We start from the raw sequence: 115,343 nt of genomic DNA, 5'->3' as shown, positions 1-115,343 counted from the left end.
ACGCATGACGATGGCCGCCGCCAGGTTTTCTTTAATCGGCGCCTGGCCTGTGCGATCGCGGTAGCCGCGCTGATGCAGCCCTTCGCCGCTAAGGTCGATGGCGATGCTGGCGGTTTCTTTATTCAACCAGACGTTAATGCGCAGGTCCGGCGCTTCGCGATCGACCGTCGGGCGCGGCAGATTTTTACGGGTAAAGGCATCGACGATGGCGTCTTTTACCTTCATCGCCCCGTACTGGCTGTTGCGGATGGTGTCATTCAGACCGCTGAAGTGAACGGCGAAGGTCGCATCCGGCGCCAGAAGCGAGGTCCAGTCGATAGCCTGAACGCCGAGATAAAGGTCCAGGTCGCTGTAAACTTTGCATTCGCCGAGCGGCAGCAAAATACGTGAAGCGAGACGGCTCCACATCAGGCTCTGGTAAAGCAGCGTAGTGTCGCCTTCAAAATGCACGCCACCCTGAACCACCTGACAGCGCTCGGCGCCGAGGCTCTCCAGTTCAGTTTTTAGCAGCTCTTCCAGACCACGCGCCGTACTGGCAAACAAAGAATTCATATCGTCACTTCGGTAAAAAGAAAATTGTTGCGCATTATAGCTAATCCACCACGCATGTCATAAAGTTGCCCTTTTATTTGTTCAGGCATGGAGGGCGCAATGATCGCACTGTCACGGCTTTATATTCACCCGGTAAAATCGATGCGCGGTATTCAGCTGTCGCACGCGCTGGCGGATGTCAGCGGCCTCGCTTTCGACCGCATTTTTATGGTGACCGAGACGGATGGCACCTTTATTACCGCACGCCAGCATCCGCAAATGGTATTGTTCACGCCCGCCATGCTGCATGACGGCCTCTACCTCGCCGCGCCGGACGGCAGTTCCGCGACGATTCGCTTTGCCGACTTTGCGCCTGAACCGTCGCCTACCGAAGTGTGGGGCAACCACTTCACTGCGCTGATCGCGCCTGCCGCCATTAATCGCTGGCTGAGCGGATTTTTCGGGCGTGACGTGCAGCTGCGCTGGGTCGGCCCGGCGCTTACCCGTCGGGTGAAGCGTCACCAGGAAGTGCCGCTCTCCTTCGCCGACGGTTATCCCTACCTGCTCACCAACGAAGCTTCGCTGCGCGACCTGCAAAACCGCTGTAAGGCAAGCGTCGCCATGAACCAGTTTCGCCCAAACCTGGTGGTCAGCGGTGCCAGCGCCTGGGAAGAAGATAGCTGGAAAGTCGTGCGCATCGGCGAGGTGGTCTTTGATGTCGCCAAGCCCTGCAGCCGCTGCATTTTTACGACCGTCAGCCCTGAAAAAGGACGTAAACATCCCGCTGGCGAACCGCTGGCGACGCTGCAAACCTTCCGTACCGCCCAGGATAATGGCGATGTCGATTTTGGCCAAAACCTGATTGCCCGCAACAGCGGCATCGTGCGCGTAGGCGATGAAGTAGAGATCCTTGAGCGTAAACCGGCAAAAGGGTATGGCGCCGGTGAAGTAGCGGAAAGCATCGCGACGCAAAGCGTACCCGAAGGCGTGGTAGAGATTGAATGGCAGGGACAAACCTTTCGCGGCAATAACCAGCAGATACTGCTGGAACAGCTTGAGCAGCAGGGCATCCGCGTCCCCTACTCCTGTCGGGCGGGCATTTGCGGCAGTTGCCGCATTACGCTTGTCGAAGGTGAAGTGCAGCCGCTTAAGCAGAACGCCGTTCGCGACGACGGCACCATTTTATGCTGTAGCTGCGTGCCGCGGGGCCCGGTAAAGCTTGCGGGTTAAACGGCTTGATCGAGGCTGAGGCTTTCCGGCGCCGCCTGAAGCTTCAGCCTGTCGTTCATGATTTTGATCGCATCGCCAAGCTGCATAGCGCGCCCGGCGAGATTCAGCGCAGGCTGCGCCAGCAGGCAAAGCGTCGCGTTCTCGCCCGGCTCCACCACCAGCAGGTTTACCGGCTCTGAGGTATCGCTCAGCCAGACACAAGCGGCGTCGCCACAGCGCGGCGTATCGCTATCGCCATGAGAAATAAAGTGCCAGCTTTTCGGCATTTGCGGCTTAAGAAAGCGGATAGCGACCAGCGCGTTAAGCACCAGCTCCGCACGCTGCTCGGCGCTAAGCAGCAGGTCGCGGCATTTTTCTTCAAAGGAGAAATAGAGGGCGGCGTCATCAACGCAAAAGCCAGCGGGTGAAAAGGCATCCGGCGTGAGCATTTTACGGGCGAAGCGTGAGCGAAAGATCATGCCATTGGCCAGATCGAGCATCATCCGATCGTGCTCTTCATCAAAATACCAACGCCAGTTATCGTCCGGCTTAATCCGCATAATTTGCCCCCAACCGCTTAAATGCCAACGAATATCTCTCTTTTTGCCGCTGCGTTTATTCTCTGAAAAAACAAAATAGTACAAAAGTATAAATAAGCAACATCTGGCGGACTATAAAACAACCAGGGCTGAAAATAAAGCCCTGGTCGGTCTGAAAAAGAGATGTTCAGAGGTGGGTGACAATCTCTTTAATCAGCGGCGGGCCTTTAAAAATAAAACCGGAATAAATTTGCACAAGCGTAGCGCCTGCGGCCATTTTCTCGCGTGCGGCAACAACCGAATCAATCCCGCCGACGCCGATAATCGGCAGCGCGCCTTTTAATTCCAGACTCAGGCGACGAATAATTTCCGTACTTTTTAACTGCAGCGGACGACCGCTCAACCCGCCGGTTTCATCACAATGTTTCATTCCCTGAACGAGGCTTCGGTCGAGCGTCGTATTTGTGGCAATAACCCCATCGATATTATGGCGAACCAGACTGTCAGCCACCTGAATTAATTCTTCTTCGGTCAAATCCGGGGCAATTTTCACCGCCAGCGGCACATATTTATGATGACGGTTTTGCAGGTCGCGCTGCTTTTCTTTAATCGCCGAGAGTAAATCATCCAGCGCTTCGCCATATTGCAGCGTGCGTAACCCGGGCGTATTAGGTGAAGAGATATTGATCGCGATATAACCGGCATAGGGATAAACTTTCTCCATGCAAATCAGGTAGTCATCTTTGCCCTGCTCAACCGGCGTGTCTTTATTCTTGCCGATATTAATCCCCAGCACGCCGTCGAAATGCGCCTTTTTGACATTCTCGACCAGATTATCCACGCCGAGATTATTAAAACCCATGCGGTTAATCAGCCCTTCCGCTTCCACCAGACGGAAGATACGCGGCTTGTCGTTGCCCGGCTGCGGGCGCGGCGTGACGGTGCCAATTTCGATGGAACCAAACCCCATCGCGCCGAATGCATCAATGCACTCGCCATTTTTATCAAGCCCGGCGGCAAGACCCAGCGGATTTTTAAACGTTAATCCCATGCAGGTAACCGGCTTTGCTGGCACAGACTGATGCACCAGCTTTTCCAGCGGCGTACCCGTTACGCGACGTAACTGTTGAAAGGTAAATTCATGAGCGCGCTCGGGGTCGAGCTGAAAAAGGGCTTTTCGAACGAAGGGGTAGTACATGAACTCTCCTGGATTCCCGGTGTGCAAACCGGGGCGCTATTATCCGCGATCGCTTTTATAAAGTGAATTGACCTGCGGCAAAAAAGCGCCCCGCCAGGCAAACGTTTTCCTTTTTTCCGCCGCTTTATGCGTTTTTTGGCATAGCGTCGCCGGAAATTTTAGTTAGTGACGCCTGCGGCTTCTGACACTATCTCATCAATTGTTATTAATGTTACCTAAAAGCAAACAATTGGTTATAAGGAGCCGTTATGCGAGTCATTACTCTGGCCGGAAGCCCACGCTTCCCCTCTCGCTCCAGCGCTTTACTGGAGTATGCCCGGGATAAGCTGAACACATCGGGCGTGGAAGTGTGCCACTGGCATCTGCAAAACTTCGCTCCGGAGGATTTGCTCTACGCTCGCTTCGACAGCCCTGCGCTGCGCACGTTGATTGAACAGCTGGAAGGCGCAGATGGGTTGATCATCGCCACGCCCGTCTACAAAGCCTCTTTCTCCGGCGCATTGAAAACGCTGCTGGATCTGCTGCCCGAACGGGCGCTGGAGAAAAAGGTGGTATTGCCGCTCGCCACCGGCGGCACCGTCGCTCATCTGCTCGCGGTGGACTATGCGTTAAAGCCTGTTTTGAGCGCGTTAAAAGCGCAGGAGATCCTGCATGGCGTGTTCGCCGACGACAGTCAGATAAAGGATTACCAGCATAAGCCCGCTTTTTCGCCCAACCTGCACCAGCGTCTGGATGCCGCGCTGGAAACGTTCTGGCAAGCGCTGCACCGCCGCGAAGTCAACGTTGCTTTCCCTTTTGCTGAACAAGGAGCGATTCATGCTTAATTTTCTTCGCCGCGCGCCGCTGCTGACGCTGGTTGGGCTGCTGGCGCTGCCTTTAATGCTTAACGCCGCTGAAACGGCGCCGCAGGCGCTGAGGATTGGTTATCAGAAAGGCTCGGTCAGCATGGTGCTGGCGAAAAGCCACCAGTTTTTAGAAACGCGCTATCCACATACCCGAATCAGTTGGGTCGAATTCCCGGCCGGGCCGCAGCTGCTTGAAGCGCTGAACGTCGGCAGCATCGATTTAGGCAGCACGGGGGATATTCCGCCTATCTTTGCCCAGGCGGCGGGTGCAGATCTGGTCTACATCGGTTCCGAACCGCCGAAACCGAAAGCCGAGGTGATCCTGGTGCCGGAAAACAGCCCGTTGAAAAGCGTGGCGGATCTGAAAGGCCATAAGGTGGCGTTTCAGAAAGGCTCCAGCTCACACAATCTGCTGTTGAGGGCGCTGCAAAAAGCGGGACTCTCATTTAACGATATCCAGCCAGCCTTCCTTACTCCTGCCGATGCCCGCGCCGCTTTTCAGCAGGGCAACGTAGACGCCTGGGCTATCTGGGACCCGTACTATTCCGCCGCGCTGCTGCAGGGCGGCGTGCGCGTGCTGACTGATGGCAGCGACCTGAATCTGACCGGTTCGTTTTACCTCGCTGCTCGCCCGTATGCTGAGAAAAACGGCGCTTTCCTGCAAAGCGTATTGCAAACCTTCAGCGAGGCGGACGCGCTGACGCGCAGCCAGCGCGATGAAAGCGTAAAGCTGCTGGCGCAAAGCATGGGGCTGCCGGAGCCGGTTATCGCCAGTTATCTTGATCATCGCCCGCCTACGGCCATTACGCCGGTAAATGAAGAGACTGCCGTGCGTCAGCAACACACCGCCGACCTGTTTTATGACAACCACCTGGTGCCAAAAAAAGTGGATATCCGCACCCGCATCTGGCAACCCGCAGAGACAAAAGGAGCTAAATCATGAGCCTGAACCTGTTCTGGTTTCTACCCACCCATGGCGACGGTCACTACCTCGGCAGCGATGAAGGCGCGCGCCCGGTGGACTACGGCTACCTGCAACAAATAGCGCAGGCGGCGGACCGACTGGGCTTTACCGGCGTGTTGATCCCGACTGGCCGCTCCTGCGAGGATGCGTGGTTGGTGGCGGCATCGATGATCCCGGTGACTCAGCGGCTGAAGTTTCTGGTGGCGCTGCGCCCAGGCGTGATATCACCGACTGTCGCAGCGCGTCAGGCGGCCACGCTCGACCGGCTTTCCAACGGACGAGCGCTCTTTAACCTGGTGACAGGCAGCGACCCGCAGGAGCTCGCCGCCGATGGCGTTTTCCTCGATCATACTGCGCGCTATGAAGCGTCGGCCGAGTTTACTCGCGTCTGGCGCATGCTGCTGGAGGGGGAAACGGTGGATTATGAAGGCAAGCATATTCGCGTACGCGGCGCAAAGCTGCTTTTCCCGCCCGTCCAGCAGCCGCGACCGCCGCTCTACTTCGGTGGCTCGTCCGACGTGGCGCAGGACCTGGCCGCTGAACAGGTCGACCTCTATTTGACCTGGGGCGAGCCGCCGGAGCAGGTAAAAGAGAAAATCGCGCAGGTGCGCGCAAAGGCGGCGTTGCACGGGCGCAGCGTGCGTTTTGGCATTCGTTTACACGTGATTGTGCGTGAAACCAACGAAGAGGCCTGGCGGGCGGCCGATCGGCTGATTGAAAAAGTGGATGACGAAACCATCAGCAAGGCGCAGGCGGCGTTAGCCCGCACTGATTCCGTCGGCCAGCACCGTATGGCGGCGCTGCACAACGGCAAACGCGACAACCTTGAAATCAGCCCTAACCTCTGGGCGGGCGTCGGGCTGGTGCGCGGCGGCGCAGGCACGGCGCTGGTGGGCGACGGCCCCACGGTGGCGGCGCGCATCAATGAGTATGCCGCGCTGGGTATCGACAGCTTTATTCTTTCCGGTTATCCGCATCTGGAAGAGGCTTACCGCGTAGGCGAACTGCTCTTCCCGCATCTGGATATCGCTATCCCGCAAGTGCCGCAGCCGCAGAGGTTGCAGCAACAAGGCGAAGCCGTTGCCAACGAATTTCTGCCGCGACGGGTAGCGCAAAGCTAAGGAGGACGGCATGACGACGACTTCACGCAGGTGGCTCTATCGGGCCGCGCCCTGGCTGCTGCCGGTGGGCATCATTGTTATCTGGCAATTCGCTTCGCAAACGGGCTGGCTCTCCACACGCATTTTACCCTCCCCGGAAGGGGTGGTGGAGGCGTTCTGGAACCTGTCGGCGAGCGGCGAGCTCTGGCATCACCTCGCCATTAGCGCCTGGCGGGCGCTGATTGGTTTCTCGATTGGCGGCGCGCTCGGCCTGATGCTCGGTCTTATCAGCGGCCTTTCACGCTGGGGAGAACGGCTGCTTGATACCTCTATCCAGATGCTGCGCAACGTGCCGCATCTGGCGCTTATCCCGCTGGTTATCCTCTGGTTCGGCATTGATGAGAGCGCCAAAATTTTCCTGGTAGCGCTCGGAACGCTTTTTCCGATTTATATCAATACCTGGCACGGGATCCGTAACATCGACCAGGGGTTGCTGGAAATGGCCCGCAGCTATGGTCTTTCGGGCTTCAGCCTGTTTGCGCAGGTGATCCTGCCGGGAGCCCTTCCCTCCATTATGGTCGGCGTACGCTTCGCGCTGGGGTTGATGTGGCTGACGCTTATCGTGGCGGAAACCATTTCGGCGAATGCCGGCATCGGCTATCTGGCGATGAATGCGCGCGAATTTCTGCAAACCGACGTGGTGGTAGTCGCCATCGTTCTTTACGCCCTGCTCGGCAAGCTAGCCGACGTAAGCGCCCAGCAGCTTGAGCGCCTCTGGCTGCGCTGGCATCCGGCCTACAGGCAACAGGAGAAAACCGCATGAATACGGCAAGGCTGAATCAGGGTACGCCGCTGCTGCTGGATGGCGTAACCAAACGCTACGGCGACAAAACTATTCTTGATGGACTGAACCTGCATATTCCCGCCGGGCAATTTGTGGCGGTGGTCGGGCGCAGCGGCGGCGGGAAGAGCACGCTGCTGCGCCTGCTCGCAGGGCTTGAAGAGCCGGACGGCGGCGTTTTGCGGGCAGGCAATGCGTTGCTCAGCGAAGCGCAGGAGGAGACGCGCCTGATGTTCCAGGATGCGCGCCTGCTGCCCTGGAAAAAGGTAATTGATAACGTTGGGCTGGGGCTAAAGGGCGACTGGCGGCCCAGGGCGCGTGAGGCGCTGGCGGCCGTCGGGCTTGAAAGCCGCGCCAGTGAATGGCCGGCTGCGCTCTCAGGCGGACAAAAACAGCGCGTGGCGCTTGCCCGGGCGTTGATTCATCGCCCTGGCCTTCTGTTGCTGGATGAACCCCTTGGCGCGCTTGATGCGCTTACCCGACTCGAAATGCAGGCGCTCATTACCGAACTCTGGCAGCAGCATGGTTTCACCGTTCTGCTGGTAACGCATGATGTGAGTGAAGCGGTGGCGATGGCGGACCGGGTGCTGCTGATTGAAGACGGGAAAATTGGTCTCGATCTCCCGGTCGAACTCGCGCGTCCCCGGCGCACCGGCTCGCCGCGGCTGGCGGAGCTGGAAGCAGAGGTGCTGGAGCGGGTAATGCGCAAAAGCGAACAGAAATTTGTGGCGCGGCGCGTCAGCCACGGGTAAGAAAAGCCCTGCGATATGCAGGGCTTTTTGTATTACGCCAGCGCCTTACTGATTTTCTCGTAGAGATCGCCAGAAAGGTTCGGCAACGCCCTGAGCGTTTCCAGTGCGGCGCGCATCAGCGCCTGACGGTTGGCATCATAGCGCTTCAGGCGGATAAGCGGCTCTATCAGGCGGGAGGCCACTTGCGGGTTGCGGCTGTTGAGCTCGGTGAGCATCTCCACCATAAACTGATAGCCGCTGCCGTCCTCGGCATGGAACGCCGCCGGGTTGCTGCCTGCGAATGCGCCAATCAGCGAGCGCACGCGGTTCGGGTTGCCGAGGCTGAACGAACGGTGATTAAGCAACTCGCGCACTTTTTGCAGTGCATTTTGCGCCGGGCTGGTCGCCTGCAGGATGAACCATTTATCCATCACCAGGCCATCCTGATGCCATTTCTCGTCGTACTCCGCCAGCAGCGTGTCACGGCAAGGCAACTGCGCCCCGACCGCAGCGGCCAGCGCGGCCAGCGCATCGGTCATATTGTCGGCGGAGTGATACTGCTGGCTGACCAGCTTGTCAGCCAGCTGGACATCGCCAAACGCCAGATAGTGCAGGCAGATGTTACGCAGCGCGCGCTTGCCGATGTCAGCATGATCGACGCGGTAGCCTTCAAGCTTCGTGGCGTTGTACACCGCAAGGAATTCATCCGCCAGTTCGGTCGCCAGCGTGCGGGTCAGCGCCTGATGCACCGCCGCGATAGCCAGCGGGTCGATAGTCTGGAACAGCTCGGCCATCTCATTTTGCGACGGCAGCGTGAGGATTTCCGCCGCCAGCGCCGGGTCGATGGTGTCATCCAGCAAAATAGCGCGGAAAGCGTCCGCCACATGCAACGGCAGCGAAAGCGGCTGCTGTTGCTGGAAGCGAGCCACGTTCAGCTTGATATATGTCGCAAGCAGGCTTTGCGCCGCATCCCAGCGGGAGAAATCGTTACGCGCGTGGCGCATCAGGAACGTGAGCTGCTGATCGCTCCACTTGTATTCAAGCTTCACGGGCGCGGAGAATTCGCGCAGCAGCGAAGGCACCGGCTGGCACGGCACATTGTCAAAGACAAAAGTCTGCTCCGCCTGGGTCAGGTTCAGCACGTTCGATACCGGGTGGCCTTCACGCTGCAGAGCGATAACCTTGCCTTCGTGATCGTAGAGTTCGATGTCGAACGGGATATGCAGCGGCAGTTTCTCCTGCTGATCCGGCGTCGGCGGCGTGTGTTGCGTCAGCTTCAGGGTATATTGCTCGGCTTGCGGATCGTAATCGTCCTGCGCCGTGACAACCGGCGTGCCGGACTGGCTGTACCAGCGGCGGAAGTGTGAAAGGTCAACATTTGACGCGTCCTCCATCGCCTGCACAAAATCGTCGCAGGTGGCGGCGCTGCCGTCATGGCGCTCAAAATAGAGCTGCATCCCTCTCTGGAAATTCTCTTCGCCGAGCAGAGTATGCATCATGCGAATCACTTCCGACCCTTTTTCATAAACGGTCAGGGTGTAGAAGTTATTCATTTCGATGACCATATCCGGGCGGATCGGGTGCGCCATCGGGCTTGCGTCTTCAGCAAATTGTAAACCGCGCATGGTGCGCACGTTGCTGATGCGGTTAACGGCGCGGGAGCCGAGATCTGAACTGAATTCCTGGTCGCGGAAAACGGTCAGCCCCTCTTTCAGGCTGAGCTGGAACCAGTCGCGGCAGGTGACGCGGTTGCCGGTCCAGTTATGGAAATATTCGTGGCCGATAACGCGCTCAATGTTCAGGTAATCTTTATCAGTTGCCGTTTCGGCGCGAGCCAGCACGAATTTGGAGTTAAAGACGTTAAGGCCTTTGTTCTCCATCGCGCCCATATTAAAGAAGTCCACCGCGACTATCATATAAATGTCGAGATCGTACTCCAGGCCAAAGCGCTGCTCGTCCCACTTCATGGAGTTTTTCAGCGAAGTCATCGCCCAACTGGCGCGATCGAGATTGCCGCGATCGACGAAGAGTTCCAGCGCGACGTCCCGACCGGAACGGGTAGTAAAGGTGTCGCGCAGCACGTCGAAATCTCCCGCCACCAGCGCAAACAAATAGCACGGTTTAGGGAACGGGTCCTGCCACTGCGTCCAGTGGCGACCGCCTTCCAGCTCGCCCTGGCCTACACGGTTGCCGTTAGAAAGCAGGAAGGGGTATTTGGTTTTATCGGCGATGATTTTCGTTGTGAAACGGGCCAGCACGTCCGGACGGTCCAGATACCAGGTAATATGACGAAAGCCTTCCGCTTCGCACTGAGTGCAGATCGCTTCGCCCGACTGATAAAGCCCTTCCAGCGCGGTATTGGTCGCCGGGCTGATGGTATTGACGATTTTAAGGGTAAAGCGCTCCGGCAGATTCTCAAGGACTAACGCGCCCTCTTCCAGTCGATAATCCTGCCAGGGAGCATCATTAATATGTAAAGAAACCAGAGTAAGGTCTTCGCCGTCGAGACGCAGCGGCGCCGCGGCGGCGGCGTTACGGCTAATCTGGCTTACCGCAGTGACCACGGTTTGGGCGGCATCCAGTTCAAAGGTCAAGTCAATATCGCTGATGAAATAGTCCGGCGCACGGTAGTCGTGGCGGTATTTGGCTTGTGGCTGTTGAGTCATATAAAACCTTATGCATGGTCCGTATGGTTACGCCTCAGTCTATTCCTGTTGCGATAATGTTGCCACGCAGAATCTTTATCTTTTCCGTGCACTCATGCAGCTTTGCTACATTTAGATAACATAGGCACAAAATGCCCTCGACCTGCGACAGGGGTTGTGTTGTGATCCTGCTTCAATAAACCGATAATCAGGGTATACTCCTGCGTCTTTATCTGCTTAGCCCTTGATGGAAACGCTCCTGTGAGAGGATGCCATTTCGCACCATGACACAATTCGCTTCCCCCATACTGCAAACGCTGCTGGACACCGATGCCTATAAACTGCATATGCAGCAGGCGGTTTTCCACCACTATTATGATGTGCATGTCGCAGCGGAATTTCGCTGTCGTGGTGACGACCTGCTGGGCATTTATGCTGAGGCTATTCGCGAACAGGTGAACGCTATGCAGCATCTCGCGCTTAGCGAAGAGGAGTTCCAGTGGCTCTCCGGCCTGCCTTTCTTTAAAGCTGACTACCTCGCCTGGCTTAAAACATTCCGCTTTGACCCTTCGCAGGTCGATATCAGCAACGACAATGGTAAGCTGAATATCCGCTTAAGCGGGCCATGGCGTGAAGTCATTCTGTGGGAAGTGCCGCTGCTGGCGGTTATCAGCGAACTGGTGCACCGCTTCCGCTCTCCTGAAGCGAACGTTCAACTGGCGCTTGCGCACCTTGAAAGCAAACTCGCTGATTTTCGTACTCTAACCGCAGACCTCGACCTCAGCGCATTCCGTCTGATGGACTTCGGCACCCGTCGCCGCTTCTCCCGCGACGTTCAGCAGGCCATTGTCGAACGTTTGCAGCAGGAACCCTGGTTTATCGGCACCAGCAACTACGATCTCGCCCGCCGTCTTTCGCTCACGCCAATGGGCACCCAGGCGCACGAATGGTTCCAGGCGCACCAGCAGATTAGCCCGGTTCTCGCTAACAGCCAGATTGCGGCGCTGCGGGCATGGCTTGATGAGTATCCGAACCAGCTTGGCATCGCGCTGACGGACTGCATTACTATGGATGCATTCCTGCGCGATTTCGGTCCTGATTTCGCTACCCGTTATCAGGGCTTGCGTCATGACTCGGGAGACCCGGTGCAATGGGGCGAAAAGGCTATCGCGCACTACGAGCGCCTTGGTATCGACCCGCTCAGCAAAACGCTGGTGTTCTCCGATAACCTCGATTTGCCGAAAGCGCTCTTGCTCTATCGCCACTTCGCTTCACGCGTTCAGCTCGGTTTTGGCATCGGCACCCGGCTGACCTGCGATATTCCCGGCGTTAAACCGCTCAACATCGTGATTAAGCTTGTGGAATGCAACGGCAAACCGGTGGCGAAGCTCTCCGACAGTCCTGGCAAAACCATTTGCCACGATAAAGCGTTTGTACGCGCGCTGCGCAAGGCTTTCGACCTGCCGCAGGTGAAAATCGCCAGCTAACCCCTTCCGGGAGCGGCTTCGCTCCCGAATCCCCCCTCTCCTTTCCGATTTCTTTGTTTCACGCCGCGAATTCTGCTTGTCTGATGGCGCGCGCCAGGTAACATAGATAACCCCCCTCGTTGGGGCTAAAGGATTTTATGTTTGACCATTAACCAGAGAGAAAATTATGAGCGTTGTGCCTGTAGCCGACGTACTCCAGGGCCGCGTAGCCGTTGACCAAGAAGTCACCGTGCGCGGGTGGGTGCGTACCCGTAGAGATTCAAAAGCTGGCCTCTCCTTCCTCGCCGTCTATGACGGTTCCTGCTTTGATCCCGTACAGGCTGTCATTAATCATTCTCTGCCCAATTACAATGATGAAGTGCTGCGCCTGACCACCGGCTGCTCCGTGATTGTGACCGGCGTGGTGGTGGAATCGCCAGGCCAGGGCCAGAGCTTTGAGCTGCAGGCGACGCGCGTTGAAGTCACCGGCTGGGTCGATGACCCGGATACCTATCCGATGGCGGCAAAACGCCACAGCATCGAATATCTGCGTGAAGTGGCGCATCTGCGCCCGCGCACCAATATGATTGGCGCGGTTGCCCGCGTGCGTCACACGCTGGCGCAGGCGCTGCACCGTTTCTTCCACGAGCAGGGTTTCTTCTGGGTTTCAACGCCGCTGATTACCGCCTCCGATACAGAAGGCGCCGGTGAGATGTTCCGCGTTTCAACGCTGGATCTGGAGAACCTGCCGCGTACTGGCGAAGGCAAAGTCGATTTCGATAAAGATTTCTTCGGTAAAGAAGCGTTCCTCACCGTTTCCGGCCAGCTCAATGGCGAAACTTACGCCTGCGCGCTGTCCAAAATCTATACCTTCGGGCCGACTTTCCGTGCGGAAAACTCGAACACCAGCCGTCACCTTGCGGAGTTCTGGATGCTGGAGCCGGAAGTGGCGTTTGCCGATCTGAACGATGTGGCAAGCCTCGCCGAAGCGATGCTGAAGTATGTGTTCAAAGCTGTGCTGGACGAGCGCATGGACGACATGAAATTCTTCGCCGAGCGCGTGGATAAAGATGCCGTTGAACGCCTGCAGCGCTTCATTTCCGCCGATTTCGCCCAGGTAGATTACACCGACGCGGTGGCCATTCTTGAGAAATGCGGCGAGAAGTTCGAAAACCCGGTTTACTGGGGCGTGGATCTGGCTTCCGAGCATGAACGTTATCTGGCCGAGAAACACTTCAAAGCGCCAGTGGTAGTGAAAAACTACCCGAAAGATATTAAGGCTTTCTACATGCGACTTAATGAAGATGGCAAAACCGTGGCGGCGATGGACGTGCTTGCGCCAGGCATCGGTGAAATCATCGGCGGCTCCCAGCGTGAAGAGCGTCTGGATGTGCTGGACGCCCGCATGGAAGAGATGGGCCTTAATAAAGAAGATTACTGGTGGTATCGCGATCTGCGCCGTTACGGCACCGTACCCCACTCCGGTTTCGGCCTTGGCTTTGAGCGCTTAATCGCTTACGTCACCGGCGTACAGAACGTGCGTGACGTTATCCCCTTCCCGCGCACCCCGCGTAACGCTAACTTCTGATTTTTTCTAAGGGCCAGCTCGCTGGCCCTTTTCATTCCTGCATCCACTCGCTTCACACAGAAATATTTTTCAACAAAATTTTATCCACACAGATATTGCGACTTTAAAAAACCGCACGCTATAGCATATTTGCTCATCTTTTACACAGCCATCCAGCCATCTAAAGGTCAGAGATAAGAAAAGGTGAGATGAGTATCATTCTTGCATAAGCAAAGGCTTTTGCTTTATTAACTATAAGCAATTCATATATATAGATAATGAATGCACAAAAACCATTCACCTAAAGAATGAAATTTGAGGTGGTTCACAAAGTTCCCAAAAATACACAAATTCTTACACAATATTTCTTTTTGTTACTGATTTTAGATATTTGTAGCACTTTCAGGCTAGCGAAACGTGAATATGAATGGAAAGATGCCTTCAGACACAGAAAGACACCAAACTCTCATCAATAGTTCCGTACAGAATTATTGACGGCAGTGGCAGGTGTTCATAAAAACCAATGAGGGTAATAAATAATGATGAAGCGCAATATTCTGGCAGTGGTAATCCCTGCCCTGCTGGTAGCCGGTGCAGCTAACGCTGCAGAAATCTACAACAAAAACGGCAACAAACTGGATCTGTACGGCAAAGTAGTTGGTGAGCACGATTTCACAACGACAGGTGAAACAAACAATGCTGACGCCACGTATGCACAGATCGGTTTTAAAGGCGAAACTCAAATCAATGACCAACTGACCGGTTACGGCCAGTGGGAATACCGCGTAACGGCGAACAACCCGGAAACCACCAACACCACCAAACAGCGTCTGGCGTTTGCTGGTCTGAAAATGGGCGATGCTGGTTCCATCGATTACGGTCGTAACTACGGTATCGTTTACGATGTTGAAGCTATCACCGACATGGCACCGATTTGGTCCGGTATGACCACTCTGGGTGGTTCTGATAACTTCATGACTGGTCGCTCCACTGGCCTGCTGACTTACCGCAACAGCAACTTCTTCGGTCTGGCTGATGGCCTGAACTTCGGCGTACAGTACCAGGGTAAAAACGATCGCACTGATTATGCTCAGGCGAACGGCGACGGCGTAGGTTACTCTTTGGGCTACGATTTTGGCGAAGGTTTCTCTGTAATCGGTGCTTACAGCAACTCTAACCGTACCACAACTCCGGCTGGCGGTCAGAAAGCTGATGGCCGTGGCGATAATGCTGAAGCCTGGGCAGTGGGCACCAAATATGATGCCAACAACATTTACCTGGCTGCTACCTATGCAGAAACCCGCAACATGACCGATCAGGGTGATGTTCTGGGTATCGCTAATAAAACTCAGAACATCGAACTGGTTGCCCAATACCAGTTTGACTTCGGACTGCGCCCGGCAGTGTCTTACGTTCAGACCAAAGGTAAAGACCTGACAGCAGCTGGCACCTTTGGCGGTGGAGATGCTGACATGGCTAAATTTGTTCAGGTTGGCGCAACTTATTACTTCAACAAGAACTTCAACATCTACGTTGACTACCTGATCAACCTGCTCGATAAAGATGATGCTTACGTGCAGAATGGCGGTGGCCTGGGCGGCGTTGGCGCTGATGACCAGGTTGGCGTAGCGGTAACTTATCAGTTCTAATTGCCGAACAACTTATTGTTCAGTGCATAAAAACAGGGCTTCGGCCCTGTTTTTTTATGGGCGAAAGCAAAAACGTTCATCTTTTGCGATCCCGCTAACTTTTCAGGGCAAACGGTTGGCATTTTGTAAATCTCCCGTTAACCTGATAGCGAATTTCCCTTCTGACATCACAATGGAATCCGTCATGTTTGAGAATATTACCGCCGCCCCTGCCGACCCTATTCTGGGCCTGGCCGACCTGTTTCGTGCCGACGATCGTCCCAGCAAAATCAACTTAGGGATCGGCGTTTATAAAGATGAAACCGGCAAGACGCCGGTGCTGACCAGCGTTAAGAAAGCAGAGCAGTATCTGCTGGAAAACGAAACCACGAAAAACTATCTCGGCATCGACGGTATTCCTGAATTCGGCCGCTGCACCCAGGAGTTGCTGTTCGGCAAAGGCAGCGCCATTATCAATGATAAACGCGCTCGTACGGCGCAAACGCCAGGCGGCACCGGCGCGCTTCGCGTAGCAGCGGATTTTCTTGCTAAAAACACCAGCGTAAAACGCGTATGGGTAAGCAACCCGAGCTGGCCGAACCATAAAGGCGTATTTAATTCCGCCGGCCTGGAAGTGCGTGAATACGCTTACTACGATGCGCAGAACCACGCGCTGGACTTCGAAGGGCTGATCAATAGCCTGCAGGAAGCACAGGCGGGCGATGTTGTGCTGTTCCACGGCTGCTGTCATAACCCGACCGGTATCGACCCGACGCTGGATCAGTGGGAACAGCTGGCGAAGCTTTCTGTTGAGAAAGGCTGGCTGCCGCTGTTCGACTTCGCTTATCAGGGCTTTGCCCGCGGTCTGGAAGAAGATGCGGAAGGCCTGCGCGCGTTTGCAGCGCTGCACAAAGAGCTTATCGTGGCGAGCTCCTTCTCGAAAAACTTTGGCCTGTACAACGAGCGCGTAGGCGCCTGCACGCTGGTTACTGCAGATGCGGAAACCGCCGACCGCGCATTCAGCCAGATGAAATCTTGTATTCGCGCTAACTATTCCAACCCGCCAGCACACGGCGCGGCGGTAGTCGCAACTATCCTCAGCAACGACGCGCTGCGCGCTATCTGGGAGCAGGAACTGACCGACATGCGTCAGCGCATTCACCGTATGCGTCAGCTGTTCGTTAACACGCTGGCCGAGAAAGGCGCCGACCGCGATTTCAGCTTCATCACCAAACAGAACGGCATGTTCTCATTCAGCGGCCTGACCAAAGAGCAGGTGCTGCGTCTGCGCGAAGAGTTTGGCGTTTACGCTGTGGCGTCGGGTCGTGTGAACGTGGCAGGGATGACGCCGGATAACATGGCGCCGCTATGCGAAGCGATTGTCGCTGTACTGTAAGAGAGCACGCATAAAAAAGGCCGCATTACGCGGCCTTTTTTGTATTACCAGACGGGCTGTTCATCCTGCAAAAACGGATTGTGCAGACGCTCGTAGCCGAGTGTGGACACTGGGCCATGTCCAGGAATAAAGGTGACATCATCGCCCAGCGGCAACAGTTTACGCTTGATAGCGTCAATCAACTGACCGTGGTCGCCGCGCGGAAAATCGCTGCGGCCTACTCCGCCTTTGAAAATCACATCACCGGAAACCAGCAGACGCGATTTCTCGTCGAAAAAGACAATATGGCCAGGCGTGTGGCCCGGGCAATGCAGCACCTGTAACGTGATGTTGCCAACATTAACCGTATCCTTTTCGCTAAGCCAACGGTCCGGCGTCAACGGCTGGCACTCATCCAGACCGAACATTCGGCTTTGCTGCGGCAAGCCTTGCAGCCAGAACTCATCTTCTTTTTCCGGGCCGACAATCGGTACGCCGTAATGCGAAGCGAGCTCCGCCGCCGCGCCGACATGGTCGAGATGGCCGTGAGTTAACAGGATTTGCTTGACGGTGACGTTACAGGAAGCCACCTCCACCTTAATGCGCGCCGCGTCGCCGCCTGGGTCTACCAGCGCCGCCTCGCCTGTTTCCTCACACCAGATTAACGAGCAGTTCTGCGCGAACGCCGTTACCGGAATAATATGATGGTTCATACCGCTCCTTTACCCGGCTCGCGCCGGAACCGTTTTATTTACCAGTGCCTTACCGGCCCGGTATCAATATGCACAAAGTTACTGCTGGGGTAATATCCTACACCACCTGAGCGCAGAGATAACGCGGCTTTGCGAATATTGCTGAGCGAAATGCCTTCAATATGGAAGTCCATCGCCTGGCCTTTCGTGTGGTAACTGTTTTTTGCCACACCGCGGCTGTGGGCGCGCAATTCATTGTTGGTATCACGTGAGCGATAACCGGAAATTAGCTGTACCGGTCGACGAGTGCCAAGCAATCCCTGCAGGCGATAAAGCTGGTCAAACAGAGCGGGGTCAATGGCTTTTACTTTATTCGCGCGGAAATCACGGAAGAAATGATTAAGCTTTGCTAATTCATCCTGAATATAGCCCCGGCCATCGAAAAACTCGGCCTTGATCGACTCCCCGGTGTGGAGATTATTCAGCGTTAAAATACGCGGACGTGGCGTCGAGAGGGTTGCAAAAGCGGGCGTCGGCAGGATAGCGGCCGCGCCCAGCGCAGCGCCACCTAACGCCAGCAATTTGCGGCGATTAGCGTCAATATTATCCATGATAAAGGTCTACAAGTCTGGGTGATCGTTTAATGCACTTCTGGCGCAAGAGAGCGCACCATAACTGTCGTAGAAGAACTCGTCAAGACAGGCGAAACCCAGTAAAAACGGGCCTTGCAGCGATGCAGGCCCGTTTTTTTCTCGTTATTCTGACGCTTAACTTTTTGACGTCACTGAAGTTAGCGGATCAATTTTTCAGCTTTTGACAAGATTTGTGCGCCCGATCGCGCGGTCTGATCATAATTGTAAATATCTGTACGATACTGGGTACGGCCATCTTCACCAACAAAGGCGGTCAGATAATAGAGGTTGACCGGGATAGATTGCCGGATATTGACGTAGCGCGTATTGCCCTCCTTAAGCGCCGTGGAAATCCGCGTGTCGTTCCAGCCCGCATCCTGCAAGAGCATGTTAGCTAACTCAGATGCCTTATTAACGCGCACGCAGCCGGAGCTCAGCGCCCGCACATCCTTCTGGAAGAGATTATGGTTCGGCGTATCGTGCAGGTAAATCGCATCGGAACTGGGCATATTGAACTTATAGCGCCCCAGCGAGTTGTGATCGCCCGGCGCCTGCTGGAAGCGGAAAGGCAGGTTGCCCGGCGTAATGGTGCCCCAGTCGACCATATAGGGGTCTATAACTTCAGCATTACTGCTCCAGCCTCGCAGCACCGTGTAGTTATGACGCGCCAGATAGCCCGGGTCATTCCACACCTTCGGCAGGATATCCTTGCGGGCAAGCGTTGGCGGCACGTTCCATGGCGGGTTGACCACCACGTTGTTAAGCGCGCTGCTCATTAATGGCGTTTTCCGGTCCGGCCTGCCGACAATCACTTTTGAAGCCAGCACCTCTGTGCCGTTCTGGTAATAAACCAGCGAGAATTCTGGAATATTGACCATGATGCCGGTGTTGAGTTTGCCAGGCAGCAAACGCAGACGTTGGATATTAAGCGCCAGCAACCCGGCGCGCTGCGCGGGGCTGACGTTGAGCCAGTCGCGGGTAGACTGACCAATCACGCCGTCAGCGCCCAGTCCCTGCCACTTCTGGAACCGTTTTACCGCCGCCACAAGTTCACTATCGTAAATGCCGCGGGTTTGCGCCGCTTTCGACTTCGCACCGCGCGGTGTTTCGCTAACAGCGGAAGGGCTAACTACCGCGTTATCGGCGCTGGCGTCCCCTGGCAGCACGATTTCCGGCCCGCCATCAAGCATGCCGTTACGCTGGAGAATTTCACGCAGCGCGCCGATATCATTGCTCCACTGGCCCGGGCTTAGTTTAGCTTTGCTTACCAGTTGCGGCCATGGGCGGTTGTCCGCTACCAGACGCAGCAGGGATTCATGCATAGCGGCATATTGCGGATGCTGCGGAGCAAGCGAGGCGACAAAAGCTTGCAACGAGCCATTATCCAGCGCCGTTTGCCACTGGTTAATAACGGAAAGCGGCGGCGTTTCCGCCTTATAAGGTTTGCTGCTGTACAGCCAGCGGTTACCCTGGGTAGGAATGCCTGCGACGAACTGTAAATACCCCATCATGGCGTCTGACAGCACAATATCGCGCGCCATACCCGTGACGGCGGGATCGGTAAGTTGCTCAATCCAGGCAGTGAATTGCGGCTGGAATCCCGCGATGGCCACTTCCGCCAGCTGTTGCTGAAAAGCCTGTACCGCATCGCGATTTTCCCACATGGGTTTCATTTCACGCGCGGCATAGAGCGCGGAGAGCGCGTTCAAATAAACCGGCTTATACCCCGCCGGCAATTGCGATTCGATTTGTGAACGGCTTTGCGCAGCGGACATGCCCTCATTGAGAGGTTGAATGCCAGCCATCATTGCCGTTGAGGCAGCCTGGGCGAGCGGTTGCGCAAGCGCTGCCGGCTGTACGCCCGTGGTCGCCGTACTGTCACTCGGCACGACTTCAGGCTCGTCGGCCTGAACACTAAACAGCGGAGCGAAACCGAGGGCCACGCACAAGCTAAGCGTCGACCATCGTAACCGTTGCATATTGTTAAGCACCATCCCTTGCCCCCTGTTTAATCACATCATTGGGTTTGCGAGCCAGCCCGCAAACTTATTTTCAGTATATAAAGAGAAAAAACCATTTGCCTGACCAAATGTAAAGATAATTAAAGATTTTACGCTACAAAAAAAGCGGGCCGTAGCCCGCTTTTCCGATTATGACTTATCAGGAAACATCGGCCGTTCCAGCCAGCGCTTCGCCAGGTTCGTTTTGCTGTAAGGCAAAACCACGCAGACCCACCACATGAACATGTTCGTGATTCTGGAACACTTTACGCACCAGTTTATAGGTGGTCCCTTTTTCCGGGCTGATGTTCTCTGGCGCCGCGATAATAAGCTGCATTTCCAGACGCTCGCACAGTTCAAACAGCGTGGCGATAGAACGGGCATCGAGACGCGCCGCTTCATCCAGGAAAAGCAACCGGCAAGGCGAGATATCTTTGCCGCGCAGGCGGCGCGCTTCATCTTCCCAGCTCTGCACCACCATCACCAGAATCGACATACCGGTACCGATAGCCTCGCCGGTGGAAAGCGCCCCGCTCTCCGCACGCAGCCAACCGTCGGAACCACGGTTAACTTCGACTTCCATCTCAAGATAGTTACGGTAATCGAGCAGTTCCTCGCCGATGGTTTGCGCCGTGCGCTGCCCCATATCGATTTGCGGATTCAGGCGTTGATAAAGCTTCGCCAGCGCTTCGGAGAAGGTCAGGCGGCTGCTGTTGAACAGGTCCTGATGCTGCTCGTGCTGCTCGGAAAGCACATCCAGCAGCGTGGCATGCGTCTCACGCACGTTCACGTTCAGCCTTACGCTGTTTACCTGTCCGAAGGAGACGCTCTGCAGCCCCTGGTTCAGCATGCGGATACGGTTCTGTTCACGCTGAATGGTTTTACGAATAATGTTCGCCGCGCTGCGGGAGCTGATCGCCAGTTTCTGCTCGCGCGAAGTCAGCTCTTCGGTCAGGCGGCTCAGCTCAATCTCCATCTGCTCAATAGCTTCCACCGGGTCGTCGGTGCGAATAATATCCTGGCGGATACGCTCGCGCAGATGCTGGTAAACGGCCACGAAGAACTGGATTTTACGCTCCGGACGTTTCGGGTCTTCGGACATGCGCAGCACGTCGCGCAAATGCTCGTTATCCGCCACCGCCAGACGCAGCGCGCCAAGCGCTTTATCCGACATGGAACGCAGCTCATCGCCGGAAAGATAAGCCAGCTCCCGGCGATGCAGACGGCGTTCAACGCCGTTATCTTTCACCAGACGCATCACTGCGCACCAGCCCGCTTTAGCGCTTACCACCTGTTCGCGCATTTCAAGGTAGTCGCGCTCCAGACGTTTGAGTTTGCGGGTCAGGTTATCCATTTCCGCTTCACACAGCGTCAGTTGTTTTTCCAGCTGATTGCGGCGCGAACGGTTATTGCTGAGCTGCATATGCAGTTCGTCGCGACGCAGGCGCGCTCGCTCTTCCGCGCCGGGATCGGCGCGTACGCCGATATCCTGCAGCTCTTTGTGCAAGTCGCCCAGCAGCTCTTTTTTGGTGTCGAAGGAGCTTTTGAGCGATGCCAATACCTGATGATACTGGCTGAGCTGGGCGGCGTGGGTACGCAGCGCGTCGCGCGCACGGGCGCGCTCCGCCTCCGCCTGTTCCAGCCGCTGGCGCAGCTTCTCGTTAAGATCGCTGTTGCCGCTTAGCATCTCCGCCGAATCGCTGTAGCTAAAATGCGCGCGTCGCTGCACCACTTCGCTCAGGGCAAACGCCTGCTGGCGGGCGTCACGCTGCACCTGGCGCGCGTATTCATAATCCTCTTTAAGCTGCTCAAACTGCTCCGGGTCGCTTTGCAGCACGGAAAGCAGCGGCTCAAGCTTCGCCAGCTGATTGCCATGCTGCTGAATAAAGCGGGCCGCTTCCTGCGCTTCGTCCAGACGCTCATGAATTTCGTCCACGCGGTCCGCCAGCGTCTCGTCGCCCAGCAGGTTCAGACGCGGCAGCAGGCGGTTAAGCTGGGCCACGCCCTCTTTCGCTTGCTCGAACTGCGCGCGCTGTTGCTGATTGTCATTTTCATGCTGGCTGATGGCGCGTTCGATTTCATTACGTCGCGTGTTAAGCGCGCGGACTTCCGCTTCCGGGTCCGCCTCGAAGGCGACCGCCAGATGCTGCCCGACAAAGCGGCTGAAGGCCTGATGCAGGCGCTGGGTTTTCTGCACGTCAAAAGAGAGCGTGGCGTAGCGTTCCGCCAGCGACTCGCGTTCGGCATGCAGGCTTTCAATACGGCTCTCACGCGCGGCGCGGCCAAAGAGCGGCAGCTGCGGGAAACGAGAGTAACGCCACTGGCGATCCGCCACTTTCACGACGACGGCTTTTTCCAGCTCTTCAACGCTGAATACGCTGTCGTCAAAAGACTGCGGATCCCCTTCGATCAGGTAGAGATCTTCCGGGCAGTCCGCCAGTCCGTCGAGCTGCTCTCGCACCAGAGAAAGGTCCGGCACCACGATAGCGTGGCGTGAAGGACCATAGAGCGCAGAGAAGTACGGCGCATCGTCGAGCGACACATCGTCATAAATTTCTGAAAGCAGCACGCCGCCGAAGCGTTCCGCCAGCGTATTCAGACGCGCGTCATCGGCGCCGCCGGGCTGGCTCAGGCGTTCAATTTCCTCATCGACCGCACGCTTGCGGGCGCCGACTTCATCACGCTCAACGATGGCTTCACGCTCACGCTCCAGCAGTTGCTGAAGATATTCGGTGACCTGCTGGCCCGATTCGAAAATTTCGCCGCTCTGCTCGCTAATCTGATTAAGGCTGTTTTGCGCCGCCAGCCAGACTGGCGCGCGGCTGTTCAGGCTCTTGATGCGCGCCTGCAGTTGCTCCAGCTCCTGACGTAACGTCAAACGCTGTTCACTGGCCTGCGAAACGCTGTCTGACAGCGCGGCGATCTGCGCTTCCAGCTCCTGATGCAGCGCTTCAAGCTCGTCCGGCTCATAATGTCTGCCCTGACGCTTGCAAAACTCCGCCAGCAAACGCTCAGCCTCCTGCTGTTCGCGCAGGCGCTGTTCCAGTTCCGAAAGGCGCATGCGCAGCGGCTGCACCTGTTCGGTAAGGTGGCGCTGCTGGCTGGCGTCGCGCAGCAGCTCGCGGGCCACGCTCCAGGCATCGGCGCGGCTGACCGGCCCGTTAATAGCCGTCACCAGCTGATACGCCTGCTCAAACTGGTTATGCGCCGCCTGCACGACGCTCATTTTCTGCTCAAGCGTCAGCAGTTTTTCCGTTGCCTCCTGCTCTTTCGCCTGGAAAGTCTCCAGCCATTCGGCGGCGCTGTCGGCGTTAAGGTCAGGCAGATGGCACAGTTCGCGCGCGCGGTTAAGCGCCGTCAGCGCCTGTTGATACTGTATAGCGCGAGTCTGCTGAACATCGAGCGCCTGCTGATAGTCGGCAAGCTGGCTCTTGAGTTCATCCACCTCAAGCTCGGCGGCTTCGGCGCGGGCTTCGTTCTCTTCCTGCTGCTCGGCGGCTTCCGCCACCACTTCGTTCTGCTCTTCCAGACGCATCTGCAGTTCGTCGAGATCCGCTTCGTAACGCTCGATTTTCTCCTGCTGGCGCAGCGCGGTCTGCACCAGATTCAGATGGTCGCTCGCCGCCTGGTAATCGGTCTCAAGGTCCCCTTCCGCACCGGCGTGTTCCGCCAGCTCGCGCGCCATATCGACATGCTTATACTGCTCGGCCACCAGTTGCTTACGACTGGTGAAAAGTTCGCGGCGGTACTCAATCGCCTTGTCGAGATGAATGCGGCGCTCGTTGGCGTGACGCATATAGTCCGCCGCCACGTAGTTGGTGGCTTCAGAAATCAGGTGCTTGAAGAGGTCGCGGTCAGACTGGGTGACGCGAATGGCTTCCAGCGTCAGGCGGTTCTCACGCAGCGCCGCCTCCATATCCTGGAAGGCTTTACGCACGCCGCTGTTTTCCGGCAGCAGGTAGTCGCGCAGCGAGCGGGTAATGGCGCTGGAGATGCCGCCATAGAGCGAGGCTTCAATCAGGCGGTAATATTTGCTGCGGTCTGAAGCAGAACGCAGGCGACGCGCCACGATGCCTAAGTCGAACATCAAAGAGTGATAATCGGTAATGGAGTTGAACTGCTTAAACTGCACTCCCTCCATCGCGTCGATTTTCTCTTTCAGCTCGTTTAGCGAGAGCACGCGCGCCTGACGTTCATTCAGCGTTTCGGTCAGCAACTGCGTCGGCAGCAGGCTGCTCGGCAACCCCTGAATAGCAAAAGGTTTAATATCCACTTTCCGGTCGCGCCCGGCCACCTGTTGCAGGCGAACGCCCACCAGCACGCGCTGGTGACGCGAATTGATAACGTCCAGCACCGAATAGCAGACGCCCGCTTTAAGCTTGCCGTGCAGGCCCTTATCACGAGAGCCGGATGTCGCGCCTGCTTCGGTGGTATTACGGAAGTGAAGCAGCGTCAGGTCCGGGATCAGCGCGGTGACAAATGCCGCCATCGTGGTGGATTTCCCGGCGCCGTTGCCGCCAGAAAGCGTGGTCACCAGTTCATCGAGATCAAACGTACGGGCGAAAAAGCCGTTCCAGTTGATAAGCGTCAGTGAGCGAAATTTACCGCGTTCAATCATTCTCTTCCTCTCCGCGTTCCGTCTGGTTGTCGTCATTCTCGTCGTTGAGTTGCAGACTGCTCTCGACCGGCATCGCTTCGCCGTCGCGGATCATGCGCAGCTGCGCTTCGCGCGGATCGTCGCCGCTGCGCACATCGGCGCCAAAGCGGAAGACCGATTCGGTAATGCGGAATTTACTGCTGTCATGGCCCATAAACCAGACCATCCCCAGACGGCGCAGGCGGTTGAGCGAAGAGCGCACCTTTTCCTGCAGCTTCTGCCTGTCGAGATCGGAGCCAGTAGAGCGGTTATTTACTAACTTCAGCAGCTTACTTTCATCCGCCAGTGCCAGCAGCTCGTCATAGAGTTCCTGCTGGGTGAAGATGCCTTCGTTGGCGAGGCGCTCCGGGCTCAGATAGAGGTAGCAAAGAATTTTGCCGACCATCATGTCGAGTTCGGAAAGCACCGAACGGGGAATCAGTGTCGTGGAGCGAGGGCGCAAATAGAAAAAACCTTCCGGCGCGCGCACCAGCTCTACATTGTAGCGGCCATAAAACTCTTCCAGCTCGTGCTGGAAGTCCATCAAGAAAGCGTGATTATCCAGCTCTTCCAGGCCAACGTGACGCCCGGCGCGAAGCTGGCTGTCGAGCGCCGGAAACAGCGGGTTCGCCAGCGCCTGCGCCAGCTTAACCGGCATCACTTGTTCAATATTTGTCAATGACATGCGCCTGTACCTTGGCTCCGTAATCATTAATGAGCTGCCATTTCGCCGGCAGCCCGGTAAAGTCAGCTTCCGCCACCCCAAGCCGCACGGCCTGGTCGACGACGATACGCGCCACATCAAAATGGCGCGCGCGTGGGAATTGCGCCAGATAGTCGCGCATCACTACGCCGAGATCCAGCGGTTGCTGTCTGGATTTAAAGACCTCAAGCTGCGCTTCTATCATCGCCGCCAGCTGTTCGCGGATCTCGTTAAACTCTTCAAACTCCAGATCCGGCGGCAGCTCGCCGGTGACTTCGTCATCGCGCAGCGCCATCTCTTCATCGCGCATATCAAGCAGACGCTCGGCGTTGGCGTAGGTCAGCGCCCACGGCGCGTCGAAATAGCTCTGCACCGACTGACGCAAACGCTGGGCGAAGACGCGGTTTTTGTCCATATCGATGGCGGTGCGGATAAACTTATGCACGTGACGGTCATAGCCAATCCAGAGGTCGATGGCCTGCTGACCCCAGCTAATAATGCGGTCGAGTTTGCTTTGCAGATCGAAAACCAGCCGGTCGATAAAATGCAAATCGTCGCGGCCTAATGTCGCTTCCTGAATCATCAGCAGGTTTGCCTGCAGCTTATCGCCAGCCGCTTCCAGCGTATCCTGCAGTTCACGCAAGGTGCCGGAGGTTTCGGACAGCAGCAGTTCACAGCTGGAGATAGCCGCGCGCCAGTCTTTATTAAGCAACTGCGCGATATCGTCCTTCACCAGCTGTTGCTGCTCATCCATGATGCGCTGGGTTAAATCGATGCTATCGAAAATTTCCGCGACGGAATATTTGAGCGGCGCATAAACGTTGCGATGCCAGTGAAACTCATCGCCGTTTTCCTGCGCGGCATCCGCGGCGCGTTTCAGCTCGCCGGCTACGATGGAAAGCTGCATGGAAAGACGCAGCGTGGAAAACTCGCGCTGGCGGATGTAGTAGTCGGTAATACCGATACCGAGTGGCGTCAGGCGGTAAATCGCGTTTCCTTCCGCCTGTTCGCTGGTGAAACGGTTGAGCAAGCGCTGGCGCACCATATCGTTGATGGCGTTGTTCGCGCGCTGGGCCACCGTTTCCGTGGTCTGTTCAAACGCGTCGCTGACGTGACGAAACGCGTCCACCAGCTCCCCTTCGCTCATTTCGCCATCCAGACGTTCGCCGTTAAGCGTGGCCACCGCCAGCAGAAAAGCCAGTCGGTCAACCGGAAGCTGGATGGAAAAATCATTTTTCCTGGCCCAGGCAACCAGTTCGGGGACTGTCTGGGAAAAAGTACTCATAGTTTATCCTTGGATCTCCGGCTTAAACGCAGTGACGTGGATATAGCGGCCCAGGCTAACCCAGGGCTCCTGTCGGCAGTAACGCGTTTCAAGCTCAAGCAGCGTGTCGTACTCGTCGCGCTGCTGATGTTTTTCACGCAGGTAGTCATGGAAAACCCGTACGCCGGTTTTGCCGGTAATCTGCCAGCCAATCTCTTCAAGCCAGCGATAGACCTGCTGCGGCTCACGCGGATAATCCGGTGAAAGGGAGCGTTTTTTCTTTTTGGGCATCCCTTGTTGCACATAGGCGAAATTGCCCGCCACCATGTTATGCATCAGCAAGCCATGCGCGTTATAGAACATCAAAGAGAGCGCGCCGCCGGGGGCGAGACAATGCCACAGGCGCTCCAGCGCCACTTTCGGCTCCGCCACCCATTCGAGCACAGCGTGAAACAATATCAGATCAACCGGGCATTCTAAATGTTCAGCCACATCCTGAGCGGCGCATTGTACAAAATGCATGTTCTCGCTCACACCTTGCTGCTGCGCATGCAGGCGCGCGCGGGCAAGCATTTCAGCGGAGAGATCGCAAAGCACAACCTGGTGGCCCCGCGCCGCCACGCGGCAGGCAGTCTGCCCTTCTCCGCCGCCGGCATCAAGGACGCGCAGCGGGCGTTGCGGCAGGCGGTCAAACAGCGCGTCAAGATCCTGCCAGAGGATCGCCTGGCGCAGTTGCCCTTTTGTTGTACCGTATATGTTGCGCGAAAATTTTTCGGCAATGTCATCAAAATTGCGATCCCGCATAGGTACAACTCCACCCAAAAAAGGTTTTCGACAAAGGCGCTATTTTGTCATAGCCGTGAGGAGAATGAACCCATTCGGTGTAAGATCGCGGGCGTTTGCCTGCCGTATGGTTAAAAAAGGAACCGCACCCATGCTGTTTATGCTGAAAAAATATCTTGGCGGCCTGATGCTGCCCCTTCCCTTCTTATTGCTGGTCATGGCGCTGGCGTTAGCGCTGCTGTGGTGGAGCCGCTGGCAGAGAACCGCTAAGGGTTTGCTGACCGTAAGCTGGCTTGCGCTGTTTCTGCTTAGCCTGCAACCGGTCGCGGACGGCCTGCTTAAGCCGATTGAAAGCGCCTACCCTACCTGGCGTGGCAAAGAAAAAGTGGATTATGTGGTCGTACTGGGCGGCGGTTATACCTGGAACCCGCATTGGGCGCCCAGCTCAAATCTGATTAATAACAGCCTGCCGCGCGTAACCGAAGGGGTGCGGCTGTGGCATGCCAACCCTGGCGCGAAGCTGGTGTTTACCGGCGCGCCGGCGGTGACTAACCCGGTCAGCACTGCCGAAGCAGGCGCTCGCGTTGCCGAAAGCCTCGGTGTTCCCCGCAGCGATATCATTACGCTTGATACGCCAAGGGATACGGAAGACGAAGCGGCCGCCGTGGCGAAAGCTATCGGCCAGCAGCCTTTCTTGCTGGTGACCTCCGCCTCGCATCTGCCGAGAGCGATGCGCTTTTTCCAGCATCAGGGGCTGAAGCCGATCCCTGCGCCAGCAAACCAGATGGCGGTGGAATCGCCGCTCAATCCCTGGGAGAAGGCGCTTCCCTCGCCGCTATGGCTGATGCATAGCGACCGGGTAGGTTACGAGACGCTTGGCAGGATCTGGCAATGGCTTAAAGGGGCGTCAGGCGACCCAGGGGAGCAGTGATTTCGAGGCGGTATCGAAGGCGGCGCGGTTCATGCGGCCCGTTTGCAGCAGCTGCGCCACTTCGTCCCACAGCACATAAAGCCAGCGCCGCCAGAGAAAAGATTCCGCCACCGGCGCCCGTTGCAGATAATGCCAGAAAAGACTTTCCGCCAGCGGCGTGTCGAACAGGCGAAATAGCTCATATTCGCGCGGCGCCCACAAGACAACGCCCGGGCTGACCATCGCCAGCAGTTGATCGCTTCTCGCATCTTTGAGCATGCTGCGCAGGCTGAAATGACCATGTATTAGCACGCAGTTATCGCTAAAACCGGCGAACATCTCGTCCAGACATTCGCGGGTGCGAAAAAGCATACGGCGATCCTGCATCGTCAGTCCCGTGTTTTTATATTGATTCAGGGTGCTCCAGAGCACTTCGACGCGCTGACGATACCATGAAGGCCAGATGTTCTCCTGCGTGCTGTCGACGTTGCCCACGCAGCCGTGGCTGTCGACCCGGTGCCAGGCAAGCAGCGCCTCGACAATCTGATCTTTGAGTTGCTCCCAGCGTTCCGGCGTGCGCGAAGGCGCTTCTACCGGCACGCCGCGCAGCCTTTCCATTAGCAGCACATCCGGCCCGGGGTGTTCTTCATGCGTCATGACGCCATAAACTACCGGCATGCGCACCGTGCCGGAGCGCGCCAGCATAGAGATTTTCCAGGCCAGTTGCCTTGCAAGCCCGGGCGTAGTGAAGCTTCTTGCCAACAGCGGCATTGGATGGCCGTGACTGTCATACAGCGACCAGAGCGCCGTATCCGGTTTCTCGGTTATGCACTCCAGGCGGCTTAGCTTCTCGCCCAGCAGATGGCTCAGTTCCGCGCGCAGTTGCTCCATTTTCCGTTACCCTTATAAAGACTGGTACTTTTTATAATGGGCGTCCTTTAGGCGGATGTCATCTGATGAGATCAAGAACCTGGCAGATTAGCGCTTAAACGATACAGCGGCAGGTGGCCAGTGAGCTTATTGATCTTCTTTTTGGGGCCAAGCAAGCCCACCGCCGCAAGGTCAATGGATTCGCTCCGCGCCTGGGCAATTCGCTCACCATACTCTTCGTATGTTTTGCAAGACTGCGCTAACGTGCTGAAAGGCATAACCAGAATATCGGGGTCAGCTAAAGCGCGGGAAAGCGTAGTGGTGAGCGACTCCTCCTGCGTCAGCAAAATGGGCAATGGGGCATAAATCACGCCCGGATAAACCACGCCATCTTTGCTCTGCATTTCCGGCCCGACAAGATTTTCCACCCGTCTGCCAAGGCTCACGCCTATAACGCTTGCCGCATTGATAGCAAGTCCAGGGCTTAACGTTTTTTCTACGATGATGGCGCATTTGTGCAGGCTTGCATCGAATTTCATCTCGTTATCCTTAAGGTCGTTTTATCGCGTTCAGTAAAGAGACAGTGTGCCGCAGAAAGCTGGGTAAAACTGACCTTAAATTGTTATCTTTTGCTTTATTAAGGTAAAAACATCCCGTAAAAGCCGATAAAGAGAAATATATGTCCGAACCCGATTTAACGCCGACTGACATCGCGCTGCTGACGCTACTACAAAAAGACGCCCGTATGACCAACCAGACGCTGGCCGAGGCGGTAAATCTTTCCGCTTCGCCTTGCTGGCGTAAGGTACGCAAGCTTGAAGAAGAGAAAGTGATTCAGGGTTATCACGCCGCGCTGGACAGACGCAAAATCGGCCTTGGGGTAATGGTCTTTGTTCGCGTCAGCATCGACAGCCACAGCGAAGCGCAGGCGCGCAAATTCGAACAGGAGGTCCTGGAGCTGGAAAATGTGGTGGCATGCTACAGCATCGGCGGCGACGCCGATTTTCTGCTGCAGGTGGTAGCGCAAAACCTGGACGCCTATTCCGATTTCGCCATGTCGGTGCTGCGCCGTCTGCCGGGTATTAAAGCGATGCAAAGCATGTTCGTATTAAAAGAGATTAAGCCTTTTACGACATTGCCGGTCGCCTCGCCCCGACGATAAAAAACCGGCCCTGTGGCCGGTTTATTTATCGCATCTCTTTACGAACGCGTTCGAGGTCTTCTGGTGTATCGACGCCCGTGCCCGGCACTTCCTGCGCGACGTCCACATGAATTTTTTCGCCGTACCAGAGCACGCGCAGTTGCTCAAGCATCTCAATGCGCTCAAGCTGGCTTGGCTGCCAGGTAACATAGCGGCGAATGAACCCGGCGCGGTAACCATAGATACCAATGTGGCGCAGCAGCGTATCGCCAATACTCTCCCGCGATTGCGCGAAGCGGTCGCGATCCCAGGGAATAGTGGCGCGTGAGAAGTAGAGCGCATAGCCTTCAGCATCGCGCACAACTTTCACCGCGTTCGGGTTGAATGCTTCTTCTGCGGAGTCGATGGGAACGGCAAGCGTCGCCATGCCGGCCGCGCTTTTGGTCAGGTTATCAGCCAACTGGCGGATGATAGCTGGCGGAATCGCCGGCTCGTCGCCTTGTACGTTAACAATGACGGTATCATCCGCAAAGCCGCATTTCTCCACCACTTCAGCCAGCCGTTCGGTGCCAGACTGGTGATCGACGCGCGTCATGCACACCTCGCCGCCAGCGGCTTGCACTGCGCGAGCCACCTCTTCATGATCGGTGGCCACGATAATGCGTTCAGCGCCAGATTCGCGAGCGCGTTCCAGCACATGCACAATCATCGGCTTGCCGTTAATATCCACCAGCGGCTTGCCCGGCAAACGCGTGGAGGCGTAGCGGGCAGGTATGATAACGACGAAACTCATGGGTTTGTCTCTTCAGCAGTCAGCGAGCGGGCTTCATTTTCCAGCAAAACAGGAATGCCGTCGCGCAGCGGAAAAGCCAGGCTGTCCACTTTACAGATGAGCTCCTGTTTTTCCTGGTTAAAATAGAGTTTGCCGTTACAAACCGGGCAAGCGATGATTTCCAGTAAACGATGATCCATAGTTCCTCCTGATAACGCGGAATATTAATGCCCAGAGGATATCACAAGCGTTTTATCCGCCGCGTCAATTTCCCATTCCTTATTCCAGCGTGACGCCAGCGCCGCAGGCAGCGAACCGCAGATAACCTGCTTCGCCCCCTGCCAGCGGGCAAAATCGCCGATCGCATTTTCTAACCCAGCCAGTAGCCCGGCGGAAGGTTTAACGCCCTCTTCCAGATAAAGGCTAATGATCTCAAGCTGCTGGCGCTGGCGATGCATTTTGGCATCCATTCGCCCTACCAGCGCTCCCTGATGCAGCAACGGCAGGACAAAATAACCATACTGGCGTTTCTCCGCCGGGGTATAACACTCCAGGCGGTAAGAGAAATCAAAAAACTGCTCGGCGCGTTTGCGGTCCCAGACGACCGGATCAAAAGGGGACAACACTGCGCTGTGTGTAGCGTTGAGTTTATTCTCCTGCGCCTGCGGCAATAGCGGCATGAGCGACTGATGCAGCCACATTGCGCCAAGCCGCTCGACTTCTACCTCAACAATGCGCCCTTCCCGCTGCCACGCTTGCAGAAGCGGTCGGATATTAACGTTGCGCAGGCGATAATAGTCCGCTAACCAGTCGGCGCGAAAAATACCGAGGCTACGGGCGCTGTTTTCCAACATTTTTACCTCGGCCTGCGCTTGTTCAATCAGATGCAGTGCATCATCCCAGTGCGGCAGGACCCGGGAAGTCAGATCGTAAACCCGCTGAAAGTTGCGCCGCTCCACGACCATGACTTTACCGGCAGTGAATAAGCCTTCCAGATGTTTTTTATGGGGTTTCCAGGCCCACCAGCCGCTTTCGCCTTTCCGCGGATGCTCAAAATCCGCTGAGCGAACGGGACCGTTCTGCTCGATATGCTCCATCAACTGCGCAATCTCCTGCGCATGCGCCTCCATCCATTCCGGACGATATTTCCAGCCCATCTTTTCCGGGTTCAGCATGCGGTGACGCACCAGCGCAAAATCGCTGCGCGGCAAGAAGCAGGCTTCATGCGCCCAGTACTCCATCAGTTCACCGCGCGCCAGCGCCTCGTCAAGCCACACATTCGGGAAGCTGCCAAGGCGACTGAAAAGCACCAGATAAGGACTGCGCGCGACGATATTAATCGTGTCTATTTGCAACAGCGACATGCGGGAAACGGTGGCGAGAATGTCATCAGGCCGGGCGCGACGACGGGGCTTTTTTAATAGCCCTTGCGCTGCCAGGTGTAGATGCCGCGCCGCGCGCAGCGAAAGATTTATTCGGGTCATAGCATCGGCTTCCTGTCAGAAAAGGTGCGAAGCCGATATTCAGGCTAGCGCACCAGAGAGAGCAGAGAATCCACGAGTTTATCAGCCTGCGGACGGGCGAGCGCGGCGTCAACCGGTAAATACCACCAGTCTGGATGCGCGAACGCACGGCACTTTACCGCATCTTTTTCCGTCATCACCAGCGTCTGCCCTTCGTTAATAAACGAAGCGACCTGCGCTTCGTTCAGTGGCTGATGATCGGCAAGGCTGATGGTTTTTACGGGTTGCACGCCCGCCTGCTCAAGCGTTGCGAAAAAACGCGGCGGATGACCGATACCCGCCATCGCAACGACTTGCGGCAGACTATCGACTGGACGCTTTTCACCCGTCAGCAGATTAATGGCAAGGCCTGGCTTAAGCGTCATCGCAATTTCGCTTTGATGCGCCTCACCGCCATTTGTAATAACCGCATCCACGCTGCGAAGCCTTCCTGCTCGCTCGCGCATCGGGCCTGCCGGCAACCACCAGCCATTGCCAAAGCGACGCACGCCATCAATTACGACAATCTCTTTGTCGCGGGCTAAAGCGTAGTGCTGGAGCCCATCATCCGTAATAATGAGTTGCAGCGGATGCTCGGCCAGGAGCGCTTTTACTGCATCGGCCCGTACCGGAGAAACTGCGACAGGCGCCCCCGTGCGCTGAAAGATAAGCACCGGTTCGTCGCCCGCTTCGGCGGTAGAGGTATGCGTGGTTAACAGCAGGGGATACTGTGCCGCTTTACCGCCATAGCCGCGCGACACCACGCCAACGCGCACGCCGCGCTGCTGTAACTGTTCCACCAGCCAGACGACGACCGGGGTTTTGCCATTGCCGCCCGCCGTCAGATTCCCCACTACCACTACCGGTACCGGCGCACGCCAGACGGTGCGTAGACCCAGCCGGTAACTTAACCGGATGAGGCCGCTCACCAGGCCATAGAGCAAGGAGAGCGGCAATAACAGCAGCCAGAGCGGCGACTGACCGGACCAGATACGTTCAATCATTCGCCGAACTGCATTTTGTGAAGTTGAGCGTAAACGCCGCCGTGAGACAGCAACGCCGCATGGTTGCCGCGTTCAACAATACGTCCATCTTCCACCACCACAATTTCATCAGCTTGTTCAATGGTAGAGAGGCGGTGCGCGATAACCAGCGAAGTACGGTTCTTTTGCAGTTCATCCAGCGCCGCCTGGATGGCGCGCTCAGACTCAGTATCCAGCGCGGAAGTCGCCTCATCCAGGATAAGGATTGGGCTATCGCGCAAAAGCGCCCGGGCAATCGCGATACGCTGGCGCTGCCCGCCAGACAGCAGTACGCCATTCTCACCGATAATTGTATCCAGGCCATTATCCATCTTATTGATGAAATCCATCGCATAGGCCATACGCGCCGCTTTTTCGATATCTTCACGGCTGTACGCTTCCGTACGGGCGTAAGCGATATTATTTGCAATGGTATCGTTGAACAGATGCACGTTTTGCGAGACCAGCGCCACCTGATTACGTAATGAGGAGAGCGTATATTCACGCAGGTCATGCCCGTCCATCAGTATTTCGCCGTCATCAATATCGTAAAAACGGGTGATGAGACTGGCAATGGTGGATTTGCCAGAGCCGGAACGGCCAACGAGCGCCACGGTTTTCCCAGCCGGGATAGTCAGGTTGATATCGCGAAGCGCGGGGGTATCACGTCCAGGATAAGTGAAAGTGACATGGCGAAACTCCAGATCGCCTTTTGCACGCTCAATGACGCGCGTACCTTCATCTTTTTCTTGCTCGCTATCCAGAATGGCAAACAGCGTCTGGCAGGCAGCCATGCCGCGCTGGAACTGCGCGTTAACGTTCGTTAGCGATTTCAGCGGACGCATGAGCGCGATCATGGATGAGAAGACAACGGTGATGGTCCCTGCAGTCAACGTCTCCATCACGCTTGGGAAACTGGCGGCGTAAAGCACAAAGGCTAGCGCCAGCGAAGCGATAAGCTGGATCAGGGGGTCGGAAATGGAAGAGGCGGAAACCATTTTCATCCCCTGCAGGCGCATTTTGTTGCTGACTTTGGCGAAACGATCGGCCTCTACCTCCTGACCGCCAAAAATCAGCACCTCTTTATGCCCTTTCAGCATCTGTTCAGCGCTGGTGGTGACTTGTCCCATCGTGTTCTGCATGTTTTTACTGATGCTGCGAAAACGCTTTGAAACAACGCGAATAGCAAAAGAAACGATAGGCGCCAGCACAATAAGGATGAGAGAAAGCTGCCAGCTGTAATAAAACATCATGATAAACAGGCCGATAATCGATGCGCCTTCACGCACTACGGTAATCAGCGCGCTGGATGATGAAGAGGCAACCTGTTCGGAATCGTAAGTAATGCGGGAGAGAAGCGTACCGGTAGACTGTTTATCGAAGAAAGCGACAGGCATACCCATCATGTGATTGAACAGGCGGCGGCGCATGGTCATTACCACTTTTCCCGACACCCATGAAATGCAATAGCTTGAAATATAACTGGTTATACCCCGCAGGAGCATTAATCCTATCACAACCAGCGGCATCCATAGCAGCACAGAGCGGTCTGTTTTGCCAAAACCTTCATCCAGCAACGGCTTGAGAAGCGACAGCATATAAGTATCGCTGGCGGCGTTGAGGATCAACGCCACCGCCGCCACTATCAACCCCGCTTTAAAAGGCGCGATAATGGGCCAGAGACGGCGGAAGGTCTGCCACGTGGAAAGATCTTTATCGTTATGCATTCATAAAACCAGCATTTGTTGAAATAGCCGCATATTCTACCTGTTATCCGCAGGTGCGCCAAACCACTGATGATACCAGCGGGGCAAAATTTGCTCACGTAACCCTTTTATTTGCCAGCCTTCTGGTGAAAAAATCACCGTTACCTGACCCGATTGCGCCGTATCGTGCCATCGGTAGCCATGCCGGGCATAACGACGTGTTACTTTCACTGACGGCAGACGCCAGGCGTTATAACGCGATACAGAGGCCAGCGCCGCTTTCCCGTCAACCATAGACAACAGCGTGTCGCTGGAAGAGGTCCTGCTGCCATGATGAGGCACTACCAGCACTTCCGAACGCAGCGCCTGACGGTAGTTTTTTAGCATAGCCCACTCCGCCGGAGCTTCGATGTCCCCTGTCAGCAATACGCTGTTGCGCCCGTCGTCTATCTTCACGACGCAAGAGCCGTTATTACCCGCCTGAACAGCCCCAGCCTGTGGCCAGTGCGCCGTAAAATGCAATCCTTCCCAGCGCCACGTTTCGCCGCGCCAGCAGGGCTGATGGCGGGCCCAACCCAGCGCGCTGCGAACCATGAGCTTAGGCCAGACGCGTAATACGCTTTCCAGCCCGCCGCGGTGATCAAGGTGTTCATGACTAAGAATAACGCCGTCGGGTTGGAGATTATGCCAGCGCAGCCAGGGAATGATGATCTGCTGGCCGCTGTCCCCGCCTGGCCAGCCGTTTCCCGTGTCATAGAGCATTGCTCTACCGTTGCGCTCAATGACAACTGCCAGGCCATGGCCTACGTCAAGCATGTGCAACGACCAGTCCGGCTTTTTTTGCACGCACCAGAGCGGCGCTGCGAGTAGCGCGATCGCGGCGACTGCGAGCAGCGGCGAGAAAAAATGAAAGCGCAAGCGCCAGAGTACAATGCAAAGCCACGGCGTCAACGCCAGCCAACGGTAGCGCTCATCCACATCAAGCCATCCTTCGGGCAGCCAGCGCAAAAAGTTGAACAGTGCTTGTAATAGCGTATCGGTAAGCCGCCATATCCCCTGCTCAGCCCATTGCCAGCCGGTAAGATTTATCGCCATTCCCGTCAGGATAAGCGGTACGGCGATAAAGGTAATAACAGGGACAGCGACCAGGTTTGCAGCCAGCGACGTCAGGCTGATACCGTGAAAAAGTACAAGCTGAATGGGCATTAGCAGTAACGTAATGCCCACTTGCAAATGCGCCAGTTCCAGCAGGAAACGCAACCAGGATCTGACTGGTTTTAGCGTGAAAGGCATCCACTGATACCAAAAGATAAGCGCAGCGACCGCAAAAGCCGATAACCACAGGCTTTCTGAAAGTATGGCGGTTGGTTCAATAAATAAAATGCCCGCCACACAACATAACCAAACTTGCCATGCGTTCCAGTTACGGCCGCTGAGGCGCAGCAGGCTCCAGATGAAAATGGCGACCAGCGTCCGTACGGCTGGTGGATTACTGCCTGCCAGCCATGTATAAACCGAAGCGCTGACCAGCAGCATGAGTAGCGGAAACCGATAGCCTATCCGATGCGCCGGTAAAAAAAGTTGCAGCAAACGCGCCAGTAACCAACCGAGCGACCCGGCAAGACCGATATGCAACCCCGATATCGCCATCAAATGTGCGGTTCCGGTATTACGCAGCAGTATTTTAACTTCCGGGCCGAGCGTGAGGCGCTCGCCAAACCCCAGCGCGAGGATAACGTCCCGCCATACATACGAAGTAAGCGAAGCGCTTACGGAAGCGATATATCTCGCTCGTAAACTACAGTCCCCACTGATAATTTGCGCATCAATGATGCGGCCAGTAAGTGGTAAACGTTGCGCCAGCGCGTAGCGTTGATTATCAAAGCCGCCTTCGTTTAACTGACCGTGCACCGGGCGCAACCGCAACGTCATCCGCATCCGCTGCCCGGCGCAGGCTTGTTCAGGCAGATAACTTCCGCGCAGCATTACGCCTACAGATGGAAAAATCCATCGGTTATTCAGTTTGTTAATAGCTACCTGATGCTCTGTTGCGCCATCGGTACGGATAACAACAGCCTCTACACGCTGGTTGCCAGCCAAAAGCGAACTGAAAGGCCAGACGAGTTCTCTGGCAGACAGAACCGCCCAACAGAAAAACAGCGTGATAAAGGCGGTGAATTTCATTCTGCCGGGCAACCAGCGACAGCCGATGCATGCCAGTAACGCCCCGGTAATAGCTATCCCTTCGGCAGGTAGCGCAGGAAGAAACAGTAACGGTAGCGTTCCAAGTATCACGCACACGCACAGTGCAGGAAGAGCAATCATGACGACCTCCTTATCTGCAGGCAGTCTGATTGAGTGGTGAGAAAATGTCAGCGAGCAAAAAGCAAGTCTGCGTGATATCGCGAGAGGTTATGGCGCTGTTGCAATGGTTGCGTTAAAAGCTGCGGCTTCGCTCCTGTATAAGCGCAGCGCAAAAAAAAATCGGCACCCTGAGGTGCCGATTCTTATTGTTTAAGCCTTAGGCTTAACCATAAATATTGGCGCGGTCACGCAACTCTTTGCCTGGTTTAAAGTGCGGAACGTACTTACCTTCCAGTTCCACTTTATCGCCAGTTTTTGGGTTACGCCCGGTGCGAGGAGCGCGATAGTGTAAGGAGAAGCTGCCGAAACCCCGGATTTCAATACGCTCGCCCTGTGCGAGAGTAGAGGCCATATGTTCCAGCATCTCTTTTACTGCATCTTCCACCGCTTTCGCCGGGATATGGGAGTGCTGGCTTGCAAGTCTTTCTATGAGTTCTGACTTGGTCATGTTTCCTCCGGTTTTCTTCCATTACGGAAAATTATTACAGCTATCATCGAACAAGGGCGGCCGAAGCCGCCCTGATTTAGCGCCCGGACGATTACTCGCCTTTAGCTGCTTTGAACGCTTCAGCCATAGCGTTGGAGAAGTTGCCGTCTTCCTGCTTGTTAACAGAAGCGATTGCATCTTTCTCTTCAGCTTCGTCTTTCGCACGAACAGACAGGCTTACTACGCGGTTCTTACGGTCAACGCCAGTGAATTTAGCTTCCACTTCGTCGCCTACGTTCAGAACCAGAGTAGCGTCTTCTACGCGATCGCGGGAAGCTTCAGAAGCGCGCAGGTAACCTTCAACGCCGTCTGCTAATTCAACTGTAGCACCTTTCGCGTCAACTGCCGTTACTTTACCAGTAACGATAGCGCCTTTCTTGTTCAGCGCAACGTAGTTGTTGAACGGATCTTCAGCGAGCTGTTTAACGCCCAGGGAGATACGCTCACGCTCTGCGTCAACCTGCAGAACAACGGCTGCGATTTCGTCGCCTTTTTTGTATTCACGAACTGCTTCTTCGCCTGCAACGTTCCAGGAGATGTCAGACAGGTGAACCAGGCCGTCGATACCGCCGTCCAGGCCGATGAAGATACCGAAGTCAGTGATAGACTTGATTTTACCTTCAACGCGGTCGCCTTTGTTGTGGGTCTCAGCGAACTGCTGCCACGGGTTAGCTTTGCACTGCTTCAGGCCCAGGGAGATACGACGACGTTCTTCGTCGATATCCAGAACCATAACTTCCACTACATCGCCCACGTTAACAACTTTGGACGGATGGATGTTTTTGTTGGTCCAGTCCATTTCGGAAACGTGTACCAGGCCTTCAACGCCTTCTTCGATCTCAACGAAGCAGCCGTAGTCGGTCAGGTTGGTTACGCGACCAGTCAGGCGGGTGCCTTCCGGGTAACGCTTAGCGATAGCAACCCACGGATCTTCGCCCAGCTGCTTCAGGCCCAGGGAAACACGGGTACGCTCGCGGTCGAACTTCAGCACTTTAACAGTGATTTCGTCGCCCACGTTGACGATTTCGCTCGGATGCTTAACGCGTTTCCAGGCCATATCAGTGATGTGCAGCAGGCCGTCAACGCCGCCCAGATCAACGAATGCACCGTAGTCAGTGAGGTTCTTAACGATACCTTTAACTTCCATGCCTTCCTGCAGGTTTTCCAGCAGCTGATCGCGCTCTGCGCTGTTTTCAGATTCGATAACGGCACGACGGGAAACCACAACGTTGTTGCGCTTCTGGTCCAGCTTGATAACTTTGAACTCAAGCTCTTTGCCTTCGAGGTGCAGGGTGTCACGAACCGGACGCACGTCTACCAGGGAACCCGGCAGGAACGCACGAATACCGTTCAGCTCAACAGTGAAGCCGCCCTTGACTTTGCCATTGATAACACCAGTAACGGTTGCAGCTTCTTCGTAAGCTTTTTCCAGCATCAGCCATGCTTCGTGACGTTTTGCTTTTTCACGAGACAGCAGGGTTTCGCCGAAACCGTCTTCTACTGCATCCAGAGCAACGTCAACTTCGTCACCAACCTGGATTTCAATTTCGCCCTGAGCGTTTTTGAACTGCTCTGCCGGAATGGCGGACTCAGATTTCAGACCAGCGTCAACCAGTACTACATCTTTGTCGATAGCAACAACAACGCCGCGAACGATAGAACCCGGGCGGGTTTCGATTTCTTTCAGGGATTCTTCAAAAAGTTGAGCAAAAGATTCAGTCATGTTTAATCTTCAGAGTTTAAATTAACGTCCACCTGGCTTCATGCTGGATGGGGTTGTTTCACATACCCGCTGTCAGTCCATTGCAACGGGGGTACTGCAAATTCTGTCGCTTTACTTCGCGAGCGCCAGCTTTTCGCGGGCGTAATCAAGCGCCTTTTCAATGACTTGCTCAATGCTCAGGCGGGTAGAATCCAGCACTAACGCATCTTCAGCAGGCACCAACGGCGCCACCGGCCGGTTACGATCGCGTTCATCGCGCTCTTTTATCTCGGCCAAAAGGCGTTCAAAGTTAACACTAAACCCCTTTTCCTGCAACTGCAGCATACGGCGGTGCGCGCGCTCTTCCGAAGAGGCGTCGAGGAAAATTTTTACTGGCGCATCAGGGAATACCACCGTTCCCATGTCGCGTCCGTCGGCGATAAGGCCAGGGTTTTCACGAAAAGCGCGCTGGCGCCGCAACAGCGCTTCGCGTACGCGTGGGAAAGCGGCGACTTGCGAAGCGGCGTTCGCCACTTCCTGAGTGCGAATTTCGCCACTAACGTCTTCTCCCTCGAGGATAACTTCCAGCTCGCCGTCTTGCGCGATAAAACGCACATCCAGATGGGCAGCCAGCGGAACCAGAGCCTCTTCGGAAGTGACATCGACATGATGGTGCAATGCCGCCAGCGCCAGAACGCGATAAATCGCGCCTGAATCCAGCAGATGCCACTGCAAGGCTTCAGCCATAGCTTTACACAGCGTGCCCTTACCAGCGCCACTTGGGCCATCAATGGTGATTACCGGGGCGGATGCCGTCATCTTTTTCTCCTTCAATAAATGGCAGGCCTGCAACGTGAACGGCGCGCATTATACGCCGCTGCGCAACAGACTGTTATCTTTGCGACAAAATATCGTCGTTAGTGAGGCTGAGTGTAGAAGAATTGGACAATGGCGATGTAAGGATATGTTATGAAAAAACCGCATCGCAGGATGCGGTTTTTATACTGTTAGCCTGTTCAGGCTGGCGTGCTGATGCGAGCAAGCTGATCGAAATAATCGGGGAACGTTTTCGCCGTGCATTTCGGGTCGAGAATAGTCACAGGCGTGTCTGAGAGCGCCACCAGCGAAAAACACATCGCCATACGATGATCGTTATAAGTGCCGATTTCCGCAGCCTGAAGCGTTGCCGGCGGAGTGACGCTGATGTAATCATGCCCCTCCTCCACCACTGCGCCCACTTTACGCAACTCAGTCGCCATGGCCGCCAGGCGGTCCGTCTCTTTGACGCGCCAGTTATAAATGTTGCGCAGCGTTGTGGTACCTTTAGCGAACAGCGCGGCCGTGGCAATGGTCATCGCCGCATCCGGAATGTGGTTCATATCCATATCGATAGCATTCAGTTCGCCGCGACTGCAGGCGATGTAATCGTCGCCCCAGGTAATTTTAGCGCCCATCTTTTCCAGCACGTCGGCAAAACGAATATCACCCTGCACGCTGTTGCGCCCAATGCCGGTCACCTTCACCGTGCCGCCTTTAATCGCCGCTGCCGCAAGGAAATAAGAGGCCGAAGACGCATCGCCCTCTACCAGATAATCGCCCGGCGACTGATAGTGCTGGCTGCCGCGCACAACAAAGCGCTGATAGCCCTGGTTTTCAACCTCGACGCCGAAAGTTTTCATCAGGTGCAGCGTAATGTCGATGTAAGGTTTCGAAACCAGATCGCCTTTAATAGTGATAGTGGTGTCATTCGTCGCCAGCGGAGCCGTCATTAAAAGCGCAGTCAGGAACTGGCTGGAAACAGAGCCGTCCACCTCCACCTGCCCGCCATCGAATCCGCCGCGCAGTCGCAGCGGAGGATAATTTTCTTGCTCCAGATACTCAATTTGCGCGCCGCCCTGACGCAGCGCGTCGACTAAATGGCCAATCGGACGCTCTTTCATGCGAGGCTCGCCAGTCAACACGACGTTATTGGCGCCCAGGCAAAGCGCAGCGGCAAGAGGACGCATGGCGGTCCCGGCGTTCCCAAGAAACAGCTCAAGCTCCCCTTCAGCCTTCAGTACGCCGCCCTGCCCCGTCACTTCACAGCGAGTACGATCCTCAGAGAGGGTATAAGCCACACCCAGCGCGTTGAGCGCATTGAGCATATGACGGACGTCATCGCTGTCCAGCAGATTGGTTAACACTGTAGTGCCCTGCGCCAGCGCCGCCAGCAACAAAGCGCGGTTGGAGACGCTCTTCGAGCCGGGAAGATTGATAGCGCCATCCACCAGCGCGATGGGTTGTAAGGTCAGGGATTCCTGCATGCGTTGCAAACTCTCACTAAAATCAGAATAAAAACCCCGCGATTAGCCGCGGGGAAGAGGTAAAAGGCAAGGATTAACCGTGACGGCGTTCGAAATCAACCATGAAATCCGTCAGAGCCTGAACGCCTGCCAGCGGCATGGCGTTATAGATAGAGGCGCGCATCCCCCCCACCACGCGATGACCTTTAAGCGCGTGCAGACCGGCTGCGAAAGACTCTTCGAGGAAGACTTTATCCAGCGCACTGTCGGCAAGCTGGAACGGCACGTTCATGCGAGAGCGGTTAGCAGGCGACACATCGTTGCGATAGAAATCGCTCTTATCAATCACGCCATAGAGCAGATCTGCTTTCTGCTGATTAATCTGGTCGATAGCCGCTACGCCGCCCTGTTTCTTCAGCCATTTAAATACCAGGCCCGCCAGATACCAGGCGAAAGTCGGCGGCGTATTGAACATGGAGTCATTGTCGTTCAGCACGGTGTAATCAAGGATTGACGGGCAGGCATTATGCGCTTTACCCAGCAAGTCCTCACGCACCACCACCAGCGTAAGGCCCGCCGGGCCAATATTTTTCTGCGCGCCCGCGTAAATAACGCCATAACGGCTGACATCCAGCGGACGAGAAAGGATAGTAGAGGAGAAATCCGCCGCCACGATCGCATCGCCAAAATCGGGCGTTTCTTCAATGGCGATGCCGTCAATGGTTTCGTTCGGACAGTAATGCAGGTAGGCCGCATTGTCAGAAAGCTGCCATTCACGCATCGGCTTAATAGCGCGCAAACCGTCAACGGTGACTTTGGCGTCAATCACGTTCGGCGTGCAATATTTTTTCGCTTCTTTGACCGCGCTCGCCGCCCAATAACCGCCGTCAACGTAATCCGCCGAGGTTTTGTCGCCAAGCAAGTTTAACGGCACGCCGGCAAACTGACCGCGACCGCCGCCATGGCAGAATAAAACTTTATAGTTAGAGGGAATTTGCAGCAGATCGCGAAAATCTTGCTCCGCCTCTTCCGCCACTCCGATAAACTCTTTACCACGGTGGCTGATTTCCATCACCGACGTACCTAAACCCTGCCAGTCGACCAGCTCCTGTTGAGCCTGTTTAAGCACTTCAGCCGGTAACATTGCCGGACCAGAACTAAAATTGTAGACCTGACTCATTTTCCCTCACCACATATAAAGCAATACGTTTTTCCTGTGGATATCGGTTTTATCATTCAGGCGCTGGCGCTGCAATGGGTAATCCTGGGCGGTCGATGAATGTGCGCTAAATCACACAACAGATTCCTCCGGCGCAGTGAAGGATAACGGATAAATCCGCTGTCAGGTCACGCGTGTAGCGGTGCTCGCTTTAACCCACGCGTGATGATTACAACGCGGGCAAGGCTTGCGGTCACCAGCACTGAATTCCATGACCTCACTGCAATTCATGCAAGCGTAATAGCCCGCCTCCGGGATAACGACAAACCGCTCGCGACAATAACTCGGAAGAATAGAGAGTCCAGGGCGCACCTCTTCATCGGGGTAGAAATAAACGCTTATCTGGCCGTTGGTTTCAAGAATAGCGAGCCGGACCTGACCTAAATGTTCAACGCCCCGCAGGCGCAACTCCATAAAAAACTCAAATTCCGTCATGTTTTCATGTTTGAGCTTTTCCCAGGCCAGCTCCCCCTCTTCGATGATGTTGCGCGGTTTTCCCTCAAGCAAATCTTCCATTTTTTCGCTGTGCGCCATCAGCCACATCGCCAGGCGATAAAGCAGGGCCAACGTGACGAAGACCACAAAAACCGGCACCATCGGCACATCATCATAAAACGCCACGTCGCCTGCCGCCGAGCCAAGCGTCAGGATGATTAACACTTCGAACAGCGACATCTGGCGCACGCCGCGCCGTCCGGTAAGCTTGAGAAAGATAAAAACCAATATAAAGGTATAGAGGCTGCGCAGCGCTACCTCGCCTAAAAATTCCAGCGGGGCTTTGTCCAGCGCCATTCGATGCAAGTCAAAAGCTTTCATATTTTATTGCCATAACAGTAAGTTACTTTAACCAAGCATAGCGCGAAGATTTATTTTTGCCTGCCTGCGGCCTGCGATAGCGCAAGTAAGGTAAAACCCGTATCATTGCGCGCTTTGCGTACGATAAAAGTGGATCCCATGACTCAAACCTTCATTCCCGGCAAAGACGCCGCTCTGGAAGACTCCATCGCTCGCTTCCAGCAAAAACTCACCGATCTCGGTTTTAATATCGAAGAAGCTTCGTGGCTCAATCCGGTGCCGAACGTCTGGTCTGTGCATATTCGCGATAAAGATTGCGCGCTGTGCTTCACCAACGGTAAAGGTGCGACAAAAAAAGCGGCGCTCGCTTCCGCGCTTGGCGAGTACTTCGAACGCCTCTCCACTAACTACTTTTTTGCGGACTTTTGGCTGGGCGACACTATCGCCAACGGCCCGTTCGTGCATTACCCGAACGAAAAATGGTTCGCCATTCCGCAGGACGACAGTCTGCCAGATGGAATACTGGACGCGCGCCTGCGTGATTTTTACGATCCGGAGAACGAACTGACCGCCAGCATGTTGGTGGATTTGCAGTCGGGTAATGAAGAGCGCGGGATTTGCGCCCTGCCTTTTACGCGCCAGTCCGATGAAGAGACCGTCTATATTCCGATGAATATCGTGGGCAATCTTTATGTGTCTAACGGTATGTCGGCAGGCAACACGCGTAACGAAGCGCGCGTACAGGGACTTTCAGAAGTCTTCGAACGCCATATCAAAAACCGCATTATCGCCGAGAGCATCAGCCTGCCGGAAATTCCCGCCGAGGTGCTGGCGCGCTATCCAGGCGTGGTTGCAGCGATAGAAAAATTAGAAGCTGAAGGCTTCCCGATTTTCGCCTACGACGGCTCGCTGGGCGGCCAGTATCCGGTTATCTGCGTCGTGCTGTTTAACCCGGCTAACGGTACTTGTTTCGCCTCTTTCGGCGCGCATCCTGATTTCGGCGTGGCGCTTGAGCGTACCGTAACCGAGCTGCTGCAAGGCCGCAGCCTCAAGGATCTGGATGTCTTTACACCGCCGACATTTGATGATGAAGAAGTCGCTGAACACGCTAACCTCGAGACGCACTTCATCGACTCCAGCGGCCTGATTTCCTGGGATATGTTCAAGCAGGATGCCGATTATCGGTTCGTTGACTGGAGCTTCGCCGGCACCACTGAAGAAGAATTCGCCACCCTGATGGCCATTTTCCAGGCGGAAGACAAAGAAGTTTATATTGCCGATTACGAGCACCTTGACGTTTACGCTTGTCGTATCCTCGTACCGGGCATGTCTGACATCTACCCTGCGGAAGATTTGCTGCTCGCTAATAACAGCATGGGCGCTCACTTGCGCGAAACATTGCTCGCCCTGCCAGGCAGCGAGTGGGATAAAGAAGACTATCTGAACCTGATTGCGCAGCTTGATGAAGAAGGCCATGACGATTTTACTCGCGTGCGTGAGCTGCTGGGTCTGGCGACCGGCAAAGACAACGGGTGGTACACGTTGCGTATCGGGGAACTGAAAGCGATGCTGGCGCTGGCGGGCGGCGATATGGATCAGGCGCTGATCTGGACTGAGTGGACTATGGAGTTCAACGCCTCTGTCTTTACCGCCGAGCGCGCTAACTACTATCGTTGCCTGCAAACTCTGTTGCTGTTGACGCAGGAAGAAGAGCGTGAGCCGCTTCAGTATCTGCATGCCTTTGAACGTATGTACGGCAAAGAGGCTGTCGAAGCGGCCAGCGCGGCGATAAGCGGCGAAGCGCCTTTTTATGGCCTGCAGCCTGTTGACGCCGATTTGCAGGCTTTCCCTGCGCATCAGGCGCTGCTCGCCGCTTATGAAAAATTACAGCGCGCTAAAGCCTCTTACTGGAACGTTAATTGATATAACGCATATCTATAATGCTTTCATAAGCGTATGTTTAATTAATAAGACGGGGCAATTTTATTGCCCCGTTTTTTATTCTTATTGAAATTAATCCCAATGTAATTGTTAAGTTAAATTAAGGTAAAAAATTAATTTAACTCAAGTGCTCCTTGTTACCTTTTTTCGTCAATACTACATATTGATTAACGATTCCAAAGGAGGCTGCAGGATATAATTCAACACTTATAATAATTTTTAAAATATATTTTTATCAGGATAATCAATTAGTTAAGCTGAAAATAGCCTATTCCCATGCTGTTTTCAGGCCTATAAACCTGGCGAGTTATGATCCACATCAAATTTTACTCTATAATGCTTTGTTAGTATCTCCTCGCCGACTGAATAAAGAGAGAGTTAGTGTGAAAGCTGACAACCCTTTTGATCTATTACTTCCAGCTGCGATGGCGAAAGTTGCCGAGGAGGCTGGTGTCTATAAAGCAACGAAACATCCGCTGAAAACCTTTTATCTGGCGATAACGGCAGGTGTCTTCATCTCTATCGCTTTTGTTTTCTATATCACCGCTACGACAGGCGCCGCCACGATGCCCTTTGGCATGGCGAAACTTATCGGCGGCATTTGTTTCTCACTTGGCTTAATTCTTTGTGTTATTTGCGGCGCCGATCTCTTTACCTCGACCGTTTTAATCGTGGTAGCGAAAGCCAGCGGCCGCATTACCTGGGGTCAACTGGCGCGCAACTGGTTAAACGTCTATATCGGCAACCTGATCGGAGCGCTTCTCTTTGTTCTTCTTATGTGGCTGTCGGGCGAATACATGACCGCTAACGGCGCGTGGGGACTTAATGTCCTGCAGACGGCAGACCATAAATTGCATCACACTTTTATTGAGGCTGTGAGCCTCGGTATCCTGGCGAACCTGATGGTCTGCCTGGCGGTCTGGATGAGCTATTCCGGTCGCAGCCTCGTGGATAAAGCTTTCATTATGATTTTGCCGGTTGCCATGTTTGTTGCCAGCGGCTTCGAACACAGTATCGCGAATATGTTTATGATCCCGATGGGCATCATTATTCGTGATTTCGCCAGCCCGGAATTCTGGACCGCCGTCGGTTCGTCTCCGGACCAATTTTCTCATCTGACTATTGTAAATTTCATCGTTGATAACCTGATTCCGGTGACAATCGGTAATATTATCGGTGGTGGTTTATTAGTCGGATTGACGTACTGGGTCATTTATCTGCGTGGCGACGACCATCATTAATAGTCATTCCAGGCAGTAAATAAAAAATCCACTTAAGAAGGTAGGTGTAACATGTCCGAGCTTAATGAAAAGTTAGCCACAGCCTGGGAAGGTTTTGCTAAAGGCGACTGGCAGAATGAAGTTAACGTACGTGACTTCATCCAGAAAAACTACACTCCGTACGAGGGTGATGAATCCTTCCTGGCAGGTGCAACTGATGCAACTACCAAGCTGTGGGACAGCGTAATGGAAGGCGTCAAACTGGAAAACCGCACTCACGCGCCAGTTGACTTCGATACCTCTGTCGCCTCCACCATCACTTCTCATGACGCGGGCTATATCAACAAAGCCCTCGAGAAAATTGTCGGTTTGCAGACCGAAGCGCCGCTTAAACGCGCCATCATTCCGTTCGGCGGTATCAAAATGGTGGAAGGTTCCTGCAAAGCGTACAACCGCGAGTTGGATCCGGCACTGAAGAAAATTTTCACCGAATACCGTAAAACCCATAACCAGGGCGTATTCGACGTTTACACACCGGATATCCTGCGCTGCCGTAAATCTGGCGTGCTGACCGGTCTGCCGGATGCTTATGGCCGCGGCCGCATCATCGGCGACTACCGTCGCGTTGCGCTGTACGGTATCGACTACCTGATGAAAGACAAATTCGCACAATTTGCTTCTCTGCAGCAGGATCTGGAAAACGGTGTAAACCTTGAAGCCACCATTCGTCTGCGTGAAGAAATTGCTGAACAGCATCGCGCTCTGGGCCAGATCAAAGAGATGGCGGCGAAATATGGTTGCGATATCTCCGGTCCGGCAACTAACGCGCAAGAAGCAGTACAGTGGACTTACTTCGGCTATCTGGCGGCGGTAAAATCTCAGAACGGTGCGGCAATGTCCTTTGGTCGTGTCTCCACCTTCCTGGACGTTTACATTGAGCGCGACCTGAAAGCAGGCAAAATCACCGAGCAAGACGCTCAGGAAATGATTGACCACCTGGTCATGAAACTGCGTATGGTTCGCTTCCTGCGTACTCCGGAATATGACGAGCTGTTCTCAGGCGACCCGATCTGGGCTACGGAATCTATCGGCGGTATGGGCGTTGATGGCCGTACTCTGGTAACAAAAAACAGCTTCCGCTTCCTGAACACCCTTTACACCATGGGGCCGTCTCCGGAACCGAACATCACTATCCTGTGGTCTGAAAAACTGCCGCTGAATTTCAAAAAATTCGCTGCGAAAGTCTCCATCGACACCTCTTCTCTGCAGTATGAGAACGATGATCTGATGCGTCCGGACTTCAACAACGATGACTACGCTATCGCTTGCTGCGTAAGCCCGATGGTGGTTGGTAAGCAAATGCAGTTCTTCGGCGCACGTGCAAACCTCGCTAAAACTATGCTCTATGCCATTAACGGCGGCGTGGATGAAAAACTGAAAATGCAGGTTGGCCCGAAATCAGAACCGATCAAAGGCGATGTGCTGAACTTCGACGAAGTGATGGAGCGTATGGATCACTTCATGGACTGGCTGGCTAAACAGTACGTTACTGCGCTGAACATCATTCACTACATGCATGATAAGTACAGCTACGAAGCATCGCTGATGGCTCTGCATGACCGTGATGTTATCCGCACCATGGCTTGTGGCATCGCAGGTCTGTCGGTTGCGGCTGACTCCCTGTCCGCTATCAAATATGCGAAAGTGAAACCGGTTCGCGACGCCGATGGCCTGGCTGTGGACTTTGAGATCGAAGGCGAATACCCGCAGTTCGGTAACAACGACGCTCGCGTGGATGACCTGGCGGTTGACCTGGTAGAACGTTTCATGAAGAAAATTCAGAAACTTAATACTTACCGCAACGCTATCCCGACTCAGTCTGTTCTGACCATCACCTCTAACGTGGTATATGGTAAGAAAACCGGTAACACCCCGGATGGCCGCCGCGCCGGGGCGCCGTTTGGACCGGGTGCGAACCCGATGCACGGCCGTGACCAGAAAGGTGCTGTCGCCTCTCTGACATCCGTTGCGAAACTGCCGTTCGCTTACGCGAAAGATGGTATTTCTTACACCTTCTCAATCGTGCCGAATGCGCTGGGTAAAGATGATGAAGTGCGTAAGACTAACCTGGCGGGCCTGATGGATGGTTACTTCCACCATGAGTCCTCTATCGAAGGTGGTCAGCACCTCAACGTTAACGTCATGAACCGCGATATGCTGCTGGATGCGATGGAGCACCCGGAAAAATATCCGCAGCTCACTATCCGCGTATCCGGTTATGCTGTGCGCTTTAACTCTCTGACTAAAGAGCAGCAGCAGGACGTTATTACCCGCACTTTCACTCAGACTATGTAATTTAAGGTTTGACTGAAAAAGCGTACAATGAAGGCTCCACCTTTGTGGGGCCTTTCTTATACCTCCCCCGCTCCCTGCGAGCCGTTTTTGCAGATCGCTATTCTATAATTTAGTTATCTGGCAAAAGAGACTCGACGCGGCAACGAGACCGCGATCACAAGGCCCGTAATCGGGGCCAGAACTGGAGAAACACCGCAATGTCAGTAAATGGTCGCATTCACTCCTTTGAATCCTGTGGCACCGTCGACGGCCCGGGCATCCGCTTTATTACCTTCTTTCAGGGCTGTCTGATGCGTTGCCTTTACTGTCACAACCGGGATACCTGGGACACCCATGGCGGTAAAGAAGTGACAGTTGAAGAACTGATGAAAGAGGTTGTGACTTATCGTCATTTTATGAACGCATCTGGCGGCGGCGTTACTGCATCCGGCGGTGAAGCGATTTTACAGGCGGAGTTTGTACGCGACTGGTTCCGTGCCTGCAAGCAGGAAGGCATTCATACTTGCCTTGATACTAACGGGTTTGTTCGTCGTTACGATCCGGTAATAGACGAGCTGCTTGAAGTTACCGATCTGGTGATGCTCGATCTCAAACAAATGAACGATGAGATCCACCAGAACCTCGTAGGCGTTTCCAATCACCGTACCCTGGAATTTGCCCGCTATATTGCCAACAAAGGGATTAAAACCTGGATTCGCTACGTCGTGGTGCCGGGCTGGTCAGATGATGATGATTCAGCGCATCGCCTTGGCGAGTTTACCCGTGATATGGGCAATATTGAAAAAATTGAGCTGTTGCCCTATCACGAATTAGGTAAACACAAGTGGGTCGCTATGGGGGAAGAATACAAGCTGGATGGCGTTAAGCCGCCCAAAAAAGAGACCATGGAGCGTGTCAAAGGCATCCTTGAGCAGTACGGGCATAAGGTCATGTACTAAGCTTGTTAACAGTAAAACGCCCGCGATTGCGGGCGTTTTTGTTATCAGGCATGCGCCACCGGCGTCGGATGTTCGCCCGCTTTGCGCAGGAGCATCATCAAATAGATGAACGACACGCTGGCAATCATCACAAACAGCAGACTGTCAGAGTAGCTCTGCATCAGCGAGGCCGTTAGCGTCGGCCCCAGCAAGCTACCGATGGTATAACTCAGCAACAGCGCCTGGTTCATAGCCACCAGCTGATGTGGCGCCACCTTTTCACAAGCCCAGGCCATTGCAACCGGGTAAAGCGTAAAACCGGCGGCGCCAAGCACAAACAGGGTCGGCCCCATGGCGGCATTGCTCAGCATTGCCATGCAGCCCATGATGACCACAAACACTTGTACGCGCAGAACCAGCAGACGGCCGAAACGGTCCGCCAGCTTACCTATCGGCCATTGACCAACAATGCCGGCGCTGACCATTACCGCCATCCAGAAACCGATACCGGAATCGCTTACGCCTTGATGGTTAAGGTAGAGAGGCATCAGGCCATAGAGCGAACCCAACACAATTCCGGAAATAATACAGCCATTAACGCCCAGACGCGCATGACGCAGGCGCAGCATAGGCCAGACATGGGTCGTTTCCTGCTGCTCGCCATGATGATTTACGATGCGGGTAAAGATAAGCGGCAGAATACCCGTAATAACTATTCCGGTAACCCATGGCAGCACATTCATCAGCTCAGTTGAAACCTTGCTGACCAATAACTGTCCAGCAACAGTGCCGACGTAATAAACCATCATATACGCTGCGAGCAGTCGCCCCCGGTTGCGCGACGTTCCGCTGCACATCAGCGCGCTTTCCACCACGACCCAAATCATGGCGCATCCTACCCCGGCGATGAAGCGCCAGGCGAACCAGCTCCAGAAACCCACCATTAATCCAAGACCAGCACACCCGGCAGCAAAAATAATCGAGGCGATATAATAGCTGCGGTTAAAACCCAGCTTTTTAATCAGCGCGCCCGTAATAAGCGTGCCGAGTAAATTGCCGGTGAAATAAGAGGAGCTGACCATACCCACCTGCCAGGTAGGCAGATTTTCATGGGCGAGCCAAAGCGGCACCAGCGTATTTAAAACCGCTATCGCCAGGGTCAACAAAAGCAGGCCACAGAGCAGAAGCAGCACTGGCCGGGTATAGATAGACATTGGAGCTAAACCGTGAGGATTAAAGAAAATTCGTGCGCATCATGCCACTGGCGCAACTAAAGTCAATGTGCCGCTGCGCCCCATTAACACGATTTGTTTACTAACGATGAAGAGTATTGATTCTGCGCCGGGCTTTAGCGAAGCACTGACTATTTAACTCGTTGTTATAGAAATCTTTATCAGAAAATAACAGTGAAAAATCAGAAGAAAAAAATTCATCGAACGCAGCGCTGTTTTTCACAAGCAAAAATCATAAAAAAAGCGCCCGCAGGCGCTTTTTATTAACCGGTAAGATTAACCGATAAATTCGAGACCCTTCATATACGGACGCAGCACTTCCGGGATTTCGATGCGGCCATCCGCCTGCTGGTAATTTTCCAGCAGCGCAACCAGCGTACGGCCTACCGCCAGGCCAGAGCCGTTAAGGGTATGCACCAGACGCGTTTTCTTGTCAGACTTGCTGCGACAGCGCGCCTGCATACGACGAGCCTGGAAATCCCAGACGTTGGAGCAAGAAGAAATTTCACGGTAGGTGTTCTGCGCCGGCACCCAGACTTCGAGGTCATAGGTTTTGCAAGCGCCAAAACCCATATCGCCCGTACAGAGCAGCACCTTCCGGTACGGCAGACCAAGCAGTTGCAGCACCTTTTCCGCATGCCCGGTCATCTCTTCCAGCGCGTCCATGGAATCTTCCGGACGAACAATCTGCACCATTTCGACTTTATCGAACTGATGCATGCGAATAAGGCCACGGGTATCACGACCATAAGAGCCCGCTTCTGAGCGGAAGCACGGCGTGTGCGCGGTCATTTTTACAGGCAGCGACTCTTCTTCCAGGATCTCATCGCGCACCAGATTAGTCAGCGGCACTTCCGCAGTCGGGATCAACGCATAATTGCTGCTGTCTGCCTCTTCTTCCAGCGGACGAGTATGGAAGAGATCGCCCGCAAATTTCGGCAGTTGCCCCGTACCATATAGCGTGTCGTGGTTAACCAGATAAGGTACGTAGTTTTCGCTGTAACCATGCTGTTCGGTGTGCAGATCCAGCATGAATTGCGCCAGCGCGCGGTGAAGACGTGCAATCTGCCCTTTCATCACCACAAAACGGGAGCCTGTCAGCTTAACCGCGCTGGCGAAGTCCAGCCCGCCGTGCATTTCGCCCAGCGTAACGTGATCGCGTACGTCGAAATCGAACTCGCGAGGCGTGCCCCAGCGGCTGACTTCTACGTTGTCGTTTTCATCTTTGCCAACCGGCACGCTATCGTCTGGCAAGTTCGGGATAGTCAGCGCGATGTCGCGGATTTCCGCCTGCAGCGCGTCAAGCTCGGTTTTGGCTGTATCCAGCTCTTCGCCCAGCTTGTTGACTTCAAGACGCAATGGCTCAATATCTTCTCCGCGCGCTTTCGCCTGGCCGATGGATTTCGATCGCGAGTTACGCTCAGCCTGCAGGTTTTCAGTTTTAACCTGTAAAACCTTACGACGCTCTTCAAGAGCGCGCAGCTTATCTACGTCCAGCTTAAAGCCCCGGCGTGCCAGTTTTTCAGCGACTGCGTCTGGCTCGGTACGCAGCAGATTGGGATCGAGCATGCTTATCCTGTGCTTATCGAATTGAAATGGAAGGCGACCGCAGCCTGCGGACGCGAAAAAATACAGAGATAACCTTACCGCAACGCCCGCGCTAGCGGTAGCGTTTTGTGGGGCTTTTCTGATCCTGTTCAGCAAGCCAGGCGAGCTTTTCGCCAATCTTGCCCTCAAGGCCTCTGTTTGTCGGGTGATAATAGCGAGTTTGTGCCATTTCGCTTGGGAAATACTCTTCACCAGCGGCATAAGCGTTGGGTTCGTCATGGGCGTAACGGTATTCCTGCCCATATCCCATTTCTTTCATCAATTTGGTAGGCGCATTGCGTAAATGCACAGGCACATCGTAATCGGGGCGCTCGCGGGCATCGCGTAACGCCGCCTTAAAGGCGGTATAGACGGCATTACTCTTCGGCGCGCAGGCGAGATAAACAATCGCCTGCGCGATTGCACGCTCCCCTTCCGCAGGGCCAACGCGAGTAAAACAATCCCAGGCGGAAATCGCCACCTGCATGGCGCGCGGGTCGGCATTGCCGACATCTTCCGACGCGATAGCCAGACAGCGGCGCGCCACATAAAGCGGATCGCCGCCTGCGCTAATTATTCTTGCGTACCAGTAAAGCGCGGCATCAGGGGCGGAGCCGCGCACCGACTTGTGCAGGGCTGAAATCAGATCGTAAAAGCGATCGCCTTTATTATCAAAGCGCGCGCTGCGTTCGCCAGCGATTTCAGTCAATAGCTCAGGCTTCAGCACACGCTTGCCCGCATCGTCCGCTTCCGCCATGTCAGCCATCATTTCCAGCGTATTAAGGGCGCGTCGGGCGTCGCCGTTAACCAGTTCGGCTATTGCCCGGCGGGTCTCTTCAGGCAGAACGATATCTTGCCCGCCATAACCGCGATGGCTATCGTTCATGGCTTGCTCGAGCACCTGCTCGATATCGTCAGCTGTCAGCGATTTCAGCAAATAGACACGGGCCCGGGAGAGCAGCGCCGAGTTAAGCTCAAAGGAAGGGTTTTCTGTGGTAGCGCCAATAAACGTAATGGTGCCGTCTTCAATATGCGGCAGAAAAGCATCCTGCTGACTTTTATTAAAGCGATGGACCTCATCCACAAACAGAATTGTACGCCGACCCGCGTTACGGTTCTGACGCGCGCGCTCAATAGCTTCGCGGATCTCTTTTACCCCGGAAGTGACTGCAGAGATGCGCTCCACATCCGCATTAGCATAGCGGGCGATCACTTCCGCAAGCGTTGTTTTGCCGGTGCCTGGCGGCCCCCAAAGTATCATGGAATGCAGGTGCCCGGCCTCGATAGCTCTGGGCAACGGTTTGCCCGCCGCCAGCAAATGCTGCTGACCGATATATTGCGCTAAGTTTTCTGGCCGCATGCGAGCGGCCAGAGGCTGAAAAGCGTTATCGGAAAAATCGAGCGACAGATTGCTCACCCGCACCTCTGTTTACTTACGCTGATCGTCAACGGTTACGCCCTGCGGCGGCGTGAAGGTAAACTTACTCATTTCCACCGCGCCGTTCTGCTGAGCTTTCAGCTGATAACTGCTGCGCTGGTCATCCTGTTCGACCGCGCTGAATTGATGGATGGTGCCATCACGCCCAACATTGATGGTGAATTGCTTCAGATTGCCGCTGGCGTTCTTTGGCGTGAGCACAAAGTCATCACCGTTCTGTTTAATATTATACTGCTGCCAGTCGGCGGTCTGGTTACGGGCAATCAACATAAACGGCGTATTGCTGGTTGCGTCCTTAAGCCAGGTCGCGCTGGCCTGCTCTACAAACGGATTATAGAACCAAAGCGTTTTTCCGTCTGAAACCAGCACGCTTTCGTCGGGCTGGGTCATATGCCAGTTAAACAAATTAGGACGTTTTACCCATAAATCGCCCTGGCCTTCCTGTACTGCCGCGCCGCTGCCGTCGGTCACTTTCTGAGTGAAGGTGGCGTGGAAGCTGCTCACCTTATCGAGACGGGATTTCAAATCGCTGGCGGCATCCGCCCAGACGCTACTTACGGTAAAGGCAGAAAGTAAAGCACAGGTAATGGCGATTTTTTTCATTGTTATTCCTCAGATTCACGAGTTCCCGATACGGGAAAACTTTCTGTCGGTAACTGTAGCCAGATAAGCGCGACGGCCGACAGAAGAAAATGCTGATTTTTTGCTTGCTTACCTAACTTTGCAAAAAACCTTATCAAGAGTTAAACAGGAAGCGCCTCGCATTGGTAAAGGATGACGAGGCGCACCGGCGTTATTCAAAAGGTGGAGGCGCGAGCACTTCACGGTTGCCATTATGGCCCTGTTCGCTGACGATGCCCTGCATTTCCATCTGCTCAATAATCCTCGCCGCACGGTTGTAACCGATACGGAATTGACGCTGAACGCCGGAGATGGAGGCCTTGCGTTTTTCCACTACAAAGGCGACAGCCTGGTCGAACAGCGGGTCGAGTTCTTCGCCGCCATCAAAACCGCCGCCACCGCCTTCGCTGTCGCCGTCGGAGGTAATGCCTTCGACATACTGCGGACGACCGCGCGCCTTCCAGTCCTGTACGACTGCGTGAACTTCCTGGTCTCGTACAAATGCGCCATGCACACGTACCGGGATAGAAGAGTTCGGGCCGGAATAAAGCATGTCGCCCATGCCAAGCAGCGATTCTGCACCGCCCTGGTCGAGAATAGTACGTGAGTCAATTTTGCTGGATACGGTAAAGGCGATACGCGTCGGAATGTTAGCCTTGATAAGGCCGGTAATCACATCCACAGAAGGACGCTGGGTCGCCAGCACCAGGTGGATCCCCGCCGCACGCGCTTTCTGCGCGAGACGTGCGATCAGCTCTTCCACTTTCTTGCCTACCGTCATCATCAGATCGGCGAACTCATCCACCATCACCACGATATAAGGCAGTTTTTCGAGTACCGGATGCGTGGCGTCCATACTGTCGCCCGGCTTCCAGTAAGGATCCGGGATTGGACGGCCCATGCGTTCCGCTTCCATGATCTTCTCGTTGTAACCGGCAAGGTTACGCACGCCAAGCGCCGACATCAGCTTGTAGCGGCGTTCCATCTCATTAACGCTCCAGCGCAGAGCATTGGCGGCGTCTTTCATGTCGGTGACTACTTCCGTCAGAAGGTGCGGAATACCTTCATAAACGGAAAGCTCCAGCATCTTCGGATCGATCATGATAAAGCGCACCTCTTCCGGGGTCGCTTTATAGAGCATGCTGAGGATCATAGCGTTAACACCGACCGATTTACCTGAGCCGGTGGTGCCCGCCACCAGCAGGTGCGGCATTTTCGCCAGGTCAGCCACGACTGGCTCACCCGCAATATCTTTACCCAGTACAACCGAGAGCGGTGAAGGGTTATCGCGGAACTTATCGCAATCCAGGACTTCACGCAGATAAACCGTCTGGCGTTTTTTGTTAGGTAACTCAAGCCCGACATACGGTTTGCCGGGAATGACCTCGACTACACGGACAGCAACCGTCGAGAGGGAACGAGCCAAATCGCGCGAAAGGTTAGAAATACGAGCGGCTTTAACGCCTGGCGCCAGATTCAACTCAAAGCGCGTGATAACCGGGCCTGGCGAGTAGTTCACCACGTCGGCTTTAATACGGAAATCCGCCAGACGCGCTTCCACTAAACGTGCCATCTGTTCCAGCGCGAACGTATCCACAGGCTCCACCTCAGCAGGCGGAGAGGAGAGCAGATCCAGCGAAGGAAGCGGGGTGGTAGGTTTATGCGTTGGTCGCGCTTCGCCGTTACGCATCAGCAACGGATGGATAAGCCCGCCAGATGAGGAAGGCGCAGACTGTTGCGAATGAGATACCGGCTGCTGCGGCTGAGTCTGGTAAGCAGGCTGCTGAACCGGCTGCTGCGGCTGAGCCTGATAAGCAGGCTGCTGAACCGGCTGCGGCTGAGCCTGGTAAGCAGGTTGCTGTACCGGCTGCTGCGGCTGAGCCTGATAAGCAGGCTGCTGAACCGGCTGCGGCTGAGCCTGGTAAGCAGGTTGCTGTACCGGCTGCTGCGGCTGAGCCTGATAAGCAGGCTGTTGTACCGGCTGTGATGGGTTTTGCTGAACAGGCTGTGCAGGCGGTTCAACAAAACCCGGCGTAAATAAGGGTTCGCTCGGGCCATCGTCTACCAGTGCTTTCGTCGGTGAGAAATCAAAATCATCCAACGAAAAAGACGCTGCGCCCGGCGGCTGTTGCGCAGCATAGCGTTGCTGCTGCGATGAGGCGAACTGGCGCGCCAGCTCCGCCTGTTCAGCAGCATCGTCATCATCCTGCATCTGCTCAGCAGCAAAAGTCTCACCGTAACGCTGCTCTTGTGAAGAAGCGAACTGGCGCGCCAGTTCATCCTGCTGCAGCGCTTCCGCTTCTTCATCAGTCATGTGCGCCTGTTCGGTCTGACGTCGCTCAGCTTCACGCGCCTGCTCTTCCGCCATGCGCTGTGAAGGCAGCTTAATGCCATAAGAAGCAAGCTCGCGGCGAGTAGGAACGCGTACGCGATTCGGGCGAGGCAACTGCGGGCCAATGCCCTCTTTTACTTGTGGGCGAGGCGCATCGCTGGCGATGCTAAAGAGAGGCGCGGCGGCCGTAGCAACGGCTGCGGCTTTCGCCACTTCTTTTACAACCGGTGCGGCAGAGGAAACAGGCAAATCGATCGATTGGGCCTCATCCATACCGAATGGCACGGACGAAGAAACGGACGGCGCAGTAAAAGCAGGTTTGGCGGCAGGCGCTGGCGCGGCTTCCGGCTGAACCGGATCCGGCACAGGCTGATACCAGGCTGCCAGTTGCTCACGCTCGCGAGCGCGTTGCGCTTCTACCTCTTCAAAATGGTAGAGCGGCGGCCGGACAGGTTTGGCTTCCTGCGGCTCGGCGACAGGCTCGTGTACTGGCGCAACAGGTTCTTCCCAGGCGTGGTGAACTTGCTCCTGCGCAGGTGCTTCCCAGGCATGTTGAGTCACCTGAGCGTGAACAGGCTCATCCCAGGAGTGAGAAGAAGGCGCTGATTCAGGTTGTGCAGGCGCGACAGACGGCTGCCACTGTTGCGTGGAAGCGTAATCCCGCACGGGTTCGTTCCAGGGCTGATGCTGTTGCGGCGTTTGCGGCTGCATGGCGCCCGGCTGGGTGAGATAGTTTTCCGGCGCGGGCGCGATAACCGGCTCCGGACCCTGTACCGTCGGCGCATGCTGCCACGCCACAGGAGACGCCTCCATAGTGCTTTGCGGCGCAGCGGTAGCAACAGGCGCAGCGGGCGTTACCGCCTCTTCGGGCACGGCCCAGGCCTGCGCAGCGGTAGTTGCAGCCGCGGCGGCGGCGACAGGCTCGGTTACCGGGTAGCCATTAAGCAGCGGATCGCTTTCATCGACATAATCCTGCGTCACGCGATGACCGGAAAAGAGCACGTCGTCCGGATCGGCGGCAATGCCGCGCGCGCTGTAATGCACTTCGTCTTCATCATCCATGCGTTTGCCGGAAAAAAGCGCCGCATCGGTTTTACGCCCGACAGGGTTCGCGAATTTCTCAGCGAGGCGTTGACGACGGGCTAATGCGCCACGAAGAATACGGGCGCGGCGGGATTCGCCTTTCGCTTTAACAGGCGCACGCTCGTCCTCTTCATCATGCTCTTCGTCTTCATCTTCGTATTCGTAATCATCATCCTGCCAGGTGTCATCGCGACGGGTACGGTTACTGGCAAAAGTCAGTACGCTTAACACGACGCTGCCGATTTTTTCCGCGATGCTGACCCACGACCAGCCGGTAAAAAGTGTCAGACCTGCGCCCCAGACGCATAAAAGCGCGATAGTGCCGCCGCTGCTGTTAAGCAGCGGCATCATGGCGGTGCTGAGGAGACTGCCGATTACGCCGCCAGAAGCGAAATACCAGATATCGTCGACGTTAATCGCCGCCAGGCCGCAGGAGGTGAGGATAAGCGCAATCACGCCGATTAAACGCAGCGAAACGGCGAAATAGTCAATGTAATCATCATTGCTGCGATGACGCCAGGCGAACCAGCAGCCGCCGACGATAATCACCGGGATGGTGTATGCCATTACGCCAAAGACGAAAAACAGCGTATCGGCAAGCCAGGCCCCAGGCGCGCCGCCCAGATTATGGATGGGTTCATGCCAGGCGGTTTGCGACCAGCTTGGGTCGGAAGGATTGAAGCTCAGGAGCGCGGCCATCAGCCAGACGGCAAACAGCACGACGAGAATTAGCATCGCCTCGAGCAAACGGCGACCGCTGCTTAACTTTGTCAGTGTGACTTCTTTGTCTTCGGTGTATTCCTGGCTCAAGAAAGGCTCTCCAGGTCCTTATTACTAAAACGGACAACAGTGCCGGGTTACCCCGACACTGTCGCTGTATGGATTAACAGGAGTGTACTCAAACTGCGCCCGGTTTGCACCACTTGCGCATTAACGAGTCTTGATAACCAGACGATTGCTCTGTTTAACCTCTTCCATTACTACGTATGTGCGCGTGTCGTTCACGCCAGGCAGACGCAGCAAGGTTTCACCGAGTAATTTACGGTACGCGGACATATCCGGCACACGCGTTTTCAACAGGTAGTCGAAATCGCCAGATACCAGATGACACTCCTGAATTTCTTCAAGTTTTTGCACTGCGGCGTTAAATTGCTCAAACACATCCGGCGCGCCGCGATTCAGAGTAATCTCAACAAAAACCAGCAGTGATGCATCCAGATAATGCGGGTTCAACAGCGCCGTGTAGCCCTGAATAAAACCCTGTCTTTCCAGACGACGAACGCGCTCAAGGCACGGCGTCGGTGAAAGTCCCACTCTTTTTGAAAGCTCGACGTTAGAAATACGCCCATCCTTTTGCAGCTCATTAAGAATGTTACGATCGATACGGTCGAGATCTTTGCCAGGGCGCTTCTTGCTATCTACCATTATTATTGTCTCTCTGTATTCCTTCCCTACACCTGCCACTACCCTGTTCACTTCACTGTTCAGGGTCTAATGTAAGAAGACCGTTGCCCACAGGCAGCCGCTGACATCACGCATGGCGTCTGTCCACACCATGCGTAGATTTCAATGACCCGGATAAATTGCACGCCTCTCGATGCGCTAATGCGCTTAAACCAGAGCAAATGCTATTTTCTTCCTCGAATGTTTTCGCAAAAGCGCAGGGGATTGTCAAAGCAAAACATCTTTTTTTAGTAGAACGTGCCAGATACTGATAACGACCAGCGATTATTCCTCATTTTATCACCTGATAGCGTGGCGATTATTAGAAGTAAATTTAATAATCAAAACGGGTGATATTTACGCATTCATCGGTCCGTTCTATTACACATATCGTTAACAAAATTGTTGCGCCCTTTTTTTACCCCGCCAAATTCCCTACAATCCAGCCCATTGTCTGCCAACAACAATGAGGATCTCATGGGCACGGCTAAACACAGTAAGCTGCTTATTCTTGGCTCTGGCCCTGCGGGTTATACCGCTGCGGTCTATGCTGCGCGCGCCAACCTGAACCCGGTTCTGATTACCGGTATGGAAAAAGGCGGCCAGCTCACTACTACCACAGAAGTGGAAAACTGGCCGGGCGACCCGCACGATCTCACCGGGCCGTTGCTGATGGAGCGTATGCATGAGCATGCGGCAAAGTTCGAGACGGAAATTCTCTTCGACCATATCAATAAAGTGGATCTGCAAAACCGTCCGTTCCGCCTGACGGGCGACAGCGGCGAATACACCTGCGACGCGCTGATTATTGCCACTGGCGCCTCGGCCCGTTATCTGGGTCTGCCTTCAGAAGAAGCATTCAAAGGCCGCGGCGTTTCCGCCTGCGCTACCTGTGACGGCTTCTTCTACCGCAACCAGAAAGTCGCGGTTATCGGCGGCGGCAACACAGCAGTGGAAGAAGCGCTTTACCTGGCGAATATTGCTTCGGAGGTGCATCTGATCCACCGCCGCGACACCTTCCGCGCGGAAAAAATCCTTATCAAGCGTCTGATGGATAAAGTGGAAAGCGGCAACATCGTGCTGCACACCAACCGTACGCTCGAGGAAGTTACCGGCGATCAGATGGGCGTGAGCGGTCTGCGCATTCGCGATACCCAAAATACCGATACCGTCGAGTCGCTGGAAGTGGCGGGCCTTTTTGTGGCTATCGGCCATAGCCCGAACACCGCTATCTTTGAAGGCCAACTGGAACTGGAAAACGGCTATATCAAAGTGCAGTCCGGTATTCATGGCAATGCGACTCAGACCAGCGTGCCTGGCGTTTTCGCGGCAGGCGACGTGATGGATCATATCTATCGTCAGGCGATTACCTCCGCCGGCACAGGCTGTATGGCCGCGCTGGATGCAGAACGCTATCTTGACGGCCTGGCCGAAAACAACAGCTAATTCTGCATGTTGAACAAGGCGACTAATCAGTCGCCTTTCTTTTGCCCCCGTTGTAACATTGCGTGCACCTCCGCCGCCCGGCGGACTTAATAGACTTTCACCTGCTTATTGCACGCCATGAATAAAACCCGTCAACAAGAACTGACACGCTGGTTAAAACAGCAAAGTGTGATTTCCCGCCGCTGGCTTAATCTGTCTCGCCTGACAGGCGTTATTAGCGGCGTGCTGATTGTCGCTCAAGCCTGGCTGCTGGCTTATCTGCTCAACAGCATGATCATGCAGGCCATCCCACGTGAGGCGCTGCTATTGCCATTTGCGCTGCTGATTATCGTTTTTATTCTGCGTGCCTGGGTAGTCTGGGTGCGAGAGAAAATCGGCTTTCGCGCGGGTCAGCACATTCGCGCGCATATCCGACGCCTTGTGCTGGACCGTCTGCAGCAGGCGGGACCTGCCTGGATTCAGGGGAAACCCGCAGGCAGTTGGGCCACGCTTATCCTTGAACAAGTAGAGGATATGCATGACTTTTATGCGCGCTATTTGCCGCAAATGGCGCTGGCGGCCAGCGTACCGTTGTTGATTGTGCTGGCGATTTTTCCGTCTAACTGGGCGGCGGCGTTAATTCTGCTTGCCACCGCGCCGCTTATTCCGCTCTTTATGGCGATGGTGGGAATGGGCGCGGCGGACGCCAACCGTCGTAATTTTCAGGCGCTGGCCCGTCTTAGCGGCAACTTCCTGGACCGGCTTCGGGGTATGGAAACGCTGCGCCTTTTCAACCGGGGGGCGGCGGAAACCGAGCAAATCCGTCGCGCTTCTCAGGACTTTCGTCAGCGGACAATGGAAGTGTTGCGTCTCGCCTTTCTTTCATCCGGCGTACTGGAATTTTTTACCTCGCTTTCTATCGCGCTGGTCGCGGTTTACTTTGGTTTCTCTTATCTCGGCGAGCTGAATTTCGGCCACTATGGCGCAGGCGTTACGCTGGCCTCCGGCTTTCTGGCTTTGATTTTAGCGCCGGAGTTTTTCCAGCCGTTACGCGATCTTGGCACGTTTTACCACGCCAAAGCCCAGGCCACAGGCGCGGCCGACAGCCTGAAGACGTTTCTGGACACGCCGCTACAGCATCCGGAACGCGGTACGGTTGAGTTGCCTGCCACAGGCGCCGTCGCGCTTGAGGCAAAAAACGTCGTGATTTTGTCAGCGGAAGGGAAGCGTCTGGCAGGTCCGCTGACTTTTTCTTTGTCTGCGGGGCAGCGAGCCGTCCTGGTAGGCCAGAGCGGCGCGGGAAAAAGTTCGTTGTTCAATCTGCTGTCCGGTTTTTTGCCTTATGAAGGTTCTGTTCTCGTTAACGGCACGGAACTGCGCGAACTGACGCCTGAAAGCTGGCGTCGCCAGCTGAGCTGGGTGGGCCAGAACCCGCAATTGCCCGCCGCCACGATCAGGGAAAACGTGCTGCTCTCTAATCCGCAGGCCAGCAATGCCGCGCTGGATGCGGCGCTGGAAAAAGCCTGGGTGAAAGAATTCCTGCCGCTGCTGCCTGAAGGAGTGGATACGCCGCTCGGCGATCAGGCCTCGCGTCTCTCGGTAGGTCAGGCGCAGCGGGTTGCCGTTGCGCGCGCCCTGCTCTCGCCCTGCGGCCTGCTGCTGCTTGACGAGCCGGCCGCAAGTCTGGATGCCCATAGCGAGCGGCGTGTAATGCAGGCGCTGGACGCCGCATCAACGCAACAAACCACGCTCATGGTAACGCATCAGCTTGATTACCTCACGGCCTGGGACACCATCTGGGTAATGCGCGACGGCCAGATTATCGAGCAAGGCGATTTTGCAACGCTTGCCGCGGCGCAGGGTCCTTTCGCCGCGCTGCTGGCTCATCGTCAGGAGGAGATTTAAATGCGCGCTTTGTTACCGTACCTTGCGCTCTATAAACGCCATAAATGGCTGCTGATGCTGGGCATTATATTGGCTATCGTCACGCTGCTGGCGAGTATTGGTTTGCTGACGCTCTCCGGCTGGTTTCTTTCCGCCTCAGCGGTGGCCGGCGTGGCGGGCGTATACAGCTTCAACTATATGTTGCCTGCCGCAGGTGTGCGCGGCGCCGCGATAATCCGTACCGCCGGCCGCTACTTCGAGCGGCTGGTAAGCCACGATGCCACCTTCCGTGTGCTGGAACATTTGCGAGTATTTACTTTCAGCAAGCTGCTGCCCCTTTCCCCCGCCGGGCTGGCGCGCTTTCGTCAGGGCGAATTGCTGAACCGGCTGGTGGCGGACGTCGATACGCTCGATCATCTCTACTTGCGGGTTATCTCGCCCTTAGTGGGCGCCATGGTGGTAACGGGGGTAGTCACGCTGGGTTTGAGCCTGCTGGATACCACTCTCGCGCTGACGCTGGGCGGCATTATGCTGGCTACGCTGCTGCTCTTGCCTCCCCTTTTCTATCGCGCGGGTAAACCGACAGGCGAAGCGCTGACCCATTACCGCGCCAGCTATCGCCAGATGCTTACCGCCTGGCTCCAGGGCCAGGCGGAGTTAACTATTTTCGGCGCCAGCAACCGCTATCGTGATGAGATGGAACATAACGAACTTGTCTGGCATGAGGCGCAACGTCGCCAGGCGGGCCTGACGGCGTTATCTCAAGCAGTGATGCTGCTTATCAGCGGCGTAGCGGTCGTGCTGATGCTCTGGATGGCTGCAGGCGGCGTAGGGGGTAACGATTCGCCAGGCGCCCTGATCGCCCTTTTTGTTTTCTGCGCGCTGGCGGCATTCGAAGCCCTTGCGCCCGTTACCGGCGCTTTCCAGCATTTAGGCCAGGTTATCGCCTCAGCGCGACGCGTTACGCAGGTTATTGAGCAGGAGCCGGATGTTATTTTTCCAGACGGCGCTCAGTCTGTTCCTGAGCAGGTAGCGCTGACGTTGGATGGCGTCTCTTTCAGCTACCCAAACCAAACGCAGCCTGCGCTTCGCGGCGTTACGCTCGATATTGAAGCGGGCGAACATCTCGCCCTGCTGGGCCGTACAGGCTGTGGAAAGTCAACGTTGCTGCAACTGCTCACCCGCGCATGGGATGTCTCGTCCGGGGCCATTAAGCTTAATGGCGAGCGGATTGAAACGCTCAGCGAAGCCACCCTTCGCGCCGCCATCAGCGTAGTGCCGCAACGCGTCCATCTCTTCAGCGCAACGCTTCGCGAAAACTTGCTGCTCGCCTCTCCCGCTGCGAGCGACGAAGCGCTGCGCGCCGTACTTAAACGGGTGGGTCTGGAAAAGCTGCTGGAAGAGAACGGTTTAAATGCCTGGCTTGGCGATGGCGGCCGCCAGCTTTCCGGCGGCGAGCTGCGCCGTCTGGCTATTGCGCGCGCGCTATTGCATGATGCGCCCCTGCTGTTGCTGGATGAGCCGACTGAAGGGCTGGATGCCGAAACGGAAAGCCAGATCCTTGATTTGCTTGCTGACGTATTAAAAGCAAAAACAGTGCTGATGGTGACGCATCGTTTGCGAGGTTTAGCTCGTTTTAACCGAATAATTGTGATGGACAACGGCGAAATTATTGAGCAAGGTAATCACGCTGAATTAATGGCGTCAAAGGGGCGTTATTACCAGTTTCGCCAACGCCTGTAGACTATGATTGAACGATTACTTGCCGCGTAGTATGGAGACACGAAGTCATGCGTCTGGTGCAGCTTTCTCGTCATTCTATCGCCTTCCCTTCGCCTGAAGGCGCGCTGCGCGAGCCCAACGGGCTGCTGGCGCTGGGCGGCGATTTAAGTCCGGCGCGTCTGCTTATGGCTTACCAGCACGGCATCTTTCCCTGGTTTTCGCCGGGCGATCCTATTCTCTGGTGGTCGCCCGACCCGAGAGCGGTGCTTTTCCCTGACCGGTTCCACTTAAGCCGAAGCATGAGGCGTTTTCACCGTCAGTCCCCTTACCGCGTAACGCTGAATTATGCGTTTGAACGGGTGATTGAGGGCTGTGCGGAAGATCGCAGCGACGGCACCTGGATTACCCCGGAAGTGGTTATCGCCTGGCAAAGGCTACATGAACTGGGGCATGCGCACTCTATTGAGGTCTGGCAGGGAAACGAACTGGTGGGCGGTATGTATGGCGTCGCTCAGGGCGCGCTGTTTTGCGGCGAATCGATGTTCAGCCGTCGGGAAAACGGTTCTAAAACGGCGTTGCTGGTCTTTTGCGAGTACTTTATGCAACAAGGCGGCCAGCTTATTGATTGTCAGGTGCTCAACGCTCACACCGCCTCGCTTGGCGCGACGGAGATTTCCCGGCGCAGTTACCTGAACTGGCTTGATGAATTGCGTTTGCTGTCCTTGCCAGGCGCGTGCTGGGTGCCTAAAACCCTCTTTACCGGCATGCGCTGAAGGCTAAGCAATGTTTTCGGCACATTTTTTGTCAGGGTGTTATACTACAGCACGCAGAATTAATCAGCGCATTTTCCCTCCGCCGCTTGGGACTGGCAGGCATCAGGTAACGCCCTCACCGTTTATCTCATCGCTCCCGTTTATGCCAGCGCCGCCCGTGCGAGGGAGCTTCGCGCAACACATACAGAATTAACCTTGCGGTGAATTTGCCCGCAAAATCTTTACTTAACAGGTGAACTTCGGCATTATCTTGCCGGTTCAAAACTACGGTAGTGATACCCCAGAGGATTAGATGGCCAAAGAAGACAATATTGAAATGCAGGGTACCGTTCTGGAAACGTTACCGAACACCATGTTCCGCGTTGAGCTGGAAAACGGTCATGTGGTAACGGCCCATATCTCCGGTAAAATGCGCAAAAACTACATCCGCATTCTGACGGGCGACAAAGTGACTGTTGAACTGACCCCGTACGACCTGAGCAAAGGCCGCATTGTCTTCCGTAGTCGCTAAGCATTTCCGCGCGCCGCTGCGGCGGTGACGCCAGAAAACAAAAAGGCCGGGATAATCCCGGCCTTTTTTATCAGCTTGCGCTATCAGTGCGCCGTTTCCGGCTTGTGTTTCTGCGCGCCATGGAAATTGTAGGTTAACTGGTCTTTCTCTTTATCCAGCGCCACAATCACCTGGCCGCCATCCACCAACGTACCGAACAACAACTCGTTCGCCAGCGGTTTCTTCAGGTTGTCCTGGATGACGCGAGACATTGGGCGCGCGCCCATCGCACGGTCATAGCCTTTATCCGCCAGCCAGTCGCGCGCTTCCTGACTCACCTCAAGCGACACGCCTTTCTGGTCCAGCTGCGCCTGGAGTTCGACAATAAACTTGTCGACCACCTGATGAATCACCTCGGTTGAGAGATGGTTGAACCAGATGATGTTGTCCAGACGGTTGCGGAACTCCGGCGTAAACACTTTCTTGATCTCTTCCATCGCATCGGTGCTGTTATCCTGATGGATAAGACCAATCGATTTACGCTCGGTTTCACGCACGCCGGCGTTAGTTGTCATCACCAGAATAACGTTGCGGAAGTCCGCTTTGCGGCCGTTATTGTCGGTCAGCGTGCCATTGTCCATGACCTGCAGCAGCAGGTTAAAGACATCCGGATGCGCTTTTTCAATCTCATCAAGCAGCAGTACCGCGTGCGGATGTTTGATTACCGCATCGGTCAACAGCCCGCCCTGATCAAAACCAACGTAACCCGGAGGCGCGCCGATCAGACGGCTCACCGTATGACGCTCCATATACTCGGACATATCAAAGCGCAGCAGTTCAATGCCCAGGGCTTTAGAAAGCTGCACCGTCACCTCGGTTTTCCCAACCCCGGTCGGACCGGCGAAGAGGAATGAACCAACGGGTTTACGATCGTGTCCCAGCCCTGCGCGGCTCATCTTAATGGCTTCGGTTAACGCCTCGATGGCTTTATCCTGACCAAACACCAGCATTTTCAGGCGATCGCCCAGGCTCTTGAGCGTATCGCGGTCGCTTGCCGAAACGCTTTTTTCAGGGATTCGGGCAATACGTGCGACGACTGATTCGATGTCCGCCACGTTGATGGTTTTCTTACGTTTGCTGACTGGCATCAGACGCGCGCGCGCGCCCGCTTCATCAATAACGTCAATCGCCTTGTCAGGCAGATGGCGATCGTTGATATATTTCACCGCCAGCTCCACCGCTGCACGTACCGCTTTAGCGGTGTAACGTACGTCATGGTGCGCTTCATACTTCGGCTTCAGGCCATTAATTATCTGTACCGTTTCATCCACGCTTGGTTCAGTAATGTCAATTTTCTGGAAGCGACGCGCCAGGGCGCGGTCTTTTTCGAAAATGTTGCTGAACTCCTGATAGGTAGTGGAACCCATCACGCGAATTTTACCGCTTGAGAGCAACGGCTTAATCAGGTTGGCGGCATCCACTTGCCCGCCGGACGCGGCGCCCGCGCCGATGATGGTGTGGATCTCGTCAATAAACAGAATGCTGTTGCTATCCTGTTCCAGCTGTTTAAGCAGCGCCTTAAAGCGTTTTTCAAAATCGCCGCGATATTTCGTTCCCGCCAGCAGCGAGCCGATATCCAGCGCGTAGATGGTGCAGTCAGCCATCACTTCCGGCACGTCACCTTGTACGATGCGCCAGGCAAGCCCTTCAGCAATAGCGGTTTTACCTACGCCCGACTCGCCCACAAGCAGCGGGTTATTTTTACGGCGACGGCAGAGCACCTGAATGGTCCGCTCCAGCTCTTTATCACGCCCAATCAGCGGGTCAATGCCGCCGACGCGAGCAAGCTGGTTAAGATTGGTGGTGAAGTTTTCCATACGCTCCTCCCCGCCTGCTTGCTCTTCGCTAACTGGATTAGTGTGATCGGACGACGGGTTAGGTTCGTCCTTACGGGTGCCGTGGGAGATAAAATTCACCACGTCCAGCCGGCTCACTTCGTGCTTACGCAACAGGTAAGCCGCCTGGGACTCCTGCTCGCTGAAAATCGCCACTAAGACGTTTGCTCCCGTCACTTCGCTGCGACCGGAAGACTGGACATGGAACACCGCGCGCTGCAGCACGCGCTGGAAGCTAAGCGTCGGTTGCGTATCGCGCTCTTCTTCACTGACGGGCAGTACGGGTGTGGTTTGTTCGATGAAGGCCTCAAGTTCCTGACGAAGCGCCACCAGATCCACCGAGCACGCTTCCAGCGCCTCGCGAGCCGATGGGTTACTGAGCAAAGCCAGTAACAGATGCTCGACGGTCATAAACTCATGTCGGTGCTCGCGCGCTCTGGCGAAAGCCATATTTAAACTGAGTTCCAGTTCTTGGTTGAGCATAGGCACCCCCCTCAATTGTCTGCCTTATTCAGGCTTTTTCCAGCGTACACAACAACGGATGCTCGTTTTCCCTCGCGTATTCGTTCACCATGGCCACTTTCGTCTCCGCGACCTCTGCGGTGAAAACGCCGCAGATGGCTTTTCCCTGATAGTGAACTGTCAGCATCAGTTGCGTTGCACGTTCTACATCATAAGAAAAGAACTTTTGTAGCACGTCAATAACAAATTCCATCGGCGTGTAATCATCGTTCATTAATATAACTTTATACATAGATGGCGGTTTTAGCGCTTCGCGCAATTCATCTTCCGCCAACTGGTCAAAATCTAACCAACCTTTCGCTTTACCCATTGCCAGTCGTCATGATGTGGTTAACGGTTTTGCCAGGCATCGCCTGACGGTTCTGGTTGAGTGAATACGCACCCTGAATCTACCTTAGCAGCCCGATAACAATCCCCTATCACTGCCATTCGCGAGCTCTGTCACATTAACGAAAATAGCGTTAACTGCTTCAAATTTTTGATTCATTTTTGCCCGACTCACCCCTGTGTACGCTTGACGCAAAGCTTGATTTATCTAAATTGTACAAGCGTGAGTTGGCGAGGTTTTGAACAGCCCGCCCTTACCCACCGGTTCATTCCATCTTACTCAATAAGACTTATGAAGGATGTCGAAGCATGGAGACGGGTACTGTTAAATGGTTCAATAACGCCAAAGGCTTTGGTTTCATCTGTCCTGAAGGCGGCGGCGAAGATATCTTCGCGCACTACTCCACCATTCAAATGGATGGTTACAGAACGCTAAAAGCCGGACAAATGGTCAGGTTTGATGTACATCAGGGCCCAAAAGGCAACCATGCCAGTGTCATCGTGCCCTACGAAGCAGAATCGGTTGCGTAACTCTTCTGTTTCATTGTGTACATCCCGCACTTAAAATGCCAGTCCAGATGACTGGCATTTTTCTTCACTCACGCGCCAGCGCGTCGACAGGGTTAAGCCGGGCGGCGTTGCGCGCCGGCAGCCAACCGAATATCACGCCTGTCGCCGTAGAGCAAAGAAACGCAGTCGCCAGCGCCAACGGCGAAAAACCGATTTCCCAACCTGGCAGGAAGATCTGAAGCAGGAAGGCTATCAGCAGCGAGAGCGTAATGCCGAGCGCGCCGCCAACGAGGCAGACCAGCACCGCTTCTATCAAGAATTGCTGCAATACATCGCCCGCTCTGGCGCCTACCGCCATACGAATACCGATTTCCCGCGTACGCTCGGTCACTGATACCAGCATGATATTCATCACCCCAATACCGCCTACCAGCAAAGAGATGACCGCCACCAGAGTCAGGAAGAGCTGAAGAGTACGTGTGGTCTTTTCCGCCGTTTTCAACAGGCCATCCATATTCATAGTGAAAAAATCTTTCTTGCCGTGGCGTAACGTTAACAAGCGGGTTAATTGCTGCTCCGCTTGCGCACTGTCATAACCTTCATTGACGCGCACCGTAATGGAGTTAAGCCACGATTGCCCCATCATCCGCCCGGCCATGGTGTCATAAGGCAGCCAGGCGCGCAGGATTTTGCTGCTGCCGAACATCGATTGCTTCTCTTCGGCGACGCCAATGACCGTCGCAGGCATATTGCCGACCAGGACGATTTCTCCTGTCACGCTCGCTTTATTGGGGAACAGCTGGCGGCGGGCGTTCTGGTCCAGCACCACGACCTGGGCGCGCCCTTTTAATTGTTCCTCATTAAAGGTATTGCCTTCGCTGAAGGTCATTCCATAGACGTTGAAATACTGCCCGCTCACGCCGTTGGCGCTGGCGGCCACATCCACATTGCCATAGCGCAGACGCACGTTTTGCGAAAGCGCAGGCGTCGCGGAGCGCACCCAGGGCTGCTTCGCTATGGCCGTCAAATCGTCATATTTCAGCGCCTGCTGATACTGCGGATCGTCGTCGCCAAAATCTTTTCCAGGGTAGATATCAATCGTGTTCGTTCCTATCGAACGGATATCCTGCAGCACCAGCTGTTTCGCCGCATCGCCCACCACCACAATGGAAACCACCGAAGCGATGCCGATGATAATGCCGAGCATGGTAAGCAGCGTGCGCATCTTATTAGCCGCCATCGCAAGCCAGGCCATGGTCAGGGCCTCGCGAAAGCTGCTGACAAACTGCTGCCATGCGCCGGATGACCGCGACGCTTCATTCAGCGCCTTCGCTCGCGCCTCAGGCTTGCGAGGCGAAGGATTACTGATAATCTCCCCGTCGCGAATTTCAATGACGCGTTCCGCCTGCGCCGCCACGGTCGGATCGTGGGTAACGATAATCACCGTATGACCGCGATCGCGCAGTTGCTTGAGCGTTGCCATCACCTCTTCGCCGGAGTGGCTGTCGAGCGCGCCAGTGGGTTCATCCGCCAGAATAACCTGACCGCCGTTCATCAGCGCGCGGGCGATACTGACGCGCTGCTGCTGACCGCCGGAAAGCTGCGAAGGCTGATAGTCGACGCGCTCAGCCAGCCCCAGCCGGGCAAGCAGTTCGCGAGCGCGCTGCTGACGCAGCTTACGACCAAGCCCGGCGTAAATGGCGGGCACCTCTACGTTTTGCGTCGCCGTCAGATGCGAAAGCAAATGGTAGCGTTGAAAGATAAAACCAAAGTGCTCGCGCCGCAGCCGCGCCAGTTCATCGCTGCTTAACGTCGAGACATCAACGCCTGCAACCCGGTAGCTGCCGCTGGTCGGGTTATCAAGGCAGCCGAGAATATTCATTAGTGTCGACTTGCCAGAGCCGGAAGCGCCGACAATCGCCACCATCTCGCCGGCTTCAATGGAAAGCGAGATCCCCTTTAGCACTTCGACCTGTTCTTCCCCGGAGGGATAGCTGCGGCGGATCGCTTTTAGCTCAAGCAACGCGCTCATGGCGCGCTCCCTTCGGCGGCGCGTCCGATAACAACCTCATCGCCCTCCTCAAGCCCCTTCACCACTTCGACCTGCGTATCGTTGCGCGCGCCGAGGGTGACTTCACGCTCGCGGGTTTCGCCGTTACGCAACAGCGTCACTTTATAGCGGTTATCGCCCACCGGGTCGCCCAGCGCGGCCAGCGGAATGGTCAGAACATTTTTCACGCCGCTCAGTTGAATATGCACCTGCGCGGTCATCTCCAGGCGCAGCACGCCCTGCGGGTTCGGCACTTCAAAGCGAGCGTAATAGAAAATAGCGTCGTTAATTTTCTCCGGGGTCGGCAGAATGTCTTTCAGCGTACCCTCATATCGCGTCAGCGGGTCGCCCAGTACCGTAAACCAGGCTTTCTGACCGGGTTTGAGATGAATAACATCCGCTTCTGAAACCTGCGCCTTGACCAACATGGTGCTGAGATCGGCAAGAGTAAGAATATTCGGCGCCTGTTGCGCCGCGATGACCGTTTGTCCCTGCAGGGTGGTTATCTGCGTCACTTCGCCCGTGATGGGAGCCGTAATGCGCGTATAGTCGAGATTGGTTTTCGCGGTATCCAGCGAGGCCTGGTTACGCTTAATCTGCGCATCGATGGTGCCGACCTGCGCCTCTTTTACCGCCAGCTCGGTTGCCGCAGTATCTAAATCCTGGCGTGAAATCGCCTGTGTCTGCGCCAGTTGGCGCTGGCGGGCGAGCGTGACTTCAGCAAGCTTCAGCTCCGCCGCCGCCTGGCGACGCTGCGCGCGCAGCTCCATCAGCGTGGCTTCCACCTCTTTGATCTGGTTTTCCGCCTGCTCAGGATCGATAACGCCCAGCAGCTGATCTTTCTTTACTTTATCGCCAATGCTGACCGACAGCGTTTTTAGCTGCCCGCTGACCTGCGCGCCCACATCCACTTTTCGCAGAGCGTCGAGCTTACCGGTGGCGAGCACGCTTTGCGCCAGGTCGCCTTTGCGCACAATCATGGTCTGGTACTGCGGCAGCGGCGCATTAAGCGCTCGCCAGAGCCAGATGCCTGCAATCAGCACCGCCAGCGCCAGCAACAGATAGCGTTTTTTAATTTTTCCCTTAATTTTCATAATGGTCCTGATTATCTGAACGGGCTATCTCACTTTGCCGCTTAATTTTAAACAGAATCTCAACGAAACCCTACCTGCTTAATCAGGTCGCTGACGCATTGACATTACGTTGAAGGAGGGGGCGGTGAAATAAGGGCTATGTCACTCAGGGGCCTTTATTATGTCCACTCTCGCTGAATTTACCGCACAAGCCCGGCCGCGCAGCGCCTGGCAACTTTTCCTGCAGCTTGCTCGCGGTCGCTGGGCGCCAGGCCGCGCCTGGGAAAACCCGCATTATCGCCGGAAGTTTACGGCACGTTCGCTTGCTACGCCATTTCGAACCTGGCAACTGCTGAACAGGCTGGCGCGCCAGCCGATGCTCGAAACGCTGCTATGCGCGCAGCCGGGATTGCCCTGCCGCCTGCACCGGCCATATATAACGCCCGCGTTTTCCCGTCGCGCCGCGTTGCAGGCGATTACCTTCCATTATGAAACCATTGCCACGCTGCTAACGCCTGCCTGCTTCGCGGCGTACCTCTCGCGCTCAGGCGCCTTGCTGGCAACCCTGACCGCTAAGAATGAGGCGCGTTACCGCATTCACCTGAGCGCAGTCGCGGATCTTGATAAAGAAGGTGAAGCCACACTGCTGTTTCGTGATGAGCAAGGCGTGACGCTTGCTGAGCTCACCTTCACCCTTTGCTCGCTGAACAATAAAACTACGCTGTTTATCGGCGGATTGCAGGGCGCTAAAGCCTGGGTAGAGCACGACGCTATCCAGCAGGCGACCAAGGCCTGTCATGGACTCTTTCCTAAACGTCTGCTGCTGGAGAGCGTTTGTCAGCTGGCGCAAAAATGGCATGTCGAGCAAATACTCGCGGTAGGCAACAGCACGCATATTTACCGCAGCTGGCGCTATGAGAAAAAGAAAAAAGAGAAGCTGCACGCCGATTACGACAGCTTCTGGCTTTCACTGGGCGCGCAGCAAGAGAGCGGAGGCTTTTTTAAACTGCCCGGCCAGATCCCTCGCAAGCCCATGGAAGAGATAGCGAGTAAGAAACGCGCCGAGTATCGCCGCCGCTATGAGCTGCTCGACAGCCTGGAAATGCAGCTCCAGGCTTAATCAGCCCGGCCGCGGGCCAGCCAGATGACGCGCGAGAACATCTTGCGCAGCAAGGGCGGAATGGATTCCACCCCGCGTTTTCCCGCCTCCATCGCGACCTCTATCGCCAGATCGGGCTTAGAGGCGCGATGGATGGCTTTCACAATCACACGCCGGGGTTTGATGTGGATATTCTCGGGTATTTGCGCGATGCGGTGATAAACATCGGCAAACCCTTCGCGGTACATGAAATGTTCCATATCCAGCGCAGGCAATGCGGTTAAATGTTCCCGCTCCTCAGCGGCATCGTTATTCACTAAGCTTCGGACCGTGGCGGCGTATTTCTTACCCGCTTCGTCGCCATCCACCAGCACGTGCCATTCAATGCCCATGCGCCTTGCGAATTTGACCAGCGGTTTTAAGCCCGACTGCGCGAATTCAATCACTTTTATCCCTTCGGCATCGAAATGGTGACCACACTGGCGCGCCAGTTCGTTCATCACCCAGACTTCCGTTTCCCCTTCCACCAGTAGCCAACAGCGGGCGAACAGCGAGGAAGGCCGATTGAAACGAATATGAAACGCGATGCGGCGGCTATCTTCCGCATTCATACCAGACGGCCCTAACCGCCAGGCGACAACCTTACCGCCGTCGCGCACCAGACGGCAAACTTGCTCAACAGGAGTAAGCGAAAGCAGTTCACCGGAATTAGTCGTGGTCACCTTCTGCAGCGGCAGCAAATTCAGCAAATTCCAGGCGACGGAGAGCATAATCGGGTGCAGCCGCGTCTCGGGGTCTTCCACCAGCAGCAGCGGGCGGGCGTCACGGTCGAGCGCCGCGCTGCCCTTGGCCTGCAACAGCGTTGAAAACAGCCCGAGCAGGATGATTCTGTAAGAGCGCGTCCCGGGACGGTCAATCATGCGGTTGATAAGATCCAGATAACGCCAGCTGCGCTGTTCATCATGAGAACGGCGGCGCATCAGCCGCTGACGCGCCTGCACGCTGCTCTGCTCGGAAAAATAGTGCTCCAACAGTTGCACCATAGCCGAAAGTCCCTGCCGCAGTTGCGAATCGGTCAGGTTTTGCGGATGGGCGACAAGCTCCCGGGCCATAAAATCAAGCTGCCTTGCGGTGGCTTCCACTTCAGGCTGCGAAGGGATGCCATTGTCATGAATACGGCGCATAAAGCGGGCGTCGCGCAGCCGCAGCACTGGGTTTAACAGCGTCAGCCGATGCGCCAGCTCATCAATATTCTCAAGCCCCAGCTCCTGTCCCTGCTCATTCAGGAAACTGCGCAGCGTAATGACGGAGCCTTCTTCGGTAAGCCCGCCTTCCAGGCGGTAGAAAATACGCTGGTAACCGTCGTCGCTTTTCACCCAGACGGCATTCAGCGGCCTGTAGCGTCGCCCCTGGTAATGCCCTGGCGCGCTTTCGCGGAAGGTCAGGATAATATGCAGATGGCGTTCGCGGCCGTTGATGTCGCCGGGCGGAAACCAGAAGTCATGGCGGGTAAAAGAATAAAGAGAGGGTTCGGGCGAAAGAATAAGGGTTAATGCGTCAAGCAGGCTCGATTTCCCCCAGGCATTTTCACCGATCAGCACATTATTGTGTTCAAGCATCAATGAAAGCCGGTTAATACCACGAAAACCGACGATTTCTACCCGCTCAAGAAACATAGCCCCTCCAGGTTCTTTTTTCTTCCGTCACGCTACCGGCAGTATAGCGGCTATCCCGAGGGCGAACACACCGGCGGTTTCCACGCTTGCGAAACGCACCGCAAAAAAAGAATTCTAATGAAAAATCGTGTAGCGAGAACCAGCAATGTTTTCCGACCTTAAAATTAAATAATGGTGATATTTACACAGACCCGGCTTTAAATTAAGCAAAGTAAATAATGTCTTTTTCTTAAAGTAATTTATTAAAAAAAGCGCATCTGGTTTCTCGTGATAAATATTTCTAGAATGACGCGCTTTTTAAAGTCCTGCTCGCACGAACAGGAATCTTTTCGCCATATATAAAGTTAGCTATCCATTTACATAGAGGGAATTATGCATAAAAAATTAGCGGCCGAATTTTTCGGTACCTTCTGGCTGGTCTTTGGGGGTTGCGGCAGCGCGGTGCTGGCGGCAGGCTTCCCTGAACTGGGAATTGGTTTCGTCGGCGTCTCGCTGGCGTTCGGTTTAACCGTTCTTACTATGGCTTATGCCGTGGGCCATATTTCCGGCGGTCATTTTAACCCGGCCGTTACGCTGGGCCTGTGGGCTGGCGGACGTTTTCCCGCAAAAGATATCGTAAGTTATATCGTGGCGCAGGTTATCGGCGGTATCGTCGCCGCGGCGGCGCTTTATGCTATCGCCAGCGGCAATATGGGATTTGATGCGGCGGCCAGCGGCTTCGCCTCTAACGGGTACGGCGAACATTCGCCGGACGGCTATTCCCTGCTCTCCGCCGCATTAATCGAAATTATCCTCACCTGCTTCTTCCTGTTAATTATTCACGGCGCAACGGATAAAAACGCCGCGGCGGGTTTTGCTCCCATCGCGATTGGCCTGGCGCTGACATTAATTCATCTCATCAGCATTCCGGTGACCAATACTTCCGTGAACCCGGCTCGCAGCACCGCTGTGGCGATTTTCCAGGGCGACTGGGCATTGCAGCAGCTTTGGTTATTCTGGTTGATGCCGATTATCGGCGGCGTACTTGGCGGTTTTATCTATCGCACGCTGCTGGAAAAACGCAGTTAATCTTTTTAGGCCTGAAAGCCTTCGGGCCTGTTACGTTTTTTTCCTGCTACCTCTTTGGCGGTAGCCTTCTACCGCCAAAATTGCGCTAAATCAATCTCCCTGCAAGTTGCCTCAGAAAGCGCTTTTCTCCCTGTTACGACACGCCTAACCTTAAACATGCATATTAAATATAACTTTAAGGTGTGAACCATGTTTTGCGTGCAATGTGAACAAACCATACGTACTCCGGCAGGCAACGGCTGCGCTTATGCGCAGGGCGTCTGTGGGAAAACCGCCCAGACTTCCGACTTACAGGATCTGCTTATCGCCGCCCTGCAGGGGCTGTCGGCGTGGGCGGTAAAAGCGCGGGAGCTTGGCCTCATCGATCATCACGTGGACAGCTTCGCGCCGCGTGCTTTCTTCTCTACCCTGACCAACGTTAACTTCGATTCGCCGCGTATCGTCGGCTATGCTCGCGAAGCGATCGCCCTGCGCGAAGCGCTGAAACAACAGTGTCTGGAACTGGACGCCAGCGCCCGGGTGGCGAACCCGATGGCGGAAGTCCAGCTTATCAGCGACGATCTGGGCGAGCTTCAGCGCCAGGCGGCGGCATTCGCGCCAAACATCGATAAAGCGGTCATTGGCGAAAACATTCTCGGCCTGCGCCTGCTCTGCCTCTACGGTCTGAAAGGCGCGGCGGCCTATATGGAACACGCGCATGTGCTCGGCCAGTACGACAACGACATCTACGGCCAGTACCACAAAATCATGGCGTGGCTTGGCACCTGGCCTGCGGAGATGAACGCGCTGCTGGAATGCGCGATGGAAATCGGCCAGATGAACTTTAAAGTGATGAGCATCCTGGACGCGGGCGAAACCGGCAAATATGGTCACCCGACCCCGACGCAGGTGAACGTGAAAGCGGTCGCGGGCAAATGTATTCTGATCTCCGGGCACGATCTGCAAGATCTTTATAATCTGCTGGAGCAGACCGAAGGCACCGGCGTTAATGTTTACACGCACGGCGAAATGCTGCCTGCGCATGGCTATCCGGAACTGCGCAAGTTTAAGCACCTGGTCGGCAACTACGGCAGCGGCTGGCAGAACCAGCAGGTAGAATTTGCCCGCTTCCCGGGCCCGATTGTGATGACTTCCAACTGCATTATCGACCCGACAGTCGGCAGCTACGATGACCGTATCTGGACCCGCAGTATCGTCGGCTGGCCGGGCGTGAGCCATTTAGAAGGCGACAACTTCGCGCCGGTGATTGCCCAGGCGCAGCAGATGGCGGGCTTCCCTTACAGCGAAATTGAGCACCTTATCACCGTTGGTTTTGGCCGTCAGACGCTGCTCGGCGCCGCCGACACGCTGATTGACCTGGTAAGCCGTGAAAAGCTGCGCCACATCTTCCTCGTTGGCGGCTGCGACGGTGCGCGCGGCGAACGCAGCTACTTTACCGACTTCGCCGCCAGCGTGCCGCAGGATTGCCTTATCCTGACGCTTGCCTGCGGTAAGTACCGCTTTAACAAGCTCGATTTCGGCGATATTGAAGGGCTGCCGCGTCTGGTGGACGCAGGCCAGTGTAACGATGCTTATTCAGCCATTATTCTCGCCGTGACGCTTGCGGAAAAACTGGGCTGCGGCGTGAACGACCTGCCGCTTTCGCTGGTGCTCTCCTGGTTTGAACAAAAGGCCATCGTTATTCTGCTGACGCTGCTGTCGCTTGGCGTAACGAATATCGTCACCGGACCTACCGCGCCAGGCTTCCTGACGCCGGACCTGCTGGCGGTGCTGAATGAGAAGTTTGGCCTGCGCTCGGTCACGACCGTAGAGCAGGATATGCGCGAGCTGCTGGGCGCGTAAGGAGAAAATACGATGACGATGCCGACTCCTCAATGCCCCTGGCGCATGCAGGTGCACCATATTCGCCAGGAGACGCCCGACGTCTGGACGCTGTCGCTGCTGTGCCACGATTTTTACCCTTACCAGGCCGGTCAGTATGCGCTGGTGAGCATTCGCAACCGTGCGGACGTGCTGCGCGCTTATACGATATCGTCCACGCCTGGGGTAAGCCCGTTTATTACGCTGACGGTGCGCCGCATTCATGAAGGCGAAGGCTCCAACTGGCTGACGCGGGAAGTGAAGCGCGGCGATTACCTGTGGCTTTCTGACGCGCAGGGGGAGTTTATCTGCGCCGATAAAGCGACCGAGCGTTTTCTGCTGCTGGCGGGCGGCTGCGGCGTAACGCCGATTATGTCGATGCGCCGCTGGCTGGCGAAATATCGTCCGCAAGCTGACGTCCGGGTGATTTACAACGTGCGTACGCCGCAGGATGTGATTTTCGCTGAAGAATGGCGGGATTACCCGGTCACGCTGATTGCGGAAAGCGCAGGCGTGCCCGGCTTTACCGAAGGACGGCTGACCCGCGAAATACTTCAGCAGGTGCCGGATCTTGCTGCCCGTACGGTGATGACCTGCGGCCCGGCGCCCTATATGGCGTTCATCGAGCAGGAAGTGAAAGCGCTCGGCGTCACGCGCTTTTATAAAGAGAAGTTCTTTACGCCGGTTGCCGAGGCCGCCGCCAGCGGGCTTAAGTTCACGACAATTACGCCTGCCCGCGAGTTTTACGGCCCGGTCGGCACGACGCTGCTTGAAGCGATGGAAAGCAATAAGGTGCCGGTGAATGCCGCCTGCCGCGCCGGCGTTTGCGGCTGCTGCAAAACCCGGGTGCTTTCCGGCGAGTACAGCGTGACGAGCACGATGACGCTGACCGAGGCGGAAATGGCTGAAGGGTATGTGCTGGCCTGCTCCTGCCACCCTGAGAGCGATCTGGTGCTGGCCTGAGGTTTAGCACTTATGGCGAGTGGCGCTCGGCCTCCGCAACGATGAGAAAATAAAGGCTCCTTACGGAGCCTTTTCTTTACCGCCAGCCAGAATTCCCCGCCAGCGAATACCGCCCTGCCCCCAGGCAGGCCACCGCCAGCGCGCCGATAAAGAAATAGACAATGTTCTCTATCGCCCAGGCGCCGGTTTTATCCAGCATCCAGGTTTTATCAAACCCCACCAGCAGCCAGGCGACAATCATGGTGAACGCCACCAGCAACGCCGCCGGGCGGGTCAGAATTCCCAGCACAATCAGCAGCGGGGCCGCCACCTCGCCTGCCAGCGTGCCATAAGCGATAAATTCCGGTAGCCCGTGCGCCGTCAGCAAACTCTGTATGCCGTCTACTCCGTCAAACAACTTATGCAGCCCGTGAAACAACATTAACCCGCCTACCGCCAGGCGCAGCAGCAGTTTTCCGGCATCGTTCTTATCCAGGGCCCGGTTAAAGGCCGTGAGTGCTGAAGTCATGTTTCCCCCTGATTTCATTCATCATTATTTTATTAACCGCTACGGTTAAACCTTACCAAAATTAAGGCTTTTCATCCGGGGTTGCCAGCGAAATGAACTAAGCTTTCAGGCGGTATCACATTCACTTCAGGGAGTAACGATGAAACAGACAGTGGCTGCATACATTGCAAAAACGCTTGAACAGGCAGGTGTAAAACGCATCTGGGGGGTGACCGGCGACTCGCTGAACGGCTTAAGCGACAGCCTTAACCGCATGAAAACTATCGAATGGATGTCTACGCGCCATGAAGAGGTGGCGGCTTTCGCCGCTGGCGCCGAAGCGCAGTTGACGGGCGAGCTGGCGGTTTGCGCTGGCTCCTGCGGCCCTGGCAACCTGCATTTAATCAACGGCCTGTTCGACTGCCAGCGCAACCATGTGCCGGTGCTGGCTATCGCCGCCCATATTCCTTCCAGCGAAATCGGCAGCGGCTATTTCCAGGAGACGCACCCGCAGGAGCTATTCCGTGAATGCAGCCATTACTGTGAACTGGTGAGCACGCCGGAACAGATCCCCCAGGTGCTCGCTATCGCCATGCGCAAAGCAATTATCAACCGGGGCGTGTCCGTTGTGGTATTACCGGGGGATATCGCGCTGCGCCCCGCGCCGGAAGGCGCGAGCACCCACTGGTACAGCGCGCCGCAGCCGGTTATCACGCCGCAAGAGGCTGAACTTAAGAAGCTCGCGCAACTGCTGCGCTATTCCAGCAATATCGCGCTGATGTGCGGCAGCGGCTGCGCTGGCGCCCATGAAGAGTTGGTGCAGTTCGCCGCAACGCTCAAAGCGCCCATTGTGCACGCCCTGCGTGGTAAAGAGCATGTGGAGTATGACAACCCTTATGATGTCGGCATGACCGGGCTTATCGGCTTCTCATCCGGCTTTCACACCATGATGAACGCCGACACGCTGGTGCTGCTCGGCACGCAGTTCCCCTATCGCGCCTTCTACCCCACGGATGCGAAAATCATCCAGATAGACATCAACCCCGGCAGCATCGGCGCCCACAGTAAGGTGGACATGGCGCTGGTGGGGGATGTGAAAGCCACGCTGCAGGCGCTGCTGCCGTTGCTTGAAGAGAAAACCGATCGCAGTTTTCTCGACAAAGCGCTGGAGGATTACCGCAAGGCGCGTGAAGGGCTTGACGATCTGGCGAAGCCGGGCGACAAAGCGATTCATCCGCAATATCTGGCGCAGCAGATAAGCCATTACGCGGCGGACGACGCCATTTTTACCTGCGATGTCGGCACGCCCACCGTCTGGGCAGCGCGCTACCTGAAAATGAACGGCAAACGCCGCCTGCTCGGCTCGTTTAACCATGGCTCCATGGCCAACGCCATGCCGCAGTCTATCGGCGCCCAGGCCGCCGCGCCGGGCCGCCAGGTGGTCGCCATGTGCGGCGACGGCGGCTTCAGCATGCTGATGGGCGATTTCCTCACCCTTGCGCAGCTCAATCTGCCGGTGAAGATCGTAGTCTTCAATAACAGCGTGCTCGGCTTTGTCGCGATGGAGATGAAGGCGGGCGGCTACCTGACGGACGGCACCGAACTGCACAGCACCCACTTTGCGCGCATCGCCGAGGCATGCGGCATAACAGGCATTCGCGTAGAGAAAGCGGCGGAAGTGGACGAAGCCTTGCAGCGCGCTTTTTCCATCGACGGCCCCGTTCTGGTCGATGTGGTGGTCGCGAAAGAGGAGCTGGCGATGCCGCCGCAGATCAAACTGGAGCAGGCCAAAGGCTTCAGCCTTTATATGCTGCGCGCCATTATTAACGGTCGCGGCGACGAAGTTATCGAACTGGCGAAAACCAACTGGTTCCGGTAAAAAAGAGGCATCTCCCTTCCCTGAAAAAGGAAATGCCGTGATTGATTTACGCAGCGATACCGTCACCCGCCCGGGCCGCGCCATGCTGGAGCGCATGCTGGCCGCCCCGGTCGGGGACGACGTTTATGGCGACGATCCTACCGTTAATGAACTTCAGAATTATGCCGCACGCTTAAGCGGAAAAGAGGCGGCGCTGTTTCTGCCTACTGGCACCCAGGCCAATCTGGTGGCGTTGCTGAGCCACTGCGAGCGCGGCGAAGAGTATATCGTCGGCCAGCTTGCCCATAATTACCTGTATGAAGCCGGCGGCGCGGCGGTGCTCGGCAGCATCCAGCCGCAGCCTATTGAGGCCGATCCGGACGGCACGCTGCCGCTTGATAAAGTGGCGATGAAAATCAAGCCGGACGATATTCACTTCGCCCGCACGAGGCTTTTAAGCCTTGAAAATACTCACAACGGCAAAGTGCTGCCGCGCGACTACCTGCAGAAGGCATGGGAATTTACCCGCGAGCGCAACCTGGCGCTGCACGTCGATGGCGCGCGTATTTTCAACGCGGTGGTGGATTACGGCTGCACGCTGGAAGAAGTGACCCGCTACTGCGACACTTTTACTATCTGTTTGTCAAAAGGGCTCGGCGCGCCGGTGGGCTCGCTATTGCTCGGCAACCGCGACTACATCAAGCGCGCGACCCGCTGGCGCAAAATGACCGGCGGCGGCATGCGCCAGGCGGGCATTCTGGCGGCGGCAGGCCTCTATGCGCTGGAGCATAACGTGGCGCGCCTGAAAGAAGACCATGACAACGCCGCCTGGCTTGCCGGCGCGCTGCGCGAAGCGGGCGCCGATGTCCGTCGTCAGGATACGAACATGCTTTTCGTGCGCGTCCCGCAAGAGCGCGTGGCGGAGCTGGGCGAGTATATGAAGGCGCATGACGTGCTTATCAGCGCGGCGCCCGTCACCCGCCTCGTAACCCATCTGGACATTAACCGGGACCAGCTCGGCGAAGTGGTCCGCCTCTGGCAGGCTTTTTTCAGCCGCTAAGGAAACGCTATGCACGAGCCGCAGCCTGTGCTGGTGCTGGGCGCCAGCGGCTATGTCGGCCAGCACCTCACCCGTCGTCTGAGCGCGGCGGGTTATCCGGTGCGCGCTGCGGCCCGGCATATCGAACCGCTGGAGAGACTCGCTCTCCCGGGCGTTGTCTGCCACACGCTGGATCTACAATGGCCGGAAGGGCTTCCCGCCCTGCTCGCTGGCGTAGATACGCTCTATTACCTGGTGCACAGCATGGGCGAAGGCGAGGCGTTTATCGCCCATGAACGCCAGGCGGCGCTCAACGTGCGCGACGCGCTACGCGAAACGCCGGTGCGCCAGATAATCTACCTCAGCTCGCTGCAAACGCCGCCGGGCGAAACGCCCTCCGATCACCTTCGCGCCCGTCAGATGACGGCGGATATTCTGCGCGACGCGGGCGTCCCGGTGACAGAACTGCGCGCCGGAATCATCGTCGGCGCCGGTTCAGCCGCTTTTGAAGTGATGCGCGATATGGTGCACAACCTGCCGGTATTAACGCCGCCGCGCTGGGTGCGTTCACGCACCACGCCGATTGCGCTGGAGAATTTGCTCCATTACCTGCTTGAACTATTACATCGTCCCGCCGCCGTCCATCGGGTTTTCGAAGCCGCCGGGCCGGAGATACTGAGTTATCAGCAACAGTTTGAACGCTTTATGGCGATAAGCGGACAGCGCCGCCCGCTTATTCCTTTGCCGCTGCCGACAAGCTGGATCTCCGTCTGGTTTTTGAACGCTATCACGTCCGTACCGCCCTACATCGCCCGGGCGCTAATCCAGGGGTTAAAGCATGACCTGCTGGCGGATGATCGGGCGCTGCGTGAGCTCATCCCCCAGCGGTTGATAAGCTTTGACGAGGCCGTGCGCGCCACGCTCGAAAAAGAGACGCAGCTGGCTAATCGCGACGACTGGGGCGACGATCCGCTGGCTTGCGCCCGCTGGCGCGCTGACTACGGTTATTATCCAAAACAGGCGGGTCATACGGTGCATACCCGCGCAAGCCTCGGCGCGTTATGGGAGGTGGTTAACCGCATCGGCGGGCGGGAGGGTTATTTCTTTGCTAATGTTCTCTGGCGAATCCGGGGCGCGCTTGACCTGCTTGCGGGCCACCGGCTTCCTCGCGGCCGCCCTGCTCGCCCTTATCTGCAAACCGGCGACGCCGTGGACAGCTGGCGCGTGCTGGTGGCCGAGCCGCAGGCCCAGCTGACGCTGCTTTTTGGGATGAAAGCGCCAGGGCTGGGGCGGCTGGTTTTTACGCTGCGTGATAAGGGAAGCTACCGCACGCTCGACGTACGCGCCTGGTGGCATCCGCACGGCATGGCCGGGCTGCTTTACTGGCTGGCGATGTTTCCGGCGCACCTGTTTATCTTTCGCGGCATGGCGCAGCAGATTGCGCGGCGAGCGGAACGAATAACTTCTGAAACATAGGCCTGCACGTGGATTCTTACGCTTATCCCATTGCATAGCGGCGGATTTAACGGAAGAATGCGCGGCACAATCTTTTCTGCACAGTGAGTCGACATGAAGGTACTGGTCACGGGCGCCACCAGCGGTTTAGGCCGAAACGCGGTCGAGTTTTTACGTCGTAAAGGCCTTACCGTTCGGGCTACCGGCAACAACGAAGCGATGGGCAAGCTGCTGACCAAAATGGGCGCGGAGTTTGTCCATGCTGACCTGACGGATCTGGTCTCTTCGCAGGCCAAAGTGATGCTGGCCGATATCGACACGCTGTGGCACTGTTCCAGCTTTACCGCGCCCTGGGGCACCCAGGAGGTTTTCGATCTCGCGAATGTGCGCGCCACCCGCCGTCTGGGCGAGTGGGCGGTCGCCTGGGGCGTGCGCAACTTTGTGCATCTTTCTTCTCCGGCGCTCTATTTTGACTATCACCACCACCTGGACATTCAGGAAGATTTTCGTCCGGCGCGCTATGCCAACGAGTTCGCTCGCAGCAAGGCGGCAAGCGAGGAGGTGATTCAACTGCTGGCGCAGGCCAACCCGCAAACGCGCTTCACCATTTTGCGTCCGCAAAGCCTGTTCGGACCGCACGATACTGTTTTCTTTCCCCGTCTGGTGCAGATGATGCGCCATTATGGCAGCGTACTGCTGCCGCGCGGCGGCGAAGCGCTGGTGGACATGACCTACTATGAAAACGCGGTGCATGCGATGTGGCTCGCCAGCAGCAGCGAATGCGATACGCTCGCCTCCGGCCGGGCCTATAACATCGCCAACGGCGAACCACGCCCGCTGCGGGTTATCGTACAAAAGCTTATCGACGCGCTGGGGATAAGCTGCCGCATTCGCTCGGTGCCCTACCCGATGCTCGATTTGGTTGCGCGAAGCCTGGAGCGCATGGGCAACAAAGCGGCCAAAGAGCCGGTGCTGACCCACTACGGCGTATCGAAGCTGAATTTTGACTTTACGCTGGATATCCGCCGCGCCGAAACGGAGCTTGGCTATCAGCCGGTGGTGTCGCTGGATGAAGGGATTGAACGCACCGCCTTCTGGCTGCGGGATCACGGGAAGCTGCACCGGGGATAAGCAATACAGCGCAGCGCCTGGCGGGTGCTGCGCTTACCCACCCGACAAAATACAAAGCTTATTTCTGTCTTTGCCGCATCATCACCCTAACTTTCTTATTCAACCAGTCAGCAATGTTGTTCATCCGGCCTCTAAATCGCCTCCGCTTTTTCAGGGCGGATGGCACGCACCGGGTGTTCAAAAATGCCGGGCGCCATTATCCGTAAAGAGGCGAGGCCCATGGATAGGGCGGTTAAGCGGCATGAACCGAGCTGGTTAAGGGGGCGGCGGGCCCCCTTAACACCTTTGCGTGAAGAAAGCGGACATAAGTAACCTGCACTCTGGTGTACATAACCCTTCCCCTCACCCGAATATCTGCCGCTAACAGGTAAGGCGGATAAGCGCAGCGGCGAACGTCGCCTTCAAGAACGCTCACCCCTGCCCATATTTTTCCAGCAGCGCCTGCGCTATCGCTTCGGTTTCGGCATCCGCCAGGCCATCGTACCGCGCCGGGCGAAAATGCATCTGGAACGCGGTAATCACCCGCTTGCGCTGCGCGTCAGTCAGCTCCGGCTTCACCTCGTAGCCATAGCGGTCGAGCAGCGTCAGCAGTTCGGCTTCGTCCACCGGCTCATAAGGCGCGCGGCCCGCCAGGTAAAAAGCGACGCGGTCTGAATTCGGCCATGCGCCGATGCCCTGAGCGGCGAGCTGGCGCCAGGGGAAAAGCGGGCCCGGGTCGTCTTTACGCTGCGGCGCGACATCAGAGTGCGCCACCACGTTGGCGGGGTTAATCTGGTAGCGCTGGATAATATCGCGGGCGAGTTTCGCCAGCACCGCTATCTGCGGCGCGCTGAAAGGGGCGAAGTGTTTCTGCCCCGCCACGTTCCGCCAGCCGCGGTTTTCAAGCTCGATGCCGACAGAGGTATCGTTAATCCGCGTCGCCCCTCGCCAGTAGCTAATGCCCGCATGCCAGGCGAGATCCCGCTCCGGCACCAGTTGCCAGATAACCGGCTTACCGCCTTTTTCCGGTGGAATGGCGGGAATAAGGTAATGCGAGCTTACGTTGCGGTCGGTAAGCGTGGCGAGCGAGCTGTCGAAATCATCCGCCGTATAGTGAATAACCAGCACTTTTACGCGCGGATACGCCGCCTGCGCCTGCCGCCGGACATCTACTTGATAATCGCCGCGATCGAGTATTCCCTTTTCGCCCGCACACCCTGCGAGCAGCGCCGCCACAATAAGCGGCCAACAAAAACGCTTCATCGACGGGTTTTCACCGCCGTGCCGGTGACGCTCACCATCAGCATGCTGCTCTCTTTGCCCACGGTTTCGTAGTCGATATCAATACCGACCACTGCGTCTGCGCCAAGGGCCGCCGCCTGCTCGCCCAGTTCGCGAAAGGCGATTTCCCGCGCCTTGCGCAGCTCTTTTTCATAGGCGCCGGAGCGGCCGCCGACGATATCGCGAATGCCAGCGAAAAAGTCGCGAAAGATGTTGGCGCCGAGGATCGCCTCCCCGGTGACCACGCCGCAATACTCAACGATGACCTGTCCTTCAAGCGTAGGGGTGGTGGAAAATTGCATGGGTTTCTCCTTTTGGCTATCAATGCGTTAGCAGACAATACCAGACGCAAACTGGCGACGATACGCTATGCTAAAAATGTCCTGTGACAAGAAACGTAGTCCTGCTTACGAGAATAAGGAAATGAAAATGCGCCATTCCGCTCTGTTTTTAGCGCTGCCTTGCGCTCTGATGCTCAGCGCCTGCACCACTCCCGTCACTCCGGCGTTCAAGGATATTGGCTCGCGCAGCGGACCCTGTGTGGAAGGCGGCCCTGACGCCGTCGCGCAGCAATTTTACGACTATCGCATCGCGCATCGCAGCCAGGGATTAAACGATCTTAGCGCCCTGCGCCCTTACTTAAGCGATTCGCTTTATGAACAGTTGCAGAGCGCAAGCCGTGAGAACCAACCGCAAAATGCTTTCCTGCGCAGCGACCCTTTCACCAGCCGCACCGACGCCGCGCAAACCGCGAAGGTCGACAGCGCTTCCCGCATCCCGAATACCGATGCGCGTAATATTCCGCTGCGCGTGGTTTTCAACCAGGGGAGCCAGCAATGGCGGGATGAAGTGCTGATGATCCGCGAAGGCCAGTGCTGGGCGGTAGATGATGTTCGCTACCTGGGCGGCGCCGTCCATGCCCCCTCCGGCACGCTGCGCCAGTCGCTGGAGCATCGTTAAACGGCCTGCGGGAGGCGGACAGAGGTTCAAGTAAATAGTCTGGCTTAGCGCCGTTACGCCGACATTTATCCTTGCCTCCTACCCGCCCCGCTATTTTGTGCTAAGTTTAAAGCGGTTATCTGGATGATTTTAAGTTTTAACGCACAAATATTGCATAACTATTCTGCTGGCGATACTATTCGCGGTCTCAATTGCTATTCAACTGCTACGCATGAGTATTCAACTAAACGGCATTAATTGTTATTACGGCGCTCATCAGGCGCTGTTTGATATCACCCTCGATTGTCCACAGGGCGAAACGCTGGTGCTGCTTGGTCCAAGCGGCGCGGGCAAAAGCTCGCTGCTGCGCGTACTCAACCTGCTTGAGATGCCGCGTTCCGGCCAACTCAGCATTGCGGGCAACCGGTTCGACTTCTCAAAAGCGCCTGGCGATAAAGCGATTCGCGAGCTGCGCCAGAATGTGGGCATGGTTTTCCAGCAATATAACCTCTGGCCGCATCTCACCGTGTTGCAGAACCTCATCGAAGCGCCCTGCCGCGTATTGGGCTTAAGCAAAGACGAGGCGCGCAAGCGTGCCGACAAGCTGCTTGAGCGGTTGCGCCTGACGCCATACGCTGATCGCTATCCTCTGCACCTCTCCGGCGGTCAGCAGCAACGCGTGGCCATTGCCCGCGCGCTGATGATGGAGCCGCAGGTTTTACTGTTTGACGAACCTACCGCGGCGCTGGACCCGGAGATCACCGCGCAAATCGTCAGTATTATTCGCGAGCTGTCGCAAACCGGCATTACTCAGGTGATTGTGACGCACGAAGTGGAAGTGGCGCGCAAAACCGCCAGCCGCGTGGTCTATATGGAAAATGGCCATATCATTGAACAGGGGGATGCGAGTTGCTTCACCCACCCGCAGACCGATGCGTTTAAACATTACTTATCTCACTGATGCAGATCGGGAAAATGACAATGAAAAAAGTATTACTTGCCGCGCTGCTTGCCAGCGTCAGCCTTTCCGCCACCGCAGCACAGACCATTCGTTTCGCGACCGAAGCTTCCTATCCTCCGTTTGAGTCGATGGACGCCAGCAATAAAATCGTCGGTTTCGACGTGGATCTGGCAAACGCGCTCTGCAAAGAGATTGACGCCACCTGCACTTTCACCAACCAGGCATTCGACAGCCTGATCCCAAGCCTGAAGTTTAAACGCTTCGACGCGGTGATGGCGGGGATGGATATTACGCCGGAGCGCCAGAAGCAGGTGCTGTTCACCACCCCGTATTATGACAACTCTGCGCTGTTCATCGGTCAGCAGGGTAAATTTACAAGCCTCGAACAGCTGAAAGGCAAGCGCGTGGGCGTGCAGAACGGCACGACTCACCAGAAATACATCAACGACAAACACCCGGAAATTACTACCGTGCCGTATGACAGCTACCAGAACGCGAAGCTGGATTTGCAAAACGGTCGTATCGACGCGGTGTTTGGCGACACGGCCGTCGTTACCGAATGGCTGAAAGCGAACCCGAAACTGGCCGCCGTGGGCGACAAAGTGACGGATAAAGCTTATTTCGGCACCGGTCTTGGCATCGCGGTTCGTCAGGGCAACACCGACCTGCAGCAGAAATTCAATACTGCGCTGGAAAAGGTGAAGAAAGACGGCACCTACGACACCATCTACAAAAAATGGTTCCAGAAGTAATCGCCTGAATGAACGATATGTTTCCTTTAGCAAGCGCCGCCGGGATGACCGTCGGCCTTGCCGTTTGCGCGCTTATCATCGGCCTCGTGCTGGCGATGATTTTCGCCGTCTGGGAGTCGGCGAAATGGCGGCCCGTGGCGTGGATAGCCACCGCGCTGGTGACTATTTTGCGCGGCCTGCCGGAAATTCTGGTGGTGCTGTTTATCTATTTCGGCTCCTCGCAACTGCTGCTCCTGCTCTCCGATGGTTTCAACATTAACCTCGGATTTGCGCAAATTCCGGTGCAGATGCAGATTGAGAATTTCGACGTCAGCCCGTTCCTGTGCGGCGTTATCGCCCTCTCCCTGCTCTATTCGGCTTATGCTTCGCAGACCCTGCGCGGCGCGCTTAAAGCGGTGCCGGTCGGCCAGTGGGAATCGGGGCAGGCGCTGGGATTGTCCAAAACCGCGATTTTCTTTCGCCTGGTGATGCCACAGATGTGGCGCCACGCGCTGCCTGGCCTCGGCAACCAGTGGCTGGTGCTGCTGAAAGATACCGCGCTGGTGTCGCTGATTAGCGTTAACGACCTGATGCTGCAAACAAAAAGCATCGCCACCCGCACCCAGGAGCCTTTTACCTGGTACATTATCGCGGCGGCGATTTACCTGGTTATCACGCTTATCAGCCAGTATGTGCTCAACCATATCGATCGTCGCGCTACGCGTTTTGAACGGAGACCAGGCTAATGCTGGATTATTTACCTGAGCTCCTTAAAGGGCTGCATACCAGCCTGACGCTGACCGCGGCTTCTATTGTCGTCGCGCTGCTGCTTTCGCTTATCTTCACCATCATCCTGACGTTGAAAACGCCGGTACTGGTGTGGATTGTGCGCGGCTATATTACGCTTTTTACCGGCACGCCGCTGCTGGTGCAGATCTTCCTGATTTACTACGGACCGGGGCAATTCCCTTCATTGCAGAATTACCCGGCGCTGTGGCATTTGCTCTCCGAACCCTGGCTGTGCGCGCTGATTGCGCTTTCGCTCAACTCGGCGGCCTATACCACGCAGCTGTTTTACGGAGCGATCCGCGCCATTCCCGAAGGCCAGTGGCAATCCTGCGGGGCGCTGGGCATGAGCAAGAAAGATACGCTCGCTATTTTGCTGCCCTATGCGTTCAAACGCGCGCTCTCGTCTTATTCCAACGAAGTGGTGCTGGTGTTTAAGAGCACCTCGCTCGCTTACACCATCACGTTGATGGAAGTGATGGGCCACGGGCAACTGCTGTACGGACGCACCTACGACGTGATGGTGTTCGGCGCGGCGGGTGTTATCTACCTCATCGTCAACGGCCTGCTGACGCTGCTGATGCGCCTGGTTGAACGCCGCGCGCTGGCGTTTGAGCGCCGCAGTTAACCCCCTTCCAGGAGAAGGGGCGCTGCGCCGTTGGTTGCCCAGTGTTCTTGCCTGACGTTCTGGCGGGTAGCGATTCGCTTACCCGCCCCTCAAAGCACGTTTATCTGCAGACCCGCCTTACCGAAGCCCCAGCCCTCCCCCCGTCCGGGAAGAGGTTTACATGCAAATAATTATACATTTTATTGCATATAAATTCATTAAATGGCATGGTGTTTTCACGCCGGGCAAACGGTGAAATAAAACAAGATTGACAGACGGGAGCTTCACGATGAAAAAACTCATTCTGGCCGCCATACTCGCTGGCGCCGCTTTCCACGCCGCTGCGGCAGAAAAAATCAGCTTCGGTTCTTCCGCGACATATCCTCCTTTTGAGTCGCTGGATGCGAACAACCAGATTGTCGGATTTGATATCGATCTGGCGAAAGCATTATGCAAACAAATGCAGGCAGAATGCACTTTTACCAACCACGCTTTCGACAGCCTGATCCCGTCGCTGAAATTTAAAAAATATGACGCTGTGATTTCGGGTATGGATATCACGCCGGAGCGCCAGAAGCAGGTCGCGTTTACCGCCCCTTATTACGCTAACTCCGCCGTGGTTATCGCCAAAAAAGGCGCCTATAAGTCTTTTGCCGACCTGAAAGGCAAACGCATTGGCATGGAAAACGGCACCACGCACCAGAAATACCTGCAGGATAAGCACCCGGAAGTGAAAACCGTGGCGTATGACAGCTACCAGAATGCGATTATCGACCTGAAAAACGGTCGTCTGGATGGAGTGTTTGGCGATACCGCTGTGGTAAACGAATGGCTGAAGAGCAACCCGCAGCTCGGCACCGCGACCGAGAAAGTGACCGACCCGCAATATTTCGGCACCGGCCTTGGCATTGCAGTACGCCCGGATAACGTGGCGCTGCTGAAGAAACTGAACGACGCGCTGGCCGCCATTAAAGCGGACGGCACGTATCAGAAAATCAGCGACCAGTGGTTCCCGCAGTAACAATAAACACGCATGGTAAGGCCCGCGCTACGCGGGCCTTTATTTTTCCTGCAGAAATAACATCAGCGCTTGCGCCAACGCTTCGGGGGCTTCCTCCGCCATATGGTGCCCGCTCGGGATAGCCCCGCCCCGCACGTTGTCAGCCCAGTTTCGCCAGATAGCCAGCACATCGCCATAGAGATCGACCAGATCGTCTTTTTCCGACCACAGGCAGAGCGTCGGACAGCGGATTTTAAGCCCCGCTGCGCGGTCCGCCGCCTCATGCTCGCGGTCAACCGTTAAACCGGCGCGGTAATCCTCAAGCATGCCGTGCACCGTTGCCGGGTCATGAATGGCGCGGTGAAAATCGGCGTACTCGTCGTCATTCATTTGCGCTGTCCGCCCGCCGTACCAGGCGTCCGGGTCGGCCAGAATCGCCCGCTCCGGTTTCTCCTTTTGCGCGAAGAAAAACCAGTGATACCACTGTCGGGCGAACTTTTCGTTGCAGCGCTCCAGCGCCTCCAGAATCGGCACGCTGTCCAGCACCGCAAGGCGCGTGATGAGGTGGGGGAAATCGAGCGCCGCGCGGTAAGCGGTGTAGCTGCCCCGGTCATGGCCGACAATGGCGAAACGCGGGAAGCCCAGCGCTTGCATCAGTTCAACGCAGTCCTGCGCTTTCGCTCGTTTCGCGGAACCGGCGTGATCGGGCGTATCAACAGGCACAGAAGACTGCCCGAAGCCGCGCAGATCGGGGCAAATAACGGTGAACTGCTTCGCCAGCAGCGGTGCCACCTTCGACCAGGTCATATGGGTGCGCGGATGCCCGTGCAGCAGCAATACCGGCGGGCCGTTGCCGCCGTAGCGTACGTTCAGCGTGGCGTGGGTAACCGTGATTTTCTCATGAGTGAAGTCGTTAAACATCGCGTCTCTCTGCCAGGTTGGCCTGCAGAGAGTATAGGCCGCAACGGCAATCAGCGACGGCTGAGACTTATTGTCGCACCAGCAGCGTTAACACTTCGTAATGCGCGGTATGCGGAAACATATCGAACAACTGCACGCGCAGGATGCGATAGCCTGTAAGCAGGCTGATATCTTTCGCCATCGTCTGCGCGTTACAGCTCGAGTACAGAATAAACGGCGGCGCCATGCGGCTTAAGTAGTCGCAAAGTTCCTGGCCGATACCGCGCCGCGGCGGGTTCACCACCACCAGATCGGGAACGTTGCCCTGCTCTGTCGCAAACCGGGTGGAATCCAGCGCCTGGAAGCGCACATCCTTCAGCCCGAGCATCTCGGCGGAGCGTGTGGCGCAGGCGATAGCCTCAGGGGCTATCTCAATCCCCGTAAGCGTCATCGCGGGCGTCGCGCAGTGCAGGCCAAAACCGCCCACGCCGCAAAAGAGATCCCACATATGCCGTACCGGCAACGCCCGCACCCAGTCGCGGGCGGTAGCATAGAGCTTACCGGCGACGTCCGGGTTGGTCTGGAAAAAGCTCTGCGGGCGGATCCAGAGCGGCACGCCATTGAAGTTTTCCGCCAGCGCCTGCTGCTCCGTCAGCCAAATCTCTTTCTCCCCTTCCATTATCGCCATATGCACCGGCTGAATATTCACAGAGATAACCTTAAGCTGCGGCAGTTGCGCCTGCAGCCAGGGCAGCGCGGCGCGCAGTTGCTCAAGCCGGGCTTCCGAACGCAGCACAAAGCGCAGCATCATGCCGCCGTCCAGCGTGCTTTGCGTGAGCAGCAGATACTTTAATTCGCCACGTTTACGCGCCACGTTATAAGGAGTTAACCCGGCGCGGGCGATAAAGGGCTTCAGCACGGCGAAAACGGCATAAAACGACGCGGGATAAAGCGCACAAGAGGTAAGATCCTCCGGCGTGCCGTCGCGGTGCAGCATGCCGAGCAGCGGTTTTTCCACGCTGCCGCTCACCACCATTTTGGCTTTATTGCGAAACGCCTCTTGCGGCCCGCTGACCGGCTCTGCCCATTCGCCAACGTGATGCTCCGCCAGCAGCTGGCGTAAATCATTCATTTTGGCGGTAAGCTGAGTCGCCATCGGCTGTTCAATCCAGGCGCAGGATCGGCAGCGCCCGGCATCAAAGAGTGCGCAGTGCATAGCAAAAAACCTTAAGGAAAACGCGGACCGGCGATTCTATCACGCCTGGCGAATTACTGTAGCTGGAAAAATCGTCGGCTGGGAGAGGGAACAAAGAGCAGAAAGAGCACCAGCAGGTCCGGCAATTTTTGCATCACCAGGGAGCGGAAAATTTCCCGTTTCGACTCGCCGGCGATGCTGAAAAGCTCCGGATAGCCCCAGCCCAGAGAGGCAGCCCAGAGATAGCTGACGGCGACAATCTGGGTTAACAAATAAACCCAGCGTCCCCAACTTCGTCCTTTAAGAATGACGAACGCGCAGCGGAATTCCACGCAGAGCATCAGCAGACTGCCAAGGAAAATCAGGGTCAGGCTCCAGGTCTGCACGCTGCGGTGGATAAAATCCATCGTGCCGCGCAGGCCGAGCAGGTTAAAAAGCAAAAGGAGATCGACACACCGGGTGGTGATAATCGCTATTGCCGCCACCTGCACCAGCGTCGGGGCGTTCATTCTGGCATGTGAATTTCGCGGTTTGCTGAAAATGTCCAAATCTCGCCTTCCCTGTGATACAGCGCCGCGGCTCGCGCGGCGCTGAAGGCACATGATTGCAGATTTTAGGTCGCTCAGCTATGCCTTGCACGCTGGATATCGCGCAGTCGCTGCTTTTCTGCCCGGGCCATAAAGAACCAGGCGATAAGTCCGATTATTCCGACCACGCCGAGGATAATCGACGCCAGGGCGTTGATCTCCGGATTCACCCCCATGCGGACGCTGGAGAAAACCAGCATCGGCAGCGTGGTGGCGCCGGGGCCGGAGACAAAGCTTGCGATAACCAGATCGTCCAGCGAAAGCGTAAAGGCCAGCAGCCAGCCGGAAACAATCGCCGGCATGATCATCGGCAGCGTGATGACGAAAAAAACCTTCAGCGGCGTAGCGCCAAGATCCATCGCCGCTTCCTCAATGGAACGATCCAGTTCGCGCAGGCGGGAGCTAATCACCACCGAAACATAGGCGGTACAGAACGTGACATGCGCCAGCCAGATGGTGAGCATGCCGCGATCCGAAGGCCAGCCGATGGCGTGGCCCATCGCCACAAACAGCAGCAGCAGCGACAGACCGGTAATGACATCGGGCATCACCAGCGGCGCCGTCAGCATAAAAGCGAAACCGTTTGAGCCGCGAAAGCGGCCAAACCGCACCATCACCACCGCCGCGATAGTCCCCAGCACCACCGCCATCGTCGCTGCGCAGGCGGCGATGGTCAGGCTCAGCGTCACGGCGCTTATCATCGCCGAGTCCTGGAACAGCTCGCTGTACCAGCGCGTCGACCACCCCGCCCAGACCGTGACCAGCTTCGAGCTGTTAAAGGAGTAAACCACCAGCATCAGCATCGGCGCATACAGGAATGTAAAGCCGATGATAAGGATCAGGATGCGCCAGGGAGAACGCACAACAGGCAGATTATTCATGCGTGGTCCCCCATGGTTTTGTTCTGATACTTATGGAACCACATGATAGGCACGATCAGCACCACCAGCATGGTTATCGCTACCGCCGACGCCACCGGCCAGTCGCGGTTATTAAAGAACTCCTGCCAGAGGACCCGGCCAATCATAATGCTGTCCGGACCGCCCAGCAGTTCCGGGATAACAAATTCGCCTACCGCCGGAATAAACACCAGCATGGAGCCGGCGATAATCCCGCCTTTGGTCAGCGGCACAATCACGCTGAAGAATGTTTTCAGCGGACGGGCGCCGAGATCCAGCGAAGCTTCCACCAGCGAGTAGTCGATACGCGTCAGCGCGGTGTAAATCGGCAGCACCATAAACGGCAGATAGGCGTAAACGATACCGATATAAACCGCGAGGTTGGTGTGCAGGATGGTTAACGGCTGATCGATAACGCCGAGCCACAGCAGCACGTTATTCAGAATGCCGTTCTCTTTGAGAATGCCCATCCAGGCGTAGACGCGAATAAGAAACGACGTCCACGACGGCAGGATAACCAGCAGCAGCAGGATGTTGCGCGTGGAAGGCTTGCTGTGGGCCACGGCCCAGGCGAGCGGGTAACCGAGCAGCAGACAGCAAATTGTCGAAACCGCCGCCACCTGCAACGACTGCAGGTACGCCTCATAATAAAGCGGATCGTCCGTTAGCTGCAGGAAGTTGGCGAAGTTGAGCAGAATCGAAGCCTGCCCCTCTTCCCAACTCACCAGATCCGTATAGGGCGGAATAGCACGCGCCATCTCCGCCAGGCTGATTTTAAATACAATCAGAAACGGCAGCAGAAAGAGCAAAATTAACCACAGGTAAGGCAGCGCGATAACCAGCTTACGGCCATGGGCCATCTGCAGGCGAGCGAGCCAGAGCTTAGCGCCGCCGGGCTTCACGTCGGCGACAGGTTCGCCGTGGCGTTCAAACGTACTACTCATTTCGCCTCCTTAAACCGTCAGAACCACGCAGCTGTCCGCATCCCAGCAGAGGCGAACTTCATCGCCCCAGGTCGGCGCGCCTTTGCGATAGCGGTGATCGTTCTGAAGCTGGGCGCTAATCATCTGCCCGCTTTTGAGCCGTACATGATAAATAGAGAGGTCGCCGAGGTAGGCGATGTGCACCACTTCGCCCACCGCGAAGTTGTAGCCATCCGCAGGCGGTTCGTCGCAGAGCATCACTTTTTCCGGACGCAGCGCGACATAAACCGGCACGCCGTCCACGACCGACGCGTCCGGGTCCACTTTCAGCGGGTGAAGCAGGCCGGGCGAATCGATCACCAGACCATCTTCCTGGCGCGCTTTCAGCAGCCCCTCGAAGACGTTGACCGAGCCGATAAATTCCGCGCTGTAGCGGGTGGTGGGATGTTCATAGATCTCTTCCGGCTCGCCGATTTGCACAAACTTGCCGCGGTTCATGATGGCGATGCGGCCCGCCATGGTCATCGCCTCTTCCTGATCGTGGGTCACCATTACGCAGGTCACGCCCACGCGCTCGAGAATATCCACCACTTCGAGCTGCATGCGGTCGCGCAGCTTCTTATCCAGCGCGCCCATAGGTTCATCAAGCAGCAGCAGTTTCGGGCGTTTCGCCAGGCTGCGGGCGAGCGCCACGCGCTGGCGCTGGCCGCCAGAGAGCTGGTGCGGCTTGCGTTTGGCGAACTCCTGCATATGCACGAGGCTTAACATCTCCTGCACGCGGCTGGCGATTTCCGCTTTCGGCAGTTTGTCCTGCTTAAGGCCGAAGGCGATGTTTTGCTCCACGGTCATATGCGGGAAGAGCGCGTACGACTGGAACATCATGTTAATGGGCCGCTGATAGGGCGGCACATGGGAGAGGTCGACGCCATCCAGCATGATCTGCCCGGTGGTCGGTTGCTCAAAACCCGCCAGCATGCGCAGCAGCGTGGATTTGCCGCAGCCGGAGGCGCCAAGCAGAGCGAAAATTTCGCCTTTATAAATGGTGAGGCTGACATCGTCTACGGCGTGCTGGCCGTCGAAGGATTTGGTCAGGTTGCGGATTTCCAGCAGCGGGGTAAGCGCCTTGCGGGTTTTCGCCTGGGGGCGAGGGGTAGCATCAGTCACGATTTGCTCTCCGGCAAAACAATAAAACGGTGCGGGCAATGCCGCACAAACGTCTGGACAGAGGCTTGCGACCTCTGTCCAGAAGGGGCGTTAACGCCCGGAGCGGTACCGTTACGCAAAAGCTGGTTTATTTATTTACCACTTTTCACTTTAGTCCACGCGCGGGTTCTTACGCGGTCAATCTTCGGCTCCTGCACCTTAAGTGTGAAGAGCTTGGCAAATACATCGGCAGGCGGGTAGATACCCGGGTTGTCGCGCACCTCTTTGCTCACAAGCGGCGTGGCGGCCTTGTTGCCGCTGGCGTAATAAACGTGGTCGCTGATGTGAGCCATTACATCCGGGCGCATCAGATAGTTGAGGAACTGATAGGCTTCATCGGTGTTTTTGGCGTCTTTCGGCATGGCGAAAACGTCAAAGAAGGCGAGCGCCCCCTCTTTCGGGATGGTGTAGGAGATATTCACGCCATTCTTCGCTTCTTTGGCGCGGTTAGCAGCTTGCCATACGTCCCCTGCCCAGCCGATAGCGACGCAAATGTCGCCATTCGCCAGATCGTTGATGTATTGAGAGGAATGGAAGTAGCGAATGTTCGGGCGCAGCTTCAGCAGCAGATCGGTAGCAGGACCGGTATAGTCATCCGCTTTGGTGCTGTTCGGGTCTTTGCCCAGGTAGTTCAGCACGGTGGCGAAAATTTCTTCCGGGGCGTCCAGGAAAGAGACGCCGCAGCTTTTCAGCTTAGCGAGATTTTCCGGCTTCAGCACCAGATCCCAGCTGTTCAACGGCACGTCGGCGCCAAGCGCCGCTTTGACTTTATCGACGTTATAACCAATACCGGTGGTCGCCCAGAGGTAAGGCATGGCGTATTTGTTATCCGGGTCGTGTTTCGCGACCAGCTTGAGAATCTCCGGATCGAGGTTTTTCCAGTTCGGCAGCTTGCTCTTATCGAGCGGCTGGAAGACGCCTGCCGTAAGCTGGCGCTCCAGGAAGCTTGCGGAAGGGACGACGAGGTCAAAGCCGGTGCTGCCCGCCATCAGTTTTCCTTCAAGCACCTCGTTGGAATCGAACACGTCGTAAACCACTTTTATACCGGTCTCTTTGGTGAAGTTTTCGACCGTATCCGGTGCAATATAATCAGACCAGTTATATACATGCAGCGTCTTTTGTTCAGCCGCCATGGCGGTGGCGGAACATGCCATCAGCACACCGGCAACCACACCCGACAACCATTTTTTACCTTGGGTGGACATATCTGTTTCCTTCTGAATAAAGGGTAAAAGCCCGTTGAGCGAGCTAAATTTACGCATTTAGACATATGCAAAAATCATGCATATCTGTTCACCTGCACAGAAAAAGGACCGGAGGACCTTCGGCAGACGTTGCACGCTTTTCAAGCCAGCGCAAGGATAACTGTAGCCCGGTCCCGAGGCTATAGCCCGGTATAAAAAACGCCTTTTATCAATTTTTTAGGCTGAATCGCTCTATGTGATAAGCCAAACTGGCGGTTGAAGCGGTGAAAAATGCTTTAAGAAGAGGCTGAGGACAGAATAAAAAGTCAAATTTAGCAGCCGCCCTGGTGGCGACTGCGCTAATAAGAGGCGGGCTCAGTGAAGAAAATGGTTATTCACTACGCGGTCGCTTTTTTCCTCTTCTTCCGGTGTGTAAAGCAACTGCTGCGCGCGGGCTTCCAGAATCACCATGGAGATCTGCTGTTCGCTCTGGCGGAAGAAAGCGGCGAACTGCTCTTCGCTGACGCCCACCTGGGCATGCAACGCCTGGCAGACGACGAGTTTGGGCAGGTTATCATCCTGAATATCGAGAAACGCTTTTAGCGTCAGCGAACCGGCGTTAATGGCGGAGAGATCCGCAGCCACCGCCAGCAGCGCCGAAGGCTTGACTTCCGCCATGGCGGAAAAGAGCACCACGTTATCGAGCAGATCGATCTTCGCGTCGAAAACACCGTCGAAATCCTGCATGTGAGGAAGGTGCAGCGCCTGACAGGTATCGCACTCGAAGAAGCTCACGCCGAGACGATCGAGCCAGCGGCGCAGGGTGTCCAGAGTCGGGACGACGAGTGAATGCATAAAACCGGATACCTCTTTCAGTAACGATAAAATCAAAAGAGGATAGCTTACGCAAATTCCTCCTTCCATACCATGATTAGCCGCTTATCCGCCCATTTTCAGGCAAAAGTCGGAATTCGCATGCCGCTCTACCCACTCAATCATCCTGGATGCGACATCAATGCCGGTGGTGTTTTCAATGCCCTCCAGCCCCGGCGAGGCGTTGACCTCCATCACCAGCGGCCCGCGCTCGGCGCGAAGAATATCGACGCCCGCCACATCCAGCCCCAGCGTGCGCGCCGCCCTCAGGGCGATTTCACGCTCTTCAGGCGAGATATCGGCAATGCGCGCCACCCCGCCGCGGTGCAGGTTGGAGCGAAAATCGCCCTCTTTCGCCTGCCGCTCAATGGCCGCTACCACGCTGTCGCCCACCACCAGACAGCGTATATCCCGCCCTTTCGCTTCCTTTATATATTCCTGCACCAGAATATGGGCGTTCAACCCGCGGAAGGCGTCAATCACACTTTCCGCCGCCTGGCGCGTTTCCGCCAGCACCACGCCGATGCCCTGTGTGCCTTCCACCAGCTTGACCACCAGCGGCGCGCCGCCCACCATGTCTATCAGGTCGCTGGTGTCATCCGGCGAATGCGCAATGCCGGTCAAAGGCAGGTCGATACCCTGACGCGCCAGCAGTTGCAATGAGCGCAGCTTATCGCGCGCGCGAGTGATAGCCACCGATTCGTTCAGCGGGTAGCTGCCGAGCATTTCAAACTGGCGAAGCACGGCGGTGCCGTAGAAGGTGATGGCGGAACCGATGCGGGGAATGACTGCATCATAATGGGGCAACTGGCGCCCTTTGTAGTGCATGGCCGAGGCCGCCGGGTTAATAGTCATATAGCATGACAGCGGGTCGAGGATCTCAACCTGATGGCCGCGGCGCATGGCCGCTTCACGCAGGCGTTTACACGAATAGAGCGTACCATCCCGGGACAAAATGGCGATTTTCACCCTGCACCTCTCTGAACAAACGTAAATGCCCGCGTATCATACACCCCCCGCGTTTCGCAACGAAGGGGGACGCGTCAAAAGGGTTAACGTGTTGCCCAGCCCTGCTTATGCAGGTAATCGAGAATAAAAGGACGGCTCTCTTTGATAATGGTGCGACGGATATGATCGCTCCAGGTATCGCGACGGGTATTGCTGCCGCGGCTAAGGTAGTAGTGCGCCAGTTCCTCGTCATAGCGGGCAAGCGTCGCCTCGTCTACCGGCTGATAGTGGTTTTCATGCACCACCAGCGAGGCGGGCAGACGCGGCTTCACCTGCGGGTCATCCGCCGGCCAGCCGAGGCACAGGCCGAACAGCGGCAGCACATGCTTTGGCAGCTTAAGCAGCTCGGTTACCGCCTCGATGCTGTTGCGAATGCCGCCGATATAAACGCCGCCTAACCCTAAAGACTCGGCCGCCGTCAGGGCGTTTTGTCCCATCATCGCGGTATCCACCACGCCCAGCAGCAGCTGTTCGGCAAGCCCGAGCTGCGCGTCCGGGCAAATTTGCAGATGGCGATTGAAGTCAGCGCAGAAGACCCAGAACTCCGCCGCCTGAGCCACATGCTGCTGGCCGCCGGTCAGCGTCACCAGCTTTTCACGCAGCGCCGTATCGGTAACGCGAATAATTGAGCTGCACTGCAGGAAGCTCGAGCTTGATGCAGCCTGGGCGCTGGCGATAATCGCTTCACGCTGGGCTTCGGTGATCGGTTCGTCGGTGTAGTGGCGAATGGAACGGTGGGCGCGTAAAAGATCAATGGTCGGCGTCATCGCGTTTTTCCTTATCCTGGTGAGCGGAAGGACCGGAGCCCGCGTTCATCAGCCGCGGCGCCAGCTGGCGCGCCAGCGCAATCATCAGCGCCACTGCCGCAGGCAATATCAAAGCCACGCCCGCGAAAAGCATTCCCACTCTCGCTGCACCGCCGTTAAACGGCGCGGGCAGCGTCACGTACTGGTTAAATGAGAGTAAAGCCAGCAGCAGCAGCGCCATCCCCACCGCTTCCAGCAGCAGCAAGGATTTGGGAATGACAGGTGAACGCATGGGGAACTCCGGTCGTCAAAGCTCGAAAGTATAACCTGATATTCTGCCGTTGCTTTTAGCCTGAAGAAGCGTTATCAGCGCGTTTCGTAAAGCGCTGCGATAAAAAACCGGCTTCAGAGCCGGTTTTTCGCCGCATCGTAATGCTTAATCAACGTCAGTAATAAGAGATAGCACAACGCGCCCAGCGTGCACCAGAAGACCGCGCCGAAGGTCCACGCCAGTTCCTGCCAGAACGAGCGTTCGCTTTCGCGCCACATCAGAAACAGCAAAAGACAGAGCGGCGAAGCGAGGATGGCGCCGAGCATCGGTTTCACAACCCGGGCGTTGCGGCAAAACACGCTCGCCACGATGCCTGGCAAAATAAAGAAAAGCATGCCCAAATCCATTCTTCCCTCTATAGGGGAACCACGGGTTAAAAGCCATTTATGGAAAATGAACACCACAATAAACAGGACGAAACAACAAATGGTCCCCGCCCAGCTTTGTCTTCGCATCAACAGATATCCCCTTGATAATGCCTGTATCGGATTTACTGAAAGCCGCCTTTCAGGGCGCCCAGTCTGATAAAGCGTGGTAGCTATCCTTGCCAAAAAAACGTACTCTATAAGTACACTATTCTTACTAGCCGTTGATCTTCATTGCGATTAAACTAGCCGCTGCGTAATGTTCCGCAGGTGATTTCAGGGCATGTGAAAATAAGAAAAAACCCTGTCGTTATTGGTGGAAACCTTAGCGCAAAACCCCACCCCTTTCAACAACTTACTAGTAAACAAGAAGTTATCCTCAGTGAATATAAACGTCGCAGATTTGTTAAATGGGAATTACATCCTGTTATTATTTGTGGTGCTCACACTCGGCTTGTGCCTTGGGAAAATACGCCTTGGCTCGGTGCAACTGGGTAATTCCATTGGCGTTTTAGTGGTCTCTTTATTATTAGGCCAACAGCACTTCGCGATTAACACAAACGCGCTTAATCTCGGCTTTATGCTGTTTATTTTTTGCGTAGGGGTTGAAGCCGGACCCAACTTTTTTTCCATTTTTTTTCGCGACGGTAAGAATTATCTGATGCTGGCGCTGGTTATGGTCGGCAGCGCCCTGCTGATTGCGCTGGGCCTTGGCAAACTTTTTGGCTGGGATATCGGCCTGACCGCCGGGATGCTGGCGGGTTCAATGACCTCAACGCCAGTGCTGGTAGGCGCGGGCGATACGCTAAGGCATTCGGGCATGAGCAACGACCAGCTGGCGGCGGCGCTCGATCACTTAAGCCTCGGCTACGCCCTGACCTATCTTATCGGTCTGGTCAGCCTGATTTTCGGCGCGCGCTATATGCCGAAGCTTCAACATCAGGATTTACAGACCAGCGCCCAGCAGATAGCGCGCGAGCGCGGGCTGGATACCGACGCTAACCGCAAGGTTTACCTGCCCGTCATTCGCGCCTACCGCGTCGGGCCGGAGCTTGTCGCCTGGGCGGACGGCAAAAACCTGCGCGAACTCGGCATTTATCGCCAGACCGGCTGTTACATCGAGCGCATCCGCCGCAACGGTATTCTGGCGAACCCGGATGGCGACGCGGTGCTGCAGATGGGCGATGAAATAGCGCTGGTGGGCTACCCGGACGCGCACGCTCGCCTGGACCCAAGCTTTCGCAACGGCAAAGAGGTGTTCGATCGCGATCTGCTCGACATGCGCATCGTCACCGAAGAGATTGTGGTGAAAAACCACAACGTCGTCGGTCGCCGTCTGGGGCAGATTAAGCTTACCGATCACGGCTGCTTCTTAAACCGCGTGATCCGCAGCCAGATAGAGATGCCTATCGACGACAACATCGTGCTGAACAAAGGCGACGTGTTGCAGGTAAGCGGCGACGCGCGACGGGTAAAAACCATCGCCGACCGCATCGGCTTTATCTCCATTCACAGCCAGGTGACCGACCTGCTGGCTTTCTGCGCCTTCTTTATTGTCGGCCTGATGATAGGGATGATCACTTTCCAGTTCAGCTCGTTCAGCTTTGGCATCGGCAATGCCGCGGGCCTGCTGTTTGCCGGCATCATGCTCGGCTTTCTGCGCGCCAACCATCCAACCTTCGGTTATATCCCGCAGGGCGCGCTGGTGATGGTGAAGGAGTTCGGCCTGATGGTCTTTATGGCGGGCGTGGGCTTAAGCGCGGGCAGCGGCATCGGCCGCGGGCTTGGCGATGTGGGCGGACAGATGCTGGTGGCGGGCCTGCTGGTGAGCCTGCTGCCGGTGGCTATCTGCTTCCTGTTTGGCGCTTACGTGCTGCGCATGAACCGCGCGCTGCTGTTTGGCGCGATGATGGGCGCGCGCACCTGCGCGCCGGCGATGGAAATCATTAGCGACACTGCACGCAGCAATATTCCGGCGCTCGGTTATGCCGGCACCTATGCCATAGCCAACGTGCTGCTGACGCTTGCGGGGACGCTGATTGTGATAATCTGGCCGGGTCTTGGCCTCTGAGAAAGAAAAATAAGAAAATTTTTATGAACGGCAGAACTTTTCGCTTTAGCGTCAGTCTCAATTAGTGCCACTGCTTTTCTTTGATGTCCCCATATTGTGGAGCCCATCAACCCCGCCATCTTGGTTCAAGGTTGATGGGTTTTTTCTTGCCTGAAATCTCCCAAAAGCGCAGAACAGTCAGCCCTGATAACCTTCTCGTAGCCCTACGCTTACCCTTTAACTTTGTCTACAGCCCAGGCGATGAGATACGCCAGTACAAAAAAACCGATAAATCCGGTGAGCTTCCCTCCCCACCCCTCCAGCACAAAAAGGCTGGCAAACGCGGCAACGGAGCAGATGCCGGTTGATAACGCTTCAACCAGGTTAGCTGACGCGATGCCAATGCGTTTAAACAGCTTAGCGAGCGAGGAGTCGGCAGAGTTCATTTTCTATCCCTTTGCACCGTAGAGGGTGGCTGTTGATAAATAATAGGTATGGTTCCAGTTGAACTTCGACAAGAAAGTACACCATATCCAAATTCATGGGAGACACTTTCATATACGTTACAGGGTACTTTATTCTCATTCTTCGGGATGCTCTGGCAGCCTCCTCAATGACTCCCTGCAATAACAGTATGTTAAGCGTAAAGCCAGAGGCGACACGGATCAGGCGGCTCATAGCTTTACTTGTTCTTAAGACTGTAATTATTCTTGTCGCTACATATTGTGATAAGGCGAATTGCGCCCCCATGCGGCTTCCAGCTTTTGCTTCTGCGTAGCCTATCTTTTCGCTTATCGCTTTTTTACCGTTTTCATCTAATTTCGAATAAAAGTCAGTTATGACTATCGATATTAGCTGTCGAAGCGGTTCTTGATTAGTTGCTATGCTTTTTAGCATTCTCATAAACCGCTCGGTTTCAAATGCATTACGAATTTTAAGATCTCTACCGGCAATTCCAGATCCTTCTATTGTCCTGACAGCAGACAATAAGACACCTTCAGGGATTGAAGCTAAGCCATCAATAATCCCTTTAGCTATTTGTTTTACGTCCATACAGTCATAATCCTTTATCTCAAGAGCGCATAGTTTAATCAATACGCTCTGCGCCCTCAAGCAGCAGATCAAGCTTTGTCAAAATTTTTTCATTTAAAATCTTATAGTTAGATGATTGTGTAACAGCTTGAGCGAAACATAACAGATCAAAGCTGGCAGAATAAAGCCATTTGAAAAATCTGGGCCACATTTTGCATTACTGCTTGCCGATTTATGTAAAGCGGCAATATTTTGACCAACGGATGTATTTCGTACTCGCTTAACGGGAAAAGGACGGGATTCAGATTATCCCGTTGTCAGAGCTTGTGGCTAAGGATGTGTTTCTGAATATTAAGAACGTGAGCCGGGATAACATGATGGCTGTGCACCGTGTGCCGACGTAGATGATGGGGATTATGGTAGCAATGTAGGGGTTGGGAGTGAAGTTCATGCCAACTCGTTCTGCCAGTTTAGCTATGTTATGAGGCAAAGCGAAGGTCAGCTAAACTTCATTAAAATGAGGATGTATTGAAAGGCGATAATCAAACATAGCTATCTACTCCGCAAGGTCTCAGAATAGAACTAGTTAATAGTAACATTACAATCAGAGAGAACATCCACGGTCAGTGCAATGATGTTAATCATCACCTTCTCGTGCGCAGGCTGTGCCGCGGAAAGCAACCATCGGCAAGCATGTCGTTAATCGTATCCACTGGCAGGCCCGTTAGTTCGCTGTAGCGTTCAATTATGACGTGAGGTGTATTCAGAGTGATTGAAATGTTTGGGGTCATGATGCAACAATCTCCTATTGGCTTGTGGCGAGCTGTTTGTAATCGAGATAAAGACCCAATTGGGAACTGAAAAGATACCAGGATTGCATTAGAGATATGCCAACATCAATGTATCCAAATGAGATCAAAATAAAGCCCAATCAGGGTGGAAAGGCTGCGATTGAACGACTGGTCGAGGCTTATGGCTTTACGACACGACAAGCCCTTGCTGACCATTTGGGTGTTTCGAAAAGCATGTTAGCTAATCGATATATGAGAGATACCTTTCCAGCCGACTGGATAATCCAATGTGCATTAGAAAAAGGAATACCTCTTCGTTGGCTGTGGACATTTGAAGGCCCGATGTGGTTAGATACAAAAGCTCAAATCATAAGGCTTGTAAAAAAATCAGTGGCGGAAAGTCCGTGAAAGTGTGTATCTGTTATTCAAACTAATGTTATTGCAAAAAGATGTTGAAAGCATTTCATCTATTGATGACAGAGTACGCAACCTATCTGGTAAAATATAATCCAAATGAAATAAACGATGGTTTATGGTTAACTTCTATCGATTGCATTCATTCTACTGGCGAACCAGTCAGGTGACTTAGTAATCGCATCATGCTGGAGTCCAAGTCGAGTGAAATAAAATGTAACATTACTGGTCTCCATATCATTGCTAAGGTAATCATGACCTGCAAATAATCAACTCTTTTAATGGATGAAAAAATGATTGTTGGTGTAATTTTAAGAAACTTTAAAAATTTTAGAAATCAGCATTACATTCCATTAACTATCAATGGAAATTCTTCATGGTTGATTGGTGAAAATGGGGTAGGCAAGAGTTCAACCTTACAGGCCCTTGATACCGTGCTGAATAGAGCGGATATTAATAGACTGGACATTAATAATGATGCTCGCAGTCAAGGGTTTGACACAAGAGAGCCTTTCATTGTCCCAGTTTTTCTTATCCGCAAAGAAAGAGTTAAAGGTAACACATCAAATTTTAGAACATTAGAAGCTATAAGTGATATAACATGGCAAGTAGAAAGCGAAGATTTTCATTCCTCACAAAGAGCATTAGCCGACAAATTCGTTAACCATAGGACTTATCTCGAATCTCAATACGAAGTTAAAGATTATTTCCTTGTTCCTATTGGGATAATAAAAAAAGGTGCAGGCGACGCTCCGGTGCCATTCATGTCAATTTTCGAATCCATAGAAGATTATAAAAATGAAATTGAAGATTTAATCCCTGATTCAACTGCAACCAATTCTGCGCAAAGAAAGAATTTTTTCCAAACTACACAATACAAATTACTCGAATATGTGAGAGAGAATTATAATTATATTTACTTGCCAGCAGAAATAACTACGTCAGAATATTCTAAAATCGAGAGTGAACTATTGCAATCTCTACTTGGTGAAAATCTACAGCAGAGAATTAGTAAAATCATCAAGAAAAAAGATATTAGCGAAATTAATGATTATTTGAATGATTTTGTTGAACAATTATCTAGAAAACTTAACGGACAATATCATTTCAAAAGACCAACACAGCGGCAAAATTCGTTTACGCAGCGCCACATGATTGCAAAAATCATTGAGTCATATTTTAGTGATAAAATTTTGCATTACATAGATAGCATAAACAGAGATACCCCTGTACACAATCTAAGTTCTGGTGAAAAAAGAAAAGCCTTACTCGATTTATCTATGGGCTTTTTGAAAGGAAATCCCAAAAAAAATCAGCAATCAACCATTCTTGCCGTAGACGAACCAGAACTATCTTTACATGCAACATCTTGCTTCAAGCAGTTTGAGAAAATTAGAGAGATAAGTGAGTTAGGCATACAGACGATTTGCACCACGCACTGGTATGGTTTTCTTCCGGCGGCGATGAGTGGAAGTGCAACTTATGTATCCCCAAATCAAGCATTTATCAAGTGTATAAATCTTGAATACTATAGAGACGAATTATCTGCTCTTGTAAAAGAATCTCGTGGTTCATATCTGGATACTTTAGAAGTAAAAAGCAACCATGACCTGGTGCAATCAATAATAACATCCATAACCTCTTCCAATAATTATAACTGGATACTATGTGAAGGGCGAACTGACAAGAAATATATTGAATCCCATTTACAATTTGAACAATTGGAGGAAAAAAATATAATAATCTTGAGTGTCGGGGGTTCATTTGCACTAAAAGACATTTATTCATATCTAGTTTTAGCTCTAAAAGACAGAAGGCCAGCACTTAAAGGTAAAGTATTCTGTTTATTAGACACTGATTTAGCATATGATAAATTTGAATCTGTAGATAGCATCCCACAAATAAAAATAAGACGATTACTCCTACGCGAAGACTTTACTGATGTAGACTTGCTAAAAACAACGGATAATAGAGTATCTCCACCAACTGAGATCGAGGATGCATTAGACGGACTATGTTTCTACGAAACAATCTATCGTCTTTATAAAAATGGAGAGAAAAGATTTTCATTCATAGAGGATGTGGAAACACTTTCCTCAAACGTTGCAGCTGGAATATTAGATCTAACCACAAGCCAAAAACAAATCATTAAAAAATATTTTGATGAGCCAGGTAAAAAAAATATTTTCTGTGACGAATACATAGATGTACTCCATGAAAATGATGAGATCCATACTCCAACATGGCTACTTGACATAATTAATTTTTTTGGTGAGGAGTAAACGTATTTTTGATAAAAATGATACTCTACTCTCTGTTCAAATACATAATTCAATTTAGCCTTCAAATACGAGAGCTTATTTATGGTAGTACGAAAATTTGATACAGGAAAATGGATTTATGACTACTACCGGGCCCGGCTTAGTGGACGATGCGTACGCAAGCAGTTTGCCACTAAAGGCGAAGCATTGACTTTTGAAAATCACTCGATGAAAGAGGCGAAGGTCGTAACATATTCGAAATATCATTGATAAAAGGTTATGCTACATGCTCACATTCCTTAACAAGCCTGGACATGTTCCTATACATGACTTTGGTTTTAATATCATGTTATTACATGGCTTTATCAACCAAACTGAAGCTTCAATTAGAGATAGCATAGCTAAATACGAAGCCGAGGGACCTGATACTTTTGTTGTTGCAGAATATCCCGAAGATGATATTTATATAACCATCGACAGCTACATGGGAATTGATGACCACTCTGTAAATCTTGATGACATATTCAAAAGATACTATCCAAGCATTCTAAGACGTTCTGCTTTATTAACAATTATTGGTCTATTAGAGCACGAAGTCGAAAAGTTCTGTATCAGTTATTCGAAAAGACATACAACGAGCATCAGCCTTAACGACTTAAAAGGAATGGGCTTTGAAAGAGGACATAGGTTTATTAAGAAGGTTGTTGGCTTACGTAATTCTAAAACCTTTCCAGAAATAACTAAAATTATAAAATTAAGGAATTCCTGTGCTCATAATGACGCTCGTTTAGTTAGTAATGACAACCAAGAGATTCAAGAAATCGTAAGACTTCTCGATCAGCACCCTGATGTTATTGAGAGAGATGGGAACCAAGTACTTTTCAAAGAAGGTGCCCTTGTGACATTTTTAAAGGTTTTCGAAGATTACATCAAAGAAATAGAAACGCTCATTAATCCGCCTCGCCAAGCAGCAAAGCTTTTTCCTTAGTGCTGACACAGTGGCGACAGCGGTTGGCATTGCCCCGTAATCGCCACTCCTTACCACCAGTCTAACTTATTGATTATATTTAAATCCTTTGTTTCCATTAACCCGTTTACATAAATGTTTTTTTTCTTGCCTGAAATTCCCAAAAACGCATCATAGCAAGCCTTGATAACGTTCTGGGCTTACCCTTTAACTTTGTCTACAGCCCAGGCGATGAGATACGCCAGTACAAAAAAAACGATAAATCCGGTGAGCTTCCCTCCCCACCCCTCCAGCACAAAAAGGCTGGCAAACGCGGCAACGGAGCAGATGCCGGTTGATAACGCTTCTACCAGGTTAGCTGACGCGATGCCAATGCGTTTAAGCAGCTTAGCGAGCGAGGAGTCGGCAGAGTTCATTTTGCGCATTATCATTTACCCACATGTTCTTGTAGCGCTTCGCTATCAAAGTAAACCTGACCAAATGCTTTCGCTACGTCGGAAAGATATTACCCAACACAGTTTCGCTGATTTATTGTTATCGCTTTGAATAATAACCATGGTTTTATTTTTTAGCTCTTGCTAAACCGCTTATGCATGATAAAAAATCCAGACAGCGGGAGCCGGTGAACAAAGCGAAAACAGGGGCAAAGGATGAGTTCAATTACAGAAATGATTAATACGGAGTTTTCTAACGCCCCTGTGGCGACGTTTATCGCCCTGCTCACTTTTGTCGGCGCAGCATTTAAGCTCATCATCAAAATAAAAAATACGCTCTCAAAAACCGAAGAAGAAAATACCCGAACATTAACGCTTGCCGGAATCCCTCCCTTTTGGTTGCGCTTTTTCCTTATTTCTCTTTCCACCAGGAAAACGCCTGAAGTTAAAAAACTCGACAAAGCAATGGGTTACATTGCATTTTTGCTCTTCCTCGGATCGTTTTTATTTACCGGCCCTATTCTTGTTCGCACGGTTAAAACGCCAGAAAACCACACATTGCTAATCTGGAAAGCCACCGGAGAACTTTTTTATATCTCTGACGCCAAAGCGCAGGAATCCACGCTTTTCTCACCCCCTGCATGGCAGATTAAAAAATCGGATTGCCCGGCGAGCGATGCCCCCGCGTTAAGCCAACACGCCTCGCCGTCGCCGGAGGTCGCAAAGGGGATTTGCGACCTGTTTATAACGCAGGAAGGCCGGGAGTATTTAACCCGCTCGATAAAAACGTATCCGAAGGGCAAACGGTTTGTTTATGTCATGCTGCCTTTCACTGAGCTTGTATTATTATGGATGGCAGCAGGCTGCGCGTTGCACCTTTATTACAGTGCAAAACTAAGAAAATATATTTTAGACGAACAGGAAAAAGCGTTGAGCTATGTAAGGTAAGCGCCGGCCTCCTTTTTCAGAGAAGCGCTTGCTCCGTTATCTTTCCCCTGCGGCTATAAAAACAGCCTATTCCACCCGGGCGAGCCTTAACACCATCTCCCGAATCTCCGCCTCGCTCAGCGGTTTTCTGTCGACCACATAATGCAGCGTCATTCCCTCGATGAACGCGTCCAGTGCGCGCGCGGTGATGGGGTCGAACCAGACTTCGAGGATCTGCTGGCTGCGCTGCATCCACGCCTGCATGATGGCCTTTAGCGCCGGGCGGCGGTTGGCATAGGCGTAAAGCTGGTACATCAGCTCCATATTTTCCGGCGTGGTGATTTGCGCGCCGCAAATCACCTGCGTCAACGCCTCGCACGCTTCCTGCGGGCTGGCGGCCTTCGCCAGGTAAGCCTGGTAGGTTTGCGACATGTCGCGGGCGAAGCCGCTCAGCGCTTCCTCCAGCAGGGCGTCGATACCGGTGAAGTAGTAGGTCATTGAGCCGAGCGGCACTTCCGCCCGCTGGGCGATTTTGCGATGCGTAACGCCGCTGATGCCATATTCCGCAATGGCTTCAAGCGTGGCGCGTAAAATGCGCTCGCGGCGCGGCGGTTCCCCGATGGCGGATAAATTCATCACTTTCACTCGCTAAGTCGTCATGTACAAATGTACACTTCGTTGCTACTGTTGTCTTACCTTTTCTGTCGTCAGGGATGCTTATGTCGCCACTCTCAACTCGCCAGGCGCTGCGTCGCCGCACCTGGGCGCTGTTTATCTTCTTCTTTCTGCCTGGTCTTATCATGGCGTCATGGGCCACGCGTACTCCCGCCATCCGCGATGTGCTGGCCGTTTCCACAGCGGAGATGGGCGTGGTGCTGTTTGGCCTCTCCGTGGGCTCCATGAGCGGCATTCTCTGCTCGGCCTGGCTGGTAAAGCGGTTTGGCACGCGCAAGGTCATTCGCACCGCCATGCTGATGGGGGTGGCCGGCATTATTATCATGAGCAGCGCGCTCTGGTTCGGCGTCGCGCTGCTCTTCTCCTTAGGGCTGGCGGTGCTCGGCGGGGGGCTGGGCTCGGCAGAGGTGGCGCTGAACGTCGAAGGGGCGATTGTTGAGCGCGAGCTGGGTAAAACCGTGCTGCCGATGATGCATGGCTTTTTCAGCCTCGGCACGCTGGTGGGCGCAGGCATTGGCATGACGCTGACGGCGTTAAATTTTCGCGCCGACTTCCATATTCTGCTGGCGGGGCTTGTCACTATCGTGCCGGTTTTCATCGCGCTGCGCGCCATTCCTGAAGGGGTCGGCAAAGAGAGCGCCGAAGAGAAAAAACAAAACGCGATTAATCGCCGCCCCTTTTATAAAGACATCCAGCTGCTGCTGATTGGCGTGGTGGTGCTGGCGATGGCGTTTGCTGAAGGGTCGGCCAATGACTGGCTGCCGCTATTGATGGTGGACGGCCACGGCTTTAGCCCCACTTCCGGCTCGCTTATCTACGCAGGCTTTACGCTTGGCATGACGCTGGGCCGCTTTTTCGGCGGCTGGTTTATCGACCGCTACAGCCGAGTGGCGGTGGTTCGCGCCAGCGCCCTGATGGGCGGGCTTGGCATTGCGCTGATTATTTTTGTCGACAGCGCCTGGGTTGCGGGCGCATCGGTGATCTTGTGGGGGCTTGGCGCCTCGCTCGGCTTCCCGCTGACCATTTCGGCGGCAAGCGACACCGGTCCGGATGCGCCAACGCGCGTAAGCGTGGTTGCCACCACCGGCTATATCGCTTTCCTGGTGGGGCCACCGCTGCTCGGCTTCCTCGGCGAACACTATGGCCTGCGCAGCGCGATGCTGGTGGTGCTGAGCCTGATTGCCATCGCCTTCCTGGTTTCCCGGGCGGTGGCGAAACCCGAGCGCGCCGAATGGCAGGAAGAGGAAAACGCCGCGTGCCGCTAGCGGCAGCGCTATCCTTTCAGCAGCGCCAGAATGGTTTCTGGCGCTTGCCTGGCCTGCGCCATCAGCGCGCTGCCCGCCTGTTGCAGGATTTGCGCCCGGGTCATGTTGCTCATCTCCTGGGCGTAATCCGCATCTTCAATGCGGCTGCGCGCCGCTTCGGTCGCCACCTTCCCTTCCAGCACCGTGCTCTTCGCGCTGGCAAATGCATTAGTAAGGCTGCCGTAAGTGCCCCGGTAGCCGTTTACCTTCTCCAGCGCCGCGTCGAGTTTGCCCATCGCCTGGCTGGCGTTTTGCTGATTATCAAACCTCAGGTCGCTGATGCCGAGCGTGACAGTATCAGAAGGTGTGCCGGGAATCGTCTTGGTTTCAAGCGGTTGACCAAAATCGGCGCTGACCACAATTTGCGTCTCGCTGCTGGTGGGTCTGCTGTCCGGCGCCTGCGTAGGTGTCGGAAGTTGGCTCCATGTCATGCTGCCAGTAAAAGAACCGGTGCCCACCACCATTATAATCAGGTCTTCGGTCACGCTATCAATAGCGATTCGCTCTTTGTAATGACCCGGCGAGACGGTGCCATTGTTAGGCCAGCCGGTCGCTGGGGTTTCATACCGGTCTCCGTCGCCGCTGTAAGTAATATTCATCCCGTTCAGCGATGCGGTCACGCTGCCGTTAAGGTTATAAACCGCGCCGCCCTGGGTCAGGTGCGCATCGCTGTAAATCGCGCCGGCAGTAAAGCCGTTCTCTTCGGTAATGATTTTCATACTGGCATCGGCGGAATTATTTACGCCATTGCTTCGCCAGGTAAAATCGCGAGTGGCGCCATTCCCATTAATGGGCGTGCCTATCAAATGGCTACCATCACGGCTAAAAAGCTGCAAATCGTCATCCATCCAGCCGGAATCGATTTCGAGCACGATATCTTTCGCCCCGGCGGGGATATAAGCGAAAGGCACACGTCCCGAAGTAAAAACATAGCCTTGTCCTGCTACAGGCAGGCGTTGGTTAACAGTCGGAACTTCACCCAACTGTACCGGTGGCGGCGCTGGATGGCTTGCCGCCGCCAGCGGGTATTTACCGAACACCGTTGTACCGTATGCAATTTGGTCGATGGTTTCGCTTATCTTCTGAAATTCATTCTGAATACTGGCGCTGTCTTGCGGCGAGAGCGTGCCGTTTGCCGCCTGCACCGCCAGCGTTCTGGCGCGGATGAGCAAATTATTAATCTCATCCAGTCCGCCCTCCGCCGTTTGCATCAGGCTGACACCATCGTCGATATTGCGCGCCACTGCGCCGCTGGCGTTAATATTGGCGCTCATGCGGTTAGCGATAGCGAGACCTGCGGCGTCATCCCTGGCGCTATTAATGCGCATACCGGAAGCGAGCCGGGTGATAGCCTCACTCAGCGCCGACTCGCTGCTGCGCTGTTGTGTCGCCGTAAAAGGGGACATCAGGGAATAAAGGGTCGTCATGCTCTTTTAGAAAACACACTATAGTTGCCGTCATGGCTACTATCGGCCCGCCAGGGGCGACGCTTTAACGAAAAATTTGCATTAAGTGAAAACTTGTTAGTTAACCAGCGCTTATGAAATAGCGATCCGAAGGACAGGGAAGCCTGCCCAATCCGCCAAACCGTTAAGGAGTCTTTATGGGTGTAAAAATGATCGCCGTCGACATGGATGGCACCTTTCTCAGCGACGCCAAAACCTATCACCGCGAGCGCTTTCTTGCGCAATACGCCCGCATGAAGGAACAGGGGATCCGCTTTGTCGTCGCGAGCGGCAACCAGTATTACCAGCTCGCGTCGTTTTTCCCGGAGATAGCCGAAGAGATTGCTTTTGTAGCGGAAAACGGCGCCTGGGTGGTGTGCGAAGGCGAAGATCTGTTTAACGGCAAGCTCACCAAAGGGCAGTATGACCAGGTTATCGACCATCTGCTGACGCTGCCGAAGGTAGAAACTATCGCCTGCGGCAAGCGCAGCGGCTATACCCTAAAACATTATGACGACGCGTTTAAGCGTATGGCCGCCACCTATTATCACCGGCTGGAATTCGTCGACAGTTTTTATGGTCTGGACGACACCTTCTTTAAGTTCGCGCTTAACCTGCCGGATGACGATTTATTAAAAACCATGGACGCGCTGACGGTAGCGTTTGAAGGCATCGTAACGCCGGTTTCCAGCGGTCACGGCTCTATCGACCTGATTATCCCCGGCCTGCATAAAGCCAACGGCCTGCAAATGCTGCAAAAACGCTGGGGAATAAAAGACAGCGACGTGGTTGCTTTTGGCGACGGCGGCAATGATATCGAGATGCTGCGCCACGCGGGTTTTGGCTTCGCCATGGAAAACGCGCCGGAGAAAATCAAAGCGATAGCGCCCTACCGCGCGCCACATAATAACGAACAGGGCGTGCTAGAAATTATCGACAAGGTGCTGA

At 55.0% G+C, this 115,343-nt stretch carries 99 protein-coding genes and 3 pseudogenes (2 of these 102 cut by a window edge); 45 read left to right on the top strand and 57 right to left on the bottom strand.

Translation table 11 applies throughout. The features are described from left to right. Nucleotides 1–552: the 5' end (the start) of a bifunctional 23S rRNA (guanine(2069)-N(7))-methyltransferase RlmK/23S rRNA (guanine(2445)-N(2))-methyltransferase RlmL gene (gene rlmKL / locus IEX01_RS03475; RefSeq protein ID WP_024560855.1), read on the bottom strand. 1,566 nt of this gene lie to the left of the window's left edge; the window shows 552 of its 2,118 coding nt (coding positions 1–552); its start codon is at nucleotides 550–552; its stop codon lies beyond the left edge, outside the window. A 99-nt stretch (nucleotides 553–651) separates the two neighbouring features. On the opposite strand from rlmKL, the gene IEX01_RS03470 reads away from it, so the two are divergent. Then, nucleotides 652–1,761: a YcbX family protein gene (locus IEX01_RS03470; protein WP_024560856.1), complete on the top strand. Its 1,110-nt coding sequence runs from the start codon at nucleotides 652–654 to the stop codon at nucleotides 1,759–1,761. Here IEX01_RS03470 and zapC read toward each other — a convergent pair. Both zapC and pyrD read right to left on the bottom strand, forming a co-directional pair. Then, nucleotides 1,758–2,300: a cell division protein ZapC gene (zapC, locus tag IEX01_RS03465; protein ID WP_024556971.1), complete on the bottom strand. Its 543-nt coding sequence runs from the start codon at nucleotides 2,298–2,300 to the stop codon at nucleotides 1,758–1,760. The genes IEX01_RS03470 and zapC overlap by 4 nt on opposite strands. Before the next feature lie 166 nt (nucleotides 2,301–2,466). After that, on the bottom strand, nucleotides 2,467–3,477 hold the full coding sequence (gene pyrD / locus IEX01_RS03460; RefSeq protein WP_024560857.1) for a quinone-dependent dihydroorotate dehydrogenase: 1,011 nt from the start codon (nucleotides 3,475–3,477) through the stop codon (nucleotides 2,467–2,469). Between the two features lie 248 nt (nucleotides 3,478–3,725). On the opposite strand from pyrD, the gene ssuE reads away from it, so the two are divergent. Genes ssuE through ssuB form a run of 5 tightly spaced genes read left to right on the top strand, consistent with a single transcriptional unit; the run spans nucleotide 3,726 to nucleotide 7,979 of the window. Beyond that, the gene (gene ssuE / locus IEX01_RS03455; RefSeq protein ID WP_024556973.1) at nucleotides 3,726–4,301 is read left to right on the top strand and encodes an NADPH-dependent FMN reductase; all 576 of its coding nucleotides are present in this window, start codon (nucleotides 3,726–3,728) and stop codon (nucleotides 4,299–4,301) included. Then, entirely contained in the window at nucleotides 4,294–5,265 is a 972-nt protein-coding gene (locus tag IEX01_RS03450) for a sulfonate ABC transporter substrate-binding protein (protein ID WP_024556974.1), read from the top strand. The genes ssuE and IEX01_RS03450 overlap by 8 nt, the downstream gene beginning before the upstream one ends. Further along, nucleotides 5,262–6,407, top strand: coding sequence for an FMNH2-dependent alkanesulfonate monooxygenase (gene ssuD, locus IEX01_RS03445; protein ID WP_188723268.1), 1,146 nt, complete (start codon nucleotides 5,262–5,264; stop codon nucleotides 6,405–6,407). The genes IEX01_RS03450 and ssuD overlap by 4 nt, the downstream gene beginning before the upstream one ends. 10 nt (nucleotides 6,408–6,417) lie before the next feature. Next, nucleotides 6,418–7,209 carry an aliphatic sulfonate ABC transporter permease SsuC gene (gene ssuC / locus IEX01_RS03440; RefSeq protein ID WP_024561456.1) on the top strand — a complete coding sequence of 264 codons (792 nt, stop codon included), beginning with the start codon at nucleotides 6,418–6,420 and terminating at the stop codon, nucleotides 7,207–7,209. After that, entirely contained in the window at nucleotides 7,206–7,979 is a 774-nt protein-coding gene (gene ssuB, locus IEX01_RS03435) for an aliphatic sulfonates ABC transporter ATP-binding protein (protein WP_188723267.1), read from the top strand. Before ssuC ends, ssuB begins: the two co-directional genes overlap by 4 nt. Before the next feature lie 32 nt (nucleotides 7,980–8,011). On the opposite strand, the gene pepN is transcribed toward ssuB, so the two are convergent. Continuing rightward, complete coding sequence (gene pepN / locus IEX01_RS03430) at nucleotides 8,012–10,624, bottom strand: aminopeptidase N (RefSeq protein ID WP_188723266.1); 2,613 nt, start codon at nucleotides 10,622–10,624, stop codon at nucleotides 8,012–8,014. Nucleotides 10,625–10,887: 263 nt separating this feature from the next. Here pepN and pncB point away from each other — a divergent pair, with 263 nt between their 5' ends. The 4 genes from pncB (at nucleotide 10,888) to IEX01_RS03410 (ending at nucleotide 16,660) form a co-directional block, all read left to right on the top strand. Then, nucleotides 10,888–12,090, top strand: a complete 1,203-nt coding sequence (gene pncB / locus IEX01_RS03425) for a nicotinate phosphoribosyltransferase (protein WP_024561459.1) — start codon at nucleotides 10,888–10,890, stop codon at nucleotides 12,088–12,090. Nucleotides 12,091–12,256: 166 nt separating this feature from the next. Beyond that, nucleotides 12,257–13,657, top strand: coding sequence for an asparagine--tRNA ligase (asnS, locus tag IEX01_RS03420; protein ID WP_024556980.1), 1,401 nt, complete (start codon nucleotides 12,257–12,259; stop codon nucleotides 13,655–13,657). Between the two features lie 518 nt (nucleotides 13,658–14,175). After that, a complete protein-coding gene (locus IEX01_RS03415; RefSeq protein ID WP_048888416.1) occupies nucleotides 14,176–15,285 on the top strand; it encodes a porin in 1,110 nt (369 codons plus the stop codon). Between the two features lie 184 nt (nucleotides 15,286–15,469). Then, complete coding sequence (locus IEX01_RS03410) at nucleotides 15,470–16,660, top strand: amino acid aminotransferase (protein ID WP_048888415.1); 1,191 nt, start codon at nucleotides 15,470–15,472, stop codon at nucleotides 16,658–16,660. Nucleotides 16,661–16,704: 44 nt separating this feature from the next. Here the strand turns inward: IEX01_RS03410 and IEX01_RS03405 are convergent, their stop codons facing one another. The 7 genes from IEX01_RS03405 to cmoM form a co-directional block, all read right to left on the bottom strand. Beyond that, nucleotides 16,705–17,352: an MBL fold metallo-hydrolase gene (locus tag IEX01_RS03405; protein WP_024556983.1), complete on the bottom strand. Its 648-nt coding sequence runs from the start codon at nucleotides 17,350–17,352 to the stop codon at nucleotides 16,705–16,707. Between the two features lie 38 nt (nucleotides 17,353–17,390). Further along, nucleotides 17,391–17,942 carry a peptidoglycan L,D-endopeptidase MepK gene (gene mepK, locus IEX01_RS03400; protein WP_024556984.1) on the bottom strand — a complete coding sequence of 184 codons (552 nt, stop codon included), beginning with the start codon at nucleotides 17,940–17,942 and terminating at the stop codon, nucleotides 17,391–17,393. Nucleotides 17,943–18,121: 179 nt separating this feature from the next. Further along, a complete protein-coding gene (gene ldtD, locus IEX01_RS03395) occupies nucleotides 18,122–19,957 on the bottom strand; it encodes a L,D-transpeptidase (RefSeq protein ID WP_188723265.1) in 1,836 nt (611 codons plus the stop codon). A 166-nt stretch (nucleotides 19,958–20,123) separates the two neighbouring features. Beyond that, a complete protein-coding gene (gene mukB / locus IEX01_RS03390; RefSeq protein WP_024556986.1) occupies nucleotides 20,124–24,581 on the bottom strand; it encodes a chromosome partition protein MukB in 4,458 nt (1,485 codons plus the stop codon). Continuing rightward, complete coding sequence (mukE, locus tag IEX01_RS03385) at nucleotides 24,574–25,284, bottom strand: chromosome partition protein MukE (protein ID WP_024561464.1); 711 nt, start codon at nucleotides 25,282–25,284, stop codon at nucleotides 24,574–24,576. The genes mukB and mukE overlap by 8 nt, the downstream gene beginning before the upstream one ends. Further along, complete coding sequence (gene mukF, locus IEX01_RS03380) at nucleotides 25,265–26,587, bottom strand: chromosome partition protein MukF (RefSeq protein WP_188723264.1); 1,323 nt, start codon at nucleotides 26,585–26,587, stop codon at nucleotides 25,265–25,267. Before mukF ends, mukE begins: the two co-directional genes overlap by 20 nt. Nucleotides 26,588–26,590: 3 nt before the next feature. Then, a complete protein-coding gene (gene cmoM, locus IEX01_RS03375; RefSeq protein WP_024556989.1) occupies nucleotides 26,591–27,370 on the bottom strand; it encodes a tRNA uridine 5-oxyacetic acid(34) methyltransferase CmoM in 780 nt (259 codons plus the stop codon). 130 nt (nucleotides 27,371–27,500) lie between these two features. On the opposite strand from cmoM, the gene elyC reads away from it, so the two are divergent. After that, nucleotides 27,501–28,280, top strand: coding sequence for an envelope biogenesis factor ElyC (gene elyC, locus IEX01_RS03370; RefSeq protein ID WP_188723263.1), 780 nt, complete (start codon nucleotides 27,501–27,503; stop codon nucleotides 28,278–28,280). Here the strand turns inward: elyC and IEX01_RS03365 are convergent. Together IEX01_RS03365 and IEX01_RS03360 are read right to left on the bottom strand one after the other, a co-directional pair. Then, nucleotides 28,257–29,150, bottom strand: a complete 894-nt coding sequence (locus IEX01_RS03365; protein WP_024556991.1) for a YcbJ family phosphotransferase — start codon at nucleotides 29,148–29,150, stop codon at nucleotides 28,257–28,259. The genes elyC and IEX01_RS03365 overlap by 24 nt on opposite strands. A 71-nt stretch (nucleotides 29,151–29,221) precedes the next feature. Continuing rightward, nucleotides 29,222–29,668 carry a DUF2000 domain-containing protein gene (locus IEX01_RS03360; RefSeq protein ID WP_024556992.1) on the bottom strand — a complete coding sequence of 149 codons (447 nt, stop codon included), beginning with the start codon at nucleotides 29,666–29,668 and terminating at the stop codon, nucleotides 29,222–29,224. Between the two features lie 140 nt (nucleotides 29,669–29,808). Between IEX01_RS03360 and IEX01_RS03355 the strand changes: the two genes are divergently transcribed. Continuing rightward, a complete protein-coding gene (locus IEX01_RS03355) occupies nucleotides 29,809–30,291 on the top strand; it encodes an Lrp/AsnC family transcriptional regulator (protein WP_024561467.1) in 483 nt (160 codons plus the stop codon). 25 nt (nucleotides 30,292–30,316) lie between these two features. Here the strand turns inward: IEX01_RS03355 and kdsB are convergent, their stop codons facing one another. The 12 genes from kdsB to IEX01_RS03295 form a co-directional block, all read right to left on the bottom strand. Then, nucleotides 30,317–31,063, bottom strand: a complete 747-nt coding sequence (gene kdsB / locus IEX01_RS03350) for a 3-deoxy-manno-octulosonate cytidylyltransferase (RefSeq protein ID WP_024556994.1) — start codon at nucleotides 31,061–31,063, stop codon at nucleotides 30,317–30,319. Beyond that, a complete protein-coding gene (gene ycaR, locus IEX01_RS03345; protein ID WP_024556995.1) occupies nucleotides 31,060–31,242 on the bottom strand; it encodes a protein YcaR in 183 nt (60 codons plus the stop codon). The genes kdsB and ycaR overlap by 4 nt, the downstream gene beginning before the upstream one ends. A 24-nt stretch (nucleotides 31,243–31,266) precedes the next feature. Continuing rightward, a complete protein-coding gene (locus IEX01_RS03340) occupies nucleotides 31,267–32,526 on the bottom strand; it encodes a winged helix-turn-helix domain-containing protein (protein WP_188723262.1) in 1,260 nt (419 codons plus the stop codon). 44 nt (nucleotides 32,527–32,570) lie between these two features. Further along, complete coding sequence (lpxK, locus tag IEX01_RS03335) at nucleotides 32,571–33,548, bottom strand: tetraacyldisaccharide 4'-kinase (RefSeq protein WP_188723261.1); 978 nt, start codon at nucleotides 33,546–33,548, stop codon at nucleotides 32,571–32,573. Next, on the bottom strand, nucleotides 33,545–35,293 hold the full coding sequence (gene msbA, locus IEX01_RS03330) for a lipid A ABC transporter ATP-binding protein/permease MsbA (protein WP_024556998.1): 1,749 nt from the start codon (nucleotides 35,291–35,293) through the stop codon (nucleotides 33,545–33,547). The genes lpxK and msbA overlap by 4 nt, the downstream gene beginning before the upstream one ends. 36 nt (nucleotides 35,294–35,329) lie before the next feature. Further along, nucleotides 35,330–37,597 (bottom strand): ComEC family protein, encoded by a 2,268-nt coding sequence (locus IEX01_RS03325; RefSeq protein WP_188723260.1) that lies wholly within the window; start codon nucleotides 37,595–37,597, stop codon nucleotides 35,330–35,332. 202 nt (nucleotides 37,598–37,799) lie between these two features. After that, nucleotides 37,800–38,084 (bottom strand): integration host factor subunit beta, encoded by a 285-nt coding sequence (gene ihfB / locus IEX01_RS03320; protein ID WP_004387353.1) that lies wholly within the window; start codon nucleotides 38,082–38,084, stop codon nucleotides 37,800–37,802. Between the two features lie 91 nt (nucleotides 38,085–38,175). Then, a complete protein-coding gene (gene rpsA / locus IEX01_RS03315; protein ID WP_188723259.1) occupies nucleotides 38,176–39,846 on the bottom strand; it encodes a 30S ribosomal protein S1 in 1,671 nt (556 codons plus the stop codon). Between the two features lie 111 nt (nucleotides 39,847–39,957). Beyond that, a complete protein-coding gene (cmk, locus tag IEX01_RS03310) occupies nucleotides 39,958–40,644 on the bottom strand; it encodes a (d)CMP kinase (protein WP_024557001.1) in 687 nt (228 codons plus the stop codon). Nucleotides 40,645–40,841: 197 nt separating this feature from the next. Beyond that, nucleotides 40,842–42,128, bottom strand: coding sequence for a 3-phosphoshikimate 1-carboxyvinyltransferase (aroA, locus tag IEX01_RS03305; protein ID WP_024557002.1), 1,287 nt, complete (start codon nucleotides 42,126–42,128; stop codon nucleotides 40,842–40,844). Nucleotides 42,129–42,201: 73 nt separating this feature from the next. After that, nucleotides 42,202–43,287, bottom strand: a complete 1,086-nt coding sequence (gene serC / locus IEX01_RS03300; RefSeq protein WP_024557003.1) for a 3-phosphoserine/phosphohydroxythreonine transaminase — start codon at nucleotides 43,285–43,287, stop codon at nucleotides 42,202–42,204. Between the two features lie 162 nt (nucleotides 43,288–43,449). Beyond that, on the bottom strand, nucleotides 43,450–44,142 hold the full coding sequence (locus IEX01_RS03295; RefSeq protein WP_024561472.1) for a DUF421 domain-containing protein: 693 nt from the start codon (nucleotides 44,140–44,142) through the stop codon (nucleotides 43,450–43,452). 138 nt (nucleotides 44,143–44,280) lie between these two features. Between IEX01_RS03295 and ycaO the strand changes: the two genes are divergently transcribed. From ycaO to pflA, 4 genes are all read left to right on the top strand, one after another. After that, a complete protein-coding gene (ycaO, locus tag IEX01_RS03290) occupies nucleotides 44,281–46,044 on the top strand; it encodes a 30S ribosomal protein S12 methylthiotransferase accessory factor YcaO (RefSeq protein ID WP_188723258.1) in 1,764 nt (587 codons plus the stop codon). Between the two features lie 401 nt (nucleotides 46,045–46,445). Further along, nucleotides 46,446–47,303, top strand: a complete 858-nt coding sequence (gene focA / locus IEX01_RS03285; protein ID WP_024557006.1) for a formate transporter FocA — start codon at nucleotides 46,446–46,448, stop codon at nucleotides 47,301–47,303. Nucleotides 47,304–47,354: 51 nt separating this feature from the next. Continuing rightward, nucleotides 47,355–49,637: a formate C-acetyltransferase gene (pflB, locus tag IEX01_RS03280; protein WP_024557007.1), complete on the top strand. Its 2,283-nt coding sequence runs from the start codon at nucleotides 47,355–47,357 to the stop codon at nucleotides 49,635–49,637. Nucleotides 49,638–49,834: 197 nt separating this feature from the next. Further along, entirely contained in the window at nucleotides 49,835–50,575 is a 741-nt protein-coding gene (gene pflA / locus IEX01_RS03275) for a pyruvate formate lyase 1-activating protein (protein WP_024557008.1), read from the top strand. 44 nt (nucleotides 50,576–50,619) lie between these two features. On the opposite strand, the gene IEX01_RS03270 is transcribed toward pflA, so the two are convergent. The 6 genes from IEX01_RS03270 to lrp form a co-directional block, all read right to left on the bottom strand. Next, entirely contained in the window at nucleotides 50,620–51,768 is a 1,149-nt protein-coding gene (locus tag IEX01_RS03270) for an MFS transporter (RefSeq protein ID WP_048888404.1), read from the bottom strand. 294 nt (nucleotides 51,769–52,062) lie between these two features. Beyond that, a complete protein-coding gene (gene serS / locus IEX01_RS03265; RefSeq protein ID WP_024561473.1) occupies nucleotides 52,063–53,355 on the bottom strand; it encodes a serine--tRNA ligase in 1,293 nt (430 codons plus the stop codon). A 91-nt stretch (nucleotides 53,356–53,446) separates the two neighbouring features. After that, a complete protein-coding gene (rarA, locus tag IEX01_RS03260; protein WP_024557011.1) occupies nucleotides 53,447–54,790 on the bottom strand; it encodes a replication-associated recombination protein RarA in 1,344 nt (447 codons plus the stop codon). 12 nt (nucleotides 54,791–54,802) lie between these two features. Then, nucleotides 54,803–55,414 carry an outer membrane lipoprotein periplasmic chaperone LolA gene (lolA, locus tag IEX01_RS03255; protein ID WP_024557012.1) on the bottom strand — a complete coding sequence of 204 codons (612 nt, stop codon included), beginning with the start codon at nucleotides 55,412–55,414 and terminating at the stop codon, nucleotides 54,803–54,805. Between the two features lie 190 nt (nucleotides 55,415–55,604). Continuing rightward, entirely contained in the window at nucleotides 55,605–59,657 is a 4,053-nt protein-coding gene (gene ftsK / locus IEX01_RS03250) for a DNA translocase FtsK (RefSeq protein ID WP_188723257.1), read from the bottom strand. Between the two features lie 120 nt (nucleotides 59,658–59,777). Beyond that, nucleotides 59,778–60,272 carry a leucine-responsive transcriptional regulator Lrp gene (gene lrp, locus IEX01_RS03245; protein ID WP_000228469.1) on the bottom strand — a complete coding sequence of 165 codons (495 nt, stop codon included), beginning with the start codon at nucleotides 60,270–60,272 and terminating at the stop codon, nucleotides 59,778–59,780. A gap of 495 nt (nucleotides 60,273–60,767) precedes the next feature. Here lrp and trxB point away from each other — a divergent pair, with 495 nt between their 5' ends. The 5 genes from trxB (at nucleotide 60,768) to infA (ending at nucleotide 66,605) form a co-directional block, all read left to right on the top strand. Further along, a complete protein-coding gene (trxB, locus tag IEX01_RS03240; RefSeq protein WP_024555386.1) occupies nucleotides 60,768–61,736 on the top strand; it encodes a thioredoxin-disulfide reductase in 969 nt (322 codons plus the stop codon). Between the two features lie 117 nt (nucleotides 61,737–61,853). Beyond that, complete coding sequence (cydD, locus tag IEX01_RS03235) at nucleotides 61,854–63,620, top strand: heme ABC transporter permease/ATP-binding protein CydD (RefSeq protein ID WP_188723256.1); 1,767 nt, start codon at nucleotides 61,854–61,856, stop codon at nucleotides 63,618–63,620. Beyond that, a complete protein-coding gene (cydC, locus tag IEX01_RS03230) occupies nucleotides 63,621–65,342 on the top strand; it encodes a heme ABC transporter ATP-binding protein/permease CydC (RefSeq protein ID WP_188723255.1) in 1,722 nt (573 codons plus the stop codon). It abuts the gene before it with no gap. A gap of 47 nt (nucleotides 65,343–65,389) precedes the next feature. After that, a complete protein-coding gene (aat, locus tag IEX01_RS03225) occupies nucleotides 65,390–66,094 on the top strand; it encodes a leucyl/phenylalanyl-tRNA--protein transferase (RefSeq protein WP_024556066.1) in 705 nt (234 codons plus the stop codon). Nucleotides 66,095–66,386: 292 nt separating this feature from the next. Further along, nucleotides 66,387–66,605 carry a translation initiation factor IF-1 gene (gene infA / locus IEX01_RS03220; protein WP_001040187.1) on the top strand — a complete coding sequence of 73 codons (219 nt, stop codon included), beginning with the start codon at nucleotides 66,387–66,389 and terminating at the stop codon, nucleotides 66,603–66,605. 83 nt (nucleotides 66,606–66,688) lie between these two features. On the opposite strand, the gene clpA is transcribed toward infA, so the two are convergent. Together clpA and clpS are read right to left on the bottom strand one after the other, a co-directional pair. Next, the gene (gene clpA, locus IEX01_RS03215; protein WP_024556065.1) at nucleotides 66,689–68,962 is read right to left on the bottom strand and encodes an ATP-dependent Clp protease ATP-binding subunit ClpA; all 2,274 of its coding nucleotides are present in this window, start codon (nucleotides 68,960–68,962) and stop codon (nucleotides 66,689–66,691) included. 28 nt (nucleotides 68,963–68,990) lie between these two features. Further along, nucleotides 68,991–69,311, bottom strand: a complete 321-nt coding sequence (gene clpS, locus IEX01_RS03210) for an ATP-dependent Clp protease adapter ClpS (RefSeq protein WP_024556064.1) — start codon at nucleotides 69,309–69,311, stop codon at nucleotides 68,991–68,993. Between the two features lie 326 nt (nucleotides 69,312–69,637). On the opposite strand from clpS, the gene cspD reads away from it, so the two are divergent. Then, nucleotides 69,638–69,859, top strand: a complete 222-nt coding sequence (cspD, locus tag IEX01_RS03205; protein WP_029592375.1) for a cold shock-like protein CspD — start codon at nucleotides 69,638–69,640, stop codon at nucleotides 69,857–69,859. A gap of 64 nt (nucleotides 69,860–69,923) precedes the next feature. Here cspD and macB read toward each other — a convergent pair whose 3' ends face one another. Both macB and macA read right to left on the bottom strand, forming a co-directional pair. Then, on the bottom strand, nucleotides 69,924–71,870 hold the full coding sequence (gene macB, locus IEX01_RS03200) for a macrolide ABC transporter ATP-binding protein/permease MacB (protein WP_188723254.1): 1,947 nt from the start codon (nucleotides 71,868–71,870) through the stop codon (nucleotides 69,924–69,926). Next, nucleotides 71,867–72,982 (bottom strand): macrolide transporter subunit MacA, encoded by a 1,116-nt coding sequence (gene macA / locus IEX01_RS03195; RefSeq protein WP_048888400.1) that lies wholly within the window; start codon nucleotides 72,980–72,982, stop codon nucleotides 71,867–71,869. Before macA ends, macB begins: the two co-directional genes overlap by 4 nt. 160 nt (nucleotides 72,983–73,142) lie before the next feature. Between macA and IEX01_RS03190 the strand changes: the two genes are divergently transcribed. Beyond that, complete coding sequence (locus tag IEX01_RS03190) at nucleotides 73,143–74,081, top strand: VirK/YbjX family protein (RefSeq protein WP_048888399.1); 939 nt, start codon at nucleotides 73,143–73,145, stop codon at nucleotides 74,079–74,081. Here the strand turns inward: IEX01_RS03190 and IEX01_RS03185 are convergent. Continuing rightward, complete coding sequence (locus IEX01_RS03185; protein ID WP_024556059.1) at nucleotides 74,078–75,736, bottom strand: ATP-dependent endonuclease; 1,659 nt, start codon at nucleotides 75,734–75,736, stop codon at nucleotides 74,078–74,080. The genes IEX01_RS03190 and IEX01_RS03185 overlap by 4 nt on opposite strands. Before the next feature lie 372 nt (nucleotides 75,737–76,108). Between IEX01_RS03185 and aqpZ the strand changes: the two genes are divergently transcribed. The 3 genes from aqpZ to hcr all read left to right on the top strand — a co-directional run bounded on the left by aqpZ (nucleotide 76,109) and on the right by hcr (nucleotide 79,627). Further along, a complete protein-coding gene (gene aqpZ, locus IEX01_RS03180) occupies nucleotides 76,109–76,804 on the top strand; it encodes an aquaporin Z (protein ID WP_024556058.1) in 696 nt (231 codons plus the stop codon). A gap of 189 nt (nucleotides 76,805–76,993) precedes the next feature. Further along, nucleotides 76,994–78,646, top strand: coding sequence for a hydroxylamine reductase (gene hcp / locus IEX01_RS03175; RefSeq protein WP_188723253.1), 1,653 nt, complete (start codon nucleotides 76,994–76,996; stop codon nucleotides 78,644–78,646). Between the two features lie 12 nt (nucleotides 78,647–78,658). Then, nucleotides 78,659–79,627, top strand: coding sequence for an NADH oxidoreductase (hcr, locus tag IEX01_RS03170; protein WP_024556056.1), 969 nt, complete (start codon nucleotides 78,659–78,661; stop codon nucleotides 79,625–79,627). Between the two features lie 76 nt (nucleotides 79,628–79,703). Here hcr and IEX01_RS03165 read toward each other — a convergent pair whose 3' ends face one another. Beyond that, nucleotides 79,704–80,135: a DoxX family protein gene (locus IEX01_RS03165; RefSeq protein WP_188723252.1), complete on the bottom strand. Its 432-nt coding sequence runs from the start codon at nucleotides 80,133–80,135 to the stop codon at nucleotides 79,704–79,706. 139 nt (nucleotides 80,136–80,274) lie between these two features. Here IEX01_RS03165 and poxB point away from each other — a divergent pair, with 139 nt between their 5' ends. The 4 genes from poxB (at nucleotide 80,275) to IEX01_RS03145 (ending at nucleotide 85,597) form a co-directional block, all read left to right on the top strand. After that, nucleotides 80,275–81,993: a ubiquinone-dependent pyruvate dehydrogenase gene (gene poxB, locus IEX01_RS03160; protein WP_024561484.1), complete on the top strand. Its 1,719-nt coding sequence runs from the start codon at nucleotides 80,275–80,277 to the stop codon at nucleotides 81,991–81,993. 37 nt (nucleotides 81,994–82,030) lie between these two features. Further along, nucleotides 82,031–83,032 carry a low-specificity L-threonine aldolase gene (ltaE, locus tag IEX01_RS03155; RefSeq protein WP_024556053.1) on the top strand — a complete coding sequence of 334 codons (1,002 nt, stop codon included), beginning with the start codon at nucleotides 82,031–82,033 and terminating at the stop codon, nucleotides 83,030–83,032. Between the two features lie 9 nt (nucleotides 83,033–83,041). Further along, nucleotides 83,042–84,487 carry a DUF2867 domain-containing protein gene (locus tag IEX01_RS03150; RefSeq protein WP_188723251.1) on the top strand — a complete coding sequence of 482 codons (1,446 nt, stop codon included), beginning with the start codon at nucleotides 83,042–83,044 and terminating at the stop codon, nucleotides 84,485–84,487. Nucleotides 84,488–84,580: 93 nt separating this feature from the next. Further along, nucleotides 84,581–85,597 (top strand): 3-beta-hydroxysteroid dehydrogenase, encoded by a 1,017-nt coding sequence (locus IEX01_RS03145; protein ID WP_048888395.1) that lies wholly within the window; start codon nucleotides 84,581–84,583, stop codon nucleotides 85,595–85,597. Between the two features lie 411 nt (nucleotides 85,598–86,008). On the opposite strand, the gene IEX01_RS03140 is transcribed toward IEX01_RS03145, so the two are convergent. After that, nucleotides 86,009–86,839, bottom strand: coding sequence for an N-acetylmuramoyl-L-alanine amidase (locus IEX01_RS03140; protein ID WP_024561480.1), 831 nt, complete (start codon nucleotides 86,837–86,839; stop codon nucleotides 86,009–86,011). Beyond that, entirely contained in the window at nucleotides 86,836–87,159 is a 324-nt protein-coding gene (locus IEX01_RS03135; RefSeq protein ID WP_024556049.1) for a heavy metal-binding domain-containing protein, read from the bottom strand. Before IEX01_RS03135 ends, IEX01_RS03140 begins: the two co-directional genes overlap by 4 nt. Before the next feature lie 127 nt (nucleotides 87,160–87,286). Here IEX01_RS03135 and IEX01_RS03130 point away from each other — a divergent pair, with 127 nt between their 5' ends. The 6 genes from IEX01_RS03130 to artJ all read left to right on the top strand — a co-directional run bounded on the left by IEX01_RS03130 (nucleotide 87,287) and on the right by artJ (nucleotide 91,902). Further along, on the top strand, nucleotides 87,287–87,817 hold the full coding sequence (locus IEX01_RS03130) for a lipoprotein (RefSeq protein ID WP_048888393.1): 531 nt from the start codon (nucleotides 87,287–87,289) through the stop codon (nucleotides 87,815–87,817). A 211-nt stretch (nucleotides 87,818–88,028) separates the two neighbouring features. Continuing rightward, complete coding sequence (gene artP, locus IEX01_RS03125) at nucleotides 88,029–88,757, top strand: arginine ABC transporter ATP-binding protein ArtP (RefSeq protein ID WP_188723250.1); 729 nt, start codon at nucleotides 88,029–88,031, stop codon at nucleotides 88,755–88,757. A 20-nt stretch (nucleotides 88,758–88,777) separates the two neighbouring features. Next, a complete protein-coding gene (gene artI / locus IEX01_RS03120; protein ID WP_188723249.1) occupies nucleotides 88,778–89,509 on the top strand; it encodes an arginine ABC transporter substrate-binding protein ArtI in 732 nt (243 codons plus the stop codon). 8 nt (nucleotides 89,510–89,517) lie between these two features. After that, complete coding sequence (artQ, locus tag IEX01_RS03115; protein ID WP_024556045.1) at nucleotides 89,518–90,234, top strand: arginine ABC transporter permease ArtQ; 717 nt, start codon at nucleotides 89,518–89,520, stop codon at nucleotides 90,232–90,234. Further along, nucleotides 90,234–90,902 (top strand): arginine ABC transporter permease ArtM, encoded by a 669-nt coding sequence (artM, locus tag IEX01_RS03110; protein WP_024556044.1) that lies wholly within the window; start codon nucleotides 90,234–90,236, stop codon nucleotides 90,900–90,902. The genes artQ and artM overlap by 1 nt, the downstream gene beginning before the upstream one ends. 268 nt (nucleotides 90,903–91,170) lie before the next feature. Next, a complete protein-coding gene (gene artJ / locus IEX01_RS03105; RefSeq protein ID WP_048888391.1) occupies nucleotides 91,171–91,902 on the top strand; it encodes an arginine ABC transporter substrate-binding protein ArtJ in 732 nt (243 codons plus the stop codon). Nucleotides 91,903–91,941: 39 nt separating this feature from the next. On the opposite strand, the gene IEX01_RS03100 is transcribed toward artJ, so the two are convergent. The 12 genes from IEX01_RS03100 to ybjM all read right to left on the bottom strand — a co-directional run bounded on the left by IEX01_RS03100 (nucleotide 91,942) and on the right by ybjM (nucleotide 102,185). Beyond that, a complete protein-coding gene (locus tag IEX01_RS03100) occupies nucleotides 91,942–92,802 on the bottom strand; it encodes an alpha/beta fold hydrolase (protein WP_188723248.1) in 861 nt (286 codons plus the stop codon). A gap of 67 nt (nucleotides 92,803–92,869) precedes the next feature. Next, a complete protein-coding gene (gene rlmC, locus IEX01_RS03095; RefSeq protein WP_024556041.1) occupies nucleotides 92,870–93,997 on the bottom strand; it encodes a 23S rRNA (uracil(747)-C(5))-methyltransferase RlmC in 1,128 nt (375 codons plus the stop codon). Nucleotides 93,998–94,050: 53 nt separating this feature from the next. Further along, entirely contained in the window at nucleotides 94,051–94,485 is a 435-nt protein-coding gene (locus IEX01_RS03090) for a YbjO family protein (RefSeq protein WP_048888388.1), read from the bottom strand. A gap of 113 nt (nucleotides 94,486–94,598) precedes the next feature. Next, on the bottom strand, nucleotides 94,599–95,444 hold the full coding sequence (gene potI, locus IEX01_RS03085; RefSeq protein ID WP_024556039.1) for a putrescine ABC transporter permease PotI: 846 nt from the start codon (nucleotides 95,442–95,444) through the stop codon (nucleotides 94,599–94,601). Further along, nucleotides 95,441–96,406, bottom strand: a complete 966-nt coding sequence (gene potH, locus IEX01_RS03080) for a putrescine ABC transporter permease PotH (protein ID WP_024561476.1) — start codon at nucleotides 96,404–96,406, stop codon at nucleotides 95,441–95,443. Before potH ends, potI begins: the two co-directional genes overlap by 4 nt. Before the next feature lie 9 nt (nucleotides 96,407–96,415). Next, nucleotides 96,416–97,549 carry a putrescine ABC transporter ATP-binding subunit PotG gene (gene potG, locus IEX01_RS03075; protein WP_024556037.1) on the bottom strand — a complete coding sequence of 378 codons (1,134 nt, stop codon included), beginning with the start codon at nucleotides 97,547–97,549 and terminating at the stop codon, nucleotides 96,416–96,418. A 131-nt stretch (nucleotides 97,550–97,680) separates the two neighbouring features. Further along, nucleotides 97,681–98,793 carry a spermidine/putrescine ABC transporter substrate-binding protein PotF gene (potF, locus tag IEX01_RS03070; protein ID WP_024556036.1) on the bottom strand — a complete coding sequence of 371 codons (1,113 nt, stop codon included), beginning with the start codon at nucleotides 98,791–98,793 and terminating at the stop codon, nucleotides 97,681–97,683. 354 nt (nucleotides 98,794–99,147) lie between these two features. Further along, on the bottom strand, nucleotides 99,148–99,627 hold the full coding sequence (locus tag IEX01_RS03065; RefSeq protein WP_024556035.1) for a type III secretion system chaperone family protein: 480 nt from the start codon (nucleotides 99,625–99,627) through the stop codon (nucleotides 99,148–99,150). Nucleotides 99,628–99,711: 84 nt separating this feature from the next. Beyond that, nucleotides 99,712–100,614: a 30S ribosomal protein S6--L-glutamate ligase gene (rimK, locus tag IEX01_RS03060; RefSeq protein WP_024556034.1), complete on the bottom strand. Its 903-nt coding sequence runs from the start codon at nucleotides 100,612–100,614 to the stop codon at nucleotides 99,712–99,714. A gap of 83 nt (nucleotides 100,615–100,697) precedes the next feature. Continuing rightward, nucleotides 100,698–101,420 carry a nitroreductase NfsA gene (gene nfsA, locus IEX01_RS03055; protein ID WP_024559655.1) on the bottom strand — a complete coding sequence of 241 codons (723 nt, stop codon included), beginning with the start codon at nucleotides 101,418–101,420 and terminating at the stop codon, nucleotides 100,698–100,700. Next, nucleotides 101,404–101,691, bottom strand: coding sequence for a DUF1418 family protein (locus tag IEX01_RS03050; protein ID WP_024556032.1), 288 nt, complete (start codon nucleotides 101,689–101,691; stop codon nucleotides 101,404–101,406). The genes nfsA and IEX01_RS03050 overlap by 17 nt, the downstream gene beginning before the upstream one ends. 113 nt (nucleotides 101,692–101,804) lie before the next feature. Next, nucleotides 101,805–102,185, bottom strand: a complete 381-nt coding sequence (gene ybjM, locus IEX01_RS03045; RefSeq protein WP_024556031.1) for an inner membrane protein YbjM — start codon at nucleotides 102,183–102,185, stop codon at nucleotides 101,805–101,807. A gap of 292 nt (nucleotides 102,186–102,477) precedes the next feature. Between ybjM and IEX01_RS03040 the strand changes: the two genes are divergently transcribed. Then, complete coding sequence (locus IEX01_RS03040; protein WP_024556030.1) at nucleotides 102,478–104,166, top strand: aspartate:alanine antiporter; 1,689 nt, start codon at nucleotides 102,478–102,480, stop codon at nucleotides 104,164–104,166. Between the two features lie 209 nt (nucleotides 104,167–104,375). On the opposite strand, the gene IEX01_RS03035 is transcribed toward IEX01_RS03040, so the two are convergent. After that, nucleotides 104,376–104,591, bottom strand: a complete 216-nt coding sequence (locus IEX01_RS03035; RefSeq protein WP_029697647.1) for a hypothetical protein — start codon at nucleotides 104,589–104,591, stop codon at nucleotides 104,376–104,378. Next, nucleotides 104,563–105,198: an Ssp6 family T6SS pore-forming effector gene (locus IEX01_RS03030; RefSeq protein ID WP_188723747.1), complete on the bottom strand. Its 636-nt coding sequence runs from the start codon at nucleotides 105,196–105,198 to the stop codon at nucleotides 104,563–104,565. Before IEX01_RS03030 ends, IEX01_RS03035 begins: the two co-directional genes overlap by 29 nt. 266 nt (nucleotides 105,199–105,464) lie before the next feature. Between IEX01_RS03030 and IEX01_RS03025 the strand changes: the two are divergent. Then, a pseudogene (locus IEX01_RS03025) lies at nucleotides 105,465–105,575 on the top strand (phage portal protein); the annotation flags it as partial. 184 nt (nucleotides 105,576–105,759) lie between these two features. On the opposite strand, the pseudogene IEX01_RS03020 reads toward IEX01_RS03025, so the two are convergent. After that, nucleotides 105,760–105,968, bottom strand: a pseudogene (locus IEX01_RS03020) (regulator). A gap of 96 nt (nucleotides 105,969–106,064) precedes the next feature. Here IEX01_RS03020 and IEX01_RS21780 point away from each other — a divergent pair. The 4 genes and pseudogenes from IEX01_RS21780 (at nucleotide 106,065) to IEX01_RS21485 (ending at nucleotide 109,631) form a co-directional block, all read left to right on the top strand. Beyond that, on the top strand, nucleotides 106,065–106,376 hold the full coding sequence (locus tag IEX01_RS21780) for a helix-turn-helix transcriptional regulator (protein ID WP_373289633.1): 312 nt from the start codon (nucleotides 106,065–106,067) through the stop codon (nucleotides 106,374–106,376). Between the two features lie 299 nt (nucleotides 106,377–106,675). Then, a complete protein-coding gene (locus IEX01_RS03010; protein WP_188723247.1) occupies nucleotides 106,676–108,664 on the top strand; it encodes an AAA family ATPase in 1,989 nt (662 codons plus the stop codon). 81 nt (nucleotides 108,665–108,745) lie between these two features. Next, a pseudogene (locus tag IEX01_RS21725) lies at nucleotides 108,746–108,886 on the top strand (site-specific integrase); the annotation flags it as partial. A gap of 43 nt (nucleotides 108,887–108,929) precedes the next feature. Beyond that, complete coding sequence (locus IEX01_RS21485) at nucleotides 108,930–109,631, top strand: hypothetical protein (RefSeq protein WP_229701805.1); 702 nt, start codon at nucleotides 108,930–108,932, stop codon at nucleotides 109,629–109,631. A gap of 179 nt (nucleotides 109,632–109,810) precedes the next feature. On the opposite strand, the gene IEX01_RS03000 is transcribed toward IEX01_RS21485, so the two are convergent. Continuing rightward, complete coding sequence (locus tag IEX01_RS03000; RefSeq protein ID WP_229701804.1) at nucleotides 109,811–110,041, bottom strand: hypothetical protein; 231 nt, start codon at nucleotides 110,039–110,041, stop codon at nucleotides 109,811–109,813. Between the two features lie 219 nt (nucleotides 110,042–110,260). Here IEX01_RS03000 and IEX01_RS02995 point away from each other — a divergent pair, with 219 nt between their 5' ends. After that, nucleotides 110,261–110,992 (top strand): DUF6216 family protein, encoded by a 732-nt coding sequence (locus IEX01_RS02995; protein WP_188723246.1) that lies wholly within the window; start codon nucleotides 110,261–110,263, stop codon nucleotides 110,990–110,992. A gap of 66 nt (nucleotides 110,993–111,058) precedes the next feature. On the opposite strand, the gene IEX01_RS02990 is transcribed toward IEX01_RS02995, so the two are convergent. After that, nucleotides 111,059–111,607, bottom strand: coding sequence for a TetR/AcrR family transcriptional regulator (locus IEX01_RS02990; protein ID WP_024556028.1), 549 nt, complete (start codon nucleotides 111,605–111,607; stop codon nucleotides 111,059–111,061). Nucleotides 111,608–111,690: 83 nt separating this feature from the next. Between IEX01_RS02990 and IEX01_RS02985 the strand changes: the two genes are divergently transcribed. Continuing rightward, nucleotides 111,691–112,911 (top strand): MFS transporter, encoded by a 1,221-nt coding sequence (locus IEX01_RS02985; RefSeq protein ID WP_024556027.1) that lies wholly within the window; start codon nucleotides 111,691–111,693, stop codon nucleotides 112,909–112,911. An 8-nt stretch (nucleotides 112,912–112,919) separates the two neighbouring features. Here IEX01_RS02985 and IEX01_RS02980 read toward each other — a convergent pair whose 3' ends face one another. Then, on the bottom strand, nucleotides 112,920–114,377 hold the full coding sequence (locus IEX01_RS02980) for a flagellin N-terminal helical domain-containing protein (RefSeq protein WP_188723245.1): 1,458 nt from the start codon (nucleotides 114,375–114,377) through the stop codon (nucleotides 112,920–112,922). A gap of 176 nt (nucleotides 114,378–114,553) precedes the next feature. Between IEX01_RS02980 and IEX01_RS02975 the strand changes: the two genes are divergently transcribed. Continuing rightward, nucleotides 114,554–115,343, top strand: partial view of a Cof-type HAD-IIB family hydrolase gene (locus IEX01_RS02975; protein WP_048888382.1) — the 5' portion only. Its footprint extends 23 nt past the window's final position; 790 of the gene's 813 nt are visible here — the first part of the coding sequence; it begins with the start codon at nucleotides 114,554–114,556; the stop codon falls past the right edge of the window.

Origin of the sequence: Franconibacter daqui (assembly GCF_014644275.1) — a bacterium.
Taxonomy (GTDB): domain Bacteria; phylum Pseudomonadota; class Gammaproteobacteria; order Enterobacterales; family Enterobacteriaceae; genus Franconibacter; species Franconibacter pulveris.
This window is presented reverse-complemented; position numbering and strand designations above follow the sequence as displayed.

What these genes read in the sequence shown, in the direction of transcription:
- artQ (WP_024556045.1), top strand. Translation starts at nt 89,518, where the DNA reads ATGAACGATATGTTTCCTTTAGCAAGCGCCGCCGGGATGACCGTCGGC.
- IEX01_RS03150 (WP_188723251.1), top strand. Translation starts at nt 83,042, where the DNA reads ATGCACGAGCCGCAGCCTGTGCTGGTGCTGGGCGCCAGCGGCTATGTC.
- IEX01_RS03145 (WP_048888395.1), top strand. Translation starts at nt 84,581, where the DNA reads ATGAAGGTACTGGTCACGGGCGCCACCAGCGGTTTAGGCCGAAACGCG.
- artJ (WP_048888391.1), top strand. Translation starts at nt 91,171, where the DNA reads ATGAAAAAACTCATTCTGGCCGCCATACTCGCTGGCGCCGCTTTCCAC.
- ssuD (WP_188723268.1), top strand. Translation starts at nt 5,262, where the DNA reads ATGAGCCTGAACCTGTTCTGGTTTCTACCCACCCATGGCGACGGTCAC.
- IEX01_RS03295 (WP_024561472.1), bottom strand. Translation starts at nt 44,142, where the DNA reads ATGAAAGCTTTTGACTTGCATCGAATGGCGCTGGACAAAGCCCCGCTG.
- pncB (WP_024561459.1), top strand. Translation starts at nt 10,888, where the DNA reads ATGACACAATTCGCTTCCCCCATACTGCAAACGCTGCTGGACACCGAT.
- lpxK (WP_188723261.1), bottom strand. Translation starts at nt 33,548, where the DNA reads ATGATTGAACGTATCTGGTCCGGTCAGTCGCCGCTCTGGCTGCTGTTA.
- potF (WP_024556036.1), bottom strand. Translation starts at nt 98,793, where the DNA reads ATGTCCACCCAAGGTAAAAAATGGTTGTCGGGTGTGGTTGCCGGTGTG.
- lrp (WP_000228469.1), bottom strand. Translation starts at nt 60,272, where the DNA reads ATGGTAGATAGCAAGAAGCGCCCTGGCAAAGATCTCGACCGTATCGAT.
- mukF (WP_188723264.1), bottom strand. Translation starts at nt 26,587, where the DNA reads ATGAGTACTTTTTCCCAGACAGTCCCCGAACTGGTTGCCTGGGCCAGG.
- IEX01_RS03185 (WP_024556059.1), bottom strand. Translation starts at nt 75,736, where the DNA reads ATGTTTCTTGAGCGGGTAGAAATCGTCGGTTTTCGTGGTATTAACCGG.
- cmoM (WP_024556989.1), bottom strand. Translation starts at nt 27,370, where the DNA reads ATGCGGGATCGCAATTTTGATGACATTGCCGAAAAATTTTCGCGCAAC.
- artM (WP_024556044.1), top strand. Translation starts at nt 90,234, where the DNA reads ATGCTGGATTATTTACCTGAGCTCCTTAAAGGGCTGCATACCAGCCTG.
- aqpZ (WP_024556058.1), top strand. Translation starts at nt 76,109, where the DNA reads ATGCATAAAAAATTAGCGGCCGAATTTTTCGGTACCTTCTGGCTGGTC.
- asnS (WP_024556980.1), top strand. Translation starts at nt 12,257, where the DNA reads ATGAGCGTTGTGCCTGTAGCCGACGTACTCCAGGGCCGCGTAGCCGTT.
- infA (WP_001040187.1), top strand. Translation starts at nt 66,387, where the DNA reads ATGGCCAAAGAAGACAATATTGAAATGCAGGGTACCGTTCTGGAAACG.
- IEX01_RS03355 (WP_024561467.1), top strand. Translation starts at nt 29,809, where the DNA reads ATGTCCGAACCCGATTTAACGCCGACTGACATCGCGCTGCTGACGCTA.
- IEX01_RS03000 (WP_229701804.1), bottom strand. Translation starts at nt 110,041, where the DNA reads ATGATAATGCGCAAAATGAACTCTGCCGACTCCTCGCTCGCTAAGCTG.
- mukE (WP_024561464.1), bottom strand. Translation starts at nt 25,284, where the DNA reads ATGTCATTGACAAATATTGAACAAGTGATGCCGGTTAAGCTGGCGCAG.
- IEX01_RS03050 (WP_024556032.1), bottom strand. Translation starts at nt 101,691, where the DNA reads ATGCGTTCACCTGTCATTCCCAAATCCTTGCTGCTGCTGGAAGCGGTG.
- aroA (WP_024557002.1), bottom strand. Translation starts at nt 42,128, where the DNA reads ATGCAGGAATCCCTGACCTTACAACCCATCGCGCTGGTGGATGGCGCT.
- potH (WP_024561476.1), bottom strand. Translation starts at nt 96,406, where the DNA reads ATGAGTAGTACGTTTGAACGCCACGGCGAACCTGTCGCCGACGTGAAG.
- ssuC (WP_024561456.1), top strand. Translation starts at nt 6,418, where the DNA reads ATGACGACGACTTCACGCAGGTGGCTCTATCGGGCCGCGCCCTGGCTG.
- IEX01_RS03365 (WP_024556991.1), bottom strand. Translation starts at nt 29,150, where the DNA reads ATGGAGCAACTGCGCGCGGAACTGAGCCATCTGCTGGGCGAGAAGCTA.
- trxB (WP_024555386.1), top strand. Translation starts at nt 60,768, where the DNA reads ATGGGCACGGCTAAACACAGTAAGCTGCTTATTCTTGGCTCTGGCCCT.
- nfsA (WP_024559655.1), bottom strand. Translation starts at nt 101,420, where the DNA reads ATGACGCCGACCATTGATCTTTTACGCGCCCACCGTTCCATTCGCCAC.
- ssuE (WP_024556973.1), top strand. Translation starts at nt 3,726, where the DNA reads ATGCGAGTCATTACTCTGGCCGGAAGCCCACGCTTCCCCTCTCGCTCC.
- IEX01_RS03360 (WP_024556992.1), bottom strand. Translation starts at nt 29,668, where the DNA reads ATGAAATTCGATGCAAGCCTGCACAAATGCGCCATCATCGTAGAAAAA.
- rpsA (WP_188723259.1), bottom strand. Translation starts at nt 39,846, where the DNA reads ATGACTGAATCTTTTGCTCAACTTTTTGAAGAATCCCTGAAAGAAATC.
- cydD (WP_188723256.1), top strand. Translation starts at nt 61,854, where the DNA reads ATGAATAAAACCCGTCAACAAGAACTGACACGCTGGTTAAAACAGCAA.
- hcr (WP_024556056.1), top strand. Translation starts at nt 78,659, where the DNA reads ATGACGATGCCGACTCCTCAATGCCCCTGGCGCATGCAGGTGCACCAT.
- pflB (WP_024557007.1), top strand. Translation starts at nt 47,355, where the DNA reads ATGTCCGAGCTTAATGAAAAGTTAGCCACAGCCTGGGAAGGTTTTGCT.
- rlmC (WP_024556041.1), bottom strand. Translation starts at nt 93,997, where the DNA reads ATGCACTGCGCACTCTTTGATGCCGGGCGCTGCCGATCCTGCGCCTGG.
- elyC (WP_188723263.1), top strand. Translation starts at nt 27,501, where the DNA reads ATGCTGTTTATGCTGAAAAAATATCTTGGCGGCCTGATGCTGCCCCTT.
- IEX01_RS02995 (WP_188723246.1), top strand. Translation starts at nt 110,261, where the DNA reads ATGAGTTCAATTACAGAAATGATTAATACGGAGTTTTCTAACGCCCCT.
- mukB (WP_024556986.1), bottom strand. Translation starts at nt 24,581, where the DNA reads ATGATTGAACGCGGTAAATTTCGCTCACTGACGCTTATCAACTGGAAC.
- IEX01_RS03410 (WP_048888415.1), top strand. Translation starts at nt 15,470, where the DNA reads ATGTTTGAGAATATTACCGCCGCCCCTGCCGACCCTATTCTGGGCCTG.
- ihfB (WP_004387353.1), bottom strand. Translation starts at nt 38,084, where the DNA reads ATGACCAAGTCAGAACTCATAGAAAGACTTGCAAGCCAGCACTCCCAT.
- IEX01_RS02990 (WP_024556028.1), bottom strand. Translation starts at nt 111,607, where the DNA reads ATGAATTTATCCGCCATCGGGGAACCGCCGCGCCGCGAGCGCATTTTA.
- IEX01_RS03010 (WP_188723247.1), top strand. Translation starts at nt 106,676, where the DNA reads ATGATTGTTGGTGTAATTTTAAGAAACTTTAAAAATTTTAGAAATCAG.
- artI (WP_188723249.1), top strand. Translation starts at nt 88,778, where the DNA reads ATGAAAAAAGTATTACTTGCCGCGCTGCTTGCCAGCGTCAGCCTTTCC.
- serS (WP_024561473.1), bottom strand. Translation starts at nt 53,355, where the DNA reads ATGCTCGATCCCAATCTGCTGCGTACCGAGCCAGACGCAGTCGCTGAA.
- clpS (WP_024556064.1), bottom strand. Translation starts at nt 69,311, where the DNA reads ATGGGTAAAGCGAAAGGTTGGTTAGATTTTGACCAGTTGGCGGAAGAT.
- IEX01_RS03470 (WP_024560856.1), top strand. Translation starts at nt 652, where the DNA reads ATGATCGCACTGTCACGGCTTTATATTCACCCGGTAAAATCGATGCGC.
- IEX01_RS03340 (WP_188723262.1), bottom strand. Translation starts at nt 32,526, where the DNA reads ATGACCCGAATAAATCTTTCGCTGCGCGCGGCGCGGCATCTACACCTG.
- macA (WP_048888400.1), bottom strand. Translation starts at nt 72,982, where the DNA reads ATGAAAATTAAGGGAAAAATTAAAAAACGCTATCTGTTGCTGGCGCTG.
- IEX01_RS21485 (WP_229701805.1), top strand. Translation starts at nt 108,930, where the DNA reads ATGCTCACATTCCTTAACAAGCCTGGACATGTTCCTATACATGACTTT.
- artP (WP_188723250.1), top strand. Translation starts at nt 88,029, where the DNA reads ATGAGTATTCAACTAAACGGCATTAATTGTTATTACGGCGCTCATCAG.
- hcp (WP_188723253.1), top strand. Translation starts at nt 76,994, where the DNA reads ATGTTTTGCGTGCAATGTGAACAAACCATACGTACTCCGGCAGGCAAC.
- IEX01_RS03415 (WP_048888416.1), top strand. Translation starts at nt 14,176, where the DNA reads ATGATGAAGCGCAATATTCTGGCAGTGGTAATCCCTGCCCTGCTGGTA.
- mepK (WP_024556984.1), bottom strand. Translation starts at nt 17,942, where the DNA reads ATGGATAATATTGACGCTAATCGCCGCAAATTGCTGGCGTTAGGTGGC.
- IEX01_RS03450 (WP_024556974.1), top strand. Translation starts at nt 4,294, where the DNA reads ATGCTTAATTTTCTTCGCCGCGCGCCGCTGCTGACGCTGGTTGGGCTG.
- IEX01_RS03165 (WP_188723252.1), bottom strand. Translation starts at nt 80,135, where the DNA reads ATGACTTCAGCACTCACGGCCTTTAACCGGGCCCTGGATAAGAACGAT.
- cmk (WP_024557001.1), bottom strand. Translation starts at nt 40,644, where the DNA reads ATGACGGCATCCGCCCCGGTAATCACCATTGATGGCCCAAGTGGCGCT.
- pyrD (WP_024560857.1), bottom strand. Translation starts at nt 3,477, where the DNA reads ATGTACTACCCCTTCGTTCGAAAAGCCCTTTTTCAGCTCGACCCCGAG.
- msbA (WP_024556998.1), bottom strand. Translation starts at nt 35,293, where the DNA reads ATGCATAACGATAAAGATCTTTCCACGTGGCAGACCTTCCGCCGTCTC.
- serC (WP_024557003.1), bottom strand. Translation starts at nt 43,287, where the DNA reads ATGAGTCAGGTCTACAATTTTAGTTCTGGTCCGGCAATGTTACCGGCT.
- cspD (WP_029592375.1), top strand. Translation starts at nt 69,638, where the DNA reads ATGGAGACGGGTACTGTTAAATGGTTCAATAACGCCAAAGGCTTTGGT.
- pepN (WP_188723266.1), bottom strand. Translation starts at nt 10,624, where the DNA reads ATGACTCAACAGCCACAAGCCAAATACCGCCACGACTACCGTGCGCCG.
- kdsB (WP_024556994.1), bottom strand. Translation starts at nt 31,063, where the DNA reads ATGAGTTTCGTCGTTATCATACCTGCCCGCTACGCCTCCACGCGTTTG.
- potI (WP_024556039.1), bottom strand. Translation starts at nt 95,444, where the DNA reads ATGAATAATCTGCCTGTTGTGCGTTCTCCCTGGCGCATCCTGATCCTT.
- macB (WP_188723254.1), bottom strand. Translation starts at nt 71,870, where the DNA reads ATGAGCGCGTTGCTTGAGCTAAAAGCGATCCGCCGCAGCTATCCCTCC.
- IEX01_RS03325 (WP_188723260.1), bottom strand. Translation starts at nt 37,597, where the DNA reads ATGATTGCTCTTCCTGCACTGTGCGTGTGCGTGATACTTGGAACGCTA.
- lolA (WP_024557012.1), bottom strand. Translation starts at nt 55,414, where the DNA reads ATGAAAAAAATCGCCATTACCTGTGCTTTACTTTCTGCCTTTACCGTA.
- IEX01_RS03140 (WP_024561480.1), bottom strand. Translation starts at nt 86,839, where the DNA reads ATGAAGCGTTTTTGTTGGCCGCTTATTGTGGCGGCGCTGCTCGCAGGG.
- IEX01_RS03065 (WP_024556035.1), bottom strand. Translation starts at nt 99,627, where the DNA reads ATGCATTCACTCGTCGTCCCGACTCTGGACACCCTGCGCCGCTGGCTC.
- IEX01_RS21780 (WP_373289633.1), top strand. Translation starts at nt 106,065, where the DNA reads ATGCCAACATCAATGTATCCAAATGAGATCAAAATAAAGCCCAATCAG.
- ybjM (WP_024556031.1), bottom strand. Translation starts at nt 102,185, where the DNA reads ATGCGAAGACAAAGCTGGGCGGGGACCATTTGTTGTTTCGTCCTGTTT.
- zapC (WP_024556971.1), bottom strand. Translation starts at nt 2,300, where the DNA reads ATGCGGATTAAGCCGGACGATAACTGGCGTTGGTATTTTGATGAAGAG.
- poxB (WP_024561484.1), top strand. Translation starts at nt 80,275, where the DNA reads ATGAAACAGACAGTGGCTGCATACATTGCAAAAACGCTTGAACAGGCA.
- IEX01_RS03030 (WP_188723747.1), bottom strand. Translation starts at nt 105,198, where the DNA reads ATGGACGTAAAACAAATAGCTAAAGGGATTATTGATGGCTTAGCTTCA.
- IEX01_RS03130 (WP_048888393.1), top strand. Translation starts at nt 87,287, where the DNA reads ATGCGCCATTCCGCTCTGTTTTTAGCGCTGCCTTGCGCTCTGATGCTC.
- IEX01_RS02985 (WP_024556027.1), top strand. Translation starts at nt 111,691, where the DNA reads ATGTCGCCACTCTCAACTCGCCAGGCGCTGCGTCGCCGCACCTGGGCG.
- cydC (WP_188723255.1), top strand. Translation starts at nt 63,621, where the DNA reads ATGCGCGCTTTGTTACCGTACCTTGCGCTCTATAAACGCCATAAATGG.
- IEX01_RS03090 (WP_048888388.1), bottom strand. Translation starts at nt 94,485, where the DNA reads ATGAACGCCCCGACGCTGGTGCAGGTGGCGGCAATAGCGATTATCACC.
- pflA (WP_024557008.1), top strand. Translation starts at nt 49,835, where the DNA reads ATGTCAGTAAATGGTCGCATTCACTCCTTTGAATCCTGTGGCACCGTC.
- aat (WP_024556066.1), top strand. Translation starts at nt 65,390, where the DNA reads ATGCGTCTGGTGCAGCTTTCTCGTCATTCTATCGCCTTCCCTTCGCCT.
- ldtD (WP_188723265.1), bottom strand. Translation starts at nt 19,957, where the DNA reads ATGGTGCTTAACAATATGCAACGGTTACGATGGTCGACGCTTAGCTTG.
- ssuB (WP_188723267.1), top strand. Translation starts at nt 7,206, where the DNA reads ATGAATACGGCAAGGCTGAATCAGGGTACGCCGCTGCTGCTGGATGGC.
- clpA (WP_024556065.1), bottom strand. Translation starts at nt 68,962, where the DNA reads ATGCTCAACCAAGAACTGGAACTCAGTTTAAATATGGCTTTCGCCAGA.
- IEX01_RS03190 (WP_048888399.1), top strand. Translation starts at nt 73,143, where the DNA reads ATGTCCACTCTCGCTGAATTTACCGCACAAGCCCGGCCGCGCAGCGCC.
- IEX01_RS03035 (WP_029697647.1), bottom strand. Translation starts at nt 104,591, where the DNA reads ATGAACTCTGCCGACTCCTCGCTCGCTAAGCTGTTTAAACGCATTGGC.
- IEX01_RS03270 (WP_048888404.1), bottom strand. Translation starts at nt 51,768, where the DNA reads ATGTCTATCTATACCCGGCCAGTGCTGCTTCTGCTCTGTGGCCTGCTT.
- IEX01_RS03405 (WP_024556983.1), bottom strand. Translation starts at nt 17,352, where the DNA reads ATGAACCATCATATTATTCCGGTAACGGCGTTCGCGCAGAACTGCTCG.
- ycaO (WP_188723258.1), top strand. Translation starts at nt 44,281, where the DNA reads ATGACTCAAACCTTCATTCCCGGCAAAGACGCCGCTCTGGAAGACTCC.
- ycaR (WP_024556995.1), bottom strand. Translation starts at nt 31,242, where the DNA reads ATGGATCATCGTTTACTGGAAATCATCGCTTGCCCGGTTTGTAACGGC.
- IEX01_RS02980 (WP_188723245.1), bottom strand. Translation starts at nt 114,377, where the DNA reads ATGACGACCCTTTATTCCCTGATGTCCCCTTTTACGGCGACACAACAG.
- IEX01_RS03100 (WP_188723248.1), bottom strand. Translation starts at nt 92,802, where the DNA reads ATGTTTAACGACTTCACTCATGAGAAAATCACGGTTACCCACGCCACG.
- IEX01_RS03135 (WP_024556049.1), bottom strand. Translation starts at nt 87,159, where the DNA reads ATGCAATTTTCCACCACCCCTACGCTTGAAGGACAGGTCATCGTTGAG.